General features: G+C 66.2%; 97 protein-coding genes, 1 rRNA gene and 1 pseudogene (2 of these 99 only partly in view). 44 read left to right on the forward strand and 55 right to left on the reverse strand.

Translation table 11 applies throughout. The features are described from left to right. Together SD196_RS26730 and SD196_RS26735 are read right to left on the reverse strand one after the other, a co-directional pair. Window positions 1-751, reverse strand: a 16S ribosomal RNA gene (locus SD196_RS26730) (it extends 785 nt beyond the left edge of the window). Window positions 752-1,316: 565 nt separating this feature from the next. Next, a complete protein-coding gene (locus tag SD196_RS26735; RefSeq protein WP_275609297.1) occupies window positions 1,317-2,636 on the reverse strand; it encodes an MFS transporter in 1,320 nt (439 codons plus the stop codon). Window positions 2,637-2,896: 260 nt separating this feature from the next. Here SD196_RS26735 and SD196_RS26740 point away from each other — a divergent pair, with 260 nt between their 5' ends. Continuing rightward, window positions 2,897-3,301 carry an acyl-CoA thioesterase gene (locus SD196_RS26740; protein ID WP_015479588.1) on the forward strand — a complete coding sequence of 135 codons (405 nt, stop codon included), beginning with the start codon at window positions 2,897-2,899 and terminating at the stop codon, window positions 3,299-3,301. 65 nt (window positions 3,302-3,366) lie between these two features. Here SD196_RS26740 and betA read toward each other — a convergent pair whose 3' ends face one another. The 3 genes from betA to betI form a co-directional block, all read right to left on the reverse strand. Further along, window positions 3,367-5,049 (reverse strand): choline dehydrogenase, encoded by a 1,683-nt coding sequence (gene betA / locus SD196_RS26745; protein WP_275609298.1) that lies wholly within the window; start codon window positions 5,047-5,049, stop codon window positions 3,367-3,369. Window positions 5,050-5,177: 128 nt separating this feature from the next. Then, entirely contained in the window at window positions 5,178-6,650 is a 1,473-nt protein-coding gene (gene betB / locus SD196_RS26750) for a betaine-aldehyde dehydrogenase (protein ID WP_275609299.1), read from the reverse strand. Window positions 6,651-6,703: 53 nt separating this feature from the next. After that, window positions 6,704-7,297: a transcriptional regulator BetI gene (gene betI / locus SD196_RS26755; protein WP_275609300.1), complete on the reverse strand. Its 594-nt coding sequence runs from the start codon at window positions 7,295-7,297 to the stop codon at window positions 6,704-6,706. Between the two features lie 306 nt (window positions 7,298-7,603). Between betI and SD196_RS26760 the strand changes: the two genes are divergently transcribed. The 3 genes from SD196_RS26760 to SD196_RS26770 all read left to right on the forward strand — a co-directional run bounded on the left by SD196_RS26760 (window position 7,604) and on the right by SD196_RS26770 (window position 10,095). Next, window positions 7,604-9,193, forward strand: a complete 1,590-nt coding sequence (locus SD196_RS26760) for a BCCT family transporter (protein ID WP_331320173.1) — start codon at window positions 7,604-7,606, stop codon at window positions 9,191-9,193. Window positions 9,194-9,353: 160 nt separating this feature from the next. After that, window positions 9,354-9,914 carry an HdeD family acid-resistance protein gene (locus tag SD196_RS26765; RefSeq protein WP_343578269.1) on the forward strand — a complete coding sequence of 187 codons (561 nt, stop codon included), beginning with the start codon at window positions 9,354-9,356 and terminating at the stop codon, window positions 9,912-9,914. Beyond that, the gene (locus SD196_RS26770) at window positions 9,907-10,095 is read left to right on the forward strand and encodes a hypothetical protein (RefSeq protein WP_275609303.1); all 189 of its coding nucleotides are present in this window, start codon (window positions 9,907-9,909) and stop codon (window positions 10,093-10,095) included. Before SD196_RS26765 ends, SD196_RS26770 begins: the two co-directional genes overlap by 8 nt. Window positions 10,096-10,242: 147 nt before the next feature. Here the strand turns inward: SD196_RS26770 and SD196_RS26775 are convergent, their stop codons facing one another. Next, a complete protein-coding gene (locus SD196_RS26775; protein WP_343578270.1) occupies window positions 10,243-11,697 on the reverse strand; it encodes a PLP-dependent aminotransferase family protein in 1,455 nt (484 codons plus the stop codon). A 117-nt stretch (window positions 11,698-11,814) separates the two neighbouring features. On the opposite strand from SD196_RS26775, the gene SD196_RS26780 reads away from it, so the two are divergent. The 3 genes from SD196_RS26780 to SD196_RS26790 all read left to right on the forward strand — a co-directional run bounded on the left by SD196_RS26780 (window position 11,815) and on the right by SD196_RS26790 (window position 13,951). Then, the gene (locus SD196_RS26780; RefSeq protein WP_331320169.1) at window positions 11,815-12,264 is read left to right on the forward strand and encodes a GNAT family N-acetyltransferase; all 450 of its coding nucleotides are present in this window, start codon (window positions 11,815-11,817) and stop codon (window positions 12,262-12,264) included. Window positions 12,265-12,277: 13 nt separating this feature from the next. Next, window positions 12,278-12,958, forward strand: coding sequence for a GNAT family protein (locus SD196_RS26785; RefSeq protein ID WP_343578272.1), 681 nt, complete (start codon window positions 12,278-12,280; stop codon window positions 12,956-12,958). An 81-nt stretch (window positions 12,959-13,039) separates the two neighbouring features. After that, entirely contained in the window at window positions 13,040-13,951 is a 912-nt protein-coding gene (locus SD196_RS26790) for a D-hexose-6-phosphate mutarotase (protein WP_275609307.1), read from the forward strand. A 197-nt stretch (window positions 13,952-14,148) separates the two neighbouring features. Here the strand turns inward: SD196_RS26790 and SD196_RS26795 are convergent, their stop codons facing one another. The 4 genes from SD196_RS26795 to purE form a co-directional block, all read right to left on the reverse strand. Then, on the reverse strand, window positions 14,149-14,691 hold the full coding sequence (locus tag SD196_RS26795) for a DUF3299 domain-containing protein (protein WP_343578274.1): 543 nt from the start codon (window positions 14,689-14,691) through the stop codon (window positions 14,149-14,151). A gap of 84 nt (window positions 14,692-14,775) precedes the next feature. Continuing rightward, window positions 14,776-15,021 carry a GlsB/YeaQ/YmgE family stress response membrane protein gene (locus SD196_RS26800; RefSeq protein WP_017521572.1) on the reverse strand — a complete coding sequence of 82 codons (246 nt, stop codon included), beginning with the start codon at window positions 15,019-15,021 and terminating at the stop codon, window positions 14,776-14,778. A 200-nt stretch (window positions 15,022-15,221) separates the two neighbouring features. After that, the gene (locus SD196_RS26805; protein WP_343578276.1) at window positions 15,222-16,307 is read right to left on the reverse strand and encodes a 5-(carboxyamino)imidazole ribonucleotide synthase; all 1,086 of its coding nucleotides are present in this window, start codon (window positions 16,305-16,307) and stop codon (window positions 15,222-15,224) included. Window positions 16,308-16,363: 56 nt separating this feature from the next. After that, entirely contained in the window at window positions 16,364-16,855 is a 492-nt protein-coding gene (gene purE, locus SD196_RS26810) for a 5-(carboxyamino)imidazole ribonucleotide mutase (protein ID WP_015479603.1), read from the reverse strand. 320 nt (window positions 16,856-17,175) lie between these two features. Here purE and adhP point away from each other — a divergent pair, with 320 nt between their 5' ends. Then, the gene (adhP, locus tag SD196_RS26815) at window positions 17,176-18,204 is read left to right on the forward strand and encodes an alcohol dehydrogenase AdhP (protein WP_275612036.1); all 1,029 of its coding nucleotides are present in this window, start codon (window positions 17,176-17,178) and stop codon (window positions 18,202-18,204) included. Window positions 18,205-18,619: 415 nt separating this feature from the next. On the opposite strand, the gene SD196_RS26820 is transcribed toward adhP, so the two are convergent. After that, complete coding sequence (locus tag SD196_RS26820; RefSeq protein WP_331320167.1) at window positions 18,620-19,534, reverse strand: LysR substrate-binding domain-containing protein; 915 nt, start codon at window positions 19,532-19,534, stop codon at window positions 18,620-18,622. 212 nt (window positions 19,535-19,746) lie between these two features. Between SD196_RS26820 and aspA the strand changes: the two genes are divergently transcribed. Beyond that, window positions 19,747-21,171 carry an aspartate ammonia-lyase gene (gene aspA, locus SD196_RS26825; RefSeq protein WP_275609311.1) on the forward strand — a complete coding sequence of 475 codons (1,425 nt, stop codon included), beginning with the start codon at window positions 19,747-19,749 and terminating at the stop codon, window positions 21,169-21,171. A gap of 604 nt (window positions 21,172-21,775) precedes the next feature. On the opposite strand, the gene SD196_RS26830 is transcribed toward aspA, so the two are convergent. From SD196_RS26830 to gbcA, 9 genes are all read right to left on the reverse strand, one after another. Continuing rightward, window positions 21,776-22,072, reverse strand: coding sequence for a cell division protein ZapA (locus SD196_RS26830; protein ID WP_275609312.1), 297 nt, complete (start codon window positions 22,070-22,072; stop codon window positions 21,776-21,778). After that, a complete protein-coding gene (locus SD196_RS26835) occupies window positions 22,069-22,299 on the reverse strand; it encodes a hypothetical protein (RefSeq protein WP_138213642.1) in 231 nt (76 codons plus the stop codon). Before SD196_RS26835 ends, SD196_RS26830 begins: the two co-directional genes overlap by 4 nt. A gap of 327 nt (window positions 22,300-22,626) precedes the next feature. Further along, window positions 22,627-23,403 carry an electron transfer flavoprotein subunit beta gene (locus SD196_RS26840; RefSeq protein ID WP_416310866.1) on the reverse strand — a complete coding sequence of 259 codons (777 nt, stop codon included), beginning with the start codon at window positions 23,401-23,403 and terminating at the stop codon, window positions 22,627-22,629. Window positions 23,404-23,565: 162 nt separating this feature from the next. Then, window positions 23,566-24,798: an electron transfer flavoprotein subunit alpha/FixB family protein gene (locus SD196_RS26845; RefSeq protein WP_331320166.1), complete on the reverse strand. Its 1,233-nt coding sequence runs from the start codon at window positions 24,796-24,798 to the stop codon at window positions 23,566-23,568. A gap of 133 nt (window positions 24,799-24,931) precedes the next feature. Beyond that, window positions 24,932-26,899 (reverse strand): dimethylglycine demethylation protein DgcB, encoded by a 1,968-nt coding sequence (gene dgcB / locus SD196_RS26850; RefSeq protein ID WP_343578289.1) that lies wholly within the window; start codon window positions 26,897-26,899, stop codon window positions 24,932-24,934. 191 nt (window positions 26,900-27,090) lie between these two features. Then, a complete protein-coding gene (dgcA, locus tag SD196_RS26855) occupies window positions 27,091-29,151 on the reverse strand; it encodes a dimethylglycine demethylation protein DgcA (protein WP_275609315.1) in 2,061 nt (686 codons plus the stop codon). 86 nt (window positions 29,152-29,237) lie between these two features. Then, window positions 29,238-29,768: a 4-vinyl reductase gene (locus SD196_RS26860; RefSeq protein ID WP_275609316.1), complete on the reverse strand. Its 531-nt coding sequence runs from the start codon at window positions 29,766-29,768 to the stop codon at window positions 29,238-29,240. Window positions 29,769-29,894: 126 nt separating this feature from the next. Next, window positions 29,895-30,872 (reverse strand): dipeptidase, encoded by a 978-nt coding sequence (locus tag SD196_RS26865; RefSeq protein WP_275609317.1) that lies wholly within the window; start codon window positions 30,870-30,872, stop codon window positions 29,895-29,897. Window positions 30,873-31,419: 547 nt separating this feature from the next. Continuing rightward, on the reverse strand, window positions 31,420-32,709 hold the full coding sequence (gene gbcA / locus SD196_RS26870) for a glycine-betaine demethylase subunit GbcA (protein ID WP_207888184.1): 1,290 nt from the start codon (window positions 32,707-32,709) through the stop codon (window positions 31,420-31,422). Window positions 32,710-33,136: 427 nt separating this feature from the next. On the opposite strand from gbcA, the gene gbcB reads away from it, so the two are divergent. Then, on the forward strand, window positions 33,137-34,240 hold the full coding sequence (gene gbcB, locus SD196_RS26875; protein WP_275609318.1) for a glycine-betaine demethylase subunit GbcB: 1,104 nt from the start codon (window positions 33,137-33,139) through the stop codon (window positions 34,238-34,240). Here gbcB and SD196_RS26880 read toward each other — a convergent pair. Both SD196_RS26880 and fusA read right to left on the reverse strand, forming a co-directional pair. Next, window positions 34,186-36,699, reverse strand: coding sequence for a ferredoxin (locus tag SD196_RS26880; protein ID WP_416310867.1), 2,514 nt, complete (start codon window positions 36,697-36,699; stop codon window positions 34,186-34,188). The genes gbcB and SD196_RS26880 overlap by 55 nt on opposite strands. 377 nt (window positions 36,700-37,076) lie before the next feature. Beyond that, entirely contained in the window at window positions 37,077-39,125 is a 2,049-nt protein-coding gene (gene fusA, locus SD196_RS26885) for an elongation factor G (RefSeq protein WP_343578283.1), read from the reverse strand. A 927-nt stretch (window positions 39,126-40,052) separates the two neighbouring features. Here fusA and SD196_RS26890 point away from each other — a divergent pair. Continuing rightward, window positions 40,053-40,370 (forward strand): heavy metal-binding domain-containing protein, encoded by a 318-nt coding sequence (locus SD196_RS26890; protein WP_275609320.1) that lies wholly within the window; start codon window positions 40,053-40,055, stop codon window positions 40,368-40,370. A gap of 251 nt (window positions 40,371-40,621) precedes the next feature. Here the strand turns inward: SD196_RS26890 and SD196_RS26895 are convergent, their stop codons facing one another. The 3 genes from SD196_RS26895 to SD196_RS26905 form a co-directional block, all read right to left on the reverse strand. Further along, window positions 40,622-41,665: a low specificity L-threonine aldolase gene (locus SD196_RS26895; protein ID WP_275609321.1), complete on the reverse strand. Its 1,044-nt coding sequence runs from the start codon at window positions 41,663-41,665 to the stop codon at window positions 40,622-40,624. A 109-nt stretch (window positions 41,666-41,774) separates the two neighbouring features. Beyond that, window positions 41,775-42,452, reverse strand: coding sequence for a hypothetical protein (locus tag SD196_RS26900; protein WP_416310868.1), 678 nt, complete (start codon window positions 42,450-42,452; stop codon window positions 41,775-41,777). A 65-nt stretch (window positions 42,453-42,517) separates the two neighbouring features. Continuing rightward, window positions 42,518-43,045, reverse strand: coding sequence for a hypothetical protein (locus tag SD196_RS26905; RefSeq protein ID WP_416310869.1), 528 nt, complete (start codon window positions 43,043-43,045; stop codon window positions 42,518-42,520). Window positions 43,046-43,285: 240 nt separating this feature from the next. Between SD196_RS26905 and glyA the strand changes: the two genes are divergently transcribed. The 7 genes from glyA to fdhA all read left to right on the forward strand — a co-directional run bounded on the left by glyA (window position 43,286) and on the right by fdhA (window position 52,596). Then, on the forward strand, window positions 43,286-44,539 hold the full coding sequence (gene glyA, locus SD196_RS26910; protein ID WP_416310870.1) for a serine hydroxymethyltransferase: 1,254 nt from the start codon (window positions 43,286-43,288) through the stop codon (window positions 44,537-44,539). A 131-nt stretch (window positions 44,540-44,670) separates the two neighbouring features. Beyond that, window positions 44,671-45,921, forward strand: a complete 1,251-nt coding sequence (locus tag SD196_RS26915) for a sarcosine oxidase subunit beta (protein ID WP_207884994.1) — start codon at window positions 44,671-44,673, stop codon at window positions 45,919-45,921. A 131-nt stretch (window positions 45,922-46,052) separates the two neighbouring features. After that, window positions 46,053-46,382, forward strand: a complete 330-nt coding sequence (locus SD196_RS26920) for a sarcosine oxidase subunit delta (RefSeq protein WP_343575646.1) — start codon at window positions 46,053-46,055, stop codon at window positions 46,380-46,382. Beyond that, window positions 46,382-49,402, forward strand: coding sequence for a sarcosine oxidase subunit alpha (locus SD196_RS26925; RefSeq protein WP_416310871.1), 3,021 nt, complete (start codon window positions 46,382-46,384; stop codon window positions 49,400-49,402). Before SD196_RS26920 ends, SD196_RS26925 begins: the two co-directional genes overlap by 1 nt. Window positions 49,403-49,574: 172 nt before the next feature. After that, window positions 49,575-50,210 carry a sarcosine oxidase subunit gamma gene (locus tag SD196_RS26930; protein WP_416310872.1) on the forward strand — a complete coding sequence of 212 codons (636 nt, stop codon included), beginning with the start codon at window positions 49,575-49,577 and terminating at the stop codon, window positions 50,208-50,210. A 92-nt stretch (window positions 50,211-50,302) separates the two neighbouring features. Continuing rightward, window positions 50,303-51,160 carry a formyltetrahydrofolate deformylase gene (locus SD196_RS26935; protein WP_331314919.1) on the forward strand — a complete coding sequence of 286 codons (858 nt, stop codon included), beginning with the start codon at window positions 50,303-50,305 and terminating at the stop codon, window positions 51,158-51,160. Between the two features lie 236 nt (window positions 51,161-51,396). Beyond that, window positions 51,397-52,596 carry a formaldehyde dehydrogenase, glutathione-independent gene (gene fdhA, locus SD196_RS26940; RefSeq protein WP_207884989.1) on the forward strand — a complete coding sequence of 400 codons (1,200 nt, stop codon included), beginning with the start codon at window positions 51,397-51,399 and terminating at the stop codon, window positions 52,594-52,596. Window positions 52,597-52,887: 291 nt separating this feature from the next. On the opposite strand, the gene SD196_RS26945 is transcribed toward fdhA, so the two are convergent. The 9 genes and pseudogenes from SD196_RS26945 to SD196_RS26985 form a co-directional block, all read right to left on the reverse strand. After that, on the reverse strand, window positions 52,888-53,280 hold the full coding sequence (locus SD196_RS26945) for a lysozyme inhibitor LprI family protein (protein WP_343575660.1): 393 nt from the start codon (window positions 53,278-53,280) through the stop codon (window positions 52,888-52,890). A gap of 194 nt (window positions 53,281-53,474) precedes the next feature. Next, a complete protein-coding gene (locus SD196_RS26950; protein ID WP_331314930.1) occupies window positions 53,475-55,052 on the reverse strand; it encodes a fatty acid--CoA ligase in 1,578 nt (525 codons plus the stop codon). 444 nt (window positions 55,053-55,496) lie between these two features. After that, the gene (locus SD196_RS26955) at window positions 55,497-56,609 is read right to left on the reverse strand and encodes a class II histone deacetylase (RefSeq protein ID WP_416310873.1); all 1,113 of its coding nucleotides are present in this window, start codon (window positions 56,607-56,609) and stop codon (window positions 55,497-55,499) included. Continuing rightward, on the reverse strand, window positions 56,606-57,997 hold the full coding sequence (locus SD196_RS26960) for a purine-cytosine permease family protein (protein ID WP_275609332.1): 1,392 nt from the start codon (window positions 57,995-57,997) through the stop codon (window positions 56,606-56,608). The genes SD196_RS26955 and SD196_RS26960 overlap by 4 nt, the downstream gene beginning before the upstream one ends. Before the next feature lie 69 nt (window positions 57,998-58,066). Continuing rightward, on the reverse strand, window positions 58,067-59,119 hold the full coding sequence (locus tag SD196_RS26965; protein WP_343575671.1) for an ABC transporter substrate-binding protein: 1,053 nt from the start codon (window positions 59,117-59,119) through the stop codon (window positions 58,067-58,069). 218 nt (window positions 59,120-59,337) lie between these two features. Beyond that, complete coding sequence (locus tag SD196_RS26970) at window positions 59,338-60,720, reverse strand: aspartate aminotransferase family protein (RefSeq protein ID WP_416310874.1); 1,383 nt, start codon at window positions 60,718-60,720, stop codon at window positions 59,338-59,340. 49 nt (window positions 60,721-60,769) lie between these two features. Then, window positions 60,770-60,837 (reverse strand): annotated as a pseudogene (locus SD196_RS26975) (hypothetical protein); the annotation flags it as partial. A 74-nt stretch (window positions 60,838-60,911) separates the two neighbouring features. Next, complete coding sequence (locus tag SD196_RS26980; RefSeq protein ID WP_370600321.1) at window positions 60,912-62,402, reverse strand: aldehyde dehydrogenase; 1,491 nt, start codon at window positions 62,400-62,402, stop codon at window positions 60,912-60,914. Between the two features lie 183 nt (window positions 62,403-62,585). After that, complete coding sequence (locus tag SD196_RS26985; RefSeq protein WP_343575678.1) at window positions 62,586-63,386, reverse strand: carbon-nitrogen hydrolase family protein; 801 nt, start codon at window positions 63,384-63,386, stop codon at window positions 62,586-62,588. A 190-nt stretch (window positions 63,387-63,576) separates the two neighbouring features. On the opposite strand from SD196_RS26985, the gene SD196_RS26990 reads away from it, so the two are divergent. From SD196_RS26990 to SD196_RS27000, 3 genes are all read left to right on the forward strand, one after another. Continuing rightward, on the forward strand, window positions 63,577-64,485 hold the full coding sequence (locus SD196_RS26990) for a LysR substrate-binding domain-containing protein (RefSeq protein ID WP_275609337.1): 909 nt from the start codon (window positions 63,577-63,579) through the stop codon (window positions 64,483-64,485). A gap of 333 nt (window positions 64,486-64,818) precedes the next feature. Beyond that, complete coding sequence (locus SD196_RS26995; protein WP_275609338.1) at window positions 64,819-65,847, forward strand: DUF5924 family protein; 1,029 nt, start codon at window positions 64,819-64,821, stop codon at window positions 65,845-65,847. A 78-nt stretch (window positions 65,848-65,925) separates the two neighbouring features. Then, on the forward strand, window positions 65,926-66,765 hold the full coding sequence (locus tag SD196_RS27000; protein WP_275609339.1) for an acyl-CoA thioesterase: 840 nt from the start codon (window positions 65,926-65,928) through the stop codon (window positions 66,763-66,765). A 124-nt stretch (window positions 66,766-66,889) separates the two neighbouring features. Here the strand turns inward: SD196_RS27000 and SD196_RS27005 are convergent, their stop codons facing one another. Next, window positions 66,890-67,231 carry a zinc ribbon domain-containing protein YjdM gene (locus SD196_RS27005; RefSeq protein ID WP_207884978.1) on the reverse strand — a complete coding sequence of 114 codons (342 nt, stop codon included), beginning with the start codon at window positions 67,229-67,231 and terminating at the stop codon, window positions 66,890-66,892. Between the two features lie 230 nt (window positions 67,232-67,461). Here SD196_RS27005 and SD196_RS27010 point away from each other — a divergent pair, with 230 nt between their 5' ends. Continuing rightward, entirely contained in the window at window positions 67,462-67,665 is a 204-nt protein-coding gene (locus SD196_RS27010) for a hypothetical protein (RefSeq protein WP_416310875.1), read from the forward strand. 43 nt (window positions 67,666-67,708) lie between these two features. Here the strand turns inward: SD196_RS27010 and SD196_RS27015 are convergent, their stop codons facing one another. From SD196_RS27015 to SD196_RS27025, 3 genes are all read right to left on the reverse strand, one after another. After that, window positions 67,709-68,296 carry a c-type cytochrome gene (locus tag SD196_RS27015; protein ID WP_275609341.1) on the reverse strand — a complete coding sequence of 196 codons (588 nt, stop codon included), beginning with the start codon at window positions 68,294-68,296 and terminating at the stop codon, window positions 67,709-67,711. 209 nt (window positions 68,297-68,505) lie between these two features. Next, window positions 68,506-70,320 carry a sodium-extruding oxaloacetate decarboxylase subunit alpha gene (gene oadA, locus SD196_RS27020; protein ID WP_331314951.1) on the reverse strand — a complete coding sequence of 605 codons (1,815 nt, stop codon included), beginning with the start codon at window positions 70,318-70,320 and terminating at the stop codon, window positions 68,506-68,508. An 11-nt stretch (window positions 70,321-70,331) separates the two neighbouring features. Continuing rightward, a complete protein-coding gene (locus SD196_RS27025; RefSeq protein ID WP_275609343.1) occupies window positions 70,332-71,747 on the reverse strand; it encodes an acetyl-CoA carboxylase biotin carboxylase subunit in 1,416 nt (471 codons plus the stop codon). Window positions 71,748-71,974: 227 nt separating this feature from the next. On the opposite strand from SD196_RS27025, the gene SD196_RS27030 reads away from it, so the two are divergent. After that, entirely contained in the window at window positions 71,975-72,910 is a 936-nt protein-coding gene (locus SD196_RS27030; RefSeq protein ID WP_275612038.1) for a LysR family transcriptional regulator, read from the forward strand. On the opposite strand, the gene SD196_RS27035 is transcribed toward SD196_RS27030, so the two are convergent. Both SD196_RS27035 and hexR read right to left on the reverse strand, forming a co-directional pair. Continuing rightward, window positions 72,864-73,079 carry a PA3496 family putative envelope integrity protein gene (locus SD196_RS27035; protein WP_275609344.1) on the reverse strand — a complete coding sequence of 72 codons (216 nt, stop codon included), beginning with the start codon at window positions 73,077-73,079 and terminating at the stop codon, window positions 72,864-72,866. The genes SD196_RS27030 and SD196_RS27035 overlap by 47 nt on opposite strands. Before the next feature lie 245 nt (window positions 73,080-73,324). Beyond that, a complete protein-coding gene (gene hexR / locus SD196_RS27040; protein ID WP_152227592.1) occupies window positions 73,325-74,209 on the reverse strand; it encodes a transcriptional regulator HexR in 885 nt (294 codons plus the stop codon). A gap of 90 nt (window positions 74,210-74,299) precedes the next feature. On the opposite strand from hexR, the gene zwf reads away from it, so the two are divergent. Next, window positions 74,300-75,772, forward strand: a complete 1,473-nt coding sequence (gene zwf, locus SD196_RS27045; RefSeq protein WP_331314957.1) for a glucose-6-phosphate dehydrogenase — start codon at window positions 74,300-74,302, stop codon at window positions 75,770-75,772. Between the two features lie 208 nt (window positions 75,773-75,980). Further along, window positions 75,981-77,384, forward strand: coding sequence for a tRNA 5-hydroxyuridine modification protein YegQ (gene yegQ / locus SD196_RS27050; RefSeq protein WP_416310876.1), 1,404 nt, complete (start codon window positions 75,981-75,983; stop codon window positions 77,382-77,384). A gap of 180 nt (window positions 77,385-77,564) precedes the next feature. Here the strand turns inward: yegQ and SD196_RS27055 are convergent, their stop codons facing one another. Next, entirely contained in the window at window positions 77,565-78,281 is a 717-nt protein-coding gene (locus tag SD196_RS27055) for a DUF3142 domain-containing protein (RefSeq protein WP_416310877.1), read from the reverse strand. Window positions 78,282-78,285: 4 nt separating this feature from the next. Beyond that, window positions 78,286-80,463, reverse strand: coding sequence for an outer membrane assembly lipoprotein YfiO (locus SD196_RS27060; RefSeq protein WP_416310878.1), 2,178 nt, complete (start codon window positions 80,461-80,463; stop codon window positions 78,286-78,288). A 247-nt stretch (window positions 80,464-80,710) separates the two neighbouring features. Between SD196_RS27060 and nirK the strand changes: the two genes are divergently transcribed. From nirK to SD196_RS27090, 6 genes are all read left to right on the forward strand, one after another. Continuing rightward, window positions 80,711-81,862 carry a copper-containing nitrite reductase gene (nirK, locus tag SD196_RS27065; RefSeq protein WP_416310879.1) on the forward strand — a complete coding sequence of 384 codons (1,152 nt, stop codon included), beginning with the start codon at window positions 80,711-80,713 and terminating at the stop codon, window positions 81,860-81,862. 61 nt (window positions 81,863-81,923) lie between these two features. Beyond that, window positions 81,924-82,736 (forward strand): SUMF1/EgtB/PvdO family nonheme iron enzyme, encoded by an 813-nt coding sequence (locus SD196_RS27070; RefSeq protein WP_416310880.1) that lies wholly within the window; start codon window positions 81,924-81,926, stop codon window positions 82,734-82,736. 65 nt (window positions 82,737-82,801) lie between these two features. After that, window positions 82,802-83,527 carry a Crp/Fnr family transcriptional regulator gene (locus SD196_RS27075; RefSeq protein ID WP_331314970.1) on the forward strand — a complete coding sequence of 242 codons (726 nt, stop codon included), beginning with the start codon at window positions 82,802-82,804 and terminating at the stop codon, window positions 83,525-83,527. A gap of 95 nt (window positions 83,528-83,622) precedes the next feature. Next, window positions 83,623-84,294 (forward strand): iron-sulfur cluster repair protein YtfE, encoded by a 672-nt coding sequence (gene ytfE, locus SD196_RS27080; protein WP_416310881.1) that lies wholly within the window; start codon window positions 83,623-83,625, stop codon window positions 84,292-84,294. Between the two features lie 108 nt (window positions 84,295-84,402). Next, complete coding sequence (locus SD196_RS27085; RefSeq protein ID WP_343575713.1) at window positions 84,403-85,086, forward strand: Crp/Fnr family transcriptional regulator; 684 nt, start codon at window positions 84,403-84,405, stop codon at window positions 85,084-85,086. A 3-nt stretch (window positions 85,087-85,089) separates the two neighbouring features. Next, window positions 85,090-85,272 carry a protein DnrP gene (locus SD196_RS27090; RefSeq protein ID WP_331314976.1) on the forward strand — a complete coding sequence of 61 codons (183 nt, stop codon included), beginning with the start codon at window positions 85,090-85,092 and terminating at the stop codon, window positions 85,270-85,272. A 101-nt stretch (window positions 85,273-85,373) separates the two neighbouring features. Here SD196_RS27090 and SD196_RS27095 read toward each other — a convergent pair whose 3' ends face one another. The 6 genes from SD196_RS27095 to SD196_RS27120 form a co-directional block, all read right to left on the reverse strand. Then, complete coding sequence (locus SD196_RS27095) at window positions 85,374-87,221, reverse strand: nitric oxide reductase activation protein NorD (RefSeq protein WP_416310882.1); 1,848 nt, start codon at window positions 87,219-87,221, stop codon at window positions 85,374-85,376. A 260-nt stretch (window positions 87,222-87,481) separates the two neighbouring features. Continuing rightward, a complete protein-coding gene (locus tag SD196_RS27100) occupies window positions 87,482-88,906 on the reverse strand; it encodes a cbb3-type cytochrome c oxidase subunit I (RefSeq protein ID WP_416310883.1) in 1,425 nt (474 codons plus the stop codon). Window positions 88,907-88,908: 2 nt separating this feature from the next. Beyond that, entirely contained in the window at window positions 88,909-89,349 is a 441-nt protein-coding gene (locus tag SD196_RS27105; protein ID WP_169935397.1) for a c-type cytochrome, read from the reverse strand. Between the two features lie 113 nt (window positions 89,350-89,462). After that, the gene (locus SD196_RS27110) at window positions 89,463-89,711 is read right to left on the reverse strand and encodes a cytochrome C oxidase subunit IV family protein (protein WP_416310884.1); all 249 of its coding nucleotides are present in this window, start codon (window positions 89,709-89,711) and stop codon (window positions 89,463-89,465) included. Beyond that, window positions 89,708-90,301 (reverse strand): cytochrome c oxidase subunit 3, encoded by a 594-nt coding sequence (locus tag SD196_RS27115; RefSeq protein ID WP_416310885.1) that lies wholly within the window; start codon window positions 90,299-90,301, stop codon window positions 89,708-89,710. Before SD196_RS27115 ends, SD196_RS27110 begins: the two co-directional genes overlap by 4 nt. After that, the gene (locus SD196_RS27120; protein ID WP_331314990.1) at window positions 90,285-91,082 is read right to left on the reverse strand and encodes a CbbQ/NirQ/NorQ/GpvN family protein; all 798 of its coding nucleotides are present in this window, start codon (window positions 91,080-91,082) and stop codon (window positions 90,285-90,287) included. The genes SD196_RS27115 and SD196_RS27120 overlap by 17 nt, the downstream gene beginning before the upstream one ends. A 200-nt stretch (window positions 91,083-91,282) precedes the next feature. On the opposite strand from SD196_RS27120, the gene SD196_RS27125 reads away from it, so the two are divergent. Further along, the gene (locus tag SD196_RS27125) at window positions 91,283-91,588 is read left to right on the forward strand and encodes a c-type cytochrome (RefSeq protein WP_275609360.1); all 306 of its coding nucleotides are present in this window, start codon (window positions 91,283-91,285) and stop codon (window positions 91,586-91,588) included. Window positions 91,589-91,612: 24 nt separating this feature from the next. Here the strand turns inward: SD196_RS27125 and SD196_RS27130 are convergent, their stop codons facing one another. Continuing rightward, entirely contained in the window at window positions 91,613-94,456 is a 2,844-nt protein-coding gene (locus SD196_RS27130) for an EAL domain-containing protein (protein ID WP_416310886.1), read from the reverse strand. 178 nt (window positions 94,457-94,634) lie between these two features. Between SD196_RS27130 and uvrD the strand changes: the two genes are divergently transcribed. Then, window positions 94,635-96,815 (forward strand): DNA helicase II, encoded by a 2,181-nt coding sequence (gene uvrD, locus SD196_RS27135; protein ID WP_416310887.1) that lies wholly within the window; start codon window positions 94,635-94,637, stop codon window positions 96,813-96,815. A gap of 96 nt (window positions 96,816-96,911) precedes the next feature. Here the strand turns inward: uvrD and SD196_RS27140 are convergent, their stop codons facing one another. Beyond that, complete coding sequence (locus SD196_RS27140) at window positions 96,912-98,672, reverse strand: cation:proton antiporter (RefSeq protein ID WP_331314997.1); 1,761 nt, start codon at window positions 98,670-98,672, stop codon at window positions 96,912-96,914. A 239-nt stretch (window positions 98,673-98,911) separates the two neighbouring features. On the opposite strand from SD196_RS27140, the gene SD196_RS27145 reads away from it, so the two are divergent. From SD196_RS27145 to SD196_RS27155, 3 genes are all read left to right on the forward strand, one after another. Beyond that, window positions 98,912-99,787, forward strand: coding sequence for a Tim44 domain-containing protein (locus SD196_RS27145; protein WP_331314999.1), 876 nt, complete (start codon window positions 98,912-98,914; stop codon window positions 99,785-99,787). Between the two features lie 194 nt (window positions 99,788-99,981). Beyond that, window positions 99,982-100,383 carry an SMI1/KNR4 family protein gene (locus tag SD196_RS27150; RefSeq protein ID WP_254469601.1) on the forward strand — a complete coding sequence of 134 codons (402 nt, stop codon included), beginning with the start codon at window positions 99,982-99,984 and terminating at the stop codon, window positions 100,381-100,383. A gap of 108 nt (window positions 100,384-100,491) precedes the next feature. Further along, entirely contained in the window at window positions 100,492-100,704 is a 213-nt protein-coding gene (locus tag SD196_RS27155) for a YgdI/YgdR family lipoprotein (protein ID WP_015479678.1), read from the forward strand. A gap of 91 nt (window positions 100,705-100,795) precedes the next feature. On the opposite strand, the gene SD196_RS27160 is transcribed toward SD196_RS27155, so the two are convergent. Next, a complete protein-coding gene (locus SD196_RS27160; RefSeq protein WP_343575753.1) occupies window positions 100,796-101,461 on the reverse strand; it encodes a GntR family transcriptional regulator in 666 nt (221 codons plus the stop codon). 214 nt (window positions 101,462-101,675) lie between these two features. Here SD196_RS27160 and SD196_RS27165 point away from each other — a divergent pair, with 214 nt between their 5' ends. From SD196_RS27165 to ybaL, 5 genes are all read left to right on the forward strand, one after another. Further along, entirely contained in the window at window positions 101,676-103,070 is a 1,395-nt protein-coding gene (locus SD196_RS27165; RefSeq protein WP_416310888.1) for an aspartate aminotransferase family protein, read from the forward strand. Between the two features lie 179 nt (window positions 103,071-103,249). Further along, a complete protein-coding gene (locus SD196_RS27170) occupies window positions 103,250-104,617 on the forward strand; it encodes a glutamine synthetase family protein (protein ID WP_416310889.1) in 1,368 nt (455 codons plus the stop codon). A gap of 396 nt (window positions 104,618-105,013) precedes the next feature. Then, window positions 105,014-105,772, forward strand: coding sequence for an SDR family NAD(P)-dependent oxidoreductase (locus SD196_RS27175; protein ID WP_275609366.1), 759 nt, complete (start codon window positions 105,014-105,016; stop codon window positions 105,770-105,772). A 159-nt stretch (window positions 105,773-105,931) separates the two neighbouring features. Next, window positions 105,932-106,411 (forward strand): acyl-CoA thioesterase, encoded by a 480-nt coding sequence (locus SD196_RS27180; RefSeq protein WP_275609367.1) that lies wholly within the window; start codon window positions 105,932-105,934, stop codon window positions 106,409-106,411. A 205-nt stretch (window positions 106,412-106,616) separates the two neighbouring features. Further along, the gene (ybaL, locus tag SD196_RS27185; protein WP_275609368.1) at window positions 106,617-108,320 is read left to right on the forward strand and encodes a YbaL family putative K(+) efflux transporter; all 1,704 of its coding nucleotides are present in this window, start codon (window positions 106,617-106,619) and stop codon (window positions 108,318-108,320) included. A gap of 168 nt (window positions 108,321-108,488) precedes the next feature. On the opposite strand, the gene pdxY is transcribed toward ybaL, so the two are convergent. Next, window positions 108,489-109,358 (reverse strand): pyridoxal kinase PdxY, encoded by an 870-nt coding sequence (pdxY, locus tag SD196_RS27190; protein ID WP_343575764.1) that lies wholly within the window; start codon window positions 109,356-109,358, stop codon window positions 108,489-108,491. Between the two features lie 120 nt (window positions 109,359-109,478). Here pdxY and SD196_RS27195 point away from each other — a divergent pair, with 120 nt between their 5' ends. Next, window positions 109,479-109,949 (forward strand): DUF3301 domain-containing protein, encoded by a 471-nt coding sequence (locus SD196_RS27195; RefSeq protein WP_370600341.1) that lies wholly within the window; start codon window positions 109,479-109,481, stop codon window positions 109,947-109,949. On the opposite strand, the gene SD196_RS27200 is transcribed toward SD196_RS27195, so the two are convergent. Together SD196_RS27200 and SD196_RS27205 are read right to left on the reverse strand one after the other, a co-directional pair. Then, entirely contained in the window at window positions 109,946-110,299 is a 354-nt protein-coding gene (locus SD196_RS27200) for a hypothetical protein (RefSeq protein ID WP_275609370.1), read from the reverse strand. The genes SD196_RS27195 and SD196_RS27200 overlap by 4 nt on opposite strands. Continuing rightward, entirely contained in the window at window positions 110,296-111,174 is an 879-nt protein-coding gene (locus SD196_RS27205) for an alpha/beta fold hydrolase (RefSeq protein ID WP_416310890.1), read from the reverse strand. Before SD196_RS27205 ends, SD196_RS27200 begins: the two co-directional genes overlap by 4 nt. A gap of 105 nt (window positions 111,175-111,279) precedes the next feature. On the opposite strand from SD196_RS27205, the gene SD196_RS27210 reads away from it, so the two are divergent. Together SD196_RS27210 and SD196_RS27215 are read left to right on the forward strand one after the other, a co-directional pair. Then, a complete protein-coding gene (locus tag SD196_RS27210; protein WP_416310891.1) occupies window positions 111,280-113,043 on the forward strand; it encodes a sensor histidine kinase in 1,764 nt (587 codons plus the stop codon). Next, window positions 113,040-114,374 (forward strand): sigma-54-dependent transcriptional regulator, encoded by a 1,335-nt coding sequence (locus SD196_RS27215; protein ID WP_275609373.1) that lies wholly within the window; start codon window positions 113,040-113,042, stop codon window positions 114,372-114,374. The genes SD196_RS27210 and SD196_RS27215 overlap by 4 nt, the downstream gene beginning before the upstream one ends. On the opposite strand, the gene SD196_RS27220 is transcribed toward SD196_RS27215, so the two are convergent. Continuing rightward, window positions 114,356-115,343, reverse strand: partial view of a hypothetical protein gene (locus SD196_RS27220; protein ID WP_416310892.1) — the 3' portion only. It continues 17 nt past the right edge of the window; only the last 988 of its 1,005 coding nucleotides appear in the window; its start codon lies beyond the right edge, outside the window; its stop codon occupies window positions 114,356-114,358. The genes SD196_RS27215 and SD196_RS27220 overlap by 19 nt on opposite strands.

Here is a 115,343-nt window from a genome sequence, read left to right on the forward strand (position 1 = left end):
AGTGTCAGTATCAGTCCAGGTGGTCGCCTTCGCCACTGGTGTTCCTTCCTATATCTACGCATTTCACCGCTACACAGGAAATTCCACCACCCTCTACCGTACTCTAGTCAGGCAGTTATGGATGCAGTTCCCAGGTTGAGCCCGGGGATTTCACATCCATCTTACCAAACCACCTACGCGCGCTTTACGCCCAGTAATTCCGATTAACGCTTGCACCCTTCGTATTACCGCGGCTGCTGGCACGAAGTTAGCCGGTGCTTATTCTGTTGGTAACGTCAAAACAGCAAGGTATTAACTTACTGCCCTTCCTCCCAACTTAAAGTGCTTTACAATCCGAAGACCTTCTTCACACACGCGGCATGGCTGGATCAGGCTTTCGCCCATTGTCCAATATTCCCCACTGCTGCCTCCCGTAGGAGTCTGGACCGTGTCTCAGTTCCAGTGTGACTGATCATCCTCTCAGACCAGTTACGGATCGTCGCCTTGGTAGGCCTTTACCCCACCAACTAGCTAATCCGACCTAGGCTCATCTGATAGCGCAAGGCCCGAAGGTCCCCTGCTTTCTCCCGTAGGACGTATGCGGTATTAGCGTTCCTTTCGAAACGTTGTCCCCCACTACCAGGCAGATTCCTAGGCATTACTCACCCGTCCGCCGCTGAATCATGGAGCAAGCTCCACTCATCCGCTCGACTTGCATGTGTTAGGCCTGCCGCCAGCGTTCAATCTGAGCCATGATCAAACTCTTCAGTTCAATACTGCTTGGGTTTTGCGAAAACCCTAAACTTGGCTCAGCAATCGCATGCTCTATTTAAAGAGCTAAAACTCTCGAATTCACGAGTGTTACTTGCGCTGCTGATAATCAGTCGATCATCAGTCTTACATCACAAGCACCCACACGAATTGCTTGATTCGACTTGTTAAAGAGCAGTTGGTTAAGGCTTTCGTCTCAACCGAGGCGCGCATTCTACAGCAGCGTCTCATCTTGTCAAGCGTTGTTTTCGAAAATTTTCTTTTCTACTCAACCGCTTGCGCTTCGGAGAAGGAAGCCTTCTCACCAGCGGGAGGCGCATTCTACAGCGATCAAACTCACTGTCAAGCACCTCGATGATCTTCTTTTCGACTCACTGCCGGAGCAGCGAATGAAGAGTGGCAAGTGATTCACCTGCCGGACCACCACCCTCAGCTTCGAATCTTTGTAAGTACTTGATTTTCAAGCCCTTTCAGCGCTTCGTCGCTGGGAGTGGTGCGCATTATAGGGACTTAAAAAGACCCGTCAACGACTTTTTTAAACTTTCTGCAAAAAACTGTCCGACTGATCAATTTACCGCCACACCCTGCCCCACCAAGCGGCGCTCCTGGCGTAGCAGGTAGGCGCCCACCAGCAGACCAACCACACACAGGGCCACGACGTAGTAGGCCGGGCCCAGCGGGTCTTCCTTCATAAGGAGGGCAACCACCATGGGCGTCAGGCCACCGAAGATGGCGTAGGCAAGGTTGTAGGAGAAGGACAGGCCGGTGAAGCGCACTACCGGCGGGAAGGCATTCACCATGACGTAGGGCACCGCGCCAATGACACCGACGCACAGGCCGGTCACCGCGTACAGCGGGAACAGCCAGTCCGGATGCGCCTTGAGACTGGTGTAGAAGGTCCAGGAGACGACACCCAGCAGCACGCTGCCATATATAAAGGTACGACCGGCACCGATGCGATCGGCCAGGCGCCCGGACAGGATGCAGCCGACGCTAAGGAAAACGATGGCCAGGCTGTTGGCCTTCAAGGCGGTCGCCGCGTCGAAACCGTACACGCTCTGCAGCACCGACGGAGTCATCAGGATCACCACCACGATGCCGGCCGACAGCACCCAGGTCAGCAGCATGGACAACACCACCGCCGGACGATGCTCGCGCACCACCACACCCAGCGGTACCTCCTCGGCCAGTTGCTTGCGCAGTTGCAGCTCGGCGAATACCGGGGTCTCGTGCAGCCAGCGGCGCAAATAGACGGAGAACAGCCCAAAGATGCCGCCGAGCAGGAACGGAATCCGCCAGGCATAGGCTCGTACCTCCTCGGCACTGAAGACGCTGTTGATCAGTGTCGCCACCAGCGAACCGATGAGGATGCCGGCGGTCAGACCCGAAGTGAGCGTGCCGCAGGCATAGCCCACGTGGCGGTGCGGAACGTGCTCGGCGACGAAGACCCAGGCGCCCGGCACTTCACCACCGATGGCGGCGCCCTGGATGACACGCAGCAGCAACAGAGCCAGCGGCGCCCAGATGCCGATCTGCTCGTAGGTGGGCAGCAGGCCCATGATCAGCGTGGGAACCGCCATCAGGAAGATGCTCAGGGTGAACATCTTCTTGCGGCCCAGCAGGTCGCCGAAGTGCGCCATGACCACCCCGCCCAGCGGACGGGCCAGGTAACCGGCGGCAAACAGGCCGAAGGTCTGCAGTTGGCGCAGCCACTCGGGCATGTCGGCCGGGAAGAACAGCTTGCCGACCACGGTGGCGAAGAAGACGAAGATGATGAAGTCGTAGAACTCCAGGGCGCCGCCCAGGGCAGACAGGGACAGGGTCTTGTAGTCGCTGCGGGTCAACGGACGTGACGCGGGCGCGGCAGGAGCGTTCACAGAAGGCATTGTGATTATTCTCGGCAGGCAAGGCAGATGACGGCGACGTTGAGCCACCGGTGCCGAACCATAGCAAATTGCGCTTTGACGACACAGGCATGCGCGGACGGGGCAAAGTCGAAACCCTACGGTCGTCGTAGCCGGCCTTGCTCTATATAATGCTGTCAGGCCGATCAAAAGCTGTCCCAAGGCCTTGCACCGGCAGGTGTCTTGGGAGAGTTTTTCCACAACCTCACCATGAGTACGCCGGGGGCAAGAGGCCCTGACCTATGATCGAGCTCGAACAAGAAGATCCCATCCCGCAGGGTGACCTTGCCCTGCAGATTACCGCCCTGCCGCGCGAGACCAACGGCTTTGGCGACATCTTCGGTGGTTGGCTGGTGGCGCAGATGGATCTCGCCGGTACCGCCATGGCCAGCCGCATCGCGGGCGGCCGCGTCGCCACCGTGGCCATCGACCGCATGGCCTTCCTGGTCCCGGTCGCCGTTGGCGCACAGCTCTCCTTCTATACGCAATCGCTGGAAGTCGGCCGCAGCTCGATCCGCATGCTGGTCGAGGTGTGGAGCGATGACCCGCTGTCCAGCGAGTGGCGCAAGGTCACCGAAGCGGTGTTCGTCTTCGTCGCCATTGATGGCAGCGGTCGTACCCGTCCGGTTCCTCCGCGTCGTGGCTGAAAACTGAAAACGCCGGCTCTCTCGCCGGCGTTTTCGTCTTCGCGCTCCGTCTTTTTATTTCGGAATCAGCGCATCGGCTTTCCGCGCACCGGAGCACCGTTGGCCTTGTAGTAGTCAGCGGTGCTGCGGGGCAGCGCCTCACGGCCACGGATCTTATCGGCGATCTTCTCGGCCATCATGATGGTGGTGGCGTTGAGGTTGCCGGTGATGATCAGCGGCATGATCGAGGCGTCGACCACGCGCAGCCCCTGCATGCCATGCACACGGCCCTGGCCGTCGACCACCGCCATGTCGTCCTCGCCCATCTTGCAGGAGCAGGAGGGGTGGAAGGCGGTTTCCGCATGCTCGCGCACGAAGGCATCCAGTTCTGCATCGCTCTTCTTGTCCAGGCCCGGGCTGAGCTCGCGGCCCCGGAAGGGATCGAGTGCCGGCTGGTTCATGATTTCGCGGGTGAGGCGGATGCCATCGCGGAACTCCTGCCAGTCCTGCTCGGTGGACATGTAGTTGAACAGGATGCTCGGGTGCTTGCGCGGGTCGCGGGAGACCACGTTGATGCGGCCACGGCTGGGAGAGCGCATGGAGCCGACGTGGGCCTGGAAGCCATGCTCCTTCACCGCATTGCTGCCGTTGTAGTTAATTGCCACCGGCAGGAAGTGGTACTGGATGTTCGGCCACTCGAACTCCGGACGGGTGCGGATGAAGCCACCGGCTTCGAACTGGTTGCTCGCACCCAGGCCGGTGCCGAGGAACATCCACTCCGCGCCGATCTGCGGCTGATTCCACCATTGCAGCGCCGGGTAGAGCGAGACAGGTTGCTTGCAGGCGTACTGCAGGTACATCTCCAGGTGGTCCTGGAGATTCTGGCCGACGCCGGGCAGGTCATGCACCACGTCGATGCCCAGGTCGCGCAGCAGTGCCGACGGGCCAACACCGGAACGCTGCAGCAGCTGTGGCGAGGCGATGGCGCCGGAGCACACCAGTACTTCGCGGCGAGCGCGGACTTCCTTCAGGTCGTTGTCGTTGCCGTGCAGATAGGTCGCACCGACGGCGCGCTTGCCACTGAACAGGATGCGGTCGGTCAGCGCGTGGGTGACGATGGTCAGGTTCGGACGCTCGCGGGCCTGGTCCAGGTAGCCGCGTGCGGTGCTGGAGCGGCGGCCCTGCGGGGTCACGGTACGGTCCATCGGACCGAAGCCTTCCTGCTGGTAGCCGTTGAGGTCTTCGGTACGCGGGTAGCCCGCCTGCACGCCGGCCTCGACCATGGCGTGGAACAGCGGATTGTTGCCGGCCTTGGGTGTGGTCACGCTCACCGGACCGTTGCCGCCATGGTAATCGTTCGGCCCGATGTCACGGGTCTCGGCCTTGCGGAAGTACGGCAGGCAGTCGAGGTAGGTCCAGTCTTCCAGGCCCTTGGCCTGGGCCCAGCCATCGAAGTCCATGGCGTTGCCGCGGATGTAGCACATGCCGTTGATCAGCGAGGAACCGCCCAGGCCCTTGCCGCGGCCGCACTCCATGCGACGGTTGTTCATGTGCGGCTCGGGATCGGTCACATAGGCCCAGTTGTAGCGACGACCCTGCAGCGGGTAGGCCAGCGCGGCCGGCATCTGGGTGCGGAAGTCGGCGCGGTAGTCCGGGCCGCCGGCCTCGAGCAGCAGGACGCTGACGTCGGCGTCTTCGGTCAGACGGGTCGCCAGTACGTTACCGGCGGAACCGGCACCGATGATGATGTAGTCGAATTCCTGGGACATGCAGGCCTTCCTCTTTTTCAGGCACGACACCGCCCGCGACGCGTGCGCGTCGGTGTCTGCGTATTCGGGATGGCCGGTGGTCAGGGAGTGGGGCCTGCGACCGGCCGTTCAGGGCTCGCTCGCGGCGGTCAGAACACCGAGGCGTAGTCGCCCAGCTCTACCTGCACGGATTTGATGCGAGTGTAGTGAGCCAGGGTGGTCAGACCGTTCTCACGACCGACACCCGATTGCTTGTACCCGCCAACCGGCATTTCGGCCGGCGACTCGCCCCAGGTGTTGATCCAGCAGATGCCCGCCTCCAGACGGTGGATCGCACGGTGCGCGCGGGCCAGGTCCTGGGTCACGACGCCGGCGGCCAGGCCGTACTCGGTGTCGTTGGCGCGGCGGATGGCTTCGTCTTCGGTGTCGTAGACGAGGATGCTCATGACCGGCCCGAAGATTTCCTCACGGACGATGGTCATGTCGTCGCGGCAGTCGGTGAACACGGTCGGCGCAACGTACGCACCCTTGGCGAACTCGCCCTGGGTGACGCGCTCGCCACCGCACAGCAGGCGGGCCTTCTGTTCCTTACCGGACTCGATGTAGGAGAGCACGCTCTCCATGTGCGCGAAGCTGGTCAGCGGACCGAAATTGGTGTTTTCGTCCTGCGGGCTGCCCAGGCGAATGCGCTTCACGCGCTCGACGACCTTCTCCTCGAAGCGTGCCTGCAGGTTGCGCGGGATGAACACGCGGGTGCCGTTGGTGCACACCTGGCCGGAACTGAAGAAGTTGGCCATGACGGCGATGTCGGCGGCGCGGTCGAGGTTGGCGTCTTCGAAGATGATCAGCGGCGACTTGCCGCCCAGCTCCATGGTGACTTCCTTGAGCGAGGAACTCGAGGCGCTGGCCATGACCTTCTTGCCGGTGGAGGTGCCGCCGGTGAAGGAGATCTTCTCGATGAGCGGGTGCTCGGTCAGCCACTGGCCGACTTCGCGGCCGCTGCCGGTGAGGACGTTGAACACGCCATCGGGCAGGCCGGCCTCGGTGTAGATTTCAGCGAGTTTCAGTGCGGTCAGCGGGGTAACTTCGCTGGGCTTGAAGATCATCGCGTTGCCGGCGGCCAGGGCCGGGGCGGATTTCCACAGGGCAATCTGCACCGGGTAGTTCCAGGCGCCGATGCCGGCGACCACGCCCAGCGGCTCGCGGCGGGTGTAGACGAAGCTGGTCTCGCGCAGCGGAATCTGTTCGCCTTCGATGGCCGGAACCAGGCCTGCGTAGTACTCGAGCACGTCGGCGCCGGTGACGATGTCGACGTTGCGGGTCTCGGCCAGCGGCTTGCCGGTGTCGAGAGTTTCCAGTTCGGCCAGCTCATCGTTGCGCTGGCGGAGGATTTCCACAGCGCGGCGCAGGATGCGCGAGCGCTGCATGGCGGTCATCGCCGCCCAGACCTTCTGCCCTTCTACCGCGCTTTGCACGGCGCGCTCGACGTCGTCCTTCGAGGCGCGCTGAACCTGGGCGAGCACTTCACCGTTGGCCGGATTGATGGTTTCGAAGGTGGCGCCGCTGGTGGCTTCCACGTAGCGACCGCCGATGTAGAGCTTCTGTACTTCGAATCGAGCCATGGTGATGGTGTCCTCTCTTATTAGGTGTCAGTGCGCAAGGCCGGCGCAGCGGGCTATCCCGCCTGTTTCGCCAGTTGTTGATCGAGGTAGTCGTACGCGATGGCCAGTGCCTGCTCGGTGTCGAAGGCATCGCCCGAGAGCGCGCCACGCAGCCACAGTCCATCGATCAGCGCTGCCAGCCCACGGGCCGCCGCGCGCGCTTCGGCGATCGGCAACACCCGGCGCAGCTCGCAGCACAGGTTTGAATACAAACGGTGGTCGTTGACCCGCTGCAGGCGGCGCAACGACGGCTGGTGCATGCTGGTTGCCCAGAACGCCAGCCAGGTTTTCATCGCCGGCCCGTTGACCTGGCTCGCATCGAAGTTGCCTTCGATGATCGCGCGCAGGTGCGAGCGCGGCTCGTCATCCTTCAGGGCCTGGCGGCGTTCGCCGACGGCCTTGTTCAGCGCCAGCATCAGGTGGCGCATCGTCGCTTCCAGGAGTCCGTTCTTGTCCTGGAAGTAGTGGCTGATGATGCCGTTGGAGACCCCCGCCAGGCGGGCGATCAGGGCGATGCTGGCGTCACCCATGCCCACCTGGTCCACCGCCTCGAGAGTGGCGTGGATCAATTGGGAACGGCGAATCGGCTGCATACCGACCTTGGGCATTTCGTCTCTCCTCTTCGCCTGGACGTACCTGTGCCGTCCGGCGACTTGTTGGCCAGTCTATTTTGTTTTTATTGAACGTTCAATCAACTAAGAATAAGCTGCGCTCCGTGAACCTCTCCGAGCCTTGTGTGCAAGCGGGCCCGAGCCGTTCATCGCCGCATTTCCATCCAACCTTCAAGGATCGCAGAATCCAGGTGGTAAGTGTCATGCGGCAGTGCTGTGTCTGTGGTTTGCGGCCCGTCGCCGTGCCTTAGTCGCACTCGTCGCCGGCCGCCATGCGTTCACTGTCATGGGGTCATCCTCCAAATGAGTACTGCTTCGCCAATAAAAACAAACGAGCAGGTACGTCTGAATCCGATCGTCTTCTACGGTTCCACCGTGCTGATCCTGGTTCTGACCGCCGCCCTCATTCTCTTTCCCGACAGCGCCGGTGCGGTCCTGAACCGCACACAAGCGTGGCTCTCGCACAGTTTCGGCTGGTACTACATGCTGGCCATCGGGAGCTATCTGTTCTTCGTCCTCTGGGTCGCGTTCTCGCGCTACGGCCAGCTGAAACTCGGCGCCGACCATGAGAAGCCGGACTTCAGCTATGGCGCCTGGGCCGGCATGCTGTTCTCCTCCGGCATCGGTATCTCGCTGCTGTACTTCGCTGCCTCCGAGCCCATCGACCACCTCTACCATCCGCCGGAAGGCGTGGCGGGCACCCCTCAGGCGGCACGCCAGGCGCTGCAGCTGACCTTCCTGCACTGGGGCGTGCACGGCTGGGCGATCTACGCGCTGGTCGGCCTGGCCGTCGGCTACTTCGCCTACCGCCACCGCCAACCGCTGGCCCTGCGTTCAGCGCTGCTGCCGATCCTCGGTGAGCGCTGGGTGAAGGGCGGCGCCGGCCACGCGGTGGACTGCTTCGGCATCTTCGTCACCCTGCTCGGTCTTGTGACCAACCTGGGGATCGGCGCGCTGCAGGTGTCCTCGGGCATCGAGTACCTGACCGGCATGGAGCACTCCAAGACCACCCTGCTGATCGTGCTGCTGGTGATGAGCCTGGTCGCCACCCTTGCGGCGGTGTCCGGCATCGAGAAAGGCATCCGCCGGCTGTCCAACCTGAACATCGTGCTGTTCAGCTCGCTGCTGCTGTTCGTGCTGGTCTGCGGTTCCACCCTGGAGTTGCTCAACGGTTTCGTGCAGAACCTGGGCGACTACCTCAACGGCCTGGTACTCAAGACCTTCGACCTCTACGTCTACACCGGCGGCGGTGCTGGCAAGAACGAAGAATGGCTGGGTCTGTGGACCCTGTTCTACTGGGCCTGGTGGATCTCCTGGGCGCCCTTCGTCGGCATGTTCATCGCCCGTATTTCCCGTGGCCGCACCGTGCGCGAGCTGGTCATGGGCGTGCTGCTGATCCCGCTGGGCTTCACCCTCGCCTGGCTCTCGGTGTTCGGCAACAGCGCGGTGGACCTGGTGATGAACCACGGCGCCGTCGACCTGGGCAAGGCCGCGCTGGAGCAGCCGTCGATGTCGATCTACCTGCTGCTGGAGCACTACCCGCTGGCCAAGGTGGTGATCGGCATGTCGATCTTCGTCGGCTTCGTGCTGTTCCTCACCCCGGCCGACTCCGGCTCGGTGATGCTGGCCAACCTGTCGCGCCAGGGCGGCGACCTCGACGAGGACGCCCCGCACTGGCTGCGTATCCTCTGGTCGATAGTGATCACCCTGGTGACCATCGGCCTGCTGTTCGCCGGCAACTTCACGGCCATGCAAACCGTGGTGGTGCTGGCCGGCCTGCCGTTCTCGGCGGTGCTGATCCTGTTCATGTTCGGCCTCTACAAAGCCATGAAGGCGGATTACGAGGCGCTGCACGGCCAGGCCACGTCACCGGCCCTGGCACCCGCGACCTGATCTCCCCGGCGGTGTCGCCCGACGCCGCCAGCCTGCCAAGGCAGGCCCTTTCGCCCGGCCCCGCGCCGGGCTTTTCTTTTCCGCGGGTTGACCTGGGCCGCTCAGGCACCGGCGCTGGCGAGCGACTATGGTGTCTGCGAAACCTTTCGTGGAGACAGTCATGAGCGACAACCCCCTCTGGCAGGCCCTCGGCCAACACTGGAAATGGATCGCCCTGCGCGGTGTGGCGGCGGTGATCTTCGGCGTACTGGCGATCGCCTGGCCGGCCATCGCCCTGGCCGTACTGGTCCTGGTCTGGGGCGCCTACGCCTTCGTCGACGGGGTGTTCACCCTGCTCGCCGCCGCGCGCATGCGCGAATCGGGCAGGCCGATCTGGCCGCTGGTACTGGTCGGCCTGCTGAGTGTCGGCGCAGGGCTGGTGGCGTTCTTCTGGCCGGCGCTGACGGCGCTCGGCCTGCTCATGCTGATCGCCGCCTGGGCGCTGGTCATCGGCGTGCTGCAGATCATCGCGGCAATCCGCCTGCGCAGGGCATTGGCCAACGAATGGTGGCTGGGTCTTTCCGGGGCGCTGTCGGTGCTGTTCGGGGTGATGATGATCGCCAACCCCGGTGCCGGCGCGGTCGCGGTGGCCTGGGTGATCGGCGCCTACGCGGTGTTCTTCGGCGTGATGCTGGTACTGCTCGCCCTGCGCCTGCGCAAGACCTCGACCTTCAATGCCTGAGCGGGACTGGTGCCTGCTGCGCCTGGACGACAACGGCAACCGCTTCGTCATGCGTCGCCAGCTGACCCGCGCCGAGGCCGAAGCCCTGGCGCGGGACTACCAGGCGCGCGGGCACAAGCAGACCTACTGGGCGGAGCGGGAGGGGCAGGCTGATGCCGGGCTTCCGCGTTCGCGGGAGTAACGGACTCTCCACTGCCGCAGAAGCGTAGCGCGTATAACGTTCGACGTTATACGCCGTTTCACCAAGGCCGCAGGTCGCTCCGAGGTCGACCGTGGAGGTTCCGATAGGCATGGTGTATCGGCGTACAACCGCGAACGGTTGTACGCCCTACTGCCACGCCTTGCGCAACGCCTTCAAGGCTTCGGCGATCCGCGCCTCGGGCACCGCCGCGAAGCCCAGGACCAGCCCGGCGCGCTGATCTTCCGGCTCGGTGGACTCCGGCAGCCAGTAGTCGCTCAGCGCATTCACCTCCACACCCACGGCCAGCGCACGCTGCACCAGTTCGAGTTCGCGCTCGCGACTGTCGACCCGCACGCACAGGTGCAGCCCCGCTTCCACCGTCGGCATCGGAGCGCAGCCGGCGACCTCCGGCCAGCCGCGCAGCAACGCATCGCGCCGACTGCGCGCCGCCCGGCGCATGCGGCGGACGTGACGCTGGAAATGCCCTTCGGCGATGAAGTCGGCCATCACCCGCTGGGTACCGACCTCCGAGTGCCGCACATCCAGCGCGCGACGCCGGGCGAAGGCCTGCGCCAGCGCCGGAGGGACCACGAGGTAGCCCAGGCGCAGCGCGGGGAAGGCGATCTTGCAGAAGGTGCCGACGTAGAGCACCCGGTCATGGCGATCCAGCGCAGCCAGCGGCATCAATGGCGTTCCGCTGTAGCGGTACTCGCCGTCGTAATCATCCTCGACTATCCAGCCACCGCGGCGCTCGGCCCATTCCAGCAGCTCCAGGCGCCGCGCCAGGGACAGGGTCACCCCGGTCGGGTACTGGTGCGAGGGTGTGACATACACCAGCCGGCAGTCCGACAGCCGTTCCAGGTGCGAAGTGCACAGGCCGTCGGCATCCACCGGCACGCCGTGCAGCCGTGCGCCCGCCGTGGCGAAGGCGTGGCCAGCGGCGCGGTAGCCGGGATTCTCGATGGCCGCGCCGTCACCTTCGGCCAGCAGCACCTGGGCGCACAGCGCGATGCCCTGCTGGGCGCCGCTGGTGATGATGATCTGCTGGGCGTCGCAATGCAGGCCGCGTGTGCTGCGCAGGTAGGCGGCGACCAGCTCGCGCAGGCGCTGCTCGCCCGCCGGGTCGCCGTAGCCCAGGCAGTCCAGCGGCGGGTCGCGCCAGAAGCGCGCCTGCAACCGTGCCCAGGTGTCGAAGGGGAACAGGTCGAAAGCCGGCACGCCGACGCGGAAGGCGCGCGGCGCACCGCTGGGCGGCAGCGGCAGGTGGTGCCGCGCCAATCGTTCGAGTGACGGCGCATCCGGACTGCGCGCCTCGCCGCGCACGGCGTCCATCGATGGCTGAACCCGATCGGCCACATAGGTGCCGTCGCCGGTGCGCCCTTCGATGTAACCCTCGGCATAAAGCTGCTCGTAGGCGCGCACCACGGTATTGCGCGAAACGCCCAGGGACGCCGCCAGGTCGCGGCTCGCCGGCAATCGCGAGCGCGCCGCCAGGCGGCCGTCGAGGATGCGCTCGCGTAGCGCCTGGAACAGTTGCACACCCAGCGGACGCGCGGGATCGAGGCGAATGCCGGAAGGGTTGAAGGGCAGCGGGACACTCATGCGGGTGAATTCCGAAGGGACGGCAATGGTTCCTTTGATTTCACCATGAATGGCTCTTTAGCAGAACCAATTCCCAACCTAGGCTGTAACCATTCCAACCCAAACAAGGCCGTCACCATGTCTTCCGCTGTCGAGATCCGCCCTGTCACCGCCGCCGATCACGCCGCCTGGCTGCCGCTCTGGCAGGGTTACCAGCGCTTCTACAAGACCACCATTGATGAGGCCACCAGCGCCCTGACCTGGCAGCGCTTCCTCGACCCCGCCGAGCCCATGCACGCCGCCCTCGCCTGGAGGGACGGCGTTGCCATCGGCATGGTGCATTTCATCTACCACCGCTCCTGCTGGACCCAGGGCGACTACGTCTACCTGCAGGACCTGTTCGTCGCCGAAGACCAGCGCGGTGGCGGCATCGGCGCGGCGCTGATCGAGCACGTCTACGCCGACGCCCGCGCCAACGGCGCCTCGCGGGTGCACTGGCTGACCCACGAGACCAACACCGACGCCATGTTCCTCTACGACCGGATCGCCGACCGTTCCGGATTCGTCCAGTACCGCAAGATCATCTGACCGGGAGCGCCCCATGACTGAGCAACACCCCCTTAACTGGCGCCCGGTCGCCAGCCCCGAACGCCGCACCCTGCCCGGCCGCTACGTGAACCTGGCGCCACTGGACCCGGCCACCCACGGCGACGACCTGTGGCAGGCGCTGCAAGGCCCGGACTGTGACCCGCGGCTGTGGGACTACCTGCCCTACGGCCCGTTCAGCGAACGGACGAGCTTCGACGAGTGGCTGGCCGGCAACGCCGCCAGCGCCGACCCGATGTTCTTCGCCGTGATCGACCGCGCCAGCGGCCACGCCGTGGGCCTGCTCAGCTTCCTGCGCATCACCCCCAGGGACGGCGTGATCGAGATCGGCCACATCGCCTTCGGCCGCGTCATGCAACGCACCCCGGGCTCCACCGAGGCGGTCTACCTGCTCGCCCGGCTGTCCTTCGAACTGGGTTACCGACGCCTGGAATGGAAGTGCAACGCGCTCAACGCCCGCTCGATGCGCGCGGCGCAACGCCTGGGCTTCACCTTCGAGGGCACCTTCCGCCAGCACATGGTGGTGAAGGACCATAACCGCGACACGGCCTGGTTCTCCATCATCGACAGCGAGTGGCCACGCTGCCAGCAGGCCTTCGAGGCCTGGCTGGGTGCATCCAACTTCGATAGCGAAGGGCTGCAGCGGAGGCACCTGGCGGACCTGCGCCTGCGCTGATCTTTTCATTCTCCGGGAACTGCCCGACGTGCGGAGGATCGGTGATACTGAATCCTTCCCATCGCAGCCCCGGAGACCACCATGAGCAGCGATATCCAGACTCCCCGTGTCGAGCAGGTGCAGGTCGACGAACTGCCCTGCTGGCGTATCCACACCGCCCATGGTGAGGCCCTGATCGCCCAACAGGGCGCACAACTGCTGAGTTACCAGCCCCACGAGCAGCCGCCGCTGGTGTGGCTGAGCGAAACCGCCGAGTTCCACCATGGCCAGTCCCTGCGTGGTGGCGTTCCGGTGTGCTGGCCCTGGTTCGGCAACCTGGAACGCAACCCGGTGGATGTCCGGGCCGCCTTCGCCGGCGACAGCGCCCCGGCCCACGGCCTGGTGCGCGCAGTGGACTGGCAGCTGGACGACATCGCCGACGAGCTGGGCGAGCTGGCCGTGCACTTCAGCATCGATGCCCGCCACGGCCTGCCCGGCTGGCCGCACTCGGCTCGCCTGGAACTGGTGATGCGCTTCGGCGAGCGCCTGGTCCTGGAAATGACCACCCACAACCTTGGCGACAAGCCGCTGCCGATCAGCCAGGCGCTGCACACCTACTTCGCAGTGAGCAACAGTCGCGAGATCAGCATCGACGGCCTGCAGGGCTGCCGTTACATCGAAACCCTGGAGAACTGGGAGGAGCGCCAGCAGCACGGCCTGGTGCGCATCGCCGGGGAAACCGACCGCATCTACCTGGACGTGGAGAAGCGCCTGGTGATCCGCGATCCGCTCTGGGAGCGCGGTATCCACATCCAGGCCAGCGGCTCGCGCTCGGCGGTGGTATGGAACCCGTGGATCGACAAGGCCGCGCGCCTGTCGCAGTTCCCCGACGACGCCTGGGAAAACATGCTGTGCATCGAGACCGCGCGGGTCTGGGACGACGTGATGAGCGTGGCGCCGGGGCGCAGCGAGACGATGAAGGTGGAAATCTGGAGTGAGCCGCTGAAAAGCTGAGCCGTAGGGCGTACAACCGTTCGCGGTTGTACGCCGATACCCCCACCCCATGGTCAGCGCCACGGCTGAACCCGGGGCGCCCTGAAGCCAAGGCCAATTAGCGTATAACGCGGAGCGTTATACGCCCTACGGTCCCTCGCGAACTGCGCCGGCACCATTCCAATCGCGGACAGAGTCCCTCCTACAAAAGCCGGCTCTTACAGATCGCTCTCCTCCACCGGCCGCACCCTGGCGTCATCGATGGCGTAGGCCGCGTCGGCCATTTCGTTGCTGACCTTCTCGATCTTCAGCGTGCCGCTGACCCAGATGGGGCTGTAGATGTCGTCGAGCTTGATGCCCTTGGGGTAGCGCACCAGCACGATCTGGTTCGGCGGCGGCGGCGGCACGTGGATGCAGGCGCCCGGATAGGGCACCAGGAAGAACTCGGTGACCCGGCCCTTGGCATCATTCTCCAGCGGTACCGGGTAGCCGCCCAAGCGCAGTGCCTTACCGTTCAGCGCGGCGACGGTTCGGGTGGAATACATCACCTGCGGCAGCTTCTTGTCGCTCTGCTTCAGGCCGCCCTTGTTGGTGAAGGTGCCATTGGCCTCGGGGCCGTTGTGGGTGATTTCCGGCATGTCTTCGAGCGCCTTGCGGTCGCTGGGCGGCATCAGGGACAGCCAGTCGGTTTCGGGAAGTTCGGCGGCGGACGCCAGGGAAGTCAGCAGCACCAGGCTGCAGGCGAGCAATGTACGGCGCATCGTGGACTCGAAAGGCCCGGTCGGGCACAGGCGGGATGTTCCTCCAGCGCCCTCCCCCTGGCGGGAGAGGGCCGGAAATCACCGTCAATTCTTCTTGATCAGACCGTAAATGACCAGCAGGACGATGGCGCCGATCACCGCGCCGATGAAGCCCGCCGCCTGGCCCGCGGCATAGATGCCCAACGCCTGGCCGCCGTAGGTGGCCAACAGCGAGCCGCCGATGCCGATCAGGATGGTCATGATCCAGCCCATGCTGTCATCGCCGGGCTTCAGAAAGCGTGCGATGAGTCCGACGATCAGGCCGATGACGATGGTTCCGATTAATCCCATGACAGTCCCTCCTTGTGGGTTGAGCGCGGTGGGTGCGCGCCTGTCATGGGACAGTGTAGAAAAGGCCGGCGTTCCGTGTTTCCCCGCGCGGCAGAGCGAGCGTCGGTGTTTCGCGGCCCTTACAGCACTCTGGAAATCAGGCAGAAAAAAAGCCGCGTCAGCGATTGACGCGGCTTTTTCATACGCGAATCAGCCAGCCGTCAGGCCTTGGCGATCAGCGCCTCGACTTCGGCGATGCGCGCCTTGAGCGTCGGCAGATCGGAGCTACGCAAGGTGGCGTGGCCGACCTTGCGCCCAGCCTTGAAGGCCTTGCCGTAGTGATGCAGGTGGCAGTCGGCGATGTTCAGCACGTCGGCCACCGGCGGCACTTCGCCGATGAAATTGAGCATGGCGCTCTCGCCCACCTTGGCGGTGGAGCCCAGCGGCAGGCCGGCAACGGCGCGCAGGTGGTTCTCGAACTGACTGCACTCGGCGCCTTCGATGGTCCAGTGGCCGGAGTTGTGCACGCGCGGAGCGATCTCGTTGGCCTTCAGGCCGCCGTCGACCTCGAAGAACTCGAAGGCCAGCACGCCGACGTACTGCAGCTTGTCCAGCACGCGGCCGACGTAGTCTTCGGCCAGCTTCTGCAGCGGGTGGTCAGTGCTGGCCACGGACAGGCGCAGGATGCCGCTCTCGTGGGTGTTGTGCACCAGCGGGTAGAAGCGGGTTTCGCCATCGCGGGCGCGTACCGCCACCAGCGAGACTTCGCCAGTGAAGGGCACGAAGCCTTCGAGGATGCAGGGCACGCTGCCCAGCTCGGCGAAGGCGCCGGTGACGTCCTCGGGCTTGCGCAGGACCTTCTGGCCCTTGCCGTCGTAGCCCAGGGTGCGGGTCTTCATCACCGCCGGCAGGCCGATGCTGGCTACCGCGGCGTCGAGATCAGCCTGGGACTGCACATCGGCGAAGGCCGGGGTGGGGATGCCCAGGTCCTTGAACATGGACTTCTCGAACCAGCGGTCGCGGGCGATGCGCAGCGATTCGGCGTTCGGGTAGACCGGCACGAACTGAGAGAGGAAGGCCACGGTCTCGGCCGGCACGCTCTCGAACTCGAAGGTCACCAGGTCGACTTCATCGGCCAACTGACGCAGGTGCTCCTGGTCGCTGTAATCGGCGCGGATGTGCTCGCCGAGCGCTTGCGCGCAGGCGTCCGGAGCCGGATCGAGGAAGGCGAAGTTCATGCCCAGCGGCGTACCCGCCAGGGACAACATGCGGCCGAGCTGACCGCCACCGATGACACCGATTTTCATGGTTCGAGCCTGTGCTTGCTGACACTGTTCGGGGGCGCCGCGCGGGCGCCCATTGCTCACGCGTCGCGCGGGTCCGGATTGTCCAGGACCGATTCGGTCTGGGTGGTGCGGAACTGCTTCAGCGCTTCGTGATATTTCGGGTACTTGCCGCCCAGGATGCTGGCGGCCAGCAGTGCTGCGTTGGTGGCGCCAGCCTTGCCGATGGCCAGGGTGGCGACCGGGACGCCCGCCGGCATCTGCACGATGGACAGCAGCGAGTCGACGCCCGAGAGCATGGAGGACTGCACCGGCACGCCGAGCACCGGCAGGTGGGTCTTGGCGGCGCACATGCCCGGCAGGTGGGCGGCACCGCCGGCACCGGCGATGATCACTTCGATGCCGCGGCCATCGGCCTCTTCGGCGTACTGGAACAGCAGGTCCGGGGTGCGGTGGGCGGAAACCACCTTCACTTCGTACGGAATGCCGAGCTTGTCCAGCATGTCCGCGGTGTGGCTCAGGGTGCTCCAGTCGGATTTGGAACCCATGATCACGCCAACCAGTGCGCTCATCGTCGTGCCTCTCTCAAGTGCGCTCTTGTGCGCGTCAGAAACCAACAAGCCACGCTCGTCGGGGCGTGGCTTGTACGTGGCCAAACCGGCGGGCAGTGCCGGCTTGAAGGCGGCGCAGTATACCGCAAAGGGCGCAGCGGAGTGCACTGTGCGTGACCGTTGGTCCCGATTTCGTCATTCAGAAGCCGACGGAGGCCGCGACAACTTCGGAAAAGCTTGCCGCAGCTCAAGATGGCCTAGGCTCAGAGGCTCAGACTCGTCTGACAACCCTGCCCGGATGGGGCAGGAACCTCACCCTTCAAGGAGCGAGTGCAATGTCCATGACCCTGCCCACGACCATGAAAGCCGCCGTCGTCCATGCCTTTGGCGAGCCGCTGCGGATCGAGGAAGTCAAAGTCCCGCTGCCCGGCCCCGGACAGATTCTGGTGAAGATCGAAGCCTCCGGCGTCTGCCACACCGACCTGCACGCTGCCGAAGGCGACTGGCCGGTGAAGCCTGCCCTGCCCTTCATTCCCGGCCATGAAGGCGTCGGTTTCGTCGCAGCGGTCGGTGCCGGCGTCACCCGCGTGAAGGAAGGCGACCGTGTCGGCGTGCCCTGGCTGTACACCGCCTGCGGCTGCTGCGAGCACTGCCTGACCGGCTGGGAAACCCTGTGCGAGCACCAGCAGAACACCGGCTATTCGGTGAACGGCGGCTACGCCGAGTACGTACTGGCGGACCCGAACTATGTCGGCATCCTGCCGAAAAATGTCGGCTTCACCGAGATCGCGCCGATCCTCTGCGCGGGCGTCACCGTCTACAAGGGCCTGAAGGAAACAGAAGCACGCCCCGGCCAGTGGGTGGCGATCTCCGGCATCGGCGGCCTCGGCCACGTCGCCGTGCAGTACGCCAAGGCCATGGGCCTGCACGTGGTGGCGGTCGACGTGGATGACGCCAAGCTGGAGCTGGCCAAGCGCCTGGGTGCCAGCCTGACCATCAACGCGAAGAAGGAAGACCCGGTCGAAGTGGTGCAGCGCGATATCGGCGGCGCCCACGGCGTGCTGGTCACAGCGGTGTCCAACAGCGCCTTCGGCCAGGGCATCGGCATGGCCCGCCGCGGCGGCACCGTGTCACTGGTCGGCCTGCCGCCGGGCGACTTCCCCACGCCGATCTTCGACGTGGTGCTCAAGGGCCTGCACATCACCGGATCCATCGTCGGCACCCGCGCCGACCTCCAGGAAGCCCTCGACTTCGCCGGCGAAGGCCTGGTCAAGGCCACCGTCAGCGCCGGCAAGCTGGATGACATCAACGCCATCCTCGACCGCATGCGCGCCGGGCAGATCGAAGGGCGGATCGTGGTGGAGATGTAGGACCAGCGCGCGGGACGGGCTCTCGTCCCGCGCCTCACCACTCCGGCCTTATCCGCGAACCGGTCGTAATGAGTGTCCCGGCTTCGCCGGGATTTCGCGGAGAAGCTCCGCTCCTACGAGATGCATCTGCGCTCGGGTTGGCCCTCAACCTAACCCAGGGTGAGAGGGGACCGTCCGGTGCAGTACGAAACTACTCTGTCAGCCGGCACGATCTGGCTCCCTCTCCCTGAGGGAGAGGGCTGGGGTGAGAGGGAAAGCCCTGGCACAGATTCAGCCGGGACAAGACAGTTGCTCCTACGAAAGCATCGCGGAGCCGCGACTTCAGGGCGCTCCAGGCTCGGCCATGACGCCGACCATGAGTGCGGTGTATCGGCGTACAACCGCGAACGGTTGTACGCCCTACGCAGTCGGCGCCTCAGGGCGTCTCGCCCAACCCCAGCCCGCCCTCCAGCTTGCGCCACAGCAGGCGGATCTGCGCCTTGCGCACCAGGGCGCAGCGATACAGGCGAATCTCCTGCGGGACGATCCAGTGCGGACCGCCGCACAGCGCCAGCTCGCCGCGCGCCAGCTCCGACTCCATGCTCAGGCGCGGCACCCAGGCCACGCCCATGCCTTGCAGCGCCATGCTCTTGAGGCTGTCGGCCATCGCCGTTTCATAGACGGTGGTGTAGCGCAGGTTGCGCTGGCGCAGCAGCAGGTTCACCCCGCGGCCGAGGAAGGCGCCGGCGCTGTAAGCCAGCAGCGGCACGCTCTGGCCGCTGTCCAGGTCATAGAGCGGCAGGCCGGCGGAGTTCACCGCGCACACCGGGAGCATCTCGGTGCGGCCCAGGTGCAGCGAAGGGAAGACTTCCGGGTCCATCTGCAACGCGGCGTCCGGGTCATAGAAGGCCAGCATCAGGTCGCAGCCGCCTTCGCGCAGCAGGTGCACGGCCTCGCCGACGTTGGTCGCCACCAGGCGGCTGGCGATGTTCAGGCCCTCGGAGCGCAGGCGGGCGATCCACGAAGGGAAGAACCCCAGCGCCAGGGAGTGGGCAGCGGCGAATTGCAGCACCTCGCCCTGCCCGCCTTCGAGGTGGTGCAGGTGGCGCACCACCTGGCCGAGCTGCTCGACTACCGCGCGGGCGGTGACCAGGAACAGCTGCCCGGCTTCGGTCAGCTCGATGGGGGTGCGCTGGCGGTTCACCAGGGTCAGCCCCAGGGCATCCTCCAGGCTGCGGATGCGCCGGCTGAACGCCGGCTGCGTCACGAAGCGTTTCTCCGCCGCCTGGGAAAAGCTGCGGGTGGCGGCCAGGGTGCTGAAGTCTTCCAGCCATTTGGTTTCGAGGTTCACGTCATCTCCAGCGCGGCGCCGCGCTTGATCGATTGGTCAGGAGCCGGGCGCGCGTAGCACAGCCACACGCTCGCCGTCATCCATTCGTCACAGCGTACATTATGCCGTTTGTGCATGAGGCAGCTTTTAACAGCATTGGCCGACGATCGGCGAAATCCCTAGTCTACCGGGCATCGCGGCACTGGCCGTGTTTCTCTGAGACAATCCCCGTCATGTCCCCTGTTGCATCGTTCCGCATCGAGAAAGACCTCCTCGGCACCCTCGAAGTACCTTCTGACGCCTACTACGGCATCCAGACCCTGCGCGCTGTGAACAACTTCCGCCTCTCGGGCGTGCCGCTGTCGCACTACCCGAAGCTCGTCGTCGGTCTGGCGATGGTCAAGCAAGCGGCAGCCGATGCCAACCACCAGCTCGGCCACCTGTCGACCGAGAAGCACGCCGCCATCAGCGAAGCCTGTGCTCGCCTGATCCGTGGCGACTTCCACGACCAGTTCGTGGTGGACATGATCCAGGGCGGCGCCGGCACCTCGACCAACATGAACGCGAACGAAGTCATCGCGAACATCGCGCTCGAAGCCATGGGCCATGCCAAGGGTGAGTACAAGTACCTGCACCCGAACAACGATGTGAACATGGCGCAGTCGACCAACGACGCCTACCCGACCGCCATCCGCCTGGGCCTGCTGCTGGGTCACGACACCCTGCTGGCCAGCCTCGACAGCCTGATCCAGGCCTTCGCCGCCAAGGGCGAAGAGTTCGCCGGCGTACTGAAGATGGGCCGTACCCAGCTGCAGGACGCTGTGCCGATGACCCTCGGCCAGGAGTTCAAAGCCTTCGCCACCACCCTGGGCGAAGACCTCGACCGCCTGCGTCGCCTGGCGCCGGAACTGCTGACCGAAGTGAACCTCGGCGGCACCGCCATCGGCACCGGCATCAACGCCGACCCCGGCTACCAGAAGCTGGCCGTCGAGCGCCTGGCAGCCATCAGCGGCCAGCCGGTCGTCCCGGCCGCCGACCTGATCGAAGCCACCTCCGACATGGGCGCCTTCGTGCTGTTCTCCGGCATGCTCAAGCGTACCGCGGTCAAGCTGTCGAAGATCTGCAACGACCTGCGCCTGCTCTCCAGCGGTCCGCGTACCGGCATCAACGAGATCAACCTGCCGGCTCGCCAGCCGGGCAGCTCGATCATGCCGGGCAAGGTCAACCCGGTGATCCCGGAGGCCGTGAACATGTGCGCCTTCGAAATCATGGGCAACGACCTGGCACTGACCATCGCTGCCGAAGGCGGCCAGCTGCAGCTGAACGTGATGGAGCCGCTGATCGCCTACAAGGTGCTCGACTCGATCCGCCTGCTCCAGCGCGCCATGGACATGCTGCGCGAGCACTGCATCACCGGCATCACCGCCAACGTCGAGCGTTGCCACCAGTTGGTGGAGCACAGCATCGGCCTGGTGACCGCGCTGAACCCCTACATCGGCTACGAGAACGCCACCCGTATCGCCAAGACCGCGCTGGAAACCGGCCGCGGCGTCCTGGAACTGGTACGCGAGGAGAAGCTCCTGGACGAGGCCACCCTGGCCGACATCCTCAAGCCGGAAAACATGATCGCCCCGCGCCTGATTCCGCTGCGCGCCTGATCATCCGCCCGGCGCGAGCCGGGCACGTCTCACCGGTTGAGGGGGAGTATTCCTCCCTCACCTTTCAGGGATTGGTTACCCCCGGTCCCTTCTTTTATACCCGGCGCTGCGGGTTTACCCGGAGCGCCACGTCTCACCGGTTGAGGGGCCTTTGGGCCCACTCTCCTTTAGAAGGGACACCGCTTACCCCGGTGTCCCCTTTTTTTGCCTGTGATTCGGGCACGCCAAAAACATCGCGGACGAAGTCGGCTCCTACGCAATGGTTCTGCGCGCGGGTCGGCCCTCACCCTAACCCTCTCCCAGGGGGAGAGGGGACCGTGCGGAGCAGGATGAAACCATGGCGTCAGCCGGCACGACCTGCCCCCTCTCCCTCCGGGAGAGGGCTGGGGTGAGGGGAAAGCCGGGCAAGGCGGCAGCGACGTAGGGCGTATAACCGTTCGCGGTTATACGCCGATACACCGCGATTCGTCATCGGTGCCGGGCTGAGTTCGGAGTGCCGTGAGATCAAGGCCGACCGGCGTATAACGCGGAGCGCTATACGCCCTGCGAAGAGCATCGCAGCCATGGTTCTGTAAGGGCCGGCTCGAAATGGACGCGCTGGGAATCAATCCTGCCGCTGCAGGTGATCGAGAATCCGGCGGTTGAGGGCGGCGATACGCTCCACGGCGTCCGCATCGTCACGCTCCGGGACCTCGTCGCCAAGCTGGCGGGCGCAGAGGTTGAGCGCGGAGAGCACCATCAATTCATTGCTGGTGACGTAGGGGAATTTCTTCTTGCTGGCGGCAATCTCCGCCTGCAACAGCGCGGCCGCATCCTGCAGCCGGCGCTCTTCACCGGCCGGCGCACGGACGCTGTATTCGCGTCCGAGGATGCGCAGGACGCGGACGCCGTCGCCACTCATGCGTGGGCGCGGCTGTCGCTGACGCGGCGGATCAGCGCCTGCAGGCGGGTGGCGGTCGCGTTGTGCTTCTCTTCCTGCTCCATGAGCGACAGTTGCAGGCTGTCGTTTTCCTCACGGGCCTTGAGCAGCTCTTCGCGCACGGCGGCGTTGTCCTGCACCAGCACTTCGTTCTGCTGCAGCAGTTCGGCGACCAGCTGTTCAAGTTGTTCGAGGGTGGAATCAAGCATGGGAGCCTCCGCAAAGCCTTTCAAAGGGTGCGGAGGATAAAGAAAGGGGCGCCGCGGGGCCAGCGAAAACGGCGATCTTCGGACAAGCCGTATGCTGTCAATTCAATGGCTTAGAGACGCTTTTTCTCGTGGTTTCAATAGTTTCCTGCCGCTACCGGGGGTTGGACCGGAAAATCGCGGGCCAAGTCCGCTTCTACGGAAATTACCAGGAAGGCAGAGGCGCGATTTTGTAGGAGCGAGCTTGCTCGCGAACAGTGTTTGCCGGCCACACCTCAGCCGGGCGGGTTCGCGAGCAAGCTCGCTCCTACGAAGAGCAGTTCAGCTCGGTCAGACGCGAATCACACCTTCCTCGCGCAGCAACTTGAAGATCGCCTCGGCGCCCGCCTCGGGCGACAGGTCCTTGAGCACCTGGCCGGTGCCGCCGGAAGCCTTGGCAGTGGCGGCCTTCATCCGTTCGGCGCCGGTCTTGGCCTTGATCACTTTCAGGCGCTTGGGACGCGGGCGCGCGGGTTGCAGGTTGCCCTCGGCCAGCAGCGGATCGTCCACCACTTCCACCTCGGACGCTTCCAGGTAGCCGCGCCGGGCCGGGCCGAAGGCGCTTTGCCGGGCGACCGGAGCGGCGTTGTCGACGCTGGCAACGAAGGGCAGGCGCACCTTCAGCCGGCGGCGCTGGCCGCGCGGCAGGGCCTGCAGTACCTGGGCATTGCCGTTCTCCACCTTTTCCACTTCCGCCAGCCCCACCACCAGCGGCCAGCCCAGGCGCTCGGCGAGCAGGAAGGGCAGCATGCCGGAGCCTTCCCCGGTTTCCGCCTGGGTGCCGGTGAGCACCAGCTGCGCGTCGCTGTCCGCCAGGTATGCCGCCAGCGGCGGCAGGGCGTCGGCACCGGCGGGTTGTTCCAGCACCGCCAGCTCGTCCAGGCCCATGCCAAGGTAGCCGCGCAGCGCTTCTTCCTCGGCGTTGCCGGCGTGCACCACACGCAGGCGCTTGCCGGCCAGGCGCAGGCCCAGCTCCACCGCGCGGGCATCCTGCTCGGCGCGACGCGCGCGGCCAGACGCCGGGTGGGCGCCGATGGAGACCAGGGTGACGATGTTCAGGTCGTTCATAACGCAACCTCGAAAAGCGAGTGGCGCAGCGCGTCACTCACGGGAAGATGGTCCAGGGCAAGAGCACCCTCACCCCGGCCCTCTCCCAAGGGACGAGGGTGAAGCCCGGCCGAGCGCTCGGTGCGGCGACCAAGCCGATGCAATCCTGCACACCAGAAGCCTTTAAGCCGCATCACGCGCCGCTCCATTGCGATAGGCCTCTGCCAGCTCGATCAGCGCCTTGAGGATCGCGGTGGAATCGCCGATCACCGAGAGGTCGGCACGTTTGATCATGTCGCAGCCCGGGTCCATGTTGATCGCCACCACCTTGTCGCAGGAGCCGATGCCCTGCAGGTGCTGGATCGCCCCGGAGATGCCCACCGCGAGATAGACCCGCGCGGTGACCCAGGTACCGGTGGCGCCGACCTGGCGGGCACGCGGCATGTGGCCGTCGTCCACCGCCACGCGGGAAGCGCCTTCGGTGGCGCCGAGGGCCACGGCGGCGCGGTGGAACAGGTCCCAGTCCTTGATGCCGTTGCCGCCGGAGAGGATGAACTCCGCTTCGGCCATGGGAATCTGCGCCGGGTCCACGGCCACCGGGCCAAGGTCCTCGATGCGCGGGAGGTTGCGGGCGACGTTGCTGTCCAGTTCGACGGCGCGCGCTTCATGGCGGGTCTCGCTGACCGGTTCGGCGCACTCGGCGGCCGCCAGGATCAGGCGCGGCAGGTCACGGTGCAGGTCCTGCTGGCCGGCGCCGGCGCGGCCAACGCAGCGCTCGCCCTCGGCCTGCCAGACGCGGGTCGCCGGGCGTTCGCCCAGGCTCGCCGCCAGGCGCCGGCCGAGTTCGCCGCCACCGGTGCGGCTGTCGGGCAGCAGCCAGTGGCGCGGGGCGAACTGGCTGTTTGCCGAACGCAGCGCCAGTACCCGTTGCTCCGGGGCGTAGCCGTCGTATTCGTTGCCTTCGATCTGCAGCAGGCGGTCGACGCCAGCGGTGTCGAAGGCGGTTTCCTTGTGCTCGCCGAACACCACGGCCAGCACCGCGCCGTCGCTGCCGGCGAGTTTGCGGGCCAGGCCCAGCAGGTCGCGGTCGTGACTGGAGAGGCGACCGCCGACCATGTCCGGCACCACGGCGATCAGGAAGGCCGGTTGCTCGATGGTCACCAGCGGCAGTTGCACCACTTCCGGCGCGCTGCTGCGCTTTCCGCCGGTGCCCTGCTGGCCACCGGAGCGGTCGATGCGCTTGATGCCGTTGGGCCCGATGAAGCCGACCGCGTGGGGGTTCTTGCGGAGCACGCCATTGGGGCCCATCCAGCGGCTCTCGCCACCCTGGGCGGACTGCATGGCCGCGTGCAGCGGATGCAGGCGGTTGCGGGCGATCCACTCGGCGCGGGGATCGCGGCGGATGATGTCGCTCATGCGAGGACCTCCAGCGCGAAAGTGCTTTTCGTAGGAGCGAGCTCGCTCGCGAACGGATCAGCACCGAAGTTGGGGCGGTTCGCGAGCAAGCTCGCTCCTACAGGTTCGTGCAGCGTACGAGTCTGGAGAGTCATCAATGCACCTCCGCCATTTCGTCACGCTTGGCCAGCGACGGCTTTTTTGCCGCCACCTCGGTGGCCTCGATGAGGACCTCGGCGACCAGTTCGGCAACGTCCTTGATCTCCGGGCGCGGGGCGACCACGCCTTCGAGCATCGCGGTGCACTGCGGGCAGCCCACGGCCACCAGCTCGGCGCCGGTTTCCTTGATGTCGACCATGCGCATGTCGGGAATCCGCTGCTTGCCGGGGATGTCGGTGATCGGCGCGCCGCCGCCACCGCCGCAGCAGCGCGAGCGGAAGCCTGAGCGTTCCATTTCCTTGACCTGGATGCCGATGGCCTTGAGCACGTTGCGCGGGGCTTCGTACTCGCCGTTGTAGCGGCCGAGGTAGCACGGGTCGTGGTAGGTCACGCTGTCGGCCTTGCTCTGGCCGAGGTTCAGCGAACCCTTCTGCACCAGCTCGTCGATGAAGGTGGTGTGGTGCAGCACCTGGTAGTTGCCGCCCAGCGCGCCGTACTCGTTCTTCAGCACGTGGAAGCTGTGCGGGTCGCAGCTGACGATGCGCTTGAAGCGGTACTTGGCCAGGGTGGCGATGTTGCGCTTGGCCAGGGTCTGGAAGGTGGCTTCATCGCCCAGGCGACGGGCCACGTCACCGCTGTCGCGCTCTTCCAGGCCGAGCACGGCGAAGTCGACGTTGGCGGCCTTGAGGATCTTCACGAAGGCGCGCAGGGTGCGCTGGTTGCGCATGTCGAAGGCACCGTCGCCGACCCAGAACAGCACGTCGGCCTGCTGCTTGTCGCTCATCAGCGGCAGGTTCAGGTCCGCCGCCCAGTTCAGCCGGCCGCCGGGGGCGAAGCCGCCGGGGTTGTCGGTGGCGATGAGGTTTTCCAGCACCTCGGCGCCCTTGTTCGGGGTCGCACCTTTTTCCAGGGTGAGGTGACGGCGCATGTCGACGATGGCATCGACGTGCTCGATCATCATCGGGCACTCCTCGACGCAGGCGCGGCAGGTGGTGCAGGACCAGAGGGTCTCGGCGTCCACCAGGGCCTTGCCGTCCAGCGCGACGATCGGCTGGTGCGGGCCGCCACTGTGTTCGCCCAGCGGTTTGCCCGGATACGGGCTGCCGGCGAACTTGGCGTCATTGCCACCGGCCAGGCCGATGACCATGTCCTGGATGAGTTTCTTCGGGTTCAGCGGCTGGCCGGCAGCGAAGGCCGGGCACATGGCCTCGCACTTACCGCACTGCACGCAGGCGTCGAAGCCCAGCAGCTGGTTCCAGGTGAAGTCAGTGGGCTTTTCCACGCCCAGCGGCGCCATGGGGTCGGCCAGGTCCAGCGGCTTCAAGCCAGTGGAACGGCCGCCACCGAAGCGCTCGGAACGGCGGTGCCAGGCCAGGTGCAGGGCACCGGCGAAGGCGTGCTTCATCGGGCCGCCCCAGGTCATGCCGAAGAACAGCTCGGACACGCCCCAGGCCACGCCAATGGCGAGGATCGCAGCCAGGAACCAGCCGCCGAAACCTTCCGGCAGGATGCCGGCCACCGGCAGGGTGGCAATGAAGAAGCTCGCCGAGAACATCAGCAGGCTTTTCGGCAGGCGCATCCACGGGCCTTTCGACAGGCGCGACGGCGGGTCGAGACGGCGCTTGGCGACGAACAGCGCGCCGGTGAACATCAGCGCGGTGGCCGCCAGCAGCGCGAAGCCGAGGATGCGGCTGTGCAGGCCGAAGCCGTGCACGAGGATGGCCAGCAGCGCGGCGAGCACGAAGCCGCCGGCAGTGGCCACGTGGGTCTTGGACATGTACTTGTCGCGCTCGACCACGTGGTGCAGGTCCACCAGGTAGCGGCGCGGCATTTTCAGCAGGCCGCCGATCCAGTCGACCTGGGCGGGTCGGCCACGGCGCCACATCGCGAAGCGCTTCACGGCGCCCAGCACGGCGAGGCCGAGGGCGGCGAAGAGCAGGATGGGGAGGATGATGTTGAGCATTGTCATTGGTCTCCTCGCAGGGACCGAAATGGGGACTCCGGAGCAGTCCCCTCTCCCTTCAGGGAGAGGGTTAGGGAGAGGGCGTTCGAGCCGGCACTGCGCATGGCCTGAAACACCCTCTCCCCCCGCCCTCTCCCGCAAGCGGGAGAGGGAGCTATCCGAGCCAACCGGAGGTCCTTAGCGGGCCTGAATCAGAAGTCCTTGCACAGACGCAGCGCGTCATAGATCGCGGCGTGGGTGTTGCGCTGGGCCACGCAGTCGCCGATGCGGAACAGCAGGTAGCCTTCGCCCGGTTCGGACAGGCACGGCTGCGGCTTGATCGCGAACAACGCCTCGACGTCGATCTGGCCCTTGTTGCGCGAGCCCTGCTTGAGCGCGTAGTACAGGCTCTCGTCCGGACGCACGCCGTTCTCCACGACGATCTGGTCGACCACCCGCTCCTCTTTCGCGCCGGTGTATTCGTTCTCCAGCACCGCCACCAGCTTGTCGCCCTCGCGGTAGACCTTCTCCAGCATCAGGTCCCCGGTCATGATCACTTCCTTGGGGTACATGCTGCGGTAGTAGGTCGGGAAGGTGGTGCCGCCGATGGCCACGCCCGGCTTGATGTCGTCGGTGACGATCTCGACCTGGGCGCCCTTGTCGGCCAGGAAGTCGGCCACCGACATGCCGCTGAACTCGCAGATGGTGTCGTAGACCAGCACGTTCTTGCCCGGCGCGACCTTGCCATCGAGGATGTCCCAGCTGCTGACCACCAGCCCTTCGGCGGCGCCCCAGTGTTCGTTCTGCTCGAGGAACGGATGGCCGCCGTTGGCCAGCACCACCACGTCGGGGCGCAGGTCCAGGATGGTGTCGGCATCTGCACCGGTACCCAGGCGCAGGTCGACGTTCAGGCGTGCCAGCTCCAGCTGGTACCAGCGGGTGATGCCGGCGATCTGGTCGCGCTGCGGGGCCTTGGAGGCGGTGGTGATCTGCCCGCCCAGCTGGTCCTTCTTCTCGAACAGGGTCACGTCGTGGCCACGCTCGGCGGCGACGCGCGCCGCTTCCATGCCGGCCGGGCCGCCACCGACGACCACCACCTTGCGCTTCACGCCGGTGGTCTTCTCGATGATGTGCGGCACGCCCATGTATTCACGGGAGGTGGCGGCGTTCTGGATGCACAGCACGTCCAGGCCCTGGTACTGGCGGTCGATGCAGTAGTTGGCACCGACGCACTGCTTGATCTGGTCGACCTGGCCCATCTTGATCTTGGCGATCAGGTGCGGGTCGGCGATGTGCGCGCGGGTCATGCCGACCATGTCCACGTAGCCGCCTTCGAGGATGCGGGTGGCCTGGTTCGGGTCCTTGATGTTCTGCGCATGCAGTACCGGCACGTTGACCACTTCCTTGATGCCGGCGGCCAGGTGCAGGAAGGGCTCCGGCGGGTAGGTCATGTTCGGGATGACGTTGGCCAGGGTGTTGTGGGTGTCGCAACCCGAGCCGACCACGCCGATGAAGTCGATCATGCCGGTGTCGCTGTAGTACTTGGCGATCTGCTTCATGTCGTCGTGGGTGAGGCCGTCCGGGTGGAACTCGTCACCGCAGATGCGCATGCCGACGCAGAAGTCGTCGCCGACTTCCTTGCGCACGGCCTTGAGCACTTCCAGGCCGAACTTCATGCGGCCCTCGAAGGTGCCGCCCCACTCGTCGGTACGCTTGTTGACGCGCGGGCTCCAGAACTGGTCGATCATGTGCTGGTGCACGGCGGACAGCTCGACGCCGTCCAGGCCGCCTTCCTTCGCCCGGCGTGCCGCCTGGGCATAGTTGCCGATCACGCGCCAGATCTCTTCCGGCTCGATGGTCTTGCAGGTGGCGCGGTGCACGGGTTCGCGGATGCCCGAGGGCGACATCAGGGTCGGCCAGTTGAAACCGTCCCAGCGCGAGCGGCGGCCCATGTGGGTAATCTGGATCATGATCTTGGCCCCATGCTTGTGCATGGCGTCGGCCAGGTTCTGGAAGTGCGGGATGATGCGGTCGGTGGAGAGGTTCACCGAGCTCCACCATTCCTGCGGGCTGTCGATGGCGACCACCGAAGAACCGCCGCAGATGGCCAGGCCGATGCCGCCCTTGGCCTTCTCCTCGTAGTACTTCACGTAGCGCTCGGTGGTCATGCCGCCGTCGGTGGCGTACACCTCGGCGTGAGCGGTGGAGAGCACGCGGTTGCGGATGGTCAGTTTGCCGATCTGGATCGGCTGGAACATTGCCTCGAAAGCCATTGCGGCATCCTCACGGAATCAGAGGTTTCTTGTTGTGGTGGCGGCCCGTTCGGGCCGCCTCTGCCGGTTCTTGTCAGCGGTCGGGATCAGAGCGGCTTGACGACGAACAGGCCGTCGTCATGGCCTTCCTCGGCGCCGCTGTAGACCTGCTCGGCGACGGTGCGAATGTTGCTGCCGCGCGCCTGGAGGATCTGGTCCATGGCGCCGGCGAACCAGCCGGTGAACATGTAATCGACCTTGCGATTGACCTTGCCGTACACGTACACGAAGGCGGAGTGCTTCAGGCGGACCTCGGCGGTGCCCTTGTCCAGGTCGATGCTCTCGATCTGGAACAGGCCCCAGCCACGCTGGGACAGGCGCTTCATGTAGTGCTCGAAGACCGCGACGCCTTCCAGGCCATGGCACTCGGCTTCTTTCTCGCACCAGTGCCAGGCGGACTTGTAGCCGGCCTTGTAAAGGATTTCGGCGTAGCGCTCGGCGCCCAGCTCTTCCTCGATGCCCATGTGGTTGTTGACGAAGAAGTGACGCGGCACGTAGAGCATCGGCAGGGCGTCGGTGGTCCAGACGCCGGTTTCGCTGTCGACTTCGATGGGCAGTTCGGGGGCGTGTTTGGCCATGGTGGTAGAGCTCCGATTCTTTTGGCTCCCTCTCCCTAGGGGAGAGGGTTGGGGTGAGGGATATGACGGGTGAGCGCAGCAGCCCTCACCCCGGGCCCTCTCCCGGAGGGAGAGGGGGAAAGCGACTTACTCGCCCCAGACGTCGGCGAGGATCCGTACCCAGTTCTCGCCCATGACCTTGCGCACCACGCGCTCGGGCATGCCACGCTTGAGCAGGGTTTCGGTGAGGTTGGGGAATTCGCCCACGGTGCGGATGCCCAGCGGGTTGACGATCTTGCCGAAGTTGGTCAGGCGGCGGGCGTAACCCTTGTCGTGGGTCAGCCACTCGAAGAAGTCCTGGCCGTGGCCCTGGGTGAAGTCGGTGCCGATGCCGATGGCGTCTTCACCGACGATGTTCATCACGTACTCGATGGCCTCGGCGTAATCGTCGATGGTCGAATCGATGCCCTTGGCGAGGAAGGGCGCGAACATGGTCACGCCGACGAAGCCGCCATGGTCGGCGATGAACTTCAGTTCCTCGTCGGACTTGTTGCGCGGGTGCTCTTTCAGGCCCGACGGCAGGCAGTGGGAGTAGCAGACCGGCTTCTTGGATTCGAGGATGACTTCCTCGGAAGTCTTGCTGCCGACGTGGGACAGGTCGCACATGACGCCGACGCGGTTCATCTCCGCGACGATCTCGCGACCGAAGCCGGAGAGGCCGCCGTCGCGCTCGTAGCAGCCAGTGCCGACCAGGTTCTGGGTGTTGTAGCACATCTGCACGATGCCCACGCCCAGCTGCTTGAACACCTCGACGTAGCCGATCTGGTCCTCGAACGCATGGGCGTTCTGGAAGCCGTAGAGGATGCCGGTCTTGCCCAGCTCCTTGGCCTTGCGGATGTCGGCGGTGCTGCGCACCGGGATGACCAGGTCGCTGTTGTCGCGGATCAGCTTGTTGCTGGCAGTGATGTTGTTCACCGTGGCCTGGAAGCCTTCCCACACCGAGACGGTGCAGTTGGCAGCGGTCAGGCCGCCCTTGCGCATGTCCTCGAACAGCTCGCGGTTCCACTTGGCGATGATCAGACCATCGATGACGATGCTGTCGGCGTGAATTTCGGCTGGGCTCATCTTGGTGTCTCTCTCGTCAGGCAAGGCTTGTCGGGCTTGGCACGCCGGGACTTGTGCCGACGCTTTGAGGCAGGATATCCCTGGCACCGGAGGGGACCCGCTTCGAAAACGACCAGGGTCGTACCGAAAGCGTCAACCTCACGACATGGGCGACAGCGTTTGCGTCGCAGCGGGAAAAGCCGGAGGTGAAAGTGTCGTTGCGGGAGCGTCGAAAGGCGTGCCGAACCCTGTAGGAGCGAGCTTGCTCGCGAACACGCTTCGGTACGGACTAAGACGGGGAAATCGAGGGCACCCTCGTCCTGAAAGGAAGGGATAGGGCGATACGGCGGCACCAAGCCCTGAGCGGCAGATGGTTCGCGAGCAAGCTCGCTCCTACGAAGAGCGAACGGCGTGTCACGCGATGAATTTCAGCGCTTGCGCCAGCAGGCAAAGATATTCCACGCCACCAGGCCGGTGACGAAGGCGGAGCTGCTATAGAAGAGCATTGCGTCCACGTGGAATCCTCCGAAACGACGGCGCCCCGCAGAGGGGGCGCCGGATGGAACGGTTACTCGCCAGCGACCAGGCGGGCGTGAGCGGACTCCTCGCCCAGGTTGTTGAGCATGCGCTCGCTGTACCAGTCGAGGAAGTTGATCACGCCGAACTCGTAGGTCTTGGAGTACGGCCCCGGCTGGTAGGCGGTGGAGTTGATGCCGCGCTGGTTCTCTTCGGCCAGGCGACGGTCCTGGTCGTTGGTGGCGTCCCAGACTTCACGCAGGCGCGCCACGTCGTAGTCCTCGCCTTCCACCGCATCCTTGTGCACCAGCCACTTGGTGGTGACCACGGATTCCTGCGCGCTGATCGGCCACACGGTGAAGACGATCATGTGGTCGCCCATGCAGTGGTTCCACGCATGCGGCAGGTGCAGGATGCGCATGGAGCCCAGGTCCGGGTTCTTGATGCGGCCCATCAGTTTCTTGCTGCCCGGCTTGCCGTCCATGGTCATGGACACGGTGCCGTCGAGCAGCGGCATGCGCACGATGCGGTTGCGCAGGCCGAAGCTGGCATGGGCGTACGGAATCTTCTCCTCGTCCCAGGCCTTGGTGCAGGCGGCGACCTGATCCTTGAACGCCTGGCTGGCGCGCGGGTCGGTCACGTCGTCCCACTCCAGAAGGGTTTTCAGCAGCTCGGGGTGCGAACCGTTGCAGTGGTAGCACTCGCGGTTGTTCTCGATCACCAGCTTCCAGTTGGCCTTCTCGCGAAGGGTGGTCTGCACCGCGACCTTGGCGTTCTCCATGTCGTACGGCTCCATGTAGTGCTCGAGCGTACGCAGGAAGTCGTCGATGGCCGGCGGGTTCTCGGCCAGGGAGATGAAGATGTAGCCGCCGGCGGTCTTCACGTTCACCGGTTTCAGGCTGTAGTCCTTCATGTCGAAGTCGGCACCCATCTCGGTGCCGGCAAACAGCAGGCGGCCGTCCAGCTCGTAGGTCCACTGGTGGTAGGGGCAGACCAGCTTGGCGACCTTGCCCTTGTCGCTGACGCACAGGCGCGAGCCACGGTGGCGGCAGACGTTATGGAAGGCATGGATCTTACCTTCGGCGCCGCGCAGCACGATGATCGGGTTGTCGCCGATCTGCAGGGTCAGGAAGTTGCCCTTGGCCGGGATCTCGCAGGTCATGCCGGCGATCAGCCATTCCTTGTGGAAGATCTCCTGCATGTCGATCTGGAACAGGCGCTCGTCGTTATAGAAGGGCTGCGGCAGCGAGAAGCTGTGGTCGCGGGTCTGCAGCATCTCGACGGTGGCCTTGCGGGCCGGTTCCAGCGGATCGCCCAGACTCAGCTTGGTGGTGACGTCCATCGGTAGGTCCTCATGCCGCAGCCCCTGGGCTGCCGGCGGAAATTAAGTGGCTGATACGGTGTGCCACGCAGGGCAGTGGCGACAGGTGTCAGGCGCGCCGAGAGCGCCTTGGCCCGTCGTCCTCATACAACCGTGAAGGGTTGCTCGGCTGAGGCTGAGTGTGGGGCCGCGCCCCGGAATGACCCTTATCCATGGGCGACACGACCGCATCCGTTTCCGACGCGCAGGCCCGCACGCCAGGCGGCAGGTCGCGATAAGCATGCAAATGTCGCTGGCAGGTAAATGGGCGCGACGGCCCGTGTACACAATCGGCTCCATCAGGCATGCCGAAAGGCCCGTGCTTCAGCCGCCGCCCACTGGCGACGCGCACCGGCCCCGGCGCTGCCCCTACAAGGCCGACGAAGGCCCGCGTGCGCGGAGAGACAGCATGTCGACGAACAACTTCCTCAATCCGGTGAACACCCAGACCTGGACCAACGGCCGCCACCTGGTGCGCTGCGTCAAGGCCATCCAGGAAACCTGGGACGTGCGCACCTTCTGCTTCGCGGCCGACCAGCCGCTGATGTTCTTCTTCAAGCCCGGCCAGTTCGTCACTCTGGAGCTGGAGATCGACGGTGTGCCGATCATGCGCTCCTACACCATCTCCAGCTCGCCCTCGGTGCCCTACAGCTTCTCCATCACCATCAAGCGCGTGCCGGGCGGCAAGGTCTCCAACTGGCTGCACGACAACCTCAAGGAAGGCGACGTGCTGCCGGTGCACGGCCCGGTGGGCAACTTCAACGCCATCGACTTCCAGGCCGACAAGGTGCTCTACCTTTCCGGCGGCGTCGGCATCACCCCGGTGATGTCCATGGCGCGCTGGTTCTTCGACACCAACGGCAACGTCGACATGATCTTCGTGCACAGCGCGCGCACGCCCAAGGACATCATCTATCACCGCGAGCTCGACCACATGACCTCGCGGATCAACAACTTCAAGCTGCACCTGATCTGCGAGAAGTACGAGATCGGCGAGACCTGGGCCGGCTACCGCGGCTACCTGAACAAGGCGATGCTGCAGCTGATGGCCCCGGACTTCCTCGAACGCGAGATCTTCTGCTGCGGCCCGACGCCCTACATGCACGCGGTCAAGCGCCTGCTCGAAGCCGAAGGCTTCGACATGTCGCGCTACCACGAGGAAGCCTTCGGCCCGACCCCGCCGGAAGTCCGCGAGGAGGTGAAGGAGCTCGCTGCCGAAGCTGCCGACGCACCGGAAATCCCGGCCGCCGACCTGCACCAGGTGGACTTCTGCGAAACCGGCAAGAGCATCCGCGTGGCGCCGGGCGAGACCGTCCACGCCGCCGCCGCCAAGCTCGGCCTGCACATTCCCAAGGCCTGCGGCATGGGCATCTGCGGCACCTGCAAGGTGATGAAGCGCTCCGGCGAAGTCGACATGGAGCACAACGGCGGCATCACCGACGAAGACGTGGCCGAAGGCTACATCCTGTCCTGCTGCAGCGTGCCCAAGGGCGACGTGGTGATCGAGTACTGAGGCCGCGTCGGGAACACCAGACGCTCCCAGTAATCCCGCCGCGGCAGCTCCTCCGCCGGCAACCAGCGTCCGCCGCAAGCCTGCAACGGCTCGGCGGGCGCCTTCAGCAAGGCATCCAGCGCAAGCGCGTAGCGCCCCGTGCCGTTCGCTCCGACCGGACCTTCACCACCGCTGCGGAATTGCAGGTCGGCATCGAAGGTTTCGAAGCGCGGCCATTCCCCCAGGTCATCGCGATAGCGGCGCAAGGTGCGCTCCCGCACATCGAGCAGCAGCAGGCGCCATTGATCCGCCTCCAGGCCGCTCTCCTCATGACGCCCGACATGCCGGGTCAACGCCAGGTAGCGGCCATCGGCCGACCAGATCATCGGCGCCGCCAGGTTGGACACCCCGATACCCGACGCGGTCAGCAGGTAGCCATTGCGGCTGAAGCCGGCTTTCACGTCCTCGTCCCGGTGCACGCTGTCGTAGTCGAAGCCCAGGCCCCAGGCGGCATCCTCCGCGACCGGCGCCGGCAGGACGAAGCCGCCGTCGCTCCAGACGCGTGGCGGCGCATCGAGCCAGCGCACCTTGGGTAGCCGCCGCCAGGTCTGGCCATCGAACCCCACCCGCTCCTGCTCGTAGTAGAGCTGCCAGTCGTCCCGCCAGCGGCCGAAGTCATGCCATGCCTGGGCCGTGGGCAAGGCTTCGTCGAAGCGCCGCAGCAGGCCCGGTTCGCCCTCTCCCGGCCCGCTCGGCGGCTGGTAGCGGTTTCGCCCGAGCAGGCGCAGCAGATGCACCTGGCCGTCGACGAAACCTTGCAGGTGCAGATCGGCCAACGGCTCGTCGAGCCACGCCAGGCGTCGCTCCCGGCAGTCGAGGATGGCCAGCCTATGGGGCAGCGTCGGTGCCTCGGCGAAGGCGATCAGGGCCAGGTAGCGGCCGCAATCGGAAACCCGGTGGTCGATCAGCCATTCGCCCTCCAGCCGCCAGTCGCCGAGCCGCAGCACGTAGGCGCCCCGCTCCGCCTCGGCGTCGTCGCGCCGCCATTCCCAGGTCGCCCGCTGACCGTCGGCCAGCGGCGCGCTCTGCAGCAGGCAGCCGGGCCTTCCCGCCGGGCCTTCGAGGGGCAGCAGGATCTCCAGGCGCGGCATCTCGGACTCGACCCAGCACGGCCGATCATCCGTCCCATGGCCGTGCAGCAGGAACAGGGTCGAGTAGCTGTATGAACCCAGGTTGCCGTAGCGCTCGTACGACAGGCAGGGTTGGCTGAGCACCAGGCCCAGGCGTGCCCAGCCGTCTTCCAGGGTCAGCAGCTCGGGGGCACCGGCATGGGGTTCGCGAGACAGCGAACCCCAGGGTTCGCCCAACGGCTGCACGCCCACATCGCGCCGCCACAACCAATAGCGGAAGCGCCCAAGGGGTTCGGCTGCGGCCGGGAAGACCAGTGCCTGTCCGTCGTCACGCCAGGCCATCGGCGGCTGGCCCCCGGCCAGGTACAGGCCGCTGGCTTCACCGTCTATCCACAGCTCGGCCTGGTCGGCGCGCAACGGCGCGAAGGGATCGTCCAGCGCCAGCAGGCTGTCCAGCAGCCAGGGACGGCTTTCCAGGCGCGGGCCGCTGGCCGGCGTCGGCAGCAGCTGCGGCTGCCGGCCCGTAGCCCAGCGCTGCCACTCAGCCTGCGGCAGCCAGAGATCGCGAATGGCGACGAAGGGCTCGGCCTCCGCGGCAGCCTTGAGTGCATTCAGGTCCAGACGCCGTGCAGCGTTCGAGGTCAGGGGGCTGCAGCGGCCGATCACCTCGGCTTCGGTAACGCTGTCCAGCTCCCAGAAATCGCTCACCGCACAGCGATAGAGCAGGCGCTCGTGGCGGTCGAAGATCAGCAGCCCCCAGGCGCCCCGGCTCGGCATCGGCGAGACGAAATGGCGGCCATCGCTGGAAAATCGCGCCGAGGGATTGCCGTCGGGAATGAAACAGCCGTCGGGCATCAGGTAATCGCAGAGAACCGGGCCGCCCATGGCGATCTCGCCGCCATCGATCACCCGGATCGGTTCACCCTCCGGCGTGCACTGCGGCGCGTCGCCGCCCCAGGCACTGACGCCGGGCGGCAGCGGTGCGTCCAGCGGCTCGAGCTTCTGGCGCTCCAGGCGCAGCCCGCGCTCGAAGCGGATCTGCACCAGCATGCAGGCGACGATCAGCGCCACGCCGCCCCCGAGCCCCAGCCAGAACCCCGGCAATGCCCGGCTCAGCGCAAAACCGCCGCCCAGCACCCAGAAGAACAGCGCCTGCTGCAGCCGGTACGGCACCTTGCCACGCCAGCGGTCCATCGCCCATTCCGCACCCAACAACACGAACCAGCCCAAGGCCACCAGCGGCAGCGGCAGCAAAGCACCGAGGGCGACCAGGACACCGATCCAGGCGATCTCCAGCGCTGCCGTCAGCAGCAGTTGCCCGAGGGACTTTTCCGTCGTCCGCTCATCCATGATCGTTTCCACTCCATTGGCAAACCCCAAGGGTAATCAACCCCCTGGCCAGCCACCAGCGCTCTCGCCCTGCGCAATCTCACCGACGAAGCGGCCCAGCGCTGCCAGCGGAGACCCGCGGGCGACGAAAGATCGAAATCTGATCACAGCCTGCCCCCACCCGCCGCACACGTTACCCACTGAGTTATCCACAGGAATCCGCAGACCTGCCATCAGGTCGGAGACGCCGCTGGCCGAGCCGGATGGCCGCCCCGATCCCGTCTGCAACCCGCATGCCACCTGGCTTTTGCAAAGTACGCGGACGCGCCCGGAACCGGCGCGCAAGCGCGCACCGGAGTGCGTTTCGCACCCCGGCCGCGACGACTATCCACATTCGTTCAGTCTTCTTCCGGCGCTGCCTTGTAGCTGCTGGACAGGCGCTGCTGCACGTCCTGCGGCACAGCGCTGTAGTGGCTGGGCGAAAGGTCATAGAGGCCCTGTCCGGCGGTGATCGACTTGAGCCGGTTGGCGTAGCCCTCCAGCTCCGCCAACGGCACCTGGCCACGGATCAGCGCGACATGGGTCGACAGCGACTCGGTGCCCATTACCTGGCCGCGCCGCCCCGTCAGGTCGGCGGTGATGTCGCCCAGGCGCGCATCGGGCGCCGTCACCTCGATGCTCACCACCGGCTCCAGGACGATCCCGCCGGCGTTGCGCAGCGCATCGAGCATCGCCTTGCGCCCGGCGGCCTGGAAGGCGATGTCCTTGGAGTCCACCGAGTGGCTCTTGCCGTCGTAGACGGTGACCCTGACATCGGCCACCGGGAATCCCGCCAGCGGCCCCGCCGCCAGCGCCGAGCGCACGCCCTTCTCTACCGAGGGGATGAACTGGCCGGGAATCACCCCGCCCTTCACCGCATCGATGAACTCGAAGCCACCGCCGCGCGGCAGCGGCTCCACCCGCAGGAACACCTCGCCGAACTGCCCGGCGCCGCCGGTCTGCTTCTTGTGCCGGCTGTGCCCCTCGGCCATGCGCGTGGCGGTTTCCCGGTAGGGCACGCTGGGCGCGCGGGTCTGCACCTCCAGCTTGTACTGGCCGGACATGCGTTCGAGCAGGTAGCGCAGGTGCAACTCGCCCATGCCGCGCAGCACGGTTTCCTGGGTGGACGCGTTGTAGTCCAGGCGCACGCAAGGGTCCTCGGCCTGCAGGCGCTGGAGAATCTCCGCCAGGCGCTGCTCGTCGCCCCGGCGGCTCGCCTCGATCGCCAGGCCCTGCATGGGCGTAGGGAAATTCAGCGGCTTGAGACGGATATGGTCCTCGTCGTGGGAGTCGTGCAGCACCACGCCGTACTCCAGCTCGTCGACCTTGGTCAAAGCGCCGAAGTCGCCGGGGATCAGGTGCTGCACCTCCTCATGCTTCTTGCCTTGCAGGCGCAGCAGGTGGCCGACCTTGAACGACTTGCGGCCGTCGCCGGCGAACAACTGCATGTCCCGCTGGACCGTGCCCTGGTGCACGCGGAACACCGCCAGGCGGCCGACGAAGGGGTCAATCACCACCTTGAACACATGGGCCAGGACATGGCCCTTGGGGTCCGGCGCGGAATGGAAATCCTCCACGTCGCCGCTGTCGTCTGTGCGCACGAACAGCGGCGGGTTGCCCTCGGCGGGGTTGGGCGCCAGCCGCGCCAGCACATTCAGCAGCTCCGCGATCCCCGCGCCGGTGCGCGCCGAGACGAAGCACAGGGGGATCAGATGGCCCTCGCGCAGCGCCCGCTCGAAGGGCTCATGCAGCGCCTCGGGCGCCACCTCGCCCTCCTCCAGGTAATGCGCCATCAGCGCTTCATCGACCTCCACCACCTGGTCCACCAGCGCCTGGTGCGCCTCGGCCACGGAGGAGAAGTCGGCCTCGCCGTCGGGCTCGAAGAAGCAGTCCACCACCCGCGTGCCGCCGTCGGCGGGCAGGTTCAGCGGCAGGACTTCCTTGCCGAAGGCTTCGCGCAGGTCCGCCAGCAGACCCGGCAGGTCGACGCGCTCGGCATCGATCTTGTTCACCACCAGCATCCGGCACAGGCCCCGCTCGCCGGCCCAGTCCATCATCCGCCGGGTGGTCAGCTCAACGCCGTTCTGCGCGTTCACCACCACCAGGGCGGTCTCCACCGCCGCCAGCGCGGGCAGCGCATGGCCGATGAAATCGGGATAACCGGGTGTATCGATCAGGCGGACGTGCGCGCCTTCGTGCTCGAAATGCACCAGGGCGGCGGCCAGCGAGTGATGGTAATCGCGCTCCATGGGGTCGGAGTCGCAGGCGGTGTCGCCGCGCTCGAGCGAACCCATGCTGGTGATCGCACCGCTGCCTTGCAGCAGCGCTTCCGCGAGCAGCGTCTTGCCGCTGTCGCCATGGCCGACCAGGGCGACCGTGCGGATCTGTTCCACCGAGTAACTGGACATGCTGATCTCCCGCCCCCAGGGTTCCTGCTTCGCAGTTCATGGATTATAGGCAGTCACCTCCGGCGCCCATGGACGAAAATTGATCAGCCCGGCGTAGTCCAGCAGCCATCGACGCTACAGCGATCCATCCACAACCCGCCCACACCTTCCCGGCAGAACGCTGCACAGCCAATGTGGAAAACATCCCGCAAAAATCGCCGAAAGCCGGAATCCATCGGACTTCCGGCAATTGATCAAAAAATGACCTGACACAACGGAGCCGCGCCCGGCGAGGCCTTCAGCGATCTGGGTACAGGTTGTCCACACCTTCTGCGAGATTCGCCCCACAGGCATTGTGGAAAGTTTCGCGGAGAGCCCGCCGTTGGGGAAAAGCACCTGTGGATCAGTCAGTTGCATCCATTGCTGATCATTATTCGAGCAAGGCTGTGCAAGCCTCGCCGGACGCGGTGCCGAGGATGTTTTCCACAGGCGGCTCACAGGAGGGTCAACACAAACCGGGGATAGCGGTGGAAACTTCGTGCACAGAATTTCCGAACAAATCGATACACAGGCCCGCAAGTGACTGAAAAGGCGTGACTGATCAAAAAACAACCTGATCCAGCGAAGCCCCGGTGCATCAGCCTTGCAGACGCCCGCCAACAGATTTTCCACAGGTTGGCCAAGCGTGCCTCCACAGCGCCTGTGGAGATTTTCACAGCCCATTGGAATCCATCTGAAAGCCCCGAAGCATGCGCCTTTCAGCAAAATTACCGATGCCTCTTCCGCGTTCATGAAGGCGAAACGCAACGGCAACCTTCCACGAAGTTTTCCACAGCTTTATCACAAGGCTGCCCCCAGTTTTTCGGTGAAATGCCGAAACAATGCGCCAGGGGCCTTCGTGGGAGTGCAGGACTATGCTGGGTTTCCCCCAGCAGAGGAGTCATCCCCATGATCCTGACCACGACGCCCGGCATCGAGGGCAAGACCATCCAGGAATACCACGGCATCGTGGTCGGCGAGGCGATCCTCGGCGCCAACGTGTTCCGCGACCTGTTCGCCGGCCTGCGCGACATCATCGGCGGCCGCTCAGGCGCCTACGAGAAGGAGCTGGGCCGGGCGCGAGAGATCGCCTTCGAGGAACTGCGGGAGCGCGCACAGGAGCTGGGCGCCAACGCCGTGGTCGGCATCGACCTGGATTACGAGGTGGTGGGACAGAACGGCAGCATGCTGATGGTCAGCGTGAGTGGGACAGCGGTGCGGGTGTAGGAACAACGGTCTTTGGCAGGCCCGCAGGATGGCGTGTAGGAGCGAGCTTGCTCGCGAACATCCGTAGCTTCACTTCACACCGTAGGATCAGGCGGAATTCGGTTCGCGAGCAAGCTCGCTCCTACAGAAAAGCCACGCCGTTCAAATTTCGATCAACAACCTGCACGCCACGCCGTCCGCGACCTACAGCCATTCATCCACAGGAAGGGGACAGGTTGCGCGAGCAACCGTCCCCAGCGCCTGGGGACAACTCAGGCGCCCATCACTCTTCGAATGTCGGCAGCCAACGCTTCGACGCGGGCGATGTCGGTGTCCCAGGAACACATGAAGCGCGCGCCACCGGCGCCGATGAAGGTGTAGAAGCGCCAGCCCAACTGGCGCAGAGCCTCCAGCGCCGGCTCGGACATCTGCAGGAAGACCCCGTTGGCCTCCACCGGGAACATCAGGCTGACGCCCGGCACGTCCGCCACGCGTTCGGCCAGCAGACGCGCGCACTGGTTGGCGTGGTTGGCGTAATGCAGCCAGGCGCCGTCCTGCAGCACGCCCACCCAGGGCGCGGCGAGGAAGCGCATCTTCGAGGCCAGCTGGCCGGCCTGCTTGCAGCGGTAGTCGAAGCCTTCGGCCAGCTCGCGGTTGAAGAACAGGATGGCCTCGCCCACCGCCATGCCGTTCTTGGTGCCGCCAAAGCACAGCACCTCGACGCCGGACTTCCAGGTCAGCTCCGCGGGCGTGGCGCCCAGAGACGCGCAGGCGTTGGAGAAGCGCGCGCCGTCCATGTGCAGGTGCAACCCCAGCTCGCGGCAGGTGGCGCTGAGCGCCTGCAGCTCGTCCGGGCGGTAGACGGTGCCGACTTCGGTGGCCTGGGTGATGGTGACCACGCGCGCCTTGGGATAGTGGATGTCCTGGCGCTTGAGGGCGATCTCACGGATCGCCTCGGAGGTCAGCTTGCCTTCGGCATCGGTGCGCGCCAGTAGCAGCTTGGAGCCGTTGGAGAAGAACTCCGGCGCGCCGCACTCGTCGGTCTCGACGTGGGCGGTCTCGGCACAGATCACGCTGTGGTAGCTCTGGCACAGGGACGCCAGGGCCAGGGAGTTGGCCGCGGTGCCGTTGAAGGCGAAGAACACCTCGCAGTCGGTCTCGAACAGCTCGCGGAAGTAGTCGGAAGCGCGGGCGGTCCACTGGTCGTCGCCGTAGGCGCGCTCGTGGCCGCGATTGGCCTCGGCCATGGCGGCCCAGGCTTCGGGGCAGATGCCGGAATAGTTGTCGCTGGCGAACTGTTGGGAGTTGTCGGTCATGGGGCGGCCTCGAAAAACGTTGTACGTCTGACAGCAGCGTAGCAACGGATAGTCGCTCGCCACCGGAGGGGGCGCGTGGCCTCCCTAATAAGGGAGGCCGTGCGGTCGATCAGGGCAGCTTGGTCAGCGCCATCTGTTCGGAGATGGGCACGAACAGCTCGCGCAGGGCCTGGGTGGTGCCACCGTTGGGCTTGTCCGGCGAGCTCATGTTGAGCACGTAGCGGCCCTTGATCAGGCCGGTGAGGGTCGCCTCGCCGGTCTTGTCGTCCGGCGCCGGCACGCTGATGGCCAGCGGGTCGCCCATGCGGGTGCTGTCGATCACCGGCAGGTACTGCTCGCCGCCGAACTGCGCGGCGGTACCGTTCTGCAGCGCGGCCTGGCGCGCCTGGTTGAGCAGCGAAACGTTCTTGCTGGTGGTGTCGCGCAGCTTGGCCTGGGCGGCCAGGTACTGCCTGGCGGCCTCGCCCTGCTGGTCGGCGCCCGGCGCCGGCAGGCCGGTGTCGGTGAGGGTCACGACCAGGTGCTGGCTGCCGTCGGCCTTGCCGTAGACGATGGTGGCGTCGTCGTAGCCGCACTCGCGGGACAGATAGGGATAGCCGTAGACGGCCTTGGTCGGCGGCAGCGCCTTTTCCAGCACGTGGCCGGTGCAGCTGTCGCCGGCCGGGGTGGCTGTGGCGGCACTGGCGGCTTCTGGAGCCTCGGCCTTGGCGGGTTTGCTGTCGTCACCACAGCCCTGCAGCGTCGCGGTGAGCAGCAGGGCGGAAAGCAGAGTCAGGGAGCGGTTCATGGCATCCTCGCATTTCGTGAGGGCCGCAGTTTAGTCTCTTGGCCGAATGGTTCCTATCGGCAGCTTCATTGCACCGGCTTGCAGAGCCAGCGGCCGGCTTTCTCGTCGTAGCCGGCATCCACGACTGCCAGCCCTTTGCCGCGCGACGCCAGGCAAAAGGTCTTCATGAAGGTCGCTCGCGCACCGTCACCCGCGCTGTCGTGCCCACCGACGGTGACGCGGTACATGCCCGGCGCCAGCGGCCGCGCCGGGGTCCTCTCCTTGAAGCCGGGAATCGCCTTGCCGTAGGCGAAGCAGGTGTCGCTGCGCAGCGGCACGCCTTGGGCAGGGTCGACCCCGCCTGTCGCCCAATAGGATTCGTAGGGTTCGCGGGACAGCTCGATGAAATGCACCGCCACCTGCCGGTCATCGACCTTCAGCAGGCGGTTGAAGAACAGGCCGGGCGACTTGAAGGCCACACCGCCAAAGCACAGCGTCTCGCCACGCATCCAGACCGTCGCGGCGCCGTCGAACAGCCGGGACATGCCCCAGGCCGACACCTGGGCTAGCAGCAGGGCAAGACCCAGCGACACAGATAGAAAGAAGCGCTTCATCTCCAAAGCTCCGCAGGTCGCGCCGTCCTGGCGCGGGCATGTCGCATTCTGACCACGCGCAGCGGGCAATTCCACGCGCCGGGTCGCTTTTGCGCCATTCGCGCCATGTCGCAAACGCACTTACCCGTGGCGTACATAGGCATCTGGGTCAGCAGGGCCAGTCATACCATCGCAGACAAGGGGACCACTCGGTCCCGCACCAGCCATTGGCGCGCGTCCCGCGCCGCAGGGAGACCAGCGATGTTCAGCAAGCACGACCAGATCCAGGGCTATGACGACGAACTGCTCGCGGCGATGGATGCCGAGGAGGCTCGCCAGGAGGACCACCTCGAGCTGATCGCCTCGGAGAACTACACCAGCAAGCGCGTCATGCAGGCCCAGGGCAGCGGGCTGACCAACAAGTACGCCGAAGGCTATCCGGGCAAGCGCTACTACGGCGGCTGCGAGCACGTCGACAAGGTCGAGCAGCTGGCCATCGACCGCGCCAAGCAGCTGTTCGGCGCCGACTACGCCAACGTCCAGCCGCACTCCGGCTCCTCGGCCAACGCCGCTGTTTATCTCGCCCTGCTCAACGCCGGTGACACCATCCTGGGCATGAGCCTGGCCCACGGCGGCCACCTGACCCACGGCGCCAAGGTCTCCTCCTCCGGCAAGCTGTACAACGCCATCCAGTACGGCCTGGACACCGCCACCGGCCTGATCGACTACGACGAAGTCGAGCGCCTGGCCGTGGAGCACAAGCCGAAGATGATCGTCGCCGGCTTCTCCGCCTACTCCAAGACCCTCGACTTCCCGCGCTTCCGCGCCATCGCCGACAAGGTCGGGGCGCTGCTGTTCGTCGACATGGCCCACGTCGCCGGCCTGGTCGCCGCCGGCCTGTACCCGAACCCGCTGCCCTACGCCGACGTGGTCACCACCACCACCCACAAGACCCTGCGCGGTCCGCGTGGCGGCCTGATCCTGGCCAGGTCCAACGAAGAGATCGAGAAGAAGCTCAACTCCGCCGTCTTCCCTGGCGCCCAGGGTGGCCCGCTGATGCACGTGATCGCCGCCAAGGCGGTGTGCTTCAAGGAAGCGCTGGAACCCGGCTTCAAGGACTACCAGGCCCAGGTGATCAAGAACGCCCAGGCCATGGCCTCGGTGTTCATCGACCGCGGCTACGACGTGGTCTCCGGCGGCACCGACAACCACCTGATGCTGATCAGCCTGGTGAAGCAGGGCCTGACCGGCAAGGAAGCGGACGCAGCATTGGGCCGCGTCGGCATCACCGTGAACAAGAACGCCGTGCCGAACGACCCGCAGAGCCCGTTCGTCACCTCCGGCATCCGCATCGGCACCCCGGCGGTCACCACCCGTGGCCTGCAGGAAAGCCAGTGCCGCGAACTGGCCGGCTGGATCTGCGACGTGCTGGACCACCTGGGCGACGCCGACGTCGAGGCCAAGGTGGCCACCCAGGTCGCCGGCCTCTGCGCGGACTATCCGGTCTACCGTTGAGTTTTCCCGTCTCCTCGCGGAGACGGCGCCCCAAGGGCAGGTGAGGGAAACATCGGTCCCGACCCCAGCGCCGCAACCCTCACCCCACCCCCTTCCCACGGGAAGGGGAGCAAAAGATCAGGAGCATCGACATGCAACGCTATTCCGGCTTCGGCCTGTTCAAGCATTCCCTGAGCCACCACGAGAACTGGCAACGCATGTGGCGCACGCCCACGCCCAAGCCGGTCTATGACGTGGTCATCGTCGGCGGTGGCGGCCACGGCCTGGCCACGGCCTACTACCTGGCCAAGGAACACGGCATCACCAACGTCGCGGTGATCGAGAAGGGTTGGCTGGGCGGCGGCAACACCGCGCGCAACACCACCATCGTGCGTTCCAACTACCTGTGGGACGAATCCGCGCTGCTCTACGAACACGCCATGAAGCTGTGGGAAGGCCTGTCCCAGGACCTGAACTACAACGTCATGTTCTCCCAGCGCGGCGTCTACAACCTCTGCCACACCCTGCAGGACATGCGCGACGGCGAACGCCGCGTGAGCGCCAACCGCCTGAACGGCGTGGACGGCGAACTGCTCAACGCGCAGCAGGTGGCCGAAGAGATTCCGTACCTGAACTGCACCAAGAGCGCCCGCTACCCGATCATGGGCTCCACCGTGCAGCGCCGTGGCGGCGTGGCCCGTCACGATGCCGTGGCCTGGGGCTTCGCCCGTGCCGCCGACGCCCTGGGCGTGGACCTGATCCAGCAGACCGAAGTGATCGGCTTCCGCAAGCAGGATGGCGCGGTCATCGGTGTCGAGACCAACCGCGGCTTCATCGGCGCCAAGCGCGTCGGCGTGGTCACCGCCGGCAACTCCGGGCACATGGCCAAGCTCGCCGGCTTCCGCCTGCCGATCGAATCGCACCCGCTGCAGGCGCTGGTTTCCGAACCGCTGAAACCCATCATCGACAGCGTAATCATGTCCAACGCCGTACACGGCTACATCAGCCAGTCGGACAAGGGCGACCTGGTCATCGGCGCCGGCATCGACGGCTACAACGGCTACGGCCAACGCGGCTCCTACCCGGTGATCGAGCACACCCTGCAGGCCATCGTGGAGATGTTCCCGGTGCTGTCCCGCGTGCGCATGAACCGCCAGTGGGGCGGCATCGTCGACACCACCCCGGACGCCTGCCCGATCATCGGCAAGACCCCGGTGAAGAACCTGTTCTTCAACTGCGGTTGGGGCACCGGCGGCTTCAAGGCCACTCCCGGCTCGGGCAACGTTTTTGCCGCGACCCTGGCCAAGGGCGAGCCGCATCCGCTGGCCGCGCCCTTCTCCATCGAACGCTTCCACACCGGCGCGCTGATCGACGAACACGGCGCTGCCGCCGTAGCTCATTGAACATTCGCCCGTAGGGCGACAACTGATGACCCTCTCCCTTTGGGAGAGGGTGCCCGAAGGGCGGGTGAGGGTGGTTCGGCGAAGTGCCAACACCCCACGCCACTCGGAAAGAAACCCGGGAGGCTTCAACCATGCTTCACATCTTCTGCCCCCACTGCGGCGAGCTGCGTTCCGAAGAGGAATTCCACGCCAAGGGCCAGGCGCACATCCCGCGTCCGCTCGACCCCTCTGCCTGCACCGACGCGGAATGGGGCGAGTACATGTTCTTCCGCGACAACCCGCGCGGCATCCACCACGAACTGTGGGTGCACGCCGCCGGCTGCCGCCAGTACTTCAACGTCACCCGCCACACGGTGACCTACGAAATTCTCGAAACCTACAAGATCGGCGAAAAACCCAGTGTGACCGCCGCTGATTCCGAGAAGAAAGCCGCTTCCCAGCCTGCCGTGGAGAAGGCCTAATGAGCCAGATCAATCGCCTTTCCCGTGGCGGTCGCATCGACCGCAGCAAGCCCCTGACCTTCACCTTCAATGGTGAGACCTACCAGGGCTTCGCCGGTGACACCCTGGCCGCAGCACTGCTGGCCAACGGCGTCGACATCCTCGGCCGCAGCTTCAAGTACTCCCGCCCGCGCGGCATCGTCGCCGCCGGCGCCGAAGAGCCCAACGCCATCCTGCAGATCGGCTCCCGTGAAGCGACTCAGGTGCCCAACGTGCGCGCCACCCAGCAGGCGCTGTACAACGGCCTGGTGGCCAGCGCCACCAACGGCTGGCCGAACGTGCAGAACGACCTCATGGGGATCTTCGGCAAGGTCGGCGGCAAGATGATGCCGCCCGGCTTCTACTACAAGACCTTCATGTACCCGCAGTCCATGTGGCTGACCTACGAGAAGTACATCCGCAAGGCCGCAGGCCTGGGCCGCGCGCCCACCGAAGTGGACCCGGACAGCTACGACTGGATGAACCACCACGCCGACGTGCTGATCGTCGGTGCAGGCCCTGCCGGTCTCGCCGCCGCCCTGGCTGCCTCGCGCAGCGGCGCGCGGGTGATCCTCGCCGATGAACAGGAAGAGTTCGGCGGCAGCCTGCTCGACACCCGCGAAACCCTCGACGGCAAGCCCGCCGCGGAGTGGGTGGCCAAGGCCATCGTCGAGCTGGAAGGCAACCCGGACGTGATCCTGCTGCCGCGCTCCACCGTCAACGGCTACCACGACCACAACTTCCTCACCATCCACGAGCGCCGTACCGACCACCTGGGCGAAACCGCTCCGCTGGGCCAGGTGCGCATGCGCGTGCACCGCGTCCGCGCCAAGCGCGTGGTGCTGGCCGCCGGCGCCCACGAGCGCCCGCTGGTCTACGCGAACAACGACGTGCCGGGCAACATGCTGGCCGGCGCCGTCTCCACCTATGTACGCCGCTACGGCGTGGCGCCGGGCAAGAAGCTGGTGCTGTCCACCAACAACGACTACGCCTACCGCGTCGCCCTGGACTGGCAGGAAGCCGGCCTGGAGGTGGTCGCCATCGCCGATGCGCGCCCCAATCCGCAGGGCCAGTGGGTCGAGGAAGCACGCAAGCGCGGCATGCGCGTCATCACCGGCAGCTCGGTGATCGAAGCCCGCGGCAGCAAGCGCGTGACCGGCGCCAAGGTGGCCTCCATCGATACCTTCCGCATGAAGGTCAACGCCCCGGGCGATTGGCTGGACTGCGACCTGATCGCCAGCTCCGGCGGCTACAGCCCGGTGGTGCACCTGGCTTCGCACCTGGGCGGCAAGCCGGAATGGCGTGAAGACATCCTCGCCTTCGTACCCGGCCTGGCCTTCCAGAAGCGCATCTGCGCCGGCGCGGTGAACGGCGTGTTCCGCCTCGCCGATGCCCTGGCCGACGGCTACCAGGCCGGCAGCCAGGCGGCAGTCGACGCAGGCTTCAAGGCCGTGGAAGGCGACCTGCCGGCTGCGTCCGAGCGTACCGAGGAAGCTACCCTCGCGCTGTTCCAGGTGCCCCACGAGAAGTCCACCTCCCGTGCACCCAAACAGTTCGTCGACACCCAGAACGACGTCACCGCCGCCGCCATCGAACTGGCCTGCCGCGAGGGCTTCGAGTCCATCGAGCACGTCAAGCGCTACACCGCGCTGGGCTTCGGCACCGACCAGGGCAAGCTGGGCAACATCAACGGCCTGGCCATTGCGGCCCGCGCCCAGGGCAAGAGCATCGCCGACACCGGCACCACCATGTTCCGCCCGAACTACACCCCGGTGACCTTCGGCGCCGTCGCCGGTCGTCACTGCGGTCACCTGTTCGAACCCGTACGCTTCACCGCCCTGCACGCCTGGCACGTGAAGAACGGCGCCGAGTTCGAGGACGTCGGCCAGTGGAAGCGCCCGTGGTACTTCCCCAAGCGCGGCGAAGACATGCACGCCGCCGTGGCCCGCGAATGCCGCGCCGTGCGTGAAAGCGTCGGCCTGCTGGACGCCTCCACCCTGGGCAAGATCGACATCCAGGGCCCGGACGCCCGCGAGTTCCTCAACCGCGTCTACACCAACGCCTGGACCAAGCTGGACGTGGGCAAGGCCCGCTACGGCCTGATGTGCAAGGAAGACGGCATGGTCTTCGACGATGGCGTCACGGCGTGCCTGGCGGACAACCACTTCGTCATGACCACCACCACCGGCGGCGCCGCCCGCGTGATGGAATGGCTGGAGCTGTACCACCAGACCGAATGGCCGGAGCTGAAGGTGTACTTCACCTCGGTCACCGACCACTGGGCCACCCTGACCCTGTCCGGCCCCAACAGCCGCAAGCTGCTGGCCGAAGTCACCGACATCGACCTGGACAAGGAAGCCTTCCCCTTCATGACCTGGAAGGAAGGCAAGGTCGCCGGCGTCCCGGCGCGGGTGTTCCGCATCTCCTTCACCGGCGAGCTGTCCTACGAGGTGAACATCCAGGCCAACTACGCCATGGGTGTGCTGGAAGCGATCGTCGCAGCGGGCGCCAAGTACAACCTGACCCCGTACGGCACCGAGACCATGCACGTCCTGCGCGCCGAGAAGGGCTTCATCATCGTGGGCCAGGACACCGACGCCTCGGTCACCCCGGACGACCTGAACATGGGTTGGGCGGTGGGTCGCACCAAGCCGTTCTCCTGGATCGGCTGGCGTGGCATGAACCGCGCCGACTGCCAGCGCGAAGACCGCAAGCAGCTGGTCGGCCTCAAGCCCACCAACCCCATGGAAGTCCTGCCCGAGGGTGCGCAGCTGGTGTTCAACACCCAGCAGTCGATCCCCATGAACATGGTCGGCCACGTCACCTCCAGCTACATGAGCAGCAGCCTCGGCTACGGCTTCGCCCTGGCGGTGGTCAAGGGTGGTTTGAAGCGCATGGGCGAGAAGGTCTACGCCCCGCTGGCCGATGGCCGGGTGATCGAGGCGGAAATCTGCAGCTCGGTGTTCTACGACCCGAAAGGGGAACGGCAGAACGTGGATTGATTCGGAGCCGCCGGCTGCCCTCACCCTAACCCTCTCCCAGGGGGAGAGGGGACAGTTTGGAGCCGCCGGCGAGCACGACACTCACAGCACACTCAGCTCGGCCCCCTCTCCCTCCGGGAGAGGGCTGGGGTGAGGGGAAACAGGCGATAAGCGCCCCCAAGGTGAACAGAACATGAGCAAAGCCAACCTCTACGAACAGCGTCCCGAAGCCGGCATCCAGGCCGAATCGCCCCTGCACCACGCCGAGCTGGACAAGCTTGCCAGCCGCAAGGTGGCCAATGCCGGCGTGACCCTGCGCGAGAAGAAATTCCTCGGCCACCTGACCCTGCGTGGCGACGCCCACGACCCGGCCTTCGCCGCCGGCGTGAAAAAGGCCCTGGGCCTGGAGCTGCCGGTCGCCCTGACCCTGGTGGCCAAAGGTGACACCTCGCTGCAGTGGCTCGGCCCGGACGAGTGGCTGCTGATCGTCCCCGGCGGCCAGGAATTCGCCGTCGAGCAGAGCCTGCACAAGGCCCTCGGCGAAGACCTGCACTACTCGGTGATCAACGTCAGCGGCGGCCAGACCCTGCTGGAACTGGAAGGCGCCAAGGTCCGCGAAGTGCTGATGAAGTCCACCAGCTACGACGTGCACCCGAGCAATTTCCCGGTGGGCAAGGCGGTGGGCACCATCTTCGCCAAGTCCCAGCTGGTGATCCGTCATACCGGCGAGCACACCTGGGAGCTGGTGGTTCGCCGCAGCTTCTCCGACTACTTCTGGCTGTGGCTGCAGGACGCCTGCGCCGAGTACGGCCTGCAGGTGGCGGCGTGATACGTGAGGACCGGTGAGGGACTGGCGCCAGAGCCACCCTCACCCCCAGCCCCTCTCCCAAAGGGAGAGGGGTGATTGTTCGGAGCCAGACCATGAGCCGCACACCCGATACCTGGATCCTCACCGCCGACAGCCCGAGCCTGCTGGGCACGGTCGACGTGGTCACGCGCTACCTGTTCGAGCAGCGCTGCTACGTCACCGAGCACCATTCGTTCGATGACCGCCTGGCGCAGCGCTTCTTCATCCGCATCGAGTTCCGTGCCGGCGACGGCTTCGACGAAGCGGCCTTCCGCGCCGGCCTCGCCGACCGCGTCTCGCCCTTCCAGATGAACGTCGAGCTGACTCCGCCGGGCTATCGCAGCAAGGTGGTGATCATGGTCTCCAAGGCCGACCACTGCCTGAACGACCTGCTCTACCGCCAGCGCATCGGCCAGCTGCCGATGGACGTGGTGGCGGTGGTCTCCAACCACCCGGACCTGGAACCCCTGGCCCGCTGGCATGGCATCCCCTACCACCACTTCCCGCTCGACCCGAACGACAAGGGCGCGCAGGAGGCGAAGGTCTGGCAGGTGATCGAGGAAACCGGCGCGGAGCTGGTGATCCTCGCCCGCTACATGCAGGTGCTCTCCCCCGAGCTGTGCCGCCGCCTGGACGGTTGGGCGATCAACATCCACCACTCGCTGCTGCCCGGTTTCAAGGGCGCCAAGCCCTACCACCAGGCCTACCAGAAGGGCGTAAAGCTGGTCGGCGCCACCGCCCACTACATCAACAACGACCTCGACGAGGGCCCGATCATCGCCCAGGGCGTCGAGCCGGTGGACCACTCCCACTACCCCGAGGACCTGATCGCCAAGGGCCGTGACGTGGAGTGCCTGACCCTGGCGAAAGCCGTGGGCTTCCACATCGAGAAGCGAGTCTTCCTGAACGCCAATCGGACGGTGGTGCTGTAAGCGCACCGCCGTGCCGGCTTGACCGGCGGATGGATGGAACTCATCCGCCCTACGTTTCAACACGGACTGTGGCGCTCGCTGTAGAGCGCCCTCTCCTGATCACCGAGCAACACCGACAGACCTGCCGGCTGCCAGCAGTACGACCCGGCCCTGTCGCGCAACACACGACATCCCAGTGCAAAACCGTGTGGCCGTAGTGCCCGCATTTGTACCCACAAACACAATGAGGAATGCGTATGTCTGGCAATCGTGGTGTGGTTTATCTCGGCCCGGGCAAGGTCGAAGTACAGAACATCCCCTATCCGAAGATGCAGGACCCGCAGGGCAAGCAGATCGACCACGGGGTGATCCTGCGCGTGGTCTCTACCAACATCTGCGGCTCCGACCAGCACATGGTGCGCGGCCGCACCACCGCGCCTGTCGGCCTGGTGCTGGGTCACGAGATCACCGGTGAGGTGGTGGAAATCGGCCGTGGCGTGGAAACCATGAAGATCGGCGACCTGGTCTCGGTGCCGTTCAACGTCGCCTGCGGCCACTGCCGTACCTGCAAGGAGCAGCACACCGGCGTCTGCCTGACCGTCAACCCGGCCCGCGCCGGCGGCGCCTACGGCTACGTCGACATGGGCGGCTGGGTCGGTGGCCAGGCCGAGTACGTGATGGTCCCCTACGCCGACTTCAACCTGCTCAAGCTGCCGAACCGCGAGCTGGCGATGGAGAAGATCCGCGACCTGACCTGCCTCTCCGACATCCTGCCCACCGGCTACCACGGCGCCGTCACCGCCGGCGTTGGTCCGGGCAGCACCGTCTACGTCGCCGGCGCAGGTCCGGTGGGTCTTGCCGCCGCCGCCTCGGCCCGCCTGCTGGGCGCCGCCGTGGTGATCGTCGGTGACGTCAACCCGACCCGCCTGGCCCACGCCAAGTCCCAGGGCTTCGAGATCGCCGACCTGTCCAAGGACACCCCGCTGCACGAGCAGATCGCCGACCTGCTGGGCGAGCCGGAAGTGGACTGCGCGATCGACGCAGTGGGCTTCGAAGCCCGCGGCCATGGCCATTCCGGGTCGCAGCACGAGGCTCCGGCCACCGTGCTCAACTCGTTGATGGGCGTGGTTCGCGTCGCCGGCAAGATCGGTATTCCGGGCCTGTATGTCACCGAGGATCCGGGTGCGGTGGACGATGCTGCCAAGCACGGTGCGCTGAGCATCCGTTTCGGCCTGGGCTGGGCCAAGTCGCACACCTTCCACACCGGCCAGACCCCGGTGATGAAGTACAACCGCCAGCTGATGCAGGCCATCATGTGGGATCGCATCAAGATCGCCGACATCGTCGGGGTGGAAGTCATCACCCTGGACGACGCACCGAAGGGCTACGGCCAGTTCGATGCCGGCGTGCCGAAGAAATTCGTCATCGACCCGCACAACACCTTCCGCGCCGCCTGACGGCGCAGCCACCCCCGGCCGCGGTCCCACTACCGCGGCCGTCTCTCCAGGGGAGCCGCAAGGCTCCCTCTTTTTTTGCCCACTCGCGGCCCAGGCTCCCCGTAGGGCGTACAACCGTTCGCGGTTGTACGCCGACTCACCGGGCGCATCTTCGGCCGCATGGCCCGTTCGGAGTGCGTTGAAGCAGCGGCTCCGTGGCCCGATCCAACGCGCGCGGAAACGCAGGCCAAACGGCGTATAACGTCGAACGTTATACGCCCTACGTCACCGGATTCGCCGGCCGTACAGCTGTTACGGCTTCGGCGCAGGACAATCGAAGTCGCCTTCCTCGCAACTGGACAGGGTCTTGAGCTCCTTCACCCGCGCATCGGTGACTTCGGCCAGGCAGCCGTCGAACACCATGCCGTAGGCCGAACCGCCCTCCACCGAAGAGGCGGCGAACTTGCAGTGCAGGTCGCGGTAGCGCAGCCAGGCCTGCTGGGCATCCTTCAGGCCGTCCTTCTGCCTGGCGTCCAGACGCTGGCGATAGTCGTTGTAGACCTGGTTGAGGCGCTTGTCGGCGGCGGAATATTCCTGGGCGGCGCAGGCATTGAAGGTGGCCTGGTCCATGGGATTGGCGCAGTCGGCCGCCTGGGCGGCGAAGGAGGCGGCCAGCAGGCCGAGGGGCAGGAGCATGAGCTTCATGGGGACGCGATCCGTTCTACTGGATTGAGTCCCCCACTCTAGCCGCTCGAACTCCCCAGCGGGGTACCGTCGAGCCATGAACGGCGAATGACCGCCTGCACCGATGCGCCCGTCACGACGCCGAAGGTGTATAACCGCTCGCGGTCATACGCCGCCTGACCGAACCCTCAACCCGGCTGCTCGATCCCCAGCGCCTAGTTGACCTGACGGGTGCGACCCACCCAGTACGGTTCCCGCAGCGCCCGACGCAACAACTTGCCAGCCGGATTGCGCGGCATGGCGTCAATGAAGTCGATGCTCTTGGGCACCTTGAAGCCCGCGATTCGCTCACGCGCCCAGGCCAGGATGCCGTCGACATCGGCTGTCGCGCCGGAGCGCAGCACCACCATCGCCTTGACCGCCTCGCCCCAGCGCTCGTCGGGCACCCCGATCACGGCCACATCGGCAACGGCCGGATGACCGTAGATGGCGCTCTCCACCTCGGCCGGGTAGATGTTCTCCCCGCCGCTGATGATCATGTCCTTGACCCGGTCGTGGATGTACAGATAGCCGTCGGCGTCCATGTAGCCGGCATCGCCGCTGCGCAGCCAGCCGTCGGCATCGACGACACGGGCGGTGTCCTCCTCCTGCTTCCAGTAACCCGCCATGTTCTGCGGCGAGCGGATCACCACTTCGCCGACCTCTCCGGGCGGCAGCCTCCGGCCGTCCGCCCCGATCACCGCCACCTCGCAGCCGGGCATGGCCTTGCCGGCGGCGCGCATGCGCGGAACATCGGCGGGGGTATGGTCCTCCGGCGGCAGCGCCACGATCGTGCCCGTGGTCTCGGTCATGCCATATTGCTGGACGAAACCGCAGCCGAAGACCTCCATGCCCTCGCGCAGCAGCGCCGCGGGGATTGGCGATGAGCCGTACAGCATGTGCTTGAGCCGCGAATAGTCCACCTGGCGCACGCGCGGATCGCGCAGCACGATCTGCATGGCCGCCGGCACCATGAACAGCTTGCTGACTCGATCATGCTCGATGTAGTCGAGCACCTTGCTCGGGTCGAACTCGCGTGCCACGACCCCCTTGCAGCCGGACAGAATGCCACGCACGCCCCACCCCGAACCGCCGATATGCGCGACCGGCATGGCCACCAGCGAGATGTCGTCGTCGCTCCATAGCGACCAGTCCGCGCCCTCGCTTAGTGAAATCCGGGTTCCGCTGGTCAGGTTCCGATGCATCAGCATCACGCCCTTGGGACGGCCTGTCGTGCCCGACGTGTAGAGCTGCAGCACTACGTCCGCAGGCTTCGCCTCGTGTGCCGGCGGGGTGCTCGGGCAGGCGTCGCGCCAGTGGGTGTAAGCCGGCCAGCCGGGTTCCCCGCCCTCCATCGCCACCGCGCGACGAACCAGCGGCAACTCGGGCAGCAGGTTGCGTACCAACGCCGATGACTCAGCACCGACGAAAACCAGCGTCGCATCGCAATGCGAAACGATGTACTGGATCTCGGGTCCCGCCAGCCGCCAGCTCACCGGTGTAATGACGGCGCCCATCTTGGCCGCGCCAAAGAACAGCTCGAAATAGTGGTCGCTGTTCTTGCCGATATAGGCGATACGGTCGCCAGCCTTCACACCGTCGGCCAGCAGGGCCTGGGCCACGCGGTCGGTATGGCGATCGAAATCGGCAAACGTGGTTTCGCGGCCTTCGAAGGCATACGCAATGGCCCCAGCCCGCTCGCGGGCAAAGTGGCGAATAGCGCTGGGCAGTGTCGCGAGGTATTCCGTGTCCATGAACCTAGCCTCCTGTTCTGATTTTTGTAGAGGATGGGTAACGATGTTGAGGGGTGTTGAAAGGCGTCCTCAGAGCGGCGCCGAACGCGGACTGGCGCGCACCGGACCTGCTGGCAGATAGCGCGAGGACAGGTGCTGTTCCTCGCTGAAGCGGAAATCCACGGGCAGGCCCTTCGGTGCGAACGAGACCCGGACATTCTGTGCCACGCCCGCCATGCCAGCGACGTTCGAAGGAACTATTCGTACTGCGTGAGAAATACGTCCGCCACCCGAGTAGGCGTCAGTGCCGAGTCGATTTGGGCGTTGACTTCGCCCTGGACCTGGGCGTCCGCGCAGGCAGATGAGGGCGCTGCAAGAGGCAGCAGCGAGAGGGGAAAAGCAGAGTAGTGATGGGCGGATCGACCATCAGGTTCGACCCGCCCAGTGCCGCCGCGAGTGGTGGCCTCAGCCCAGCAGCTTCGCCGCCATCCGCTCCAGCGCCTGGCGCTGGAAGGCGCGGAAATCCGCGTCCGGCTGCTGGCCTTCGAGCATCGGCAGGAAGGGATCGACCACTTCGGTACGCACGCCAACCATTTCCTCGATCACCGCATGACCGCAGAACGGCACGTAGGCTTCGGCGTAACCGCCTTCGTGCACCACCACCAGGCGGCCATCGCACAGGCGCTCGGCAGCGTCGCGCACGGCGGCGGTCATGAAGCGGAAGGTCTCGCTGTGGGCGAGCATGCGCGCCAGCGGGTCCACGCCGTTGGCGTCGAAGCCGCTGGCGACCACGATCAGCTCCGGCTGGAAGCGTTCCAGCGCCGGCACGATGATGGTTTCCATGGCCACGCGGTAGGCGTCATCGCCACTGCCCGGATAGAGCGGCACGTTGAGGTTGTAACCCTTGCCCGCGCCCTCGCCGATATCGCCCACCGCGCCAGTGCCGGTGGGATAGCAGTCGGCCTGATGGATCGACAGGGTCAGCACGTCGTCACGGCCGTAGAAGATCGCCTCGGTGCCGTTGCCGTGGTGCACGTCCCAGTCCAGCACCGCCACGCGATTGATGCCGTGGCGCGCCTTGGCCGTCTCCACCGCCACGGCGATGTTCGCCAGGTAGCAGAAACCCATGCCGCGATCGGGCAGGCAGTGATGACCCGGCGGACGGGACAGCGCGTAGGCGTTGTCCAGCTCACCGCGCAGCACCGCGTCCACCGCGGCGATGGTCAGGCCGGCGGATTGCCGGGCGATGTCGTAGGTGCCATGGCTGACCATGGTTTCCTCGCCCATGTCGCCATGGCCGACTTCGCTGTAAGCCTTGAAGCGTTCCAGGTAGCTCGCCGGGTGCACCCGCAGCAGGTCTTCCTCGCTGGCCAGTGGCGCGCTGGAAAGCTTGAGCTGATTACTCAGGCCTGAGACGTCCATCAGGCTCTTCAGCCGGCGTTTGCTCTCGGGCGATTCGGCGTGGCCACCACCCACCGGCGGCTGCAGCCAGCCTCCGACGGGGAGGATCAGGGTATGCAACCCGGTGGCGTGCCAGAAGCAGCGTTCGTCGAAGAAGAATCCAGTACGACGGCTCATGCGCGGGCCACCTTCAGGCTCTGTTGGCGCTTGCGGCTGAACAGCCAGTAGACCGGCGAAACCACGGCCAGGCCGACCACCCAGGAGATGTCCGCACCATTCATGGCCTGGGCCGCGGGACCGGTATAGAGCGCGGTGGACATGAAGGGAATCTGCACCAGGATGCCGAAGATGTAGCAGTTCACCGCGGTCCAGTTGAAGGTGCCATAGATGCCGCCGTCGCGACGGAAGAACGACAGCACGTCGTACTCGCCGTGGGCCACCAGGTAGTAGTCGACCAGGTTGATCGCGCTCCAGGGCACCAGCACGTAGAGCAGCAGCAGAATGAAGTTGGTGTAGTTGGCCATGAAGTTGTCCTGGCCCAGCAGGGCGATGGCCAGCGAACCGCCGAACAGCACCAGGGCGATCACCGCGCGCCAGCCGGCCTTGGCACTCCAGGCCGGGATCAGGGTCTGGCCGACGGTGATGGTCGAGAGCGTGCCGCAGTACAGGTTCATCGAGTTGGTGGCGGCGATGCCGAAGGAGAACACCGCGACCATCACGGCGCTGAAGCCGCCGGTCATTTCGATCAGCCCGGCGATCACGTCGCCTTCGCCGACCGCCAGGCCCACCAGCACGCCCAGCAGCATCGGCAGGATCGAGCCGAGGCAGCAGCCCCAGTAGCTGGACCAGAAGGCCGTGCGCGAACCGGTGCCCTGCGGCATGTAGCGCGAGTAGTCGGAAACGTAGGGCGCATAGGCCAACTGCCAGAGCGCGGCGATGGACAGGGCGCCGAGGAAGCCGGGGATGGTGGTCTCGTTGCGCTCAAGCAGGTCCGCCGGCAGGCCGTGGACGAACAGCAGCCAGATGAAGCAGACCAGCAGCACCGCGCCGGACAGCCAGCACATCAGCCGGGTGTAACCGTGGATCAGGCGGTAGCCGAAGATGGTGGCGATGACGCTCAGGGCGCCCACTGCCAGGATGCCTTGGTTGGTGCTGATCGCCGGGAAGCGCGCACTCAGGGTCTGGCCGCCGAGCACCAGGTTGGAGGCGAAGAAGCCCAGGTACATGATCACCACCAGAGCCACCACCAGCAAGGATCCGAAGGAGCCGAACTGGCCACGGGTCTGCACCATCTGCGGCACGCCCAGCTGCGGCCCCTGGGCCGAGTGCAGGGCCATGAAGATACCGCCCAGCAGGTGGCCGAGCACCAGCGCCAGCACGGCGCTGAAGAACGGCAGCTTGAACACGGTGACGGCCAGCGCACCGGTGACCACGGTGAGCAGCATGATGTTGCTGCCGAACCAGATGGTGAAAAGATCACGGGCACGGCCGTGACGTTCATGGGCGGCAATGGGCTGAATGGTGCTCAGCTCCAGGGTCGCCGACGAATTTTGCGTCGTTGTCATTGGAGGTCTCACGCGGGGTAATGCAAGGCAGGTGCCCGGCGCGGACGCCGGGCACGAGTCAGGATGGGATCAGTGCGCCGCCCAGGCGTTGAAGCGCTGTTCCAGCTCCTCGCCGTGGTCGACCCAGAAGGCGGAGTCGACGGCGCGGGCGCCTTCCAGGTTGGCCGGCGCGGTGGGCAGGGCGTCGCGCACGTTCGCCGGCAGCAGGTCCAGGGTGCCCTTGTTGACCGGGCCGTAGGGGATGTTGTCGGAGAAGACCTTCTGGGTCTGCGGCTGGCTGGCGAAGGCGATGAACTTCTCGGCCAGCGCCTTGTTCGGCGTGCCCTTCACCACGGCCCAGTATTCCGGGTCGTACAGGCTGCCCGGCCAGACGATGCCGAGCTTCACACCCTCTTTCTGGGCGGCGGCGATACGGCCGTTGTAGGCGGCGCTCATCACCACGTCACCGGCGGTCAGCCACTGCGGTGGTTGCGCGCCGGCTTCCCACCACTGGATGTTGGACTTGAGCTGGTCGAGCTTGGCGAAGGCGCGGTCGACGCCCTCTTTGGTGCCGAGCACCTTGTAGAGGTCTTCGGGCTTCACGCCGTCGGCCAGCAGGGCGATTTCCAGGGTGTACTTGGCGCCCTTGCGCAGGCCGCGCTTGCCCGGATATTCGGTGGTGTTCCAGAAGTCCGCCCAGGTCTGCGGCGCCTTGGCGACCTTGTTGCTGTTGTAGGCCATCACCATCGACCAGACGTAGGTGGCCACGCCGCACTCGCTCAGGGTGCCGGGTACGAACTGCGATTCGTTGCCGATGGCCGCCGGATCGATACGCTCGAACAGGCCTTCTTCGCAGCCGCGCAGCAGCTCCGGGCTTTCCACTTCAACCACGTCCCATGTGACCTTGCCGACGTCCACCATGGCTTTCACCTTGGCCATTTCGCCGTTGTATTCACCCGCGACGATCTTCCCGGCGCCGCTGGCTTCGAAGGGTTTGAAATAGGCCTGCTCCTGGGCCGCCTTGGTGGCGCCGCCAAAGGAGATCACGGTCAGGCTTTGCGATTGCGCCTGGGCACCGCCGGCAATGGCGGTGGCGAGCAGGGCGCAGGACAGGGTTGCGTGCTTGAGCAAGGACGGATACATGGAACGAACTCCCACAGCCGGTTGGCGTTGTTGTGTTGCTGGGCAGTAGCCGACCAGAAGGCCGGCCTTAAGGGGTTCCATCGCGCGGGCGTCTTCGCGCTCGCGGCGTTGTTGTTGGAATAGCTTTTTTGTAGGAGCGAGCTTGCTCGCGAACGCTCTTTGCGAATCCGCAGCGAAGCGGTTCGCGAGCAAGCTCGCTCCTACACCATCGTGTGCCGTTACAGCACGCCGATTTCCTGGGCTGTGCGGTCGACCGCGCGGCGGGTCTTCTCGACCAGCTCGTCGATCTCGGCACGGCCGGCGACCAGCGCCGGCGCCATGATCATGCGGCCGAGGGTGGAGCGGATGATCACGCCCTCCTCGAAGCCGATGGTGCGGCAGCGCCAGGCGATGTCGTTCTCGTTCTCGTAACGCTTGCGGGTGGCCTTGTCCTGGACGAACTGCAGCGCGGCGACGAAGCCGGCGCCCTGGATGTCGCCCACCAGCGGGTGGTTGCCGAAGACTTCGCGCAGGCACTGCTGCAGGTACGGACCGGTGTCGTTCTTCACCTGGTTGACCCAGCCCTCGTCACGCAGCGCGCGCAGGTTGGCCACGGCCACTGCCGCCGCCACCGGGTGACCGGAGTAGGTCAGGCCGTGGGCGAACACGCCGCCCTCTTCCACCAGGGTCTGGGCGATGCGCTTGCTCAGCACCAGGCCGCCCATGGGGATGTAGCCGCTGGTCAGGCCCTTGGCGATGGACAGGGTGTCAGGCTGGAAGCCGAAGTGCTGGTGGGCGAACCACTCGCCAGTGCGGCCGAAGCCACCGATCACTTCGTCGGCGCACAGCAGCACGTCGTACTGACGGCAGATGCGCTGGATTTCCGGCCAGTAGCTTTCCGGCGGGAAGATCATGCCGCCGGCACCCTGGAACGGCTCGGCGATGAAGCCGGCGACGTTTTCCGCGCCCAGTTCGAGGATCTTCTCTTCCAGCTGCAGTGCGCAGCGACGGCCGAACTCGGCCGGGGTCAGGTCACCGCCAGCGGCGAACCAGTAGGGCTCGTCGATGTGGGCGATGTCCGGGATCAGGCCGCCCATCTCGTGCATGAACTTCATGCCGCCCAGCGCGGTGGCCGCCAGGGTGGAGCCGTGGTAGCCGTTCCAGCGGCCGATCATGATCTTCTTCTGCGGCTTGCCGACGACCTGCCAGTAACGGCGTACGGTACGGATCAGCACCTCGTTGGCCTCGGAGCCGGAGTTGGTGTAGATCGCGTGACTGTAGTGGTCGGGCAGCAGGCTGAAGAGGGTCTCGGAGAGTTCGATCACCGCCGGGTGGGTGGTGTGGAAGAACATGTTGTAGTACGGCAGCTCGTCCAGCTGGGCGGTGGCGGCGGCGGTCAGGTCCTTGCGGCCATAGCCCAGGTTGGTGCACCACAGGCCGGACATGCCGTCCAGGTAGCGGTTGCCATCGTTGTCCCACAGGTGCAGGCCTTCGCCACGCACCATCACGCGCGGGCCTTCGGCGTTCAGCGCCTTCTGGTCGAGGAAGGCATGGATATGGTGAGCCGCATCCGCTTTCTGGTAATCGCGGGTATCACGTTGCGGTCTGATCTGGTCGGTCATCGACATTCTCCAAGTTCCCGAGGCGTACGCCTGGCCATCGGGGTTTGCAGGGATCGAGGGCGACGGACTTACCTGGGCAGTCTCACCGGCCGTCTCGAGCGGTTCGGGTACGAAAATGGTTTCAGAGCATCTCTTGCCTGATCCTGCGGACCGCAACCCGCACCGAGGTGCGAGTCGGGTCCTGCGGGACTTCAGCGCAGCTGGAACCAGGTGGTCTTGAGCTGGGTGTATTTGTCGAACGAATGCAGCGACAGGTCGCGGCCGAAGCCGGACTGCTTGCCACCGCCGAACGGAATCGCCGGATCCAGGGCGTCCACGGTGTTCACCGACACGGTGCCGGCGTTCAGGCGGCGGGCCACCCGGTGGGCACGGTGCAGGTCGTCGCTCCACAGGGAGGCGGCCAGGCCGTAGATGCTGTCGTTGGCCATGCGCACGGCGTCGTCTTCGCTGTCGAACGGGATCACCGCCAGCACCGGGCCGAACACTTCGTCGCGGGCCAGGCTCTGCTCCGGGCGCACACCGGTGAAGATGGTCGGCTCGATGAAGTTGTTCGAACCGTTGAAGCTCAGCTGGCGGCCACCGCAGGCGAGCGTGGCGCCGTCGCTGGCGGCCTGGTCGATGCAGCGCAGGATGCCGGCGGTCTGCTTGCCGTCGACGATGGCGCCGGCACGGCTGGCCGGGTTCAGCGGGTCGCCCGGCGCCCAGTCGCGGGCCTTGGCGATCAGGCGCTCGACGAATTCGTCGTGGATCGAACGCTCCACCAGCAGGCGCGAGTTGGCCGAGCAGACTTCGCCCTGGTTGAAGAAGATGCCGAAGGCGGCCTTCTCGGCAGCGAGATCGAGGTCGCGGCAGTCGGCGAACACCAGGTTCGGGCTCTTGCCGCCGCACTCCAGCCAGACCTGCTTGAGGTTGGACTGGGCGGAATACTGCATGAAGTACTTGCCAACCTGGGTCGAGCCGGTGAACACCAGGGCGTCGACGTCCGGGTGCAGGCCGAGGGCCTTGCCGGCGGTCTCGCCCAGGCCCGGCACGACGTTCAGCACGCCTTCGGGCAGGCCGGCTTCCAGCGCCAGCTCGGCCAGGCGCAGGGCCGAGAACGGCGACTGCTCGGCGGGCTTGAGCACCACGGAGTTGCCGGCGGCCAGGGCCGGCGCCAGCTTCCAGGCGGCCATGTCGAGGGGGAAGTTCCACGGCACCACGGCGCCGATCACGCCCAGCGGGGTGCGGGTGATGGTGGCCAGGGCGTTCTGCGCAGTCGGCGCGACCTGGTCGTAGAGTTTGTCGAGGCTTTCGGCGTACCAGGAGAACACGCCGGCAGCGCCGGGCACGTCGATGTTCCAGGCGTCCATCACCGGCTTGCCCATGTTCAGGGTGTCGAGCAGGGCCAGTTCGTCGCGGTGCGCCATCATCAGTTCGGCGAGCTTGAGCAGCACGACCTTGCGCTCCCGCGGCGCCATGCGCGCCCAGGGGCCTTCTTCGAAGGCCTGGCGGGCGATGCGCACGGCGGCGTCGACTTCGGCCTCGCCGCAGGCAGCGACATTCGCCAGCAGACGGTTAGTCGCCGGGTCGATGGAAGCGAAGGTGGCGCCGTCACGAGCGGCCACGCGGCGGCCGCCGATCAGGGCGCTGTCGATGAAGGTCTGCCGGGCAGCGCGCTGCTGCCAGTCGTTGAGCTCGTACACCAAGGCACTCCTGCTTCAGTCGCGTCGAGGCGACTTTGTTTGTTCTGGATGTGCAATCGATGGTCGCCCAAGCCCCGGCATAGGAAAATTATTAAATTTGTCTTCGGGGTATATGAAAAAGCTGGGCAGCACGCACCACGTCGGTTCGCGGTGGGCCGACGCGCACCGCTTCGGGCCACTTCGTCAACGGGTGAGCGCGCTGTACATCTCCGGGCGGCGACCAGGCAGATAGGGGAAAGTCTCGCTCAGGCGGGCGCGCTGGTTCGGATCCAGGTCGACCAGCAGCAGGCTTTCGCCCGTACCCGCCGCCGCCAGCCGTTCGCCATCGGGCGCGGCGACGCAGGAACCGCCGAGAAACTGCAGCCCCTCCTCCACCCCGCAACGACTGCAGCAGGCGACGAACAGCTGGTTCTCCAGCGCCCGCGCCGGAGCGATCACGCTCGATACCACGCCGTATTCGGGGGTCAGCGCGGTGGGGATGAGCACCAGCCCGGCGCCGTTCAGGGCATGGGTACGCACCGCCTCGGGGTATTCCAGGTCGACGCCATTGAGCAGCCCGATGCGCCAGCCGGCGTATTCGAAGGGCTGCGGCAGGCGATCGCCGGCGCTGAACAGCTCCGCTTCCATGGCGCCGAACAGGTGCGTCTTGCGGTAATGGGCGATGGGCTCGCCGCTCGGGCCGATCACCTGCACCGCGTTGTACGGCTTGCCGCCCTGGGGATGGCGTTCGGCGTAGCCGTAGGCGATGGCGATTCCCAGACGCCGCGCCACCAGCTCACCGATGCAGCGCGCCGACGGTCCGTCCGCCGCCTCGGCCAGCTCGGCCATGCGCTGCGGGACGTTGTAGCCGCCCAGCCACAGCTCCGGGCACAGCAGCAGCTGCGCGCCGGCAGCCGCGGCGGCATCGGCCTGGCGCTCCAGCTGTTCGAGATTGCCGGCGATGTCGCCGGGAAGTCCGCAGGTCTGCCACAAGGCGATGCGCATGAGCTTTACTCCGAGCTGCGTGTAGGGGAATTGCGCGGTCGCCGGAGTATGCCCGTGCCCGGCGGGACGCAGCAGACGGTCAAGGCCATGAAAAATGTGGTCGGCGGCGAGGAAAATCTTCGCCACGGGCCGCCCCCGCGGGCAGGCGCAACACGGTATCTTGTATAAAAAAGCATCAACGAGGCGTGCAGTGGCTTCCTATACCTTGCGGCAATTGAAGTATTTCGTGACCACCGTGGAATGCGGCAGCGTGGCCGAGGCCTCGCGCAAGCTGTACATCGCGCAGCCGTCCATCTCCACGGCGATCAAGGGCCTGGAGGAGAGCTTCGGCGTGCAGCTGTTCATCCGCCACCATGCCCAGGGTGTGTCGCTCACCCCCAGCGGCGCGCGCTTCTACCGCAAGGCGCAGGAACTGCTGCGCATGGCCCACGAGTTCGAGCAGAACGCCCTGGCCGACAACGACGTGGTGGCCGGGCAGATCGACATCGGCTGCTTCGAGACCGTCGCCCCGCTTTACCTGCCGCGCCTGATCGCAGGCTTCCGCGAGCGCTATCCGGGGGTGGAAATCCGCATCAGCGACGGCGAACAGCAGGAACTGGTGCAGGGCCTCACCGCCGGCCGCTTCGACCTCGCGCTGCTCTACGACCACGACCTGGACGGCACCATCGCCACCGACCCGCTGATGCCGGCCCAGCGGCCCTATGCGCTGCTGCCGGAGGACCATCGCTTCGCCCAGCAGGACAAGGTGTCCCTGCGCGACCTGGCCCTGGAGCCGATGATCCTGCTCGATGTGCAGCCAAGTCGTACCTATTTCGTGAGCATCTTCGAGGAACTGGGACTGAACCCGCACATCGCCTTCAGCTCGCCGTCGATCGAGATGGTGCGCGGCATGGTCGGCCAGGGCTTCGGTTTCTCGGTGCTGGTCACCCGCCCGCACTCGGAGTGCACCTACGACGGCAAGAAGGTGGTGATGGTGAACATCGCCGAGGACGTCAGCGCCTCCGGCCTGGTCGCCGCCTGGCTCAAGCGCGCCCAGCTGACCAAGCCGGCGCAGCTGTTCGTCGACTACGCGCGGGAAGAGTTGAGCGGCAAGCACTGAGGCTGCTTTTCACTTTTCGTAGGAGCGAGCTTGCTCGCGAACCCGCCCAACTGCAGGGCTGTTCGCAAGCAAGGACTGGGCGCCCCTCGCTCCCGCAAAAGCCGTCCAAACGTCCCCCACAGGAGCGGACCATGCCCGCGATTTTCCGGCCCGGTACCGTGCCGTGCGATTCGCGAGCAAGCTCGCTCCTACGAAGAGCCGTCTGGCCACAATGCAACCACCGGTGCAATCACAGGCGCAGGAAAACCCCTCCCGTCATCCCCGCTGCCCCCAATCGTCCCCAGGGGGTTACAATCCCGCCCCCTTTTCAGCTTTTCTTCGCCTCACCGCCCCATGCTCATCTGGAAAGAGCGCGTGCAGCGCCTGATCACCCTCGTCCTCGGCCTGCTGCAGCGCTACCCGCACCTGGTCGCCCTGTTCGGTTTCTGTTCCGGGGTGTTCAGCTTCATCATGGTGGACCGCCACCGCGCCGGCTTCGCCCGGGTAATGGCCATCGTCATGCTGGTGAGCTGGGTCTGGCTGATGCTGGAGAACCTGCTCACCGACCGCTTCAAGCGCCGCTTCGGCTGGGAGGTACCGCCGGGGCTGCTGCGCTACGCGACTCAGCTGATTCACCAGGAAAGCCTGTTCTTCTGCCTGCCGTTCTTCTTCATCACCACCACCTGGAACAGCGGCCAGGCCCTGTTCACCGGCGCGCTGACGCTGGCCGGGCTGATGGCGATCACCGACCCGATCTACTACAAGTTCCTCTCGGTGCGGCGCTGGACCTTCCTCGGCTACCACACCCTGACGCTGTTCGCGGTGCTGCTCACCGCCCTGCCGATCATCCTCCACCTGAGCACGCCGCAGAGCTACCAGGCGGCCCTGGGCATCGCAGTGCTGCTGTCCTTCCCGAGCCTGGCGGTGACGGTGAAGATCCACAAATGGTGGCGCTGGCTCGCCCTCGTCGGCCTGACCCTGTCGATTGGTGCGGTGGGCTGGTTCGCCCGCGCCTGGGTGCCGCCCTCGACCCTGTGGATGACCGAGATGGCGGTGACCGAAAGCTTCGACAACGCCCAGCGCACCCCCGGCGACAGCCTGGATACCGTCAGCGTCGCGCAGATCAAAGCCCAGGGCCTCTACGCCTACACCGCGATCACCGCCCCGCGGGGGCTGAATGAGCGCATCTACCACGCCTGGCGCCTGAACGGCCAGGAAGTCGACCGCATCGCCCTGGACATCAAGGGCGGCCGCGAGGCCGGCTACCGCGCCTGGACGCACAAGCAGAACTTCCCGACCGACCCGGTGGGCAACTGGCAGGTGCAGGTGCTGACGGAAGCCGGCCAGGTCATCGGTACGCTGCGCTTCGAGGTCACGCCCTGACCCGCCGGTATCCTTGACCCAGGGCGGCGCTTTCCCCTACAAGACCCTCTTCCGAGAACAAAAAGCGCCGAGAGAGTCATGACCGATACTGCCCTGCACCCATTCGACCGCGCCGTCGCCCTGCAACCCGTGGAAGGCCAGCCCGACCTCTACGACGGCCACACCAGCCCGGACTACTGGAACATGGTCGGCCCCTTCGGCGGCATTACCGCGGCCATTCTCCTGCAGGGCGCGTTGCGCCATCCGCAGCTGCTCGGCAGCCCGCTCTCGCTGACGGTGAACTACGCCAGCGCCGTGGTGGCCGGGGCGTTCCAGGTCCAGGCCACGCCGGTCCGCACCAACCGCTCCACCCAGCACTGGCTGCTGCAACTGCTGCAGGCCGATGAAAGCGGCGAGCAGCAGGTCACCACCACCGCCACCCTGGTCACCGCCCTGCGCCGCGAGACCTGGAGCCAGAGCGACCTGCACATGCCACAGGTGACCCCGCCCGGCGAACTGGAGCGGATGTCCCTTGCGGGCAAGAGCGTGGCCTGGCCGCAGCAGTACGAAATGCGCGCCGCCAGCGGCAGCATCCCGACCCGCTGGGACGGCAGCGGCGAGCACAGCCGCAGCCAGTTCTGGCTGCGCGACGCCCAGCCCCGCCCGCTGGACTTCCTGTCGCTGGCGGCGATGAGCGACATCTTCTACCCGCGCGTCTGGCTGCGCCGCGCCACCCCGGTACCGGCAGGCACCGTGTCGATCACCACCTACTTCCATACCGACCACGCGCAACTGGCGGAAGTCGGCACCGGCTACCTGCTCGGCGACGCCCGTGGACAGGCCTTCCGCAATGGTTTCTTCGACCAGGCGGCGGAGCTGTGGAGCGAGTCGGGCGAACTACTGGCGACCAGCAACCAGATCGTTTACTACAAGGAATGAACCTGTAGGAGCGAGCTTGCTCGCGAACCAGGTCCGCAGTGGGGCCGGTTCGCGAGCAAGCTCGCTCCCACAAGATGCAAAAAGCCCGACGCATGGCCGGGCTTTTTGTTGGGGGCGAGAAGGCTCAGACCTTCTTCACGAACTCCGACTTCAGCTTCATCGCGCCGATGCCGTCGATCTTGCAGTCGATGTCGTGGTCACCGTCCACCAGGCGGATGTTCTTCACCTTGGTGCCGACCTTCACCACCAGGGACGAGCCCTTGACCTTCAGGTCCTTGATCACGGTGACGGTGTCGCCGTCCTGCAGCAGGTTGCCAACGGAATCCTTGATCACGCGAGCATCGCCGTCCGCTTCGGCCGCGCCATTGGCGGACCACTCGTGGGCGCACTCCGGGCAGATCAGCAGATCGCCGTCTTCATAGGTGTATTCGGAGTTGCATTTCGGGCAGGCAGGCAAGGTGCTCACGGCGATTCTCACATTGGAACGGTTGAAAGACCGCAGAGTATATAAGGTTTAAGCCCTTCCTGTCGGTACTGCCGTCGGACAGGCCTTTTTCCGTTCTCACAAGAGCGTTTCGGAAAACTCCCAACAAGTCTCGGAGCCCACGACATTCCATCTTCCGCAACACGCGGCAAAGCTTGCCGGCCTCGGTCTTCCGGCCGATTTTCCGCCAACCGTTCAAGAGAGAACACGCCATGAAACGACTCTGCATCCTTCTCGCCACCTGCGCCGTCCTCGCCGCCTGCGACAAGAAACCCGAACCGGCTCCGCAAGCCAGCGCGCCCGCCGCTCAGCCGGCGGCTCCGGCTCCGGCTGAGCCTGCCGCCGCACCGACGCAAGCACCACAAGCCACCGAGCAGCCCACCACCGAGCAGCCCGCTGAGCAGCAACAGCAGTAATGCCGAACCGGCGCGCGCCTCGCCTGGCGCCGCCGGTCCTCCGTCAGGGCTGCAGTTGACTGAGATAAGCGCTCAGCGCCGCGATATCGCCATCGCTGAGCGAAACCGCCACCCCGAGCATGGGCGAATCCGCCCGGCTGGGATCCTTGTCGCGGTAGCGCTGCAGGGCATGACTCAGGTAGGGGCCGGGCTGGCCGGCAATGCGTGGAATGCCGTCGTGCCCCAGTGCGGCGGCACCGTGGCAGGCGGCGCAGACAGTGCCGAAGCGCTGCGCGCCCTGCGCTGCCAGTGCGTTGTCCACCGGCTCGGTGGCGGGTCTGGGATGGACCTTCTGCTGGCTGAAGTAGAAGGCGATGTTCACCCGCTCCTCCAGGGTCAGCAGCTTCGCGGCCTGGTTCATCACGAAGTCGGTACGCTGGCGGGTGACGTACTTTTCGAAGGCGTCGAACAGGTACTGCGGATTCTGTCCGGCAAGGTTGGGAATGTAGTCACGCTTGCTGTTGCCGTCCTCGCCGTGGCACTTGCTGCACAGCAGGATGCGCTCCTGCGCCGCGGCGTAGGAACGCTCCCGCGCGGCGGGGTCCTTCTCCAGGGCGGCGAGCCGATCCATCATCTCCGATGACTGACCCATTGCCTGGGCACTCGCGCACAGCAGCACCCACAACAGAACGACTCTCCCCATCGCCGCACCCATGCTCGATTTTCCCAGCGTGGAACATAGAGGCTTTCTGAAGGAAGTTTCCGACGCAGATCAAGCCGGCACGCAAATCCTGCGGACAAAAAAAAGGGGAGCATCGTGCTCCCCCGGGGACTGAACCTTAAAGACCCGTCTGTCCTTGGTCAGCCTTCAATTTCTACCAGGATCTCACCGGGGTTGACCCGGTCGCCCTTGGCCACGTGAATGGCCTTCACGGTGCCGGCGATGCCCGCCTGCACCTCGGTTTCCATCTTCATTGCTTCGGTGATCAGCACCGCCTGGCCAGCCTTGACGCTGTCGCCTTCCTTCACCAGCACGTCAACGATGTTGCCCGGCATGGTGGTGGTGACGTGGCCCGGTTCGCTGGCCTGCTTGCGCTTGTTGCCGCCGCCGCCGATGAACTCGTTGAGCGGCTCGAACACCACCTCTTCCGGCATGCCATCCACCGACAGGTAGAAGTGGCGCTTGCCGTCGGTCTTCACGCCGACGCCGGTGATGTCCACGCGGTAGCTCTCGCCGTGCACGTCGACCACGAACTCGGTCGGTACGCCTTCACCACCGGCCGGGGCAACGCCCTTGCCGTTGGGGATTGGCAGCAGCTCTTCGGGCTTCAGGGTGCCGGCGGCGCGCTCCTCGAGGAACTTGCGGCCGATGTCCGGGAACATGGCGAAGGTCAGCACGTCCTCTTCGGACTGGGCCAGGCTGCCGATTTCCTCGCGCAGCTTGTTCAGTTCCGGCTTGATCAGGTCGGCCGGACGCACGTCGATCACTTCCTCATTGCCGATGGCCTGGCGGCGCAGCGCTTCGTCGATCTTGCCCGGCGCCTTGCCGTAGCGGCCCTGCAGGTACAGTTTCACCTCGTTGGTGATGGTCTTGTAGCGCTCGCCGGCCAGCACGTTGAAGAACGCCTGGGTGCCGACGATCTGCGAGGTCGGGGTGACCAGGGGCGGGAAGCCCAGGTCTTCGCGAACGCGCGGGATTTCCGCGAGCACTTCCGGCATGCGGTTCAGCGCGCCCTGTTCCTTGAGCTGGTTGGCCAGGTTGGAAATCATCCCGCCCGGAACCTGGTTGACCTGCACGCGGGTATCCACGCCGGTGAACTCGCTCTCGAACTGGTGGTACTTCTTGCGCACGGCGTGGAAGTACATGCCGATTTCCTGGATCAGCTCCAGGTCCAGGCCGGTATCGAACGGAGTGTCGCGCAGAGCGGCGACCATGGATTCGGTACCCGGGTGGCTGGTGCCCCAGGCCATGCTGGAGATGGCGGTGTCGATACGATCGGCGCCGTTTTCCACAGCCTTCAGCTGGCACATGCTGGCCACGCCGGCGGTGTCATGGGAGTGCACCACCACGTCCAGCGGCAGCGCGTCTTTCAGCGCCTTGACCAGTTCGCCGGTGGCGTAGGGAGTCAGCAGGCCGGCCATGTCCTTGATGGCGATGGAGTCCACGCCCATGTCCGCCATGGCGCGACCCTGGGCCACGAAGGCCTCGATGGTGTGCACCGGGCTGGTGGTGTAGGCAATGGTGCCCTGGGCGTGCTTGCCGGCGGCCTTCACCGCTTCGATGGAAGTACGCAGGTTACGCACGTCGTTCATTGCGTCGAAGATGCGGAACACGTCGATGCCGTTGACCGCCGCCTTGGCGACGAAAGCGCGGACCACGTCGTCGCTGTAGTGGCGGTAGCCGAGCAGGTTCTGACCGCGCAGGAGCATCTGCAGACGGGTGTTGGGCAGCGCGGCCTTGAGCTTGCGCAGGCGCTCCCACGGGTCTTCCTTGAGGAAGCGCACGCAGGCGTCGAAGGTGGCGCCGCCCCAGACTTCCAGCGACCAGTAGCCGACCTGGTCGAGCTTGTCGCAGATCGGCAGCATGTCCTCGGTGCGCATCCGGGTCGCCAGCAGCGACTGGTGGGCGTCGCGCAGGATGGTATCGGTGACGGTGACTTTCTTGGAAACGGTCATGTACGAGATCCTCACAGGCCAGCGTGGGCGGCAATGGCGGTGGCGATGGCGATGGCCAGGTGCGACGGGGTGCGTTTGATGGAGTACTCGGTCAGTTCCGGGTGGCTCTCGACGAAGCTGGTGTTGAACTGCGCGCTGCGGAATTCCGGGTTCTTGAGGATTTCCTGGTAGTAGGCCGCGGTGGTCTTCACGCCCTGCACGCGCATGTCGTCCAGCGCACGCAGGCCACGGTCCAGCGCCTCTTCCCAGGTCAGCGCCCAGACCACCAGCTTCAGGCACATCGAGTCGTAGTACGGCGGGATGGTGTAGCCGGTGTAGATCGCCGTGTCGGTGCGCACGCCGGGGCCGCCGGGCGCGTAGTAGCGGGTGATCTTGCCGAAGGACGGCAGGAAGTTGTTCTTCGGGTCTTCCGCGTTGATGCGGAACTGCAGCGCGAAGCCGCGGTGGATGATGTCTTCCTGCTTGACCGAGAGCGGCAGGCCCGAGGCGATGCGGATCTGCTCGCGGACGATGTCGATGCCGGTGATTTCCTCGGTGATGGTGTGTTCCACCTGCACGCGGGTGTTCATCTCCATGAAGTACACCTCGCCATCGGCGAGCAGGAACTCCACGGTGCCGGCGTTCTCGTAACCCACGGCCTTGGCCGCGCGCACCGACAGGTCGCCGATGTAGGCGCGCTGCTCGGGGGTGAGCTGCGGGCTGGGGGCGATCTCGATGAGCTTCTGGTTGCGGCGCTGGATCGAGCAGTCGCGCTCGAACAGGTGCACGGTATTGCCGAAGGAGTCGGCCAGCACCTGGGCTTCGATGTGCTTCGGGTTGACGATGCACTTCTCGAGGAAGACTTCCGCGCTGCCGAAGGCCTTGGTGGCCTCGGAGATCACACGGGGGAAGTTCTGCTCCAGCTCCTCGCGGCTGTTGCAGCGACGGATGCCGCGACCGCCACCGCCGGAGGTGGCCTTGAGCATCACCGGGTAGCCGATGCGCTCGGCTTCGGAGACGGCTTCGGCGAGGTCGGCGACGTTGCCTTCGGTGCCGGGGGTGCAGGGCACGCCGGCGGCGATCATGCTGCGGCGCGCTTCGGTCTTGTCGCCCATGCGGCGGATCACTTCCGCCGACGGGCCGATGAACTTGATGCCGCGCTCGGCGCAGATTTCCGCCAGCTCCGCGTTCTCGGAGAGGAAACCGTAGCCCGGGTGCAGAGCGTCGCAGCCGGTTTCCACCGCCAGGTTCACCAGGGCGCGCGGGTTGAGATAACCGGCGAGTGGATCGGTACCGATGCTGTGCGCTTCGTCGGCACGCTTGACGTGCAGGGCGTGACGGTCGGCGTCGGCATAGACAGCCACCGAACGGATGCCCATCTCGGCGCAGGCACGCACGATCCGGACAGCGATCTCCCCACGGTTGGCGATCAGGATTTTCTTGATCACTGCGGCTTTCCCTCGGCCCGGGCCTTGTGGACCCCGGCGTAAAAACCAATCGGCAGCTCCGCAACCGGCAGCTGGATATGTTGGCCGGAGCGGGTTCCGGCGTGGATTTACCCTAGCGCGGGAGGGAGGATTAACCAAAATCAATAATTATTGGGGTAGCCATAAAGAATGATTTATAGTCATTCGAAAATGTCGTGATCAGGCCGAGTTCTATGCGTAAGTCATTGATGCGTATGACCCTTCGCCAACTGCAGGTTTTTCGCGCAGTGTGCGAAAGCCGTTCCTACAGCCGCGCGGCGGAGGAAATGGCGCTGACCCAACCGGCGGTCAGCCTGCAGATCCGCCAGCTGGAAGAACTGGTCGGCCAGCCGCTGTTCGAATACATCGGCAAGAAGCTCTACCAGACCGACGCCGCCGACGCCCTGCTGCGCGCGACCAACGACATCTTCCAGCGCCTGGAAGTGCTGGACATGAACCTCTCCGACCTCAAGGGCTCGCTGCAGGGCCAGTTGCGCCTGGCGGTGGAATCCAGCGCCAAGTACATCACCCCGCACCTGTTCGCCGCCTTCCACGCGCAGCACCCGGATGTCAGCCTGAACCTCACGGTGGTCAACCGCGCCCAGGCGATCAAGCGCCTGTCGGACAACCGCGACGACCTGGTGATCATGTCGCTGGTGCCCCAGGACATGGCCCTGGAATTCCTGCCCTTCCTGAACAACCCGATCATCGCGGTGGCGCCACCGGATCACCCGCTGTGCAATGCCGCCAAGCTGTCGCTCAAGGACCTGGAGCCCTATCCGCTGCTGGTCCGCGAGCCCGGTTCGGGCACGCGCAAGGCCTGCGAGGAACACTTCCAGCAGAAGCGCGCGCACTTCCCGCAGACGCTGGAATTCGCATCGCTCGAAGGCTCACGTGAAGGGGTGCTGGCGGGCCTGGGCCTGGCGCTGCTGCCGCGCCATGCGGTCAGCCGCGAACTGCACTCGGGCCTCTTGCGCGAGCTGCCCGTGGAAGAGCTGCCGCTCTACCGCAGCTGGTGTCTGGTGCACGCCCGCGGCAAGCGCCTGAGCCCGGTGGCCCAGGCGTTCGTCGCCTTCATCCGTGAAGAGCGGGCACTGATCAGCCAGCTGGCTGAACGTTTCGCCGGCCCGCCCGTGCAGAAGTGAGGTAGGCGACGGCGATCAGATCGGGGTAATCGGAGGTTTCCACAGCGAGGCGTTGCGCCTCCATGCGGTCCTCGATGGCGCGGCGGAACTGCATGCGCCGCTGGTCTTCAAGCTTGCGGCGGGTCTTGGCGTCCAGTTGGAGCTGGGTGTCGTCGATATGGCGGGGCATCTCGCATCTCCCAAGGCCGAAGGGCTGGAGACGCCAGCATGCTGACGACGGATGACCGTTTGACGACGCGGTGGTGAAGCGTCGGTGACCGCGACGAGCGGTCGGCATCGCGCCTCGGATAACCCGAGGCGCCTTTGCTCTTCGTAGGAGCGAGCTTGCTCGCGAACCGCCCAGCCACCGAGTCGCCGGTTGAATCCGTTCGCGAGCAAGAACTAGGCGTCCCCCTCGCTCCTACACCAAAGCGCTTAGGACGCCTCTTCCGGGCGCTCCTCGTGGCTCTTCACCACTTTCGGCGACAGGCGCAGGCTGCGCAGGCTGCGTTTCACGCTCTTCAAGTGGTTGACCAGGTCCGGGCCGCGGGCCATGGCCACGCCCATCGCCAGCACGTCGATCACCACCAGGTGGGCGATACGCGAGGTCAGCGGGGTGTAGATGTCGGTGTCTTCGTGTACATCCACCGCCAGGTTCACCGTGGCCAGGTCCGCCAGCGGGGTCTGGCTGGGGCACAGGGTGATCAGCGTGGCGCCGGCCTCGCGCACCAGGTTGGCGGTCACCAGCAGGTCCTTGGAGCGGCCGGACTGGGAGATGCAGATCGCCACGTCCGAGGGCTTCAGGGTCACCGCCGACATGGCCTGCATGTGCGGGTCGGAATAGGCCGCCGCCGAGAGCAGCAGGCGGAAGAACTTGTGCTGGGCGTCCGCCGCCACCGCACCGGAGGCGCCGAAGCCGTAGAACTCCACGCGCTGGGCATGGGCGATGGCCGCGATGGCGCGCTCCAGGGCGTGGGTGTCGAGGTGCTCGCGCACTTCCATCAGCGAGTGCAGGGTGGTGTCGAAGATCTTCAGGCTGAAGTCCGCCACCGAGTCGGTCTCGTTGATCGAGAACTGACCGAAGCTGGCGCCGGCGGCCAGGCTCTGCGCCAGCTTGAGCTTGAGATCCTGGAAACCGCTGCAGCCGATGGCGCGGCAGAAGCGCACGATGGTCGGTTCGCTGACGCCAACGCCGTGGGCGAGGTCCGCCATGGAGCTGTGCATGACCGATGCAGGATCCTGCATCACGTGATCGGCAACCTTGAGCTCCGATTTGCGGAGCAGATGACGCGACTGGGCAATGTGCTGCAAAAGGTTCACAGGGGTAGGCTCGGTGATGATTGTCTGAGAATTCTGTAGTCTTGTTGTAGTTATACTACAAATCGACTCGCCACGCCCAGGGAATAAGTCTTGAATACGCCCGCCAGCCCTAGTCTCCCCAGCTCCTGCGACATCCTGGTGTTCGGCGGTAGCGGCGACCTGGCCCTGCACAAGCTACTGCCGGCGCTCTATCACCTGCACCGGGAAAACCGCCTGCCGGCCGACACGCGGATTTTCGCCCTCGCCCGCAGCAACCGCGACACGATGTCCTACCTCGCCCTGGCCGAACGCAATTGCCGCGCCCAGGTGGCGCGCAACGACTTCTCCGCCGAGGCCTGGCGCAGTTTCGCCCAGCGCCTGGAATACCTGGCGATGGACGCCTCCCAGAGCGCCGACTTCGGCCGTCTAGCCAAGGCGCTCAAACGCAGCGAAGGCCGCGTGCTGGTGCATTACCTGGCCACCGCGCCGAGCCTGTTCGCGCCCATCGCGCAGAACCTCAAGGTCGCCGGCCTGGCGGGGCCCCTGGCGCGCATCGTGCTGGAGAAGCCGCTGGGCCATTCGCTGGACTCGGCGCTGGCGATCAACCAGGCGATCGGCGAGGTGTTCGACGAATCCCGGGTGTTCCGCATCGACCACTACCTGGGCAAGGAAACGGTGCAGAACCTGATGGCCCTACGCTTCGCCAACACCCTGTTCGAACCGGTGTGGCGCAACGGGCACATCGACCACGTGCAGATCACCGTCAACGAGACCCTGGGCGTGGAGAACCGCGGCGCTTACTACGACCACGCCGGCGCCATGCGCGACATGGTGCAGAACCACCTGCTGCAGCTGCTCTGCCTGGTGACCATGGAAGCGCCGGTGCGCTTCGACGCCGAGGCGGTGCGCAACGAGAAGGTGAAGATTCTCCAGGCGCTCAAGCCGATTTCCGGGCAGGACGTGCAGGACAAGACCGTACGCGGCCAATACACCACCGGACACATCGGCGGGCAGGAGGTGCCGGCCTACTGGTTCGAGAAAAATGTCGACAACGACAGCGATACGGAGACCTTTGTCGCCGTACAGGCCGAGATCGACAACTGGCGCTGGTCCGGCGTGCCGTTTTACCTGCGCACCGGCAAGCGCATGGCGAAGAAGTGCTCGGAGATCGTCATCCAGTTCAAGCCGGCGCCCAACGGGCTGATCGGCGCCGCCAGCACCGCCAACCGCCTGTGGATAAGGTTGCAGCCCGAAGAGCGCATCAGCGTGCAGCTGATGGCCAAGGCGCCGGGCAAGGGCATGCAGCTGGAGCCGGTGGAGCTGGACCTCAACCTGGCCGAGGCCTTCAGCCGCAACAAGCGCCGCTGGGACGCCTACGAGCGCCTGCTGCTGGACGTGATCGAAGGCGACTCGACCCTGTTCATGCGCCGCGACGAGGTGGAAGCGGCCTGGAGCTGGGTCGACCCGATCATCAAGGGCTGGCAGGAGCACTACCAGAGCCCGCGCCCCTACCCCGCCGGCAGCAACGGGCCGGAGCAGGCGCAGGCGTTGCTGGAGCTGCAAGGGCGCAAGTGGCTGGAGTGATGTGCCGCATCCTCATGCATGACCTGTAGGAGCGAGGGGGACGCCTAGTTCTTGCTCGCGAACAGAACCTACCGGCAGCTCCGACGCTGGTCGGTTCGCGAGCAAGCTCGCTCCTACGAAAAACGCCTTGGCGTTGACCTCGCTCAGCACGTACAACCCGCGGATTGCCTAGAGTGGCGGCCTTTTTCCCACGACCCGCTCCGCCACCATGTCCCACACCCCGTTTTCCCCCGAACTGCTCTGCCCCGCCGGCTCACTGAAGAGCCTGCGCCACGCCTTCGCCTACGGCGCCGACGCCGTCTACGCCGGCCAGCCGCGCTACAGCCTGCGGGTGCGCAACAACGAGTTCGACCACGCCAACCTCGCCACCGGCATCAACGAGGCCCACGCCCTGGGCAAACGCCTCTACGTGGTGGTGAACATCGCCCCGCACAACGCCAAGCTGAAGACCTTCCTGCAGGATGTCGAATCGGTGATCGCCATCGGCCCGGATGCGCTGATCATGTCCGATCCCGGCCTGATCATGCTGGTTCGCCAGCATTTCCCCGAGATTGATATCCACCTCTCGGTACAGGCCAACGCGGTGAACTGGGCCAGCGTGGAGTTCTGGCGGCAGCAGGGACTCAAGCGGGTGATCCTGTCCCGCGAGCTGTCGCTGGAGGAAATCGGCGAAATCCGCGAACGGGTCCCCGGCATGGAGCTGGAAGTCTTCGTCCACGGCGCACTGTGCATGGCCTACTCCGGGCGCTGCCTGCTGTCGGGCTACATCAACCGCCGCGACCCCAACCAGGGCACCTGCACCAACGCCTGCCGCTGGGAATACCAGACCCACGCCGCCCACGAGGACGAACTGGGCCACGCGGTGCGCAATGTCGAACCGACCCTGGGAATCGGCGCGCCGACCAAGGACATCTTCCTGCTCGAAGAAGGCAACCGCCCCGGCGAGCTGATGGAGGCCTTCGAGGACGAGCACGGCACCTACATCATGAATTCCAAGGACCTGCGCGCCATCCAGCACGTGCAGCGTTTGGCGCAGATGGGCGTGCATTCGCTGAAGATCGAGGGCCGCACCAAGTCCCACTACTACGTCGCGCGCACCGCCCAGGCGTACCGCAAGGCCATCGACGACGCCGTCGCCGGCCGTGCCTTCGACCTCGGCCTGATGGACACCCTCGAATCCCTCGCCCATCGCGGCTACACCGAAGGCTTCCTGCGCCGCCATGTGCATGACGAGTACCAGAACTACCAGTACGGCCACTCGCTGTCCGAGCGCCAGCAGTTCGTCGGCGAGTTCACCGGCGAGCGCCGCAACGGCCTGGCCGAGGTGCGGGTGAAGAACCGCTTCGAGGTGGGCGACAGCGTCGAGCTGATGACCCCGGCCGGCAACCGCACGCTGCGTTTGCAGGCGCTGGAGAACAACCGAGGCGAGTCCATCGGCGTAGCGCCCGGCGACGGCCACATCGTCTATGTCCCGGTCCCCGAAGAGCTGGACCTGCAATACGCCCTGCTGATGCGCAACCTGAACGGCGGCACCACGCGGGATGCGCGGGAGCCGGCTGCGGCCGGCAGCTGCGGGAATGATTGCGGCAAATGCGGGTGCGGCGGGAACTGATGCCCAGGCGTAGGGCGTACAACCGTTCGCGGTGGTACGCCGATGCACCCTGATCATCAGCAGACGCATCGGTCGAGCTCGAAGCGCCCTGTCACAGGTTTTCAGATTGGAGTTCGCGCGGTCGGAGACCAGGGGCAAACGGCGTATAACGTCGAACGTTATACGCCCTACGCCGTTACCTCACGGATTCTGCAGAAACACCACATACCCCCTGAACCACGGGCTTTGCGCCAGATAACCCGGCGCCTCCCATTCCCCGTACTGCGCCAGCCCGATGCGGAACGGCAGCTGCAACCGGGCCACGCGCGGCAGGTACGCCGCGTAGTTGGGAATGGTGTGCCGCCCCTGGTAGGTCTGCACCACCACCTCGTCCACCACGCCGGCCAGGCGATTGATGGTCTCCGGCGCGCCGTTGCTGCCCCAGTCCATCAACCCGGTGATGCTCAGCCGACAGTCGGGTGGCAGGCGCTTGCGCAGGTCCTGGAGGAAATCGACGTACTCCCCCAGGTAGCGGGTGCGCGCGTCGAAGTCGATCTGCACGCCCACCACCGGATTGCCGGCCGCGCGCCAGCGGCGCAGCTGGGCCAGCAGGGTGCGGTAGATGTCCTCGTGCCAGCGCAGGGTGTGGGCGCGGTAGACCACCCAGACCTCGCCCCGGGTCAGGCGCGGAATGGCGATACCCTGGGCGATCAGGCGCGCGTTGCCGTCCTTGTAGCGCGGCGCGCTGACTTGTCCCTGCAGCACGTAGAGGGTACGCGCCCGGGCCAGCACCGGCTGCGCAGCGACGCCGCTCCACAGCCAGAAGGCGTCGTGGTCGGCCGCGTCTACCTCGCCCGCGGCAGCGCCGGCGCTGCCCAGCAACAGCAGCGCCAGGGCAACCGCGACGGCTCGCAGCATCGGCTTACCAGTAGTACTTCAGCGCCTTCGCCCAGGGCGTGGCGGCGTACTGGCTCTTCAGCGCGCGGAACCACTGCTTGCGCTGGGACGGGGCGATGTCCTGGCTGCCGCAGCCGCTGAAGCCGCTGGGCGCGTAGCAGTTGATCGCGCGGAACAGCGCATAGGCACGGTCATCTTCCGGTGCCTGCTTGTCGGCGATGACCTTCAGGTAGCCGTCCATGCGCGAATAGGCGGTGCCGGGGAACAGCGACTGGCTGCCGCCCAGCTCACGCTCGCCCGGCGGGTTGTCCAGCGGGAAGCCGTCGAGGTTGTTGCGCAGGATGAACTCACCCAGGCAGTTCAGCGCCTTCGGCGGCTGCGGGCTCTGCTGCAGGTCGCGGGCCACGTCGACGATGGCCGGGCACTCGTAGCCGCTGTCGTTCTTGCCGCCCGGCCACTGGAACAGCGTCAGCGGCATGCTGCCGTAGAGGTAACCGATGCTGGCGCCCAGCGGCTTGTTGGTCGGCTCGGCGGGCAGCAGCGCGAGGTCGTCGATAAAGGCCTGGTACTGGCCGTGCAGCAGATCCTTGTAGAGCAGGGCGAACAACGCGGTGTCGCGCTCCTCGACCGAGGCCGAGGTCGAGCGCGCCTGCTGGCGCAGCAGATCGGGGCCGGCGACGTGGCGCAGGAGAATCTCGCGGATGATCGGCGTCTGCACCGGCGAGCCCTCGGCGAAGACCTTCACCAGGCGGTCGCTGCGCTCGTAGTTGAAGGCCAGGGCCAGTTCCAGCTGGTCGCGCTGCAGCGGTTGCCTGGCCATCGGCAGCAGGCGCAGCCAGAGCTTCTCGGCGCTCAGCCAGTCGTTGCCGGCCTCCAGGGCGAAACCACGCAGCGCCTGCTGGCTGAAGGCGAGGTAGTCGAGCTTCTCGGGAATCTCCTCGGGCAGGCTCTTCAACGCCTCGGCCGGCTTTTCTTCCACATACAGCTGGTAGGCCGCGGTCAGGTAGTCATGCAGGCCAGGCTGCTTGGCGAACAGTTCCTTCTGCCCCGCCAGACCTGCACTGTCCAGGGCACGCGGCTCGTTCGGCTCGTGATGGCGCATCTGCATCAGGTCGAGCACGGCCAGCAGGCGCGGGTCGCGGACATCCACCGGGTGGGCGGTGACCAGCAGCTTGTTGTCGACTTCCTGGATCAGCGGGCCCAGGTCGGCGTCGTGGCGGGCAAACAGCTCGGCGTATTCCCCGGCCAGGCGGCCCTCGTCGCTCATCAGCCAATAGACGCGGCGCAGCAGACCCTTGGCCGAGCCGGCGTACTGGCCCTGTGGATAACGCTTGAGGTAGTCGCCCAGGCTCGCCTCGGCGCCCTTCAGGACGTTCTTGTCGACCTTGCGCAGGTCGGGGTAGCCCATGTCGTCGAAGGCGTTCTGCTGGGCCTCGTTGAGCTGGCTGCGGGCGATCATGTAGCGGGCGGTTTCCTGCAGCCAGGGCAGGTCGCTGTCCTGCAGGGCGCGGAAGGCCTTGAGCGCCTCGCCGAAGCGGCCGCTGTAGAACTCCGCCGCGCCCTTGAGGTAGCTGGCGAACGCCTTGCCCGGCGCGGATTGCAGGTCGCCGGGGAGGATGACGGTGAGCTGGGTGTCATCCCACTGGCAGGCGCCGAGCAGGGTCAGGCGGCCGCGCGCCAGGCTCTGCCGCTCTTCGGCCGACAGCCCTTCCACCAGTAGCAGTTGGCTGAGGAAGTCCTGGGCGGTAGCGGCGTTGTTGCTGCGGCAGCGGCTGCCTTCGCCGCTGGCGAAGCTGTCGGCGGATTGCGCCAGGCTGTCCGCCGGCAGGCCGATGCGCGCCACCAGGTCGGCCAGCGGCGCGCTCGCCTGGGTGCCGCTCGCCGGGCCGTCGGCATCGGTGGACTGCCCATCGTCGAGCAGGCGCGCCATCGGGAACGGCACCTTGCCGTAACCCAGCTGCTGCTCATCGTCCGACAGCGGCCGGTCCGGAAGATTCGCCTGGCCTGCGTCGGCCAGCAGCAGCTGCAGGTTGATCCGGCTGTCGTTGCCGGGGCTCAGGAACGGCAGGCTGTTGCACACGTCCAGCGTGTCGCGCTTGAGGTTCCAGCTCGGGTAGCAGGAGTCGTCGCTGCTCGCGCGCGCTTCCTGCACGCCGAGGCAGCCAATCGTCAGGGCCAGTAGGGTGAGTCCGTGCAGACGCATGGAGGGTCCTTGTCCGTTGAGGCCCGCACGCCGGGCGCGGGAGGTTGGTTCAGGGGAAGAATCTTACCTCGCCGTCCCCACACTTGCCCGTTTCTATCGTCGCCGGACTGTAACGGCCAGCAACCGCCTGTCAGAGCCTGCGACACGTTGTCCAGCTGTGGACTTGTTTGCTCCGGCGCAAAGAAGATTCCGGCCCAAGGGGTATCTCTGTGCTCGACGACAGTTCGTCCATTACGGAGAAGTACTCATGCATGATCAGGAAGAGATGTCCCTTTCCCGGCGCAGCCTGCTGGCCGGCGCGGTGGTGCTCGGCGTCACCGGCTCGATGCTCGGCAGCACGCGCGCCTTCGCCAAGGGCGAGCCCGCGCCGAAGAACATGGGGCCGGCGCCTGACCTGTCCAAGCTGGAACACGTCCAGGTCGAACTGGTCGCCCCGCCCTTCGTCCACGCCCACGAACAACGCACCACGGGCAAGCAACGCGTGGTCCAGTTCCGCATGGTGATCGAGGAGAAGAAGCTGGTCATCGACGACGATGGCACCGAAATCCACGCCATGACCTTCAACGGCTCGGTGCCCGGACCACTGATGGTGGTGCACCAGGACGACTACGTCGAACTCACCCTGGTCAACCCGGCCAGCAACACCCTGACCCACAACATCGACTTCCACGCCTCCACCGGCGCCCTGGGCGGCGGCGCGCTGACCATCATTCAGCCCGGCGAAGAGGTGAAACTGCGCTTCAAGGCCACCCGCCCCGGCGTGTTCGTCTACCACTGCGCGCCGGGCGGGGCGATGATCCCCTGGCACGTGGTCTCGGGCATGAACGGCGCGCTCATGGTGCTGCCGCGCGATGGTCTGAAGGACCGCGACGGCCGGCCGCTGAAGTACGACAAGGTGTTCTACATCGGCGAGCAGGACTTCTACGTCCCGCGGGACAAGGACGGCAACTTCAAGCGCTACGCCAAGCCCATGGACGGCTACAACGACATGCAGGAAGTCATGAAGGGGCTGGTCCCCAGCCACATCGTGTTCAACGGCAAGGTTGGCGCCCTGACCGGCAAGAACGCGCTGACCGCCAACGTCGGCGAGACCGTGCTGCTGGTCCATTCCCAGGCCAACCGCGATACCCGTCCGCACCTCATTGGCGGCCACGGCGACCATGTCTGGGCCACCGGCAAGTTCAACAACCCGCCGGAGCAGGACCTGGAAACCTGGCTGATCCCCGGCGGCGCGGCCGGCGCATCACTCTACACCTTCCTGCAGCCGGGGCTGTACACCTACCTCAACCACAACCTGATCGAGGCCGTCCTGCTGGGCGCCGCCGCCCACATCCAGGTCGAAGGCAAGTGGAACTCCGACCTGATGACCCAGATCGAGCCGCCGACGCCGATCAAGTAAGGCCCACGGCCGGCTCCCCGGAGCCGGCCATTTCCCGGTCTCTTCGCGGACATCGCAGCCCATGCGCAAGACAACCCTGATCGGTGTGCCCGTCGCGCTCCTGGTCGGCGCTGCCGCCCTGCTGCCACGGCCGCAGTACGACCCGACGCTGGCGCCGGAAACCGTGGCGCTGGCGCCGCGTGAGTTCAGCTTCCGCCCCGCCGGCGACTACTGGCGGGAAAAACGGGCGGTGGACGCGCCGTCGCGGCGTGAACATCTCGCCCCCCGCTTCGAAGTCATGAAATTCCAGGTCAGCCAGGGTGAGTACGCTCGCTGCGTAGCCGACGGCGACTGCCTGGCACTCGACACCCGCTCACCGAGCCCGGACCTGCCGCTCACCGGCGCCAGCCTGCTGGACGCGCAGCTCTATGCCGACTGGCTGTCCCGGCGCACCGGGCAACGCTGGCGCCTGCCCACCGACCAGGAGTGGGCCTTCTTCGCCGGCTCGCGCTGGGCCGATGACGCCCTGCGCATCGAGGACGACGACGGCAGCAACCCGGCCCGGCGCTGGCTGGCCCGCTACCGTTTCGAGGCAGAAACTCGCACCAGCGCCTCGGCATCGCCGCAGACCCGCGGCAGCCACGGCCTGAACGAGTTCGGCGTGGCGGACCTGGGCGGCAACGTCTGGGAATGGACGCAAAGCTGCCACCAACGGGTGAACCTCGACGCCCAGGGCCGCCAGACTGATCGTGCGCAGTACTGCTCGATCCGCATCGCCGAGGGCCGCCACCGCGCCGCCATCAATGATTTCGTCCGCGACGCCCGCGGCGGCGGCTGCAGCGCCGGGCAGCCGCCGGACAACCTGGGCTTCCGCCTGGTCAGGGACATCCCTTGATTCCCCTCAAGTCCCGCGACCCGCCATCGCAAGTATGCTGCGGCGGGACCCAGGGAATCGTAGCCGTGACCACCCATCTCTCCGTCAACCGCGCCTGGCTGGCCAACCTGCCGCCCTTCGCCAACAGCAGCCGCGAAGAACAGGACGACATCCTGCGCGAAGCCAGCGTGCTGCGTCTGCGCAGCGGCGCCACCGTGTTCGAGCAGGGCGCGCCGGCGCAAGCCTTCTACCTGCTGGTCCATGGCCGCTTGAAGGCGACCCAGCTCACCGGCGACGGCCAGCGCGTGCTGGTGCGCATGGTCAATCCGGGCGATCTGTTCGGTTTCGCCCGCGCCCTTGGCCGGCCGGACTACCCCGCCACCGCCTGCGCAACCCTGGACAGCCTGGCGCTGGCCTGGCCGACCAGCCAATGGGAACCCCTGCTGGCGCGCCACCCCGGTTTCGCCCTGAACACCGTGCAGGCCATCGGCGAGCGCCTGCAGGAGGCCCACGTGCGCTTCTGCGAACTGGCCACCGAGGAAGTCGAACGGCGCGTCGCCCACGCCGTGCTGCGGCTGATCCAGCACTCCGGTTTTCCGGAAGCGGACGGCATCCGCATCGATTTCCCGGTCACCCGCCAGGATATTGCCGAGATGACCGGCACCACCCTGCACACCGTCTCGCGCATCCTCAGCGCCTGGGAGGACCGCGGCCTGGTTCGCGGCGGACGGCAGAAGCTGCTGGTATGCGCCCCGCAGCAGCTGATGCGGATCGCCGGCGACGAGCGGGAACCCGCGCGCGAAGGCGCTTGACTGCAATCAAGGAGCTCCGCGCGCGGCCGTCCCTAGACTGGCAACCACCATCACGACGACTGCGGCCGCCGTGCCCCACTGAACCGAGGCCCGCCATGACCGACAACCTTACCGAACGCACCCTGAGCGACCTGGCCTTCAGCGTGCCGGGCAGCACCGCGCTGTTCCACGACTACAAGCTCGACTTCTGCTGCGCCGGCCAGCGCAGCCTGGGCGAAGCGGCCAGCGAGCAGGGCCTCGACGCCCAGCGCATCGCCGCTGAGCTGCAGGCGCTGCCGCCCGCGAACGATCAGATCGACTGGCGATACAGCAGCAATGACCAGTTGATCGACCACATCCTGGAGCGCTACCACAAGGTCCACCGTGAGCAGTTGCCGGCGCTGATCCCGCTGGCCGAACGCGTCGAGAAAACCCATGCCGCGCATCCGCAGTGCCCGGCCGGCCTGACCGCGCACCTGAAGAAGATGCAGGAAGAACTGGAATGGCACATGTGCAAGGAAGAAAGCGTGCTGTTCCCCTGGCTGCGCCAGGGCATTCCGCTGACCCACGTGCAGGGGCCGATCGGCGTGATGCGCCATGAGCACGACGAACACTCGCAGTCCCTCGCCGTACTGGCCGACCTGACAGGGGACCTCACCGTGCCGGCGGACGGCTGCAACAGCTGGCGTCGGCTCTACAGTGGCCTGGAAGAGCTGCGCCGCGACCTGATGCAGCACATCCACCTGGAGAACAACCTGTTGTTCCTGGGCGCCAATCATCCGGCCTGAACACCGGACCTCGAGCCAGGAGGACGACCAGTGACAGCTTGTCTCACCACGCTGCCAGGTGGCATCGCGCATACTGGCGGGATTGTCCCCGCCCAGGAGCGCTCCGCCATGCTCGCGCATCGCGTCCACCACCAGATTCTGTGCGGCCACCATCTGTTCAACGTGCTCAACGAGGAACAGATGGAGCAGCTGCTCGCCACCAGCACGCTGCTCAACCTGGAGAAAGGCGACAAGCTGTTCCTCCAGGGCGAACCGGCCCACGCCTTCTATTTCGTGATTTCCGGCGCTGTGAAAATCTTCCGCCTGACCCCGGAGGGCCAGGAGAAGGTGCTGGAAGTCGTCGGCAGCCGGCAGACCTTCGCCGAGGCCATGATGCTGATGGACACATCCAACTACGTGGCCTCGGCCCAGGCGCTGGAGCCCACCCAGGTCTACCGCTTCGCCAACCGCACCTACATGGAGCTGCTGCACAGCAACCCGCAGCTGCCCTTCTCCCTGCTCGCCACCCTCTGCGTGCGCCTGCACCGGCGGATCAACGAGATCGAGACGCTGTCGCTGAAGAACTCCACCCACCGCGTGGTGCGCTACCTGCTGACCCAGCTGAACCGCCAGGGCAGCGAGGACCACCGCTTCGAACTGCCGATGGCCAAGCAACTGGTGGCCGGGCACCTGTCGATCCAGCCGGAAACCTTCTCCCGCGTGCTGCGGCGGCTGATCGACGAGAACATCATCGACCTCAACGGCCGCACCGTGCAGGTACTCGACGTCGGGCGCCTGGAACAGTTCGAGTAAGCCATGCGCCAGTGCCTGTACTGCCAGCACGAGAGCCCCGAGGGCCACGCGGATTGCCCGCAGTGCGGGATGCCGTTGCCGGTGGACCAAACCGCAGCGCGCCAGCGCCGCCAGCGGAGATTCGCGTGGTACTGCGCGTTCCTTGCGCTGTTCTGCCTCGTCATGATGCTCTGGCTGCCGCGCTGAGCCCCAAACCGGACTGCCCCTTGTAGGAGCGAGCTTGCTCGCGAACAGGCCCCGCCGCGGGATTTGGTTCGCGAGCAAGCTCGCTCCTACAGACAGATCTGTCAGCCTTGGCGACGGGTGAGCTGCCGATACAGCTGCGGCAAGCGCACCGGCAGTTGCGCCGGGTCGTTGATCAGCAGGTAACCCTGGCTGCCGAACAGGTGCGGCAGGTAGTCCGCCGCCTCGCGATCGATGGTGATGCAGAACGGCAGCAGTCCGGCGCGACGGGCTTCCAGCACCGCCTCGCGGGTGTCCTCGACACCGTAACGGCCCTCGTAGAGGTCGAGGTCATTGGGCTTGCCGTCGGTGAGGATCAGCAGCACGCGCTGGCGCTCCTTGCGCTCCAGCAGGAGCTGCGTGGCCCGGCGGATCGCCGCGCCCATGCGCGTGTAATAGCCGGGGCGCAGTGCGCGAATACGCCCGCGCACGGTGTCGTTGTGGCGCTCGTCGAAGGTTTTCAGCTGGGTCAGGCGCACCTGCTGGCGGCGCAGCGAGGAGAAGCCGTAGAGCGCGAAACGATCGCCCACCGCCTGCAGCGCCTCGCCGAACAGCAGCAGACTGTCGCTGATCAGGTCGATCACCCGGTGCTCGTTATCGATGTGCGCGTCGGTGGACATCGACAGGTCCGCCAGCAGCAGGCAGGCCAGGTCGCGGCGGGCCTGCCGGCGTTCGAGGAACAGGCCGGGCTCGCTGCACGCACCTAGGCGCCGTTCGACGCTGAAATCCAGCCAGGCTTCCAGGTCCAGTTCCGCGCCCTGGGGTTGCCGGCGCAGCCACTGCGGTTGCTGGCGCAGGCTTTCGAACTGCCGACGCAGGCGCCGTGCGGTGGGCGCCAGGGCGTCGGGAAGCGACGCCGGCACAGCATCGCGCGGCAGCATCGGCTGCAGGCAGACGTGGTCGTCGATCAGTTGCTGTCGGCGGTAATCCCATTCCGGCAAACGGATGCCCTCGCCCAACGGCACGTCGTCGAAGTCGGCGGCCGGCAGGTCGAGGTCCAGCTTCAGCCCACCGCCCTTCTTCTGCCGCTGGCGGGACAGGCTCAGGTGATCGAGGTCGTCCGCCACGCGCGCGGCATCGAGGTCCTCGCTGTCGTCGCCGGCACGGTCCAGTTCGACGTGCTCGGACCAGCTGAACAGGTTTTCCAGGCGGAACAGCAGCAGGCCGCCACGACCGGGATCCTGTTCAGTGCGCTCGCCGCGCTTGCGCGCCACGCCCTTGGCCTCGCTGTGGGCGGAGCGGCCGTGCTCGTCGCCGTCGATCAGGTCGGTGTGCTGCGGCGTGGCCAGGCGTTGCGGCGGGTAGAGCCACAGCGGCAGCGGCCAGGGCGCCTTCTCGCTGCGTGGCAGGCGCGCGACGCTGCCCGGTTCGCACAACGCCTGTTGCAGCGCGCGCTCCAGCGCCGCCTCGGCGGGCGGCAGCGCGGCGGGATCAGGGCGCAGGCAGAGCAGCGCCTCCACCAACCACTGATAGCGCGGACGTAACAGCGGGTAGCGCTCGAGCACGGACAGGGTCCATGCCTGATTGTCCTGCGCCCAATGGCGCATCGGCTGGCTGTGGGCGGCGAGCAGCGCCAGCCAACGGTACAGCTCGCGGTTCAGGTCGGCATCCGGGAACACCGCCAGCTGCGCGGGCAAGCGCAAGGAGTCGGCGTCGAACCAGGCCACCGGCAATTGCTGGCAGGTACCGGCCACTTGTTGCAGCAGGCTGCGGCGCACCAGCAGCTCGCGGGCGCTGGCCGCTTCCACACCGACGCCGGCTTCACCGCCGGTGCCACGGAACAGCAGCAACAGGCGGCGCCGCATCTCGTCCAGGGTCACCGCCGCTTCCTCGAACTCCGGGCTGGCACGGCGTGTGATGAAGCGGTGCCAGACGCGGCCGAAGCCTTCTTCGATTTCGAGGTGGATGGTCATGGCGCCTCCGGAAGGCAGAGAGAAGGAACAGGGCACGGTGTCCTAACAGAACACCGATCCAGTCCCCTCTCCCTTCAGGGAGAGGGTTAGGGAGAGGGTGCTACCGGCCACTCCGGCACTGGGTGCGGCCCTCTCCCCCCGCCCTCTCCCTGAAGGGAGATGGAGCTAAAAGCGCTACCGGCCAGATCGCAGCCCGGCAGGCTCCGTAAACGTCAAAAGGGCCCGCCGCAAAGCAGACGGGCCCGGATGGACGATATCGATCAGCTCACCTGCGCTACGCCGGAGGCGACGGCCACACGACCGCGCTGGCGGAAGCTGAGCAGGTAGCAGATCAGCCCGATGAAGAAGCCGACACCGGAGTACAGGCGCAGCCAGAAGAAGATCTTCAGCTGGTCGACCGTGGCCATGAACGGCATCGCGGCGCCATCGGCGGGCATGCGTTGCAGCCAGACCTGGACGATGCCAGCGGCGGTGAGCATCAGGGTGATCAGCAGCATGGAGATGGTCATCAGCCAGAAGCCCCAGATCTCCAGGCTCTGCGCCCGGGCGTCGGGCGCTTCGCCGATGCCCCGCAGGCGCGGCATGGCATAGCTGATCATGGTCATCACGATCATCGCGTAGGCGCCGTAGAAGGCCAGGTGACCGTGGGCGGCGGTGAGTTGCGAGCCGTGGGTGTAGTAGTTCACCGGGGCCAGGGTGTGCAGGAAGCCCCACACGCCGGCGCCGAGGAAGGCGGTCACGGTGGTGCCCAGGGCCCACAGCGCGGCGGCCTTGTTCGGGTGCTCGCGGCGACGACGGTTCACCATGTTGAAGGCGAACAGCACCATGGCGAAGAACGGCAGCGGTTCCAGCGCGGAGAAGATCGAGCCCAGCCACAGCCACACGCCCGGCGCGCCGATCCAGAAGAAGTGGTGGCCGGTGCCGATGATGCCGGTGATAAGGGCCATGGCGATGATCACGTACAGCCATTTCTCCACGACTTCGCGGTCCACGCCGGTGATCTTGATCAGCACGAAGGCCAGCATCGAGCCCATGATCAGCTCCCACACGCCCTCCACCCACAGGTGCACGACCCACCACCAGTAGTACTTGTCGCGCGAGAGGTTTTCCGGGTTGTAGAAGGAGAACAGGAAGAACACCGCCAGGCCAACCAGGCCGGTCATCATCACCACGCTGACGGCGGTCTTGCGGCCCTTGAGCATGGTCATGCCGATGTTGAACAGGAAGCCCAGCGCCACCACCACGATGCCCATCTTGGTGATCGTCGGCTGTTCGAGGAACTCCCGGCCCATGGTCGGCAGCAACTCGTTGTGGGTCAGCCTGGCCAGGCCCGCATAGGGCACCAGCAGGTAGCCCAGGATGGTCAGTACGCCGGCGATGGCGAACACCCAGAACAGCACGATGGCCAGTTTCGGGCTGTACAGCTCGCGGTCGGCCTCCTCGGGGATCAGGTAGTAGGCCGCGCCCATGAAGGCGAACAGCAGCCAGACGATCAGCAGGTTGGTATGCACCATCCGTGCGACGTTGAACGGGATCGCCGGGAACAGGAAGTCACCGACCACGTACTGCATGCCCATGATCAGCCCGAAGACGATCTGCCCGACGAAGAGCATCAGGGCGAACACGAAGTACGGCTTGGCCACCGACTGCGAGGCGAATTTCAGATAGGGATTGCCCGGGTTCATGCTCAACCCTCCTTGTTCGGCGGCCATTTGTTGGTATCGATCTTCGACGTCCAGAGCAGGAACGCCGCGAGATCCGTGACCTCCTGATCGCTCAGGTGGAATTGCGGCATCTGCCGGCGGCCGGGGACGCCCAGCGGCTGCATCTTCATCCAGGCGGCGAGGAAGCTGCCGAAGGCGGCGTCGCCGCCGCGGCGGATGGCGACGTTGCCCAGCTCCGGCGCGAAGTAGGCGCCTTCACCGAGGATCGAGTGGCAACCCACGCAGTTGTTCTGCTCCCACACCAGCTTGCCGCGCACCACCGACTCGGTGAGCTCACTCTGGTTGGTGCGCTTGGGGAAGGTGGTTTCGGTGTGATAGGTCAGGGCGAGGAATACCAGGAAGAAGAAAACGCCTCCTCCCAGGTAGATGTTCCTCGCCATACCTTTTGTGAATGTCTCTGACATGGGGCCCTCCTAGGTCACGGTCGGTGCCATTGTAGGAACCGGCCCCAGGCGTCTCGCTTGATGGCAATCAAGAAAGACCAATGCTTCCAGTCAGGTATTTTTTCGAAGGTAAATCAGTGAGTTGCGTGCAGCGCCAGGATCACGCCGGTAACCACCAGCGGCCAGCCGAGCAGCAGCGAACGCCACAGCCGGGGGCCATGGCCCAGCTCCATGAAACGCAGCGCGATGAGCCAGGCCTTGCCCAGGCCGAGCAGCAGGATCAGCGCCACCGGCAGCAGCGCATCGGGCGCGTGATGGCCCAGCCAGACACCAGCCACCGACATCGGCAACGTCAGCAGCCAGGCGGCCAGCAGCGTCTTCATGCGCCGGGCGCCAGCACGTAGACCAGCGGAAACAGCACCACCCAGACCAGGTCGACCATGTGCCAGTACAGCGCGCCGGACTCCAACCCGCCCAGGGCTTCGCGGCGGTACGCGCCCTGCAGGCAGCGCAGCGTCATCCAGGCGAGGATGACCAGCCCGAGCCAGACGTGCAGGAAGTGGAAGCCGGTGATCAACCAGAACAGGGTGAAGAAGGTGCTGTATTCCAGGTCCAGCCCGCGCGACGCGAGGTGATGGTATTCGGCGGACTTGAGCAGCACATGGGCCAGCCCCAGCAGCACCGCGACGCCGAGCAGGAGCGCCGCGCGGCGCTGGTGGCCGTGGCGCACCTGCTCCACCGCCAGCGCCGCGCAGAAGCCGGCGGTGAGCAGGGTCAGGGTCAGCGCCAGGGCGGTGGACAGGTCCAGTTGCGCACGGCCTGCGCGAAAGCCTTCGACGTCCAGGTACTGGGCCACGGCGAAGACGATGATCAGGATGGCGAAGACCGTCAGCTCGGCGAGGATGAAGAACCACATCGCCAGGTCGCCCGGCAGGTGCCGGGGGCTGACTGACAGCTCAGGCGAAGTGGACATCGACCAGGTCCATCAGCGCCGCGACCGTGGCTTCGTCGTCCGACAGCGGCTCGGCCAGCCCGGCGCGGCAGGCATCGCGCGGCGCCACGCCGGCATTGAGCAGGCGCGCGGTGAGCACCAGCAGGCGTGTCGAGCAGACTTCCTCCAGCTCCTGCCGCCCCAGCCGGCGCAGGGCCACGCCCAGCTGCGTCAGGCGTTGCGCCAGCTCGGGAGAAACGCCGGCCTCGCGGGCGATGATCGCGGCTTCCAGCTCCGGCGTCGGGTAGTCGAAGCGCAGGGCGACGAAGCGCTGGCGGGTGCTGGGTTTCATGCCCTTGAGCAGGTTCTGGTAGCCAGGGTTGTAGGACACCACCAGCATGAAGCCCGGCGGCGCCACCAGGGATTCGCCGGTGCGCTCGATGAACAGCTCGCGGCGGTCGTCCGCCAGCGGGTGCAGCACCACCACGGTGTCCTGCCGCGCCTCCACCACTTCGTCCAGGTAGCAGATGCCGCCTTCGCGCACCGCACGGGTCAGCGGGCCGTCCTGCCACCAGGTGCCGTCGCTGCCGATCAGGTGACGGCCGACCAGGTCCGCCGCCGACAGGTCGTCGTGGCAGGCCACGGTGTACAGCGGCAGGTTCAGGCGCTGGGCCATGTACTGGACGAAGCGGGTCTTGCCGCAGCCGGTCGGGCCCTTGATCAGCACCGGCATGCCTTGCGCGGAGGCCTCGGTGAACAGCGCCACCTCGTTGCCGGATGGCTGATAGAAGAGCGGCGGAATGTTCTGCGCAGGGGCATTCATGGCGGAGGAATCTCGGTAGGAAAGTTCGCTTAGCACGCTATCCAGCGTGGCGTATCGCCTCAAGCACGGCGCCCGAAGTTCTTGATTGGCATCAAGCGGAAGCCGCACGGGCCGCTCCTAGAATCGCCACAGACGCCGGGCGGGAAGCCGGCGAAAACGATCGGCGCCTCGAGGCGCCCAGCCTGTGAGGAGAGACGTTCATGAACAAAGCCCTGGTAGCCCTGCTGTTCGGCGGCATGCTGGTGCAGACCACCGCCATGGCCAGCACCGGCGAGGAGCTGTTCAAGGCCAAGGCCTGCGTGGCCTGTCATGCCGTCAACAAGACGGTGGTCGGGCCGGCCTTCAAGGAAGTTGCAGCGAAGTACGGCGCCGACGGTGTCGCGCACATCAGCAACAGCATCGAGACGGGCAGCAAGGGCGTGTGGGGCCCGATCCCGATGCCGGCCAACGCCGTCAGCCCGGATGAGGCCAAGACTCTCGCCGAGTGGATCGTCACCCTCAAGTGACGCCACTCCGCGCGGCCGGCACGCTCAGTGCCGGCCGACGCTCCTCAGCAACTCCAGGCAATCCCCCGCCGCCAGCGGCGGGCTGATCAGGAAGCCCTGGATCTCGTCGCAGTGGTGGGCACGCAGGAAGCGCAGCTGCTCGGCCTGCTCGACCCCCTCCGCCACCACCTTCAACTCCAGGCTGTGCGCCATGGCGATGATCGCCCGTGTGATGGCCGCATCCTCGCCCTGCTGTGACAGGTCGCGGATGAAGGTCTGGTCGATCTTCACGTAGTCCACCGGGAAGCGCTTCAGGTAGCTGAGCGAGGAATAGCCGGTACCGAAGTCGTCGATGGCCAGTTTCACGCCCATCTCGCGCAGCTGGCGGAAGGTCGTGGTGACGCTCTCGACGTTGTCCAGCAGCTGGCTTTCGGTCAGTTCCAGCTCCAGCAGGTGCGACGGCAGGCCGGTCTCCTCCAGCACGGTGCGCACCAGTTCGACCAGGTTTCCGGTGCGCAGCTGGTGCACCGAGAGGTTCACCGAGACCCGCAGCTCATGGCTCTGGAGTTGCCAGGCGCGGGCCTGCTGGCAGGCGCGACGCAGGACGAACTCGCCGATGGCGCCGATCAGCCCGGTTTCCTCGGCGAGGCCGATGAAGTCCCCCGGCGGCACCATGCCCATCTCCGGATGGCGCCAGCGCACCAGCGCCTCGGCGCTGTCCAGGCGTTCGTTGGCGAGGTTCAGCTTGGGCTGGTAGTGCACGTCCAGCTGGCCCTCGTCGATGGCCTTGCGCAGCCGGGTTTCCAGTTGCAGGCGCTCCAGGGTGCAGGCCTGCAGGTTGTCGGTGAAGAACTGGAAGGTGTTGCCTCCCAGGTGCTTGGCGTGCTGCATGGCCATGTTCGCCTGGCTCATCAGCGCGGAGATTTCCCAGGCGTTGTCCGGCAGCAGGCTGATGCCCACCGAGGCGCTGATCACCAGTTCGTGGCCACCGACGGTCATCGGCGTGCGCAGCTTGGCCAGCAGCCGGCTGGACAGACGCGCCAGCGCCGCGAGGCTGGCGTAGGAGTCGATCAGCACGGCGAATTCGTTGCCGGACAGCCGGGCGATGGTGTCGGCCTCTGGCACCGTCTGGGTCATGCGCCGAGACATCTGCCGCAACAGCTGGTCGGCGACTTCATGGCCGAGGCTGTCGTTGAGCAGCTTGAAGCGGTCCAGGTCGATCAGCAGCAGCGCCGCCGTGCGGCCTTCCTGGCGGGCGCGCTGGCTGGCCTCATGCAGGCGCTCCTTGAACAGCGAGCGGTTGGCCAGGCCGGTGAGTTCGTCGTAGTGCGACAGGTAGCGCAGGCGCTCCTCGGCGTCGCGGCGGGCGGTCAGGTCGGCGAAGAAGCCGACCACATGGGTCACCTGGCCACGGCCATCGCGCACCACGTTGAGCTGCAGCCACTGCGGGTACAGCTCGCCGTTCTTGCGCGTCTCGATCAGCTCGCCCTGCCAGGTGCCCTGGCACTCCAGTTCGGTGCGGATCGCCTGGTAGCGGCGCAGGGTCTCCGCGGAGCCCATCAGCCGGCTGACATTGCGCCCCAGCAGCTCCTCGCGGCGGTAGCCGGTGAGGTGGGTGAAGGCCTCGTTGAGGGCCAGCAGGCGGTAGTTCGGGTCGAGGATGATGATGCCTTCGCTGGCCGCCTCGAACACCGTGGCGGCCAGGCGCTGCTCTTCCTCGCGCAGCTTGCGGGCGGAAATGTCGCAACGGGTGCCGACCATCCGCGTGACCTGCCCGAGGGCGTCGCGCTCCATCGCCCGCCCGCGGTCTTCGACCCAGACCCAGTGGCCGTCGGCATGGCGCACGCGGTATTCGATGCGGTAGCCGTCGGTGCGGCCCTTGAGGTGTTCGACCAGCGCCCGGCGCAGCAGTGGCAGGTCGTCCGGGTGCAGGCGCGGGCGCAGGTCATTGCGCACGCTCTTCACCGCGTCCTGGGTGATCCCGAAGATTTCCTCCAGGTGCGAGTGGTGCACCTCGTCGGTCAGCAGGTTCCAGTCCCACAGGCCCAGCTCGCTGGCTTCCAGCGCCAGGGCCAGGCGCGCCTCGGTGTGGCTGAGCTGCGCGCTGCCGGCCTCCACCCTTGCCTGCAGGGCGTCGCGGGCGCGGCACAGCTCGCGTTCGGCACGGCGGCGCTGTTCGACTTCGCGCTCCAGGTCCTGGTTCAGCGCCTCGGTCTGGCCCTTGGCGCGCTCCAGGTGCGCCACCAGCGCCTGGGCCTGGAAACGCCGCAGCAGGCTGGTATGAACCAGCCGGTGAATCTGCCAGGCCACCACCAGCAGCGCCGCCAGCAGGATCACCCCGAGCACGCCCCAGCCCTGCTGCAACGGGTTTTCGCTGAGCAGCAGATAGGCAATCGAGGGGAACAGGCAGGGCAAGGCGAAGGTCAGGAAGGCCGGCAGGCTGACCGCGTAGGCCACGCTGGCCGACAGGATGGCGGCGGCGATCAGGCCGAACACCAGGGCCTGCTGGAGAAAGGCGTCCGCCGGAACCAGGGCGATGGCGGCGAAGGCCAGGGTCAGGCCGGAGGCCCCGGCGCCGAACAGGAAGGCACGTTGCCAGTGCGGGCTGGCCTGGCGCTCGGCGCAGGCGCCGTTGAACGCCGAAACCTGGATCAGCCGCAACACCGCCAGCAGCACCAGCGATACCAGCCAGCCGCCGAGCAGCAGGGTGGATACCCGCTCCCACAGCAGGCCGGCACAGGCCAGACCGTTGAGCAGCATGAGCAGCGTCGGAATCCGCGACCCCTGATACAGCAGGCGGGTGCGTTCGACGGCAATCTCGTGAGCATACTGCTGGCGGATCTCGGCATGGCTCACCGGGATCGCCGAAGGCTCTACATACGCAGTCATAGGCAGTTTTTCTTGTAGGTTCTGGCCTAAGAGTCGGCGGAGCATAACCGAGGACAATCCTCCGCTAACAGCATCACAGATGGCATTTGGCCGGCTGCCTGCCCAACTTTCGTCGGGAATCCGCCGGACGGCGGGCCGGTTTGCCGGGGAAAACCGCCCGTCGGTAGAATGCCGTCCCATGAACGATGACCTCTCCCTCCTGCTCAACTCCCTCAATGACCCGCAGCGCCAGGCCGTGGCCGCGCCGCTGGGGCGCCAGCGCGTGCTCGCTGGCGCCGGGTCCGGCAAGACCCGCGTGCTGGTGCACCGCATCGCCTGGCTGATCCAGGTGGAGCGCGCCTCGCCGCACAGCATCCTGGCCGTGACCTTCACCAACAAGGCCGCCGCCGAGATGCGCGCGCGGATCGAGCAGCTGCTGGGGATCAACCCGGCCGGCATGTGGGTCGGCACCTTCCACGGCCTCGCGCACCGCCTGCTGCGCGCGCACTGGCAGGAGGCCAACCTGCCGGAGAACTTCCAGATCCTCGACAGCGACGACCAGCTGCGCCTGGTCAAGCGCGTGGTCCGCGAGCTGGGGCTGGACGAGCAGCGGTGGCCGCCGCGCCAGGCGCAGTGGTTCATCAACGGGCAGAAGGACGAGGGCAACCGCCCGCAGAACATCCAGGCCAGCGGCGACCTCTACCTGTCGACCATGGTCAGCATCTACCAGGCCTACGAAGAAGCCTGCGCCCGTGCCGGCGTGGTGGACTTCGCCGAGCTGCTGCTGCGCTCGCTGGACCTCTGGCGCAACCGCCCGAGCCTGCTGGAGCACTACCAGCGGCGCTTCCGCCACATCCTGGTGGATGAGTTCCAGGACACCAACGCCGTGCAGTACGCCTGGCTGCGCTTCCTCGCCAAGGGCGGCGAGAGCCTGATGGTGGTGGGCGACGACGACCAGTCGATCTACGGCTGGCGCGGCGCGAAGATCGAGAACATCCAACACTTCGCCGATGACTTCGCCGGCACCGAGGACATCCGCCTGGAGCAGAACTACCGCTCCACGGCGACCATCCTGAAGGCCGCCAACGCCCTGATCGCCAACAACAGCGGGCGCCTGGGCAAGGAACTGTGGACCGACGGCGTCGACGGCGACCCGATCACCCTCTACGCCGGCTTCAACGAGCACGACGAGGCGCGCTACATCGTCGAAACGATCGAAGACGCCCTGCGCAAGGACGGTCTCAAGCGCAGCGAAATCGCCATTCTCTACCGCTCCAACGCCCAGTCCCGCGTGCTGGAAGAGGCGCTGCTGCGGGAGAAGATCCCCTACCGCATCTACGGCGGCCAGCGCTTCTTCGAACGCGCCGAGATCAAGAACGCCCTGGCCTACCTGCGCCTGATCCGCCTGCGCGACGACGACGCCGCGCTGGAGCGGGTGATTAACGTGCCGCCGCGCGGCATCGGCGAGAAGACCGTCGAGGCGATCCGCAACGCCGCGCGCCTGAACGGCACCTCCATGTGGCGCGCGATCAACGACGTGATCGCCGCCAAGGCCGTGGCCGGCCGCGCCGCCAGTGCGTTGAACGGCTTCCTCGAAGCCGTCGACCTGCTGGCGCTGAAAGTGGAAGGTCTGCCGCTGCACCAGATGACCCAGATCGTCATCGAGCAGTCCGGCCTGATCACCTACCACAAGGAAGAGAAGGGCGAGAAAGGCCAGGCCCGGGTGGAAAACCTGGAAGAACTGGTCAGCGCCGCCCGCGCCTTCGAGAACCCGGACGACGAGGACATCCCGCCGCTGGTGGCCTTCCTCGACCACACCGCGCTGGAGTCCGGCGACACCCAGGCCGACGCCTTCGAGGACAGCGTGCAGCTGATGACCCTGCACAGCGCCAAGGGCCTGGAGTTCCCGCTGGTGTTCCTCGCCGGCATGGAAGAGGGCCTGTTCCCGCACAAGATGAGCCTGGAAGAACCCGGGCGTCTGGAAGAAGAACGCCGTCTGGCCTATGTGGGCATCACCCGCGCCATGCAGCGCCTGGTCATGACCTACGCGGAAACCCGCCGTTTGTACGGCAGCGAGACCTACAACAAGGTCTCGCGCTTCGTCCGCGAAATCCCGCCGAGCCTGATCCAGGAAGTGCGCCTATCCAACTCGGTGAGCCGTCCGCTCTCGGGCGGCCAGCGCAGTGGCAACCTGTTCAGCGGCGCCAGCGTGCCGGACACCCCGTTCAGCCTCGGCCAGTCCGTGCGCCACCCGCTGTTCGGCGACGGCGTGATCCTCAACTTCGAAGGCTCCGGCGCCCAGGCGCGGGTGCAGGTGAACTTCGACAGCGAGGGCAGCAAGTGGCTGATGATGGGCTACGCGAAGCTGGAAGCGATCTGACGGCTCTTTTGTAGGAGCGAGCTTGCTCGCGAACGGATTCACCGGCGGCTCTGGCGCCGAGATGTTCGCGAGCAAGCTCGCTCCTACAGTCAATCCTCAGTGCTGCCCGCCGCCGTTCTGCTCGAAGGTCTCGATCAGCGCCACCTGCATCCGCGAGTGCACGCGGATGAACCAGCGCCAGAACACCGCGATCACCAGCGCGGCGATCAGCACGACCACCACCAGCAGCTCGCCCGGCGGCAGGATGCTCGAACTGAGCGCCGCCAATAGCAGCATCATGCCGCCCAGCGAGAGCAGCGGGATCAGTTCGGAAATCACCCGGCGCACACGGGCCGTATGGCGCCCGGCGCTTTCCGCCTTCACGCCCATTTCCGCCAGCAGCATCGCCAGCGCCTTGAGCTTGCGGTAGGCGGCGATCAGGAACGGCAGCGACAGCAAGAGCGCGGCGCCCCAGACCAGCGCCTTGTGCAGCGCTTCCTGCTCGACGATATCGGCCAGCCACTGGGAGAGGGTCCCGGCGAAGTAGGCCAGGCCGAAGAAGATGGCGATCACCAGGGTCAGGTTCACACCCACCTGCAGCAGGATGCGGCGGATCAGCCCGGCAAGGATCGCCTTGTCCCCCCGTGGCTTGATGCTGCGCAGCCATTCGCCATACAGGCTGAACACCCGCACCATGGGCGACGGCAGGCTGCGCCCCAGGTAGAGCGCCAGCGGGTCGGCGGAGCGGATCAGGTAGGGGGTCAGCAGCGTGGTGATGGCCGACACGCCGACCACCACCGGATAGAGGAAGTCGCTGGTCACGCCCAGGCTCATGCCCAGCGCGGCGATGATGAAGGAGAACTCGCCGATCTGCGAAAGGCCCATGCCCACGCGCATCGAGGTGCGCCCATCGTTGCCGGCGATGAAAGCGCCGGCGCCACAGGACACCAGCTTGCCCAGCACCACCACCAGGGTGATCACCAGGATCGGCGCGGCGTAGTCCACCAGTACCCTGGGGTCGATGGTCAGACCGATGGCGACGAAGAAGATCGCGCTGAACATGTCGCGTACCGGCTCCATCAGGCGCTCGATCTGAATGAGCTGGCGCGATTCGGCCATGATCGCGCCGATCAGGAACGCGCCCAGGATCATGCTGTACTCCAGCTTCACCACCAGCAGGCAGAAGCCGAAGCACAGGCCGAGCACCGTCACCAGCAGCATCTCGTTGCTTTCGAATTTCGCCACGTAGGCCAGCAGGCGCGGCACCAGCAGAATGCCGACGACCAGCGCGACGACCATGAACAGGCTGAGCTTGCCGACCGTGGAGAACACCTGGTCGGCCTCCACCGTGCCGCTCACGGCGATGCCTGAGAACAGCGCGATGATGCCGATGCCAAGGATGTCCTCGATGATCAGCACGCCGAATATCAGCTGGGCGAAGCGCTCGTTCTTCATCTTCAGGTCGCCCAGCACCTTGATGATGATGGTGGTGGAGGACATCGCCAGGATCGCGCCGAGGAACAGCGAATCCATGGTGTTCCAGTCGAACAGGCGGCCGATCTCGAACCCAGCCCAGATCATCAGGGTGATCTCCAGGAAGGCAGCGATGAAGGCCGTGGCGCCGACCTGGAACAGCTTGCGCAGGGAGAATTCCAGGCCCAGGCAGAACATCAGGAAGATCACCCCCAGCTCGGCGAGGGTCTTGATCGTGTCTTCGTCGTGCACCAGGGCGAACGGCGGGGTGTGCGGGCCGATGATCACCCCGGCGATGATGTAGCCCAGCACCACCGGCTGCTTGAAGCGATGGCAGAGGATGGTGACGAAGCCGGCGATCAGCATGATCACCGCAAGGTCCTGGATGAAGTCGATGGCATGCATGGTCGGCGGTCCTCGCGGCGTGGGGTCTGGGGATCGCGCGGCGAAGGCCTCGCTCAGCGAAGCCTATCATCCGGATTTCGCCGCCCGGCGGCTCTGAAAGAATCAGTAACAGACTGATTTGGAAAGGGATTCCACAGCCCCCATATAGGGCAACAGCGCGAAACAAAATCCGGCTGGCCCTCACCGGCATAGCTCGGCAACATGACGCGCGTCGAATACCAACCAAGAGAATGACAACGATGAAGCGCTTTCTCAGCCTTGCCATGGCCTTCTGTGTCGCCGTGACGCTCAGCCTCGACGTCAACGCCGCCAAACGTTTCGGTGGCGGCAAGAGCATGGGCTCGGCGCCGAGCCACCAGACCCGCCAGGCGCAACCGTCCGCCGCCCCGACTTCCCCCACCGCGGCGCCTGCCGCTACCGGCGCTGCCGCTGGCGCAGCCGGTGCCGCCGCCAAGAGCGGCGCTTCGCGCTGGCTCGGCCCGCTGGCCGGCCTGGCCGCCGGTGGCCTGCTCGCCTCCATGTTCATGGGCGATGGCTTCCAGGGCATGCAGTTCCTCGACATCCTGATCATCGCGCTGATCGCGTTCATCGCCTTCCGCTTCATCGCTTCCCGTCGCCGCCAGCAGCAGGGCCACCAGCCCGCCATGGCCGGCCATGCACCGATGCAGCGTGAAATGCCGGCCCAACCGTCGGTCTTCGGTGGCGCCGCTCGTCCGGTGATGGACACCCGCCCGGTGATCAACGCGCCGAGCTGGTTCGATGAAACCCGCTTCATCGGCGCGGCCCGCGAGCACTTCATGTCCCTGCAGCAGCACTGGGACGCCAACGAGATGGACAAGATCGCCGAGTTCGTCACCCCGCAGATGCTGCAGTTCCTCAAGCAGGAACGCGCCGACCTGGGCGACGGCTACCAGTCCACCTACATCGACAACCTCGACGTGCAACTCGAAGGCGTCGACGACAACGCCGAGAAGACCGTCGCCACCCTGACCTTCAGCGGCGTGTCGAAGTCCTCGCGCTTCGACCAGGGCGAGCCCTTCAGCGAAAGCTGGCGCATGGAGCGTGCCCAGGGCGAAAACCAGCCCTGGCTGGTGGCGGGCATCCGTCAGAACTGATCCTGCACGCAACACTGGAAAAGCCCGGCCCTGGCCGGGCTTTTTCGTTTCTCGGGGAAGGTCGATGCGCTGGACTCCCCTCACCCGGCACCTGAGCCGCCCGTCCGGCCAGCGTCCCCACAGTGGCCTTGCACCAAGGGCCGGCTACTACTGTATAAAGCGCGCCATTCGTCGAAAGTAGAGAGGCCCCGCCTGTGGAAGATGTGATCGAGAAACTGCGTGAAGCGAACGAACCGGTTCCCGTCCCGCTGGAATTGCCGGACGAAGAACTGCTGGTGGAGATCGAAGAAGCCCTGCTGATAGGCATTCCGTCGGAATTCCGCGAATTTCTTCTGCAGGTCAGCGACGTGGTTTATGGTCGCCTGGAACCCGTCACGGTGACCGATCCGCACTCCCATACCTACCTGCCGGAGGTGGCCGCGGTGGCCTGGTCGATGGGCCTGCCGCGCGAGCTGATACCGCTCTGCGCCGATGGTGACGACTACTACGCGGTGGCCGAAGACGGCGAAGTGGTGCTCTGGGCCGACGGCGAGCTCACCGAGGAAACCTGGGACTCGGTGTGGACCTGGGCACGCGACGTATGGCTCGACACCTGAGCCGGGGCTTCGGAATTTCCTGAAACTTCGGTGGTCTCACTGGCAACTCACCGTACCTTCGGCCCTTTGCTGTCCAGGCCAGGCACGATGCCTTGTTGTGGAGATGCTATGAAGTTCAAAGCCCTGTTCACCAGCCTGCTGCTGCTCGGCCTCGCCGGATGCGCCGACAAGGCCGTGGTGACGCTGCAGGATGGCAGCGAAATCCTGGTGAAGGATCACTCTGATTACGACAAATACAATGACTACTACGAATTCGAGCAGCTCAATGGCGAGACGATTCTGATCAAGAAGGATAACGTCCGCTTCATCAAGACGCCTTGAGTTGAGCGCCGATCCGGTGAGACGCCGATCAGCGAGGAGGTGAGCGCAGTGCCCGCGCTCCTGGCTGATCCAATCCACTTCGCGGCGGGACCTAGCGCGCCCCCAGCCGTCCCCCGCTCTCCAGTTCGAGCAGATTGAGCAGGTACTGGCCGCAGTAACCCAGGTCCTGCTCGATGGCTTTGCGCGCGCTCGCGCCATCGCCACGCTCCAGGGCGCTCAACGCGTCTTCGTGGAAGTCGTTCAGGCGCAGCGACAGGTCGGCCTCGGTGAACAGGCGGTTGAAGAACGGCCCGACCTGCAGCCAGAGCGCCTCGATCATGCGCAGCAGGGTCGGGTTGCCACAGGCGCTGTAGAGCGTGAGGTGGAACAGGCTGTTGGCGTCCAGATACCCCTGGACGTCGCGGGCATTCAGCGCGTTTTCCATGCGCTCGGTGCATTCGCGCAGCACCTCCATGTCAGCCGGGCGCAGATGCCGGGCCGCATCCTCCACCGCCAGTCCCTCCAGGGATTGCCGCACCTGCAGGATCTGCAGGTAGCGCTCGCGGGTCATCACCGGTACCCGCAGCGAGCGCTGCGGCTCGCCTTCGAGCGCGCCCTCGGCGACCAGCCGCTGCAAGGCGGCGCGCACGGGCATCGGGCTCGTGCCCCACTCCTGGGCCAGATCACGGATCTTCAGCCGCTCGCCGGGCTGGAAGCGCCCGCTCAATAGAGCCTGGCGCAGGTTCAGGTACAGCTGCTCCTGAAGGTTGTCGGCCATCGCACGTCACTCCCGGCCGGCCGGCGGTGCCGGCAGTTGGGCGAAGGTCAGGCTGCAGTTGTGCATCATCTTGCGTATCCCTTGTTTTCGATCAGACAAAATCTGTGATCACAGAATTCTTTGATTGGCAGATTATCAGGCTAAATATCCTGTGTATTGACTTTTTTGTGATCACAAATAGAAGATGTGCAAAAAAACAAACGAGGTGTGCAACATGACCGCCAGCGGAATCGCCCAACAGGCCGTTGATCTCTTCACCGCCCGTGAGCGCCAGCGCTTCCTGGAACAGAACCCCAAGTCCGTCGCTCTCGCCGAGCGCGCGCACAAGTCGCTGTATGCCGGCGTGCCGATGCACTGGATGGCCGACTGGTCCACGCCCTGCCCGCTGTTCGTCGAGCGCGCCCAGGGCGCCCGCTTCTACGATGTGGACGGCCATGACTACGTGGACTTCTGCCTGGGCGACACCGGCAGCATGTTCGGCCACTCCCCGGCGCCGATCGCCCGCGCCCTCGCCGAGCAAGGCGCCCGCGGCCTGACCACCATGCTTCCGGGCGAAGACGCCGTGGTCTGCGGCGAACTGCTCGCCGCGCGCTTCGGCCTGCCCTACTGGCAGGTGACCGCCACCGCCACCGACTCCAACCGCTACGTGCTGCGCTGGGCCCGCGCGGTAACCAGGCGCAAGACCCTGCTGGTGTTCGACGGCTGCTACCACGGCACCGTGGACGACGTGATGGTGCGCTACCGCGACGGCGAGACCGTGCACCGCTCCGGCCTGGTCGGCCAGGCCTACGACCTGACCCAGCACAGCCGCTCCATCCCGTTCAACGACGTGGAAGCGCTGGAAGCCGCGCTGGCCCAGGGCGACGTCTGCGCCCTGCTGTGCGAACCGGCGATGACCAACATCGGCATGGTCCTGCCCGATCCGGGCTTCATGCAGAAGTGCCGCGAGCTGACCCGCAAGTACGGTTCGCTGCTGATCATCGACGAAACCCACACCATCTCCACCAACATCGGCGGCTGCACCCAGCTGTGGAACCTCGACCCGGACTTCTTCGTGGTCGGCAAGCCGATCGCTGGCGGCGTGCCCTGCGGCATCTTCGGCTGCAGCGCGGAGATGGCCGAACGCATGGCCGCCTCGCGCAAGAGCGCCCAGGAAGACAGCCATGGCCACGGCCACAGCGGCATGGGCACCACGCTCTCGGCCAACGCCCTGGCCATGCACTGCATGCGCGCCAACCTGGAACAGGTGATGACCCAGGCCGCCTACGACCACATGCTGCCGCTGGCCAAGCGCCTGGCGGACGGCTTCCGCGGGCTGATCGCCAAGCACGAGCTGAAGTGGTCGGTGACCGAGTTGGGCGCGCGCAGCGAATTCCAGTTCTGCCCCGTCTCGCCGCGCACCGGCGCCGAGGCCGAAGCGGCCTTCCACGACGAGTTGCAGATGGCGCTGCACCTGTACCTGATCAACCGCGGCATCCTGATCACGCCGTTCCACAACATGACCCTGTGCTGCCCGGACACCACCGCCGAAGACGTGGATCGCCTGATTGCGACGCTGGACCAAGGCATCACCGAGCTGCTGGCCATCCCCGGCGCCCGCGAGACCTGATCGCATGGAACCGTAGGGCGCATAACCTGGAACAGGTTATCCGCCGTCCGTTGTGTTGGCGGATAACGCTGACGCGTTACGCGCCCTACGTGAAGCCCTAGCGCTGGCGAAACGAATCGCGGACAAACTCCGCTCTTGCAATAAAGAGATTACGGCGCCCCGCGCCACCGAGGACCACCATGCAATTCGCCGATCGAAAGGAAGCCGAAGCCTTCCTCGCCGCCCACCCGGACGTGCGCAGCATCGAACTCTTCATCATCGACTCCAACGGCATCCCGCGCGGCAAGCTGCTGCACCGTGACGAGCTGCTGGCGATCTACGACAACGGCCGCCCGCTGCCCAGCTCGATCCTCGCGCTGACCGTACAGGGCGAGGACGTCGAAGGCACCGGCCTGGTCTGGGAAGTCGCCGACGCCGACTGCTGGACCTACCCGCTGCCCGGCAGCCTGACCCTGCAACCCTGGCGCGCCAGCCCCACTGGCCAGCTGCAGGTGAGCATGCACCCGACTCAGGGCCTGCCGGCCACTCCAGCCGACCCGCGCCAGGCGCTCTCCCGCGTGGTCGACCGGCTGAAAGCCGACGGCTTCCACCCGGTGATGGCGGTGGAGCTGGAGTTCTACCTGCTGGACAAGCAGCGCGACGCCAACGGCCGCCCGCAGCCGGCGGTGCAGATGAACGGCATCCGCCCGGAGGCGCCGCAGGTTTACGGCGTCTATGAACTGGAACAACTGCAGCCGTTCCTCGACGACCTCTACGCCGCCTGCGAAGTGCAGGGCCTGCCGGTACGCACGGCGATTTCCGAGTACGCGCCGGGCCAGGTCGAGCTGACCCTGGAGCACCGTTTCGACGTGATGCAGGCCATCGACGAAGGCGTGCGCTACAAGCGCCTGGTGAAAGGCGTGGCGAACAAGCACGGCCTGCAGGCCTGCTTCATGGCCAAGCCGTTCGGCGATCGCGCAGGCAGCGGCATGCACCTGCACGTCAGCCTGGCCGATGAGCAGGGCAACAACCTCTATGCCAGCGAAGACATTCACGGCACCCCGCTGCTGCGCCACTCCATCGGCGGCATGATGGCGCGCCTGCTGGATTCCCTGGCGATCTTCTGCCCCAACGCCAACTCCTTCCGCCGCTTCCAGGCCAACAGCTACGCGCCGCTGGCCAAGAGCTGGGGCGTGAACAACCGCACCGTGTCCTTCCGCGTGCCCGGTGGCCCGGCGAAGAGCCGGCACATCGAGCACCGCATCTGCGGCGCCGACGCCAACCCCTACCTCGCGGCGGCGGCGATCCTCGCCGCCATCCACGAAGGCATCCGCGAGCAGATCGATCCGGGCGCGCCCATCGTCGGCAACGGCTACGAGCAGGCCACCGAGTTCCTGCCCACCGACTGGCTCACCGCGCTGCGCGCGCTGGAGTCCTCCACCTGGGCCCGCGAGGCGCTGGGCGAGGAATTTCTCAAGGTGTTCCTGGCGATCAAGTGGGAGGAATACCGCCAGTTCATGGGCGAGGTCGGCGAGCAGGACTGGCGCTGGTACCTGCATCACGCCTGATCGGCGGGCTGAACCGGTCACTCCGTGCCAGGGCTTCCCCCTCACCCCAGCCCTCTCCCTCAGGGAGAGGGAGCCGTCCGTGCCGGCTGACGATACCGTTTCGTCCTGCACCGATCGGTCCCCTCTCCCCCTGGGAGAGGGTTAGGGTGAGGGGCTCTTGCAAGCGCTGACCGGGCACAAATCCACCAGACGAATCGCTCAAGGCGGGCCGTACTTTTCGCGTACCCGCTGACACACGACAGCCTTACGAAAAATTTACCCTGGCAGAGTGAAGAATCTGGTCTTTTCTTGGTCTGTAATTGCACGGGACGCAGGTGCGTCCCGTCGTCGAAACGGCGCCCGCCGGTACTGCCTGCCGGCCGCCGTCCTCTCTCAGGCAGGGAGAACCCGTAGACAATGAGCACTCCTGTCGTACTGATCACCGGCGCCGCCGGTGGCCTCGGAAAAGCCATCGCCAAACGTTTCGCCCAAAGCCACTGGCGCATCGCCGCCACCGACGTGGACAAGGCTGGCCTGCACGCACTGAACGCCCAGGTACCGCTGGACGCAACCGCTGTGGGCGACCTTCGACGAGCCGACAACTGCCACAGCCTGGTCTCCGACATCCTCGCCCGCACCGGTCGCCTCGACGCCCTGGTGAACGCCGCCGGCGTGTGGCGCGAAGGTCCGGTGGAAGACTTCAACGAGGATGACTTCGACCTGGTGCTGGGGGTCAACCTCAAGGCCGCCTTCTACATGTGCCAGGCCGCGACGCCTTACCTGAAGGAAAACCACGGCTGCATCGTCAACATCTCCAGCGACTCCGGCCGCCAGGCCTATCGCGGCTCCGCGGCCTACTGCGCGAGCAAGGCGGCGCTGACCATGCTCACCCGCACCCTGGCCCTGGAGCTGGCCGAGTCGGGCGTACGGGTCAACGCCATCTCCCCGGCCGACATCGCCACGCCCATGCTCGACTACCAGGCCGAGCGCTACGGGCAGGGCAACCCGGACGCCTACAAGCGTGCGCTGCTGAAGGATTATCCACAGGGCAAGGTGGCGCGTTTCATCCGTCCCGAAGAAGTCGCCGAACTGGTCTGGTACCTGTGCAAACCGGAATCCGAAGCCATCACCGGCGCGGACCTGGCGATCGACTTCGGTCTCTCGGCCGGACGCTGATCCGGCACCACCGAACGGGCGGCCATTGGCCGCCCGTTTTGCATCCGTCGGCGGGCATTGGCGCCCATGGCCAATGAGCGGTATAGAAAAAACTGTGTCGTCAGCCCCGCCCCGGTGCGTCCAGAGTGGGTCCCTTTTCCATTCGCCACAGAGAACAGCATGGAACCCGGCAACCACCAGCTCAGCATGACCGTCCTGATGACCCCCGACATGGCCAACTTCTCCGGCAATGTCCACGGCGGCACCCTGCTCAAGTACCTCGACGAAGTCGCCTACGCCTGCGCCAGCCGCTATGCCGGCCACTATGTCGTCACCCTGTCGGTGGACCAGGTGATCTTCCGCGAGCCGATCCACGTCGGCGAACTGGTCACCTTCCTCGCCTCGGTGAACTACACCGGCCGCACCTCCATGGAGATCGGCGTGAAAGTGGTCACCGAAAACATCCGCGAAAAGTCCGTGCGCCACACCAACAGCTGCTTCTTCACCATGGTGGCGCTGGACGACGAGCGCAAGCCCACGGTGGTTCCGCAACTGGAGCCGCAGACCAAGGACGAGAAGCGCCGCTTCGCCCAGGCTCAGCAGCGCCGCCAGCTGCGTCAGGAGCTGGAACAGCGCTACAAGGCAATTCGCGACGAATGACAGACGATCGCGACATTTCTTGATAAGAATTGCCTGTGTCGCGGAAAATATCTGCTGCGTCAACAGGTTACTCTTGCGTGAAAGCAATGTAGGAATTCATTTCAGCGCCTAGAGTTTTCGTACGCGGGTTTGCCCCCGTGATCCACCTTCGAGCAACCCGGGCCCGCCGGCTCCGGTTGCTCCCTGCGTGCCCGGAGCCCAGACCATGCATCACACGCCCCTGCTTACCACCCTCGCCGTCGGCTTCGTGCTGGCCTTCGTCCTCGGCGCCCTGGCCAACCGCCTGCGCATCTCGCCGCTGGTGGGCTACCTGGTCGCCGGCGTGCTCGCCGGCCCCTTCACCCCCGGTTACGTCGCCGACCAGGCGCTGTCCGGCGAGATCGCCGAACTGGGCGTGATCCTGCTGATGTTCGGCGTCGGCCTGCACTTCTCGCTGAAGGACCTCCTGTCAGTCAAAGCCATCGCCATCCCCGGCGCGGTGGTGCAGATCGGCGTCGCCACTCTGCTGGGCATGGGTTTGGCCTGGATGATGGACTGGCAGTTCGGCGCCGGCCTGGTGTTCGGCCTGGCGCTGTCGGTAGCCAGTACCGTGGTCCTGCTGCGGGCCCTGGAACAGCGCCAGTTGATCGACACCAAGCGCGGCCGTATCGCCATCGGCTGGCTGATCGTCGAGGACCTGGCGATGGTCCTCACCCTGGTGCTGCTGCCAGCGCTGGCCGGCTCCCTGGGCGGCACCGCCGACGGCAATGAAGGCGGCGTGCTGCTGCCGATCCTGCTGACCCTGGGCAAGGTCGCCGCCTTCGTCGCGGTGATGATCCTCGGCGGCCGCCGCATCGTGCCCTGGGCCCTGGAGCGCGTAGCCAAGACCGGCTCGCGCGAGCTGTTCACCCTGGCCGTGCTGGCCATTGCCCTGGGCATCGCCTACGGCTCGGCGGTGGTGTTCGGCGTGTCTTTCGCCCTCGGCGCCTTCTTCGCCGGGATGATCCTCAACGAGTCCGAGCTCAGCCACGAGGCGGCGGAAAACTCGCTGCCGCTGCGCGATGCCTTCGCCGTGCTGTTCTTCGTCTCGGTGGGCATGCTGTTCAACCCGGCCATCCTGGTCCAGGAGCCGCTACCGGTGCTGGCCACCTTCCTGGTCATCGTGTTCGGCAAGTCCGTGGCGGCGTACATCATCGTGCGGCTGTTCGGCCATCCCAACAGCACCGCGCTGACCATCGCCGCGAGCCTGGCGCAGATCGGCGAGTTCTCCTTCATCCTGGTCGGCCTGGGCGTCAGCCTGAACCTGCTGCCCGAAGCCGGCCGCGACCTGGTGCTGGCCGGGGCGATCCTGTCGATCCTGGTCAACCCGCTGCTGTTCATCGCCATCGACCGCCTGCAGGCGCGCCAGGCGCAGAAGGCCGAGAGCGAGCCGGGCGTGGTGCAGGTGGAAGCCCCCGACCTGCCGCCGCCGGTGCTGGAGCATGATCACGCGATCCTCATCGGCCACGGCCGGGTGGGTGCGCTGGTCAGCGAGCGCCTGCGTCAGGACAAGGTGCCGGTGGTAGTGATCGAGGACAAGCGCGAGAAAGCCGCCGAACTGCGCGAGCACGGCCTCTGCGTGGTGGTCGGCAACGCTGCCCACCCCGAGGTACTGGCCCAGGCCAACATCGCCTCGGCACGCTGGCTGCTGATCGCCATTCCCAACGGTTTCGAGGCCGGGACCATCGCCAGCCACGCGCGGGCGATCAACCCGAACCTGGACATCATCGCCCGCGCCCACTTCGACACCGAGGTGGACTACCTGGAACAGAACGGCGCCAACCTGGTGATCATGGGCGAACGCGAAATCGCCCGTGGGATGGTCGAGCGGGTGGAGCGGCAGGGCGCCGGGGAAGCCGTCAGCGACGATCCGCTGCCGCAGTCGGCCTGAGGCGCAACGTTCTGGATAGATGCCCAGGCCAGTAATCGCGCCTGGGCGGGTTCGCGAGCAAGCTCGCTCCTACAGGCCAGGTCTGAGCTGCTTTTCGTAGGACCGAGGGGGACGCCCAGTCCTTGCTCGCGAACAGCCGTGGCACGATCCGCCACGGCCATCACGAAATCACCCCAGCCTCACCGCCTCGAACTTCACCCGCGGATGCGCGATGCGATCCTGCGCCCTTACCAGCTCCAGCTCATAGCTGCCGCAGGCCTGGGTCTCCAGCAACACCTCATGCACGGCGGCGGCACAGAATTCGAAGGCGTTGCGCAGGTCGTCGCCCAGCAGCAGGCGGGCGAGGAACAGCCCGGACGTGAGGTCGCCCACGCCCACCGGCTGGCGCGGGAAGGCCAGCAGCGGACGGCGCAGGTGCCAGGTATCGCCCTGCGTCACCAGCAGCATCTCGAAGGCATCCGCCGGCTTGCCCGGGTAGTTCAGGTGCTTCACCAGAATCGCCTTCGGGCCGCGTTCCAGCAGGCCGCGCGCCATCGCAGCGCAATCCTCCAGGGAGGTCGGCTGGCGGTCGCAGAAGCTGTCCAATTCCAGCTGGTTCGGGCACAGGTAGTCGGCCACGGCGGCGGCTTCGTCGAGCAGGAATTCACCCACTTCCGGCGCGACGATGCAGCCCTTCTCCGGATGGCCCATCACCGGGTCGCACAGGTACACCGCGCGCGGATTCACTTCGCGGATGCGGCGCACCACTTCGAGGATCGAACGCCCCTGCTCTGCGCTGCCCAGGTAACCCGAGAGCACCGCGTCACAGTTGCCCAGCTCGCCGATGGCGGCAATGCCGTCGACCAGCGCGGGAATCTGCTCCGGCGGCAGCACCTGGCCGGTCCAGTGGCCATACTGAGTATGGTTGGAGAACTGCACGGTATTCAGCGGCCAGACGTTGACCCCGACGCGGCGCATGGGGAACTCGGCGGCGCTGTTGCCGGCATGGCCGAAGACGACGTGGGACTGGATGGCGAGAACGTGGGGAGTGCGCGACATAACGGTGTCCTGCTACGGAATGGGGCAGTATGGGGCGCAATTCACAGGCTGTGAACATCCGCCCCTCGCCGCCCGGCGGCGGAGTGAGTAAGCTGTTGCGCCGACCCCGAGGAAGTTGAAGTGGACCTGGGCAATCTTTTCGTCTTCATGCTGGTTGTAGCGGCTGCCGCCTGGTGGTGGCGCGCCCACGGCATCCGCGAGCGTGCGCTGGTCCTGGCCAAGCAGCACTGCGCGCGCGAGGGCGTGGAACTGCTCGACGAAGCCATGGCCCTGCAACGCATCCGCTTCCGCCGCGACGGCCGCAACCACCTGCGCCTGGCCCGCGAATACGGCTTCGAGTTCACCGCCACCGGGCAGGAACGTTACGCCGGCACCATCCGCATGTTCGGTCATTACCTGGGCCGCATCGAGCTGGCGCCCTTCCGCATGGAGCCACGCGCCAGCGTTGCGCCGGTCGCCACCTTCAACCCCGCGGACGACGAGATCGTCGACGCGGTGTTCGACGACACCCCGCCATCACGCCCCAAGGCCGAGGTGGTGCGCCTGGATGAATGGCGCCGGGCACACCAGGACAAGAAAGTCGGCGACTAGAGCTTCGCGCGGATCTTGCGCCAGTCCTTTTCCACCGCTGCCGTCATCGCCTTCCGCAACAACCAGCAACGCCCACGGTGCCAGGGCGAATGCCGACGCTTCTGGTTGCGCCGACAGGCCTCGAACAGCCAGTCCGGATCGAAACCATCCCACACGCCCGCCGTCGCCCAGGTGTTGGTCCAGACCACCGGTGCCACTTCCAGGCGGTAGATCGCCTCCAGCTCCGCCACGGAAAAGCCGCTGATCGCCAGGGTCTTCGCGATGGCGGCGCGGCCGGACTTATCCAGCTCGGTGTCCAGCCACAGCTCGGACAGCGCCAGCCAGACGGACTCGCGGGCCGGGTCGTTCATTCATGGCCCAGCAGGAAGCGCGAAACACGCTCCGCGCTGTCCTCGGGATACTCCTGCATGAAGCAGTGCCCGCCGTCGACGCATTGCCCACTGACCGCCGGGTTGCTCGCGCACCAGCGCGCCACCGCCTTGGGCACGAAGGGGTAGGTGTGCTCGCCGAACAGCACCTGGGTCGGCGTCACCACCTTGTTCAGCGAAGGCCACAGGCGCTTGGGGAAGGAGCTGAAGATTTCCGCCTCGCGGCTGGGCCGGCATTTCAGCTCGACGCCGCCCTCCACCGTCTTCATCGCGTGCTCGACGTAGGCCCAAAGCGCCGCGTCGGTCCAGCCCTTGAAGATGCCCCGGCCATGCAGGCCGGCGTAGGCGGCCTCGCGATCCGGCCAGCGGCTGCGCCGTGCGCGTGCCTTCTGCACCATGGTGCGGCGCTGGTGCAGGCCGAGCACTTCGGAGAGCGCCATCACGCCGATCATCGCCGGGGTGAACAGCACCGGATCGAGCAGCACGGCGCGGCGGAACAGTTGCGGATGACGCCCGAGGATCAGGCTGGTCAGCACGCCGCCAAAGCTGTGCCCGCAGGCATACGTCGGTACGTTGCCGAAGACTCCGCGCCCGGCCTCGAAGGCTTCCACCGCCATCTCGGCGTTGCGGTTCCAGCCATGGAAGCGCCCGCCATGGTCGCTGTCGCCGTGGCCCTGGACATCGCACAGCCAGAGGTCGAAATCCTTCGCCAGCAGTTTCAGCATTGGCTCATAGGCGCGGGTGCAGAAGCCGTTGCCATGAATGAAGTGCAACAGCGGCTTGCCGCTGGGCTCGCTGCGCCAGCCGCGCAGGGTGAAACCGGCGGACCCTTCGTGGGTCCAGGACAACAACTGCATGGATGCGTCTCCGTCAGGACGCCCGCAGTGTAACGAGGCGGCCGGGCGCCGAACCAGTGCGACAACATGCTATCGTCGCCGTCCTATGCTCGACTTGCTTCGAAAATGCCGCTACCCCGCCCCCTTCGCCTCGCCCTGATCAGCCTGCTCCTGCTGGCCGGCCTGCTGCTGTCGGCATACTGGGCGGGGGAGCAGGCGCGGCACCGGGCGCTGCTCGCCGAAGCGGAGGCGGCCCATGAACAACTCGGCCTCTACGCCAACTCCCTGCACACGCTGATCGAGCGCTTTCGCAGCATTCCGGCAGTGCTCGCCCTCGACCCGGAACTGCGCGCCGCCATGCGCGGCCCCGTGGACAGCGACCTGCAGCACCAGCTCAACCTCAAGCTGCAGGCCATCAACGGAGCGGCGCGCTCCTCGACCCTGGAACTGCTGGACCACACCGGGCTCGCCGTGGCAGCGAGCAACTGGGACCTGCCGGTCAGCTACGTCGGCCACAACTATGGCTTCCGCCCTTATTTCCGCCAGACCATCGCTCACGGCGCCGGGCGCTTCTACGCGGTCGGCGTCACCAGCGGGATTCCCGGTTACTTCCTGTCCAATGCATTGCGTGACGACGACGGTCGTTTCCTCGGCGCCATCGTGGTGAAACTGGAGTTTCCCGACCTGGAGCGCCAGTGGAGCCAGACCCCGGACGTAGTGCTGGTGAGCGACAGCAAGGGCATCGTGTTCCTCGCCAACCACCCGCGCTGGCGCTATCGCGAGCTGCTGCCGCTGGACGCCGTGGCCCGCGCCGAGCTCAGGGACACCCGCCAGTACCACCGGCAGCCGCTGAGCGCCCTGCCCCACCAGACTCTCCAGCGTCTGGGCGACAACGCCCGGTTGGCGCGGGTGGAGGGCCAGGAGATCGGCGGCGACTACCTCTGGCAATCGGTCGATCTGCCCGAGGACGACTGGACCCTGCACCTGCTGCGCGATGCCCGCGGCGTCCAGAGCGACGTCACCAGCGCCCGTCTCGCCGCCGCCGGCGCCTGGCTGGCGCTGGTGTTCCTGGTGCTCTGGTTGCAACAGCGGCGGCGGCTTGCCCGCCTGCGCCAGCGCAACCAGGAGGAGCTGGAACGCCTGGTGGAGCAGCGCACCGCCGCCCTGCGCACCGCCCAGGATGGACTGGTGCAGGCCGCCAAGCTGGCGGCGCTGGGGCAGATGTCCGCAGCACTTGCCCACGAGATCAACCAGCCGCTCACCGCCCAGCGCATGCAACTGGCCAGCGTGCGCCTGCTGCTCGACGCCGGCCGCCAGGACGACGCGCGCACCGCGCTACTGCGGGTGGATGAACTGCTCGAACGCATGGCCGCACTCACCGGCCACCTGAAGACCTTCGCCCGCAAGACCCCCGGCGGCCTGCGCGAGCGCATCGAACTCGGCCACGTGCTGGACCAGGCACTGCACCTGCTCGCCGTGCGCATCCGCGACGAACGCGTGGAAATCCTCCGGCAGTTGGACGAACCGGCCTGGGTGCTGGGTGACGCGATCCGCCTGGAACAGGTGCTGGTCAACCTGCTGCGCAACGCCCTGGATGCGCTGGCGGGCACCGAGCACCCACGGATCACCCTGAGCCTGCGCCGCGCGGACGATCACTGGTGCCTGGACGTGGCCGACAACGGCCCCGGCATCGACGATGAGAACCTCGCCAGCGTCTTCGACCCCTTCTTCACCACCAAGCCCGTGGGCGAAGGACTGGGCCTGGGGCTCGCGGTATCCTACGGCATCGTCCACGAACTCGGCGGCCGCCTGAGCGCCGCCAACCAGCCCTCCGGCGGCGCACTGTTCCGCCTGAGCCTGCCCGCCGCCCCCGAAGAAAACCGAGCATGAGCCAGACCATTCTCTTCGTCGACGACGAAGCCGCCATCCGCGAAGCCGTGCAGCAGTGGCTGCAACTCTCCGGCTTCGACGTGCGCCTGTGCAGCAGCGCCGACGAGTGCCTGAAGAGCGTGGCGCGCGAGCTGCCCGACGTGATCATCAGCGATGTGCGCATGCCCGGCACCGACGGCCTGGCCCTGCTCGAACGCCTGCAACAGCTCGACCGCGACCTGCCGGTGATCATGGTCACCGGCCACGGCGACGTGCCCATGGCGGTGCAAGCCATGCGCCAGGGCGCCTACGACTTCATCGAGAAGCCCTTCACCCCCGAACGCCTGCTCGACAGCCTGCGCCGCGCCCTGGAGAAACGTCGGCTGGTGCAGGAGAACCGCCAGCTGCGCGAACAGGCGGCGCTCAAGGACCAGATCGAATCGCGCCTGCTGGGCGTGTCGCGGCCGATGGAAACCCTGCGCCGGCAGATCATGGCGCTGGCCGGCACGCCGGTGAATGTGCTGATCCGTGGTGAGACCGGCAGCGGCAAGGAACTGGTCGCGCGCTGCCTGCACGAATTCGGCCCGCGCGCCGGCAAACCCTTCGTCGCGCTGAACTGCGCGGCGATCCCCGAGCAGTTGTTCGAGACCGAACTGTTCGGCCATGAAAGCGGCGCCTTCACCGGAGCCCAGGGCAAGCGCATCGGCAAGCTGGAACACGCCAACGGCGGCAGCCTGTTCCTCGACGAGATCGAAAGCATGCCGCTGGCCCAGCAGGTCAAGCTGCTGCGCGTGCTGCAGGAACAGCAGCTGGAGCGCCTGGGCTCGAACCAGAGCATCAAGGTCGATTTGCGGGTGATCGCCGCGACCAAGCCGGACCTGCTGGAAGAAGCCCGCGCCGGACGCTTCCGCGAAGACCTGGTGTACCGCCTGAACGTCGCCGAACTGCGCCTGCCGCCGCTGCGCGAGCGCCGCGAGGACATCCCGCTGCTGTTCGAGCACTACGCCGGGCTGGCCAGCGAGAAGTTCGCCCGCGAAGCCGTGCCGCTCTCCGCCACCGAGCTGGCCCGCCTGCTCGCCCACGACTGGCCGGGCAACGTGCGTGAACTGGCCAATGCCGCCGAGCGTCACGTGCTCGGCCTGGACCGCGACGAGGCGCCCGTCGAGCCGGCCGGCAACGGCCTGTTCGAACGCATGGAAGCCTACGAGGCGCAGTGCATCCGCCAGGCGCTGGCCCAGTGCAAGGGTGATATCAAGGCGGTGATGGAGCTGCTCGGCCTGCCGCGCCGCACCCTCAACGAGAAGATGCAGCGCCACGGGCTGAGCCGCGGGGATTACCTGGGCGAGGACTGAGGCTGGCGCCACCGCTTCGGCAACCAACGTCCGCCGAGGCGCGCCCAGCACGCGAGCAACAGCAGCGGCCCGAGGATCGCGATCGACGCCATCAGGGGCAGGCCGGCGGAGGTCTGCGCGCGCATCAGCGCTTCATGGAACAACAGGTAGCCGAGCACGCCGAGCAGCGCCGTGCACAGCAGCCAGCCAAGACCGATGGTCACACCCGCCAGCAGTATGCGGCCGGCCGAATAGCACGGCAGCCGGCCTGGAAGCCGCGTGTAGATGCACAGCAGAACCAGCGCGGCGGGAATCATCCAGGCCAGGACCTCCAGCGCAGTTCCCCAGTACCCCATCCGGTTGAGCACGAAGAGACGCACCAGCCCCGAAAGCAGCTTTGCGGTGACCCCGGCGAAGGCAAGAGCAACCCCGACCGCGACGTGCAGCCGCCGGATCGACGGCAGCACCTCCGAGAGCCGGCGCTCAGCGCGCGAGCGGGTCGCCGCCAGAACCACCCACAGGCAGATCAGGTACAGACCCAACTGCACCAACGCCCCGCCAAGCAGTGCGATCGGTATGACAATGAACGACTGGTCGCTGAGATCGCCCAGCCAGAAGGCGAATTCCTGTATCGGCTGAACGAGCACCTTGCTGTAAAGCTGCTCGGCGGCGATCTGCAGCACGAAAAACACCATCACGATGATCGCCAGGGGGCGGAATCGCCGTATTGCGTGGCGCTCGCGCTGGGCCTGCATGAACAGCACCACCAGGGCGGCGCTGACGGCCAGGGACGACAGCCAGGGACCGAGCAGGCCCGGCACGGCGTGCAGCAGTTGTCCGATGGGAGCGCCGCCGAACCACTGCCGCAGCAGGTCCGCCAGTACCGCGCCGGCGCCGAGCAGGAACAGCGCGGCAGCCACCAGATAGGGCTGCCAGAGCGCCGGAACGGAAGCACCCGTTTCCGCCGCGAGTTCAGCCCTTGGGGCGATG

This window comes from Pseudomonas macauensis, from assembly GCF_047902425.1.
In the GTDB taxonomy this organism is placed as follows: Bacteria; Pseudomonadota; Gammaproteobacteria; order Pseudomonadales; family Pseudomonadaceae; genus Pseudomonas.

Coding starts and splice junctions, on each gene's coding strand:
- SD196_RS27035 (WP_275609344.1), bottom strand. CDS start 73,079: ATGCCCCGCCATATCGACGACACCCAGCTCCAACTGGACGCCAAGACC.
- fusA (WP_343578283.1), bottom strand. CDS start 39,125: ATGTCCAGTTACTCGGTGGAACAGATCCGCACGGTCGCCCTGGTCGGC.
- SD196_RS27015 (WP_275609341.1), bottom strand. CDS start 68,296: ATGGGTCAGTCATCGGAGATGATGGATCGGCTCGCCGCCCTGGAGAAG.
- ybaL (WP_275609368.1), top strand. CDS start 106,617: ATGCATCACACGCCCCTGCTTACCACCCTCGCCGTCGGCTTCGTGCTG.
- SD196_RS27180 (WP_275609367.1), top strand. CDS start 105,932: ATGGAACCCGGCAACCACCAGCTCAGCATGACCGTCCTGATGACCCCC.
- SD196_RS26935 (WP_331314919.1), top strand. CDS start 50,303: ATGAGCCGCACACCCGATACCTGGATCCTCACCGCCGACAGCCCGAGC.
- SD196_RS26905 (WP_416310869.1), bottom strand. CDS start 43,045: ATGAAGCGCTTCTTTCTATCTGTGTCGCTGGGTCTTGCCCTGCTGCTA.
- SD196_RS27095 (WP_416310882.1), bottom strand. CDS start 87,221: ATGACCATCCACCTCGAAATCGAAGAAGGCTTCGGCCGCGTCTGGCAC.
- dgcA (WP_275609315.1), bottom strand. CDS start 29,151: ATGGCTTTCGAGGCAATGTTCCAGCCGATCCAGATCGGCAAACTGACC.
- purE (WP_015479603.1), bottom strand. CDS start 16,855: ATGAGCGCACTGGTTGGCGTGATCATGGGTTCCAAATCCGACTGGAGC.
- SD196_RS26880 (WP_416310867.1), bottom strand. CDS start 36,699: ATGGATGAGCGGACGACGGAAAAGTCCCTCGGGCAACTGCTGCTGACG.
- pdxY (WP_343575764.1), bottom strand. CDS start 109,358: ATGTCGCGCACTCCCCACGTTCTCGCCATCCAGTCCCACGTCGTCTTC.
- SD196_RS27070 (WP_416310880.1), top strand. CDS start 81,924: ATGCGCAAGACAACCCTGATCGGTGTGCCCGTCGCGCTCCTGGTCGGC.
- SD196_RS27175 (WP_275609366.1), top strand. CDS start 105,014: ATGAGCACTCCTGTCGTACTGATCACCGGCGCCGCCGGTGGCCTCGGA.
- SD196_RS27205 (WP_416310890.1), bottom strand. CDS start 111,174: ATGCAGTTGTTGTCCTGGACCCACGAAGGGTCCGCCGGTTTCACCCTG.
- SD196_RS26925 (WP_416310871.1), top strand. CDS start 46,382: ATGAGCCAGATCAATCGCCTTTCCCGTGGCGGTCGCATCGACCGCAGC.
- SD196_RS26800 (WP_017521572.1), bottom strand. CDS start 15,021: ATGGGATTAATCGGAACCATCGTCATCGGCCTGATCGTCGGACTCATC.
- SD196_RS27105 (WP_169935397.1), bottom strand. CDS start 89,349: ATGTCAGAGACATTCACAAAAGGTATGGCGAGGAACATCTACCTGGGA.
- oadA (WP_331314951.1), bottom strand. CDS start 70,320: ATGACCGTTTCCAAGAAAGTCACCGTCACCGATACCATCCTGCGCGAC.
- SD196_RS27100 (WP_416310883.1), bottom strand. CDS start 88,906: ATGAACCCGGGCAATCCCTATCTGAAATTCGCCTCGCAGTCGGTGGCC.
- SD196_RS27210 (WP_416310891.1), top strand. CDS start 111,280: ATGCCGCTACCCCGCCCCCTTCGCCTCGCCCTGATCAGCCTGCTCCTG.
- SD196_RS26780 (WP_331320169.1), top strand. CDS start 11,815: ATGTCTTCCGCTGTCGAGATCCGCCCTGTCACCGCCGCCGATCACGCC.
- SD196_RS27120 (WP_331314990.1), bottom strand. CDS start 91,082: ATGAATGCCCCTGCGCAGAACATTCCGCCGCTCTTCTATCAGCCATCC.
- betI (WP_275609300.1), bottom strand. CDS start 7,297: ATGCCCAAGGTCGGTATGCAGCCGATTCGCCGTTCCCAATTGATCCAC.
- SD196_RS26970 (WP_416310874.1), bottom strand. CDS start 60,720: ATGACCGACCAGATCAGACCGCAACGTGATACCCGCGATTACCAGAAA.
- uvrD (WP_416310887.1), top strand. CDS start 94,635: ATGAACGATGACCTCTCCCTCCTGCTCAACTCCCTCAATGACCCGCAG.
- gbcB (WP_275609318.1), top strand. CDS start 33,137: ATGTCGACGAACAACTTCCTCAATCCGGTGAACACCCAGACCTGGACC.
- SD196_RS27085 (WP_343575713.1), top strand. CDS start 84,403: ATGCTCGCGCATCGCGTCCACCACCAGATTCTGTGCGGCCACCATCTG.
- betB (WP_275609299.1), bottom strand. CDS start 6,650: ATGGCTCGATTCGAAGTACAGAAGCTCTACATCGGCGGTCGCTACGTG.
- betA (WP_275609298.1), bottom strand. CDS start 5,049: ATGTCCCAGGAATTCGACTACATCATCATCGGTGCCGGTTCCGCCGGT.
- SD196_RS27125 (WP_275609360.1), top strand. CDS start 91,283: ATGAACAAAGCCCTGGTAGCCCTGCTGTTCGGCGGCATGCTGGTGCAG.
- SD196_RS26790 (WP_275609307.1), top strand. CDS start 13,040: ATGAGCAGCGATATCCAGACTCCCCGTGTCGAGCAGGTGCAGGTCGAC.
- SD196_RS26920 (WP_343575646.1), top strand. CDS start 46,053: ATGCTTCACATCTTCTGCCCCCACTGCGGCGAGCTGCGTTCCGAAGAG.
- SD196_RS27090 (WP_331314976.1), top strand. CDS start 85,090: ATGCGCCAGTGCCTGTACTGCCAGCACGAGAGCCCCGAGGGCCACGCG.
- SD196_RS27010 (WP_416310875.1), top strand. CDS start 67,462: ATGAAACGACTCTGCATCCTTCTCGCCACCTGCGCCGTCCTCGCCGCC.
- SD196_RS27030 (WP_275612038.1), top strand. CDS start 71,975: ATGCGTATGACCCTTCGCCAACTGCAGGTTTTTCGCGCAGTGTGCGAA.
- SD196_RS26840 (WP_416310866.1), bottom strand. CDS start 23,403: ATGAACGACCTGAACATCGTCACCCTGGTCTCCATCGGCGCCCACCCG.
- SD196_RS27155 (WP_015479678.1), top strand. CDS start 100,492: ATGAAGTTCAAAGCCCTGTTCACCAGCCTGCTGCTGCTCGGCCTCGCC.
- SD196_RS26845 (WP_331320166.1), bottom strand. CDS start 24,798: ATGAGCGACATCATCCGCCGCGATCCCCGCGCCGAGTGGATCGCCCGC.
- SD196_RS27110 (WP_416310884.1), bottom strand. CDS start 89,711: ATGAAGACGCTGCTGGCCGCCTGGCTGCTGACGTTGCCGATGTCGGTG.
- SD196_RS26900 (WP_416310868.1), bottom strand. CDS start 42,452: ATGAACCGCTCCCTGACTCTGCTTTCCGCCCTGCTGCTCACCGCGACG.
- SD196_RS27115 (WP_416310885.1), bottom strand. CDS start 90,301: ATGTCCACTTCGCCTGAGCTGTCAGTCAGCCCCCGGCACCTGCCGGGC.
- SD196_RS26795 (WP_343578274.1), bottom strand. CDS start 14,691: ATGCGCCGTACATTGCTCGCCTGCAGCCTGGTGCTGCTGACTTCCCTG.
- SD196_RS27215 (WP_275609373.1), top strand. CDS start 113,040: ATGAGCCAGACCATTCTCTTCGTCGACGACGAAGCCGCCATCCGCGAA.
- SD196_RS26740 (WP_015479588.1), top strand. CDS start 2,897: ATGATCGAGCTCGAACAAGAAGATCCCATCCCGCAGGGTGACCTTGCC.
- SD196_RS26895 (WP_275609321.1), bottom strand. CDS start 41,665: ATGACCGACAACTCCCAACAGTTCGCCAGCGACAACTATTCCGGCATC.
- SD196_RS27000 (WP_275609339.1), top strand. CDS start 65,926: ATGACCGATACTGCCCTGCACCCATTCGACCGCGCCGTCGCCCTGCAA.
- SD196_RS26805 (WP_343578276.1), bottom strand. CDS start 16,307: ATGAAAATCGGTGTCATCGGTGGCGGTCAGCTCGGCCGCATGTTGTCC.
- SD196_RS26945 (WP_343575660.1), bottom strand. CDS start 53,280: ATGAAGCTCATGCTCCTGCCCCTCGGCCTGCTGGCCGCCTCCTTCGCC.
- SD196_RS26760 (WP_331320173.1), top strand. CDS start 7,604: ATGAGTACTGCTTCGCCAATAAAAACAAACGAGCAGGTACGTCTGAAT.
- SD196_RS26985 (WP_343575678.1), bottom strand. CDS start 63,386: ATGCGCATCGCCTTGTGGCAGACCTGCGGACTTCCCGGCGACATCGCC.
- SD196_RS27200 (WP_275609370.1), bottom strand. CDS start 110,299: ATGAACGACCCGGCCCGCGAGTCCGTCTGGCTGGCGCTGTCCGAGCTG.
- SD196_RS26770 (WP_275609303.1), top strand. CDS start 9,907: ATGCCTGAGCGGGACTGGTGCCTGCTGCGCCTGGACGACAACGGCAAC.
- SD196_RS26765 (WP_343578269.1), top strand. CDS start 9,354: ATGAGCGACAACCCCCTCTGGCAGGCCCTCGGCCAACACTGGAAATGG.
- SD196_RS26835 (WP_138213642.1), bottom strand. CDS start 22,299: ATGCTTGATTCCACCCTCGAACAACTTGAACAGCTGGTCGCCGAACTG.
- SD196_RS26890 (WP_275609320.1), top strand. CDS start 40,053: ATGATCCTGACCACGACGCCCGGCATCGAGGGCAAGACCATCCAGGAA.
- SD196_RS27055 (WP_416310877.1), bottom strand. CDS start 78,281: ATGCTGCGAGCCGTCGCGGTTGCCCTGGCGCTGCTGTTGCTGGGCAGC.
- SD196_RS26915 (WP_207884994.1), top strand. CDS start 44,671: ATGCAACGCTATTCCGGCTTCGGCCTGTTCAAGCATTCCCTGAGCCAC.
- SD196_RS27170 (WP_416310889.1), top strand. CDS start 103,250: ATGCAATTCGCCGATCGAAAGGAAGCCGAAGCCTTCCTCGCCGCCCAC.
- SD196_RS26860 (WP_275609316.1), bottom strand. CDS start 29,768: ATGGCCAAACACGCCCCCGAACTGCCCATCGAAGTCGACAGCGAAACC.
- SD196_RS26735 (WP_275609297.1), bottom strand. CDS start 2,636: ATGCCTTCTGTGAACGCTCCTGCCGCGCCCGCGTCACGTCCGTTGACC.
- SD196_RS26950 (WP_331314930.1), bottom strand. CDS start 55,052: ATGGACACGGAATACCTCGCGACACTGCCCAGCGCTATTCGCCACTTT.
- SD196_RS26785 (WP_343578272.1), top strand. CDS start 12,278: ATGACTGAGCAACACCCCCTTAACTGGCGCCCGGTCGCCAGCCCCGAA.
- SD196_RS26830 (WP_275609312.1), bottom strand. CDS start 22,072: ATGAGTGGCGACGGCGTCCGCGTCCTGCGCATCCTCGGACGCGAATAC.
- aspA (WP_275609311.1), top strand. CDS start 19,747: ATGTCCCCTGTTGCATCGTTCCGCATCGAGAAAGACCTCCTCGGCACC.
- SD196_RS26960 (WP_275609332.1), bottom strand. CDS start 57,997: ATGACAACGACGCAAAATTCGTCGGCGACCCTGGAGCTGAGCACCATT.
- adhP (WP_275612036.1), top strand. CDS start 17,176: ATGACCCTGCCCACGACCATGAAAGCCGCCGTCGTCCATGCCTTTGGC.
- SD196_RS27060 (WP_416310878.1), bottom strand. CDS start 80,463: ATGCGTCTGCACGGACTCACCCTACTGGCCCTGACGATTGGCTGCCTC.
- SD196_RS26965 (WP_343575671.1), bottom strand. CDS start 59,119: ATGTATCCGTCCTTGCTCAAGCACGCAACCCTGTCCTGCGCCCTGCTC.
- SD196_RS27130 (WP_416310886.1), bottom strand. CDS start 94,456: ATGACTGCGTATGTAGAGCCTTCGGCGATCCCGGTGAGCCATGCCGAG.
- SD196_RS26930 (WP_416310872.1), top strand. CDS start 49,575: ATGAGCAAAGCCAACCTCTACGAACAGCGTCCCGAAGCCGGCATCCAG.
- SD196_RS27145 (WP_331314999.1), top strand. CDS start 98,912: ATGAAGCGCTTTCTCAGCCTTGCCATGGCCTTCTGTGTCGCCGTGACG.
- glyA (WP_416310870.1), top strand. CDS start 43,286: ATGTTCAGCAAGCACGACCAGATCCAGGGCTATGACGACGAACTGCTC.
- SD196_RS26775 (WP_343578270.1), bottom strand. CDS start 11,697: ATGAGTGTCCCGCTGCCCTTCAACCCTTCCGGCATTCGCCTCGATCCC.
- nirK (WP_416310879.1), top strand. CDS start 80,711: ATGCATGATCAGGAAGAGATGTCCCTTTCCCGGCGCAGCCTGCTGGCC.
- SD196_RS27140 (WP_331314997.1), bottom strand. CDS start 98,672: ATGCATGCCATCGACTTCATCCAGGACCTTGCGGTGATCATGCTGATC.
- dgcB (WP_343578289.1), bottom strand. CDS start 26,899: ATGCTCAACATCATCCTCCCCATCCTGCTCTTCGCCGCCCTCGGCCTC.
- SD196_RS27160 (WP_343575753.1), bottom strand. CDS start 101,461: ATGGCCGACAACCTTCAGGAGCAGCTGTACCTGAACCTGCGCCAGGCT.
- SD196_RS26995 (WP_275609338.1), top strand. CDS start 64,819: ATGCTCATCTGGAAAGAGCGCGTGCAGCGCCTGATCACCCTCGTCCTC.
- SD196_RS26865 (WP_275609317.1), bottom strand. CDS start 30,872: ATGAGCCCAGCCGAAATTCACGCCGACAGCATCGTCATCGATGGTCTG.
- SD196_RS26955 (WP_416310873.1), bottom strand. CDS start 56,609: ATGAGCCGTCGTACTGGATTCTTCTTCGACGAACGCTGCTTCTGGCAC.
- yegQ (WP_416310876.1), top strand. CDS start 75,981: ATGTCCCACACCCCGTTTTCCCCCGAACTGCTCTGCCCCGCCGGCTCA.
- fdhA (WP_207884989.1), top strand. CDS start 51,397: ATGTCTGGCAATCGTGGTGTGGTTTATCTCGGCCCGGGCAAGGTCGAA.
- SD196_RS27165 (WP_416310888.1), top strand. CDS start 101,676: ATGACCGCCAGCGGAATCGCCCAACAGGCCGTTGATCTCTTCACCGCC.
- gbcA (WP_207888184.1), bottom strand. CDS start 32,709: ATGGACGTCACCACCAAGCTGAGTCTGGGCGATCCGCTGGAACCGGCC.
- ytfE (WP_416310881.1), top strand. CDS start 83,623: ATGACCGACAACCTTACCGAACGCACCCTGAGCGACCTGGCCTTCAGC.